This window comes from Nitrospirota bacterium (assembly GCA_004296885.1).
In the GTDB taxonomy this organism is placed as follows: Bacteria; Nitrospirota; Nitrospiria; order Nitrospirales; family Nitrospiraceae; genus SYGV01.
This window is the reverse complement of the sequence record SCVN01000004.1, coordinates 1-111846: the sequence shown is the minus strand read 5'-3', so window position 1 is coordinate 111846 and position 111846 is coordinate 1. Positions and strand designations below refer to the sequence as shown.

Genomic DNA, 111846 nt, shown 5'->3' with positions numbered 1-111846 from the left:
GATAGGCGAAGATGGCGGTGAAGAGGGCCACGCCGGTGATGGCGAAGAGTGCGCCGGTCACGCCCGAATGGGCCGCCGAGGGAACGGCCAGCATCGTGACCAGCAGCAACACGAGAAACGCGCTGGCGAACGCCGTCAGCCGCATCATCTGCTCCCGCCGGCGAAACACCTCTTCCTTGTACCAGGGGTAGAGGATCTTCAACACCTCCAGCCGTTCCTCGCCCAAGCTATGGAGTTCCTGCATCGCGCCCCCCTAGGTTGATTGAGCCGACAGGTGCGTTGCGGTCCACTCGATCAACTTGCCGGCCATCGCACGAAAGTCCTCGGCCTTCGAGAACCCATGGTCCGCGCCGGGAAGGATATCCAGGCGCTTGGGGGGCCGCAGGGCCTCCAGCAGGCGCCGGCTCTGGTGGAGGGGGACGTATTCGTCCTGATCGCCCTGGACGATCAGGGTCGGCACGGTGACGGACGTGGCGGCCTCATAGCCGCGGTAGCGCGCGCAGTCTTCGTAAAACGCGTAGTGGAGCGGGACGCGTTCGTTCCCGCCGGTGATGTTGGGGATCGTCCCCGTGCGTTTCCAGGCCACGATGCCCTCCGGCCCGAATTCCAATCGAAGCATCTCTTCGAAATCCGGGACGGGACACTTGAGGGCGAGGCTGGCCAGGCGTCCCTTGCCGGCTTCATCGGCGGCGGCCATGAGGGCGATGAGCCCGCCGAAGCTGGAGCCGATCAGGCCGATTCGGCGGTAGCCCTTGGCCGATGCCAGGTCGAGGGCGGCTTTCGCCTGGTCCAGGGCCGTCGTGATGGTGATGCGCTCGAAAGGCCCTTCGCTCTCGCCTTGCCCGAAAAAGTCGAACCGCAACGTGGCGATGTGTTGTTCCAGAAAGGCGCGGGTCAGGGTCTTGTTCGTCGTGCTGTTCTTGTTCGACAGGAAGCCGTGCAGCAGGACGACGATCAGGTCGGTCGGCTGGGCCGGTGTGGCCAGGATGGCGGAGACCTTGTGGCCGGCTCGATCCTGGAAGGTGAGCGATTGCTCCATAAGAAAACATTGTAGCAGAAATGCCAGAGAGAGCCGAGCCTGCTACTCGGCCGATTGCTCCGGCGGCTGGTGCCGCAGGAGCCGGATCACCTTGAGGCCGAAGATGAGCAGGCCGACGGCCAGAAGGCCGGCGCTGATCCAGGCGGCCGTTTGCACGGCCGGCACGCGCAGGCTGTACTGCCAGACGAGGCCGGCGGTGAAGAGGAGCGCGACCGTGCCCATGTTGAGCGTCACGACCTGCAGGGGCCGCCATTGCTCGACGATGCCGGTGAGGGCCTCCAGATAGGGGCCGCGTTTCTTGTGGCTCTTCACCCGCTTGACCACGAGCATGATTGGCAGCAGGTGCGACAGGGCTCCGATGACGGTCTGCAGGATGAACCCGATCAGCGCCAGGTGGGTATAGGCCACCAGGTGGAGTTTCCCGATGGGGACGTAGGCCGGCTCCCAGAGGCTGTTGATGGCCACGCACAGGCCGCCGATCGCCGTCAGCACCAGGAAGAAGGTGGCCAGCAGGAAATGGTCCGAGGCGATGCGGCCGGGCCGGCCGGCCGCGATCCAGGTTTGCACGATGTTGTATCCGTAGAGGAGGGTGCCGGCGATGATCACCGCACCGGCGGCGATCTCGGTCCGCAGGTCGCCCAGCAAAAACCCCGCGATCAGCAGGGCCATGCCGGCCGGCAGCAGGGCAAAGGTCCAGCGGGCGAGCTTCTGGCTGTAGAGGGGGACGTTCAAGACCGTCGGAAGCAGGTTGTGCATCGTGCCGACGATGGCGAGGGTCGCGAACCCCAGCAGGTTCAGATGGATGTGGGCCAGCCGGGCCTGGCCGTGCAGCGTGACGGGGAACAGCCGCAAGGCCATGGCTTCGCCCAGGCTCAGTCCCGCCAGCAGGGCGACCAGCGCCACGCCGTAAAACCAGAGGTTCAACGGCGGGGACACCAGGCTGCTCTGGGCCTGGCCGAGCCCGTCCTTCAGGACGGCGAGGAAGGCCAGGACGACCAGCAGGCCGGAGGCCGCGACGATGGTCGGCTGCCCGGCGGCGAAACCGGCGACCATGCCGACGGCGCCTCCGTTGATCAGGCCATAGAGGACCGGATGGGATTCCGGCCGGTCCTTGCCGGTCATCAGCAGGGCCGGCACGAACGCCAGAATCGCGCCGAGGATCATCTGCGCCACGCCCCCGACGAGCGCGGCGTGCACGTGCACGAGGCGGATCTGCGGCGGCAGGGGATGGCCGATCATCATGCCGATGAACAGCGCGACGCCGAGCAGCCCGGATAGAAACAGCCAGAAGAAGCCGGTCAGCAGGAACAACGGAGAACGGACGTGCATGGGCGTACCCTCACTGCGGGAGAAAATAGAAGTGGTTCGTCGGCCCCTTGCCGTGGCCGATGGCCAGGTGGTGGCGGATCGCTTCCGTCACATAGAGCTTGGCTTGCTGCACCGCGTCCGGCAGGGCCTTGCCCTTGGCCAGTTGCGCGGCGATGGCCGAGGCATAGGTGCAGCCGGTGCCGTGCGTGTGGGGCGTCTCGATGAACTCGCCCTTGTAGACGTTGAAGAACTTGCCGTCGTAGAGGAGGTCCGTGCCCCGCTCGACGAGCAGGTGGCCGCCCTTGATCAGCACGTGCCTGCAGCCCAGCTTGTGAATCGCCTTGGCGGCCTGCCGCGCGTCGGCCAGGGATTTGACGGAGAGGCCCGAGAGCTGTTCCGCCTCGTGGATGTTGGGCGTCACCAGGAAGGCCAGCGGGACCAACGTCGCTTTCAGATGGTCCACCGCGTCCTGCTGCAAGAGGGGATGGCCGCTCTTGGCCACCATGACCGGGTCCACCACCAGATTCGCCGCATGGTAATGCTTCAACCTGCGGCTGACCGCATCCACGATCTGCGCGGAGGAGAGCATGCCGGTCTTCACCGCCGCCACGTCGAAGTCTTCGAAGACGGCGTCGATCTGCGCCTCGATGACCTTGACCGGCAGGTCGTGGACCGACACCACGCCCTGGGTGTTCTGCGCGGTGATGGAGGTGATCGCCGACATGGCGTAGACCCCGTTGGCGGACAGCGTCTTGATATCCGCCTGGATGCCCGCGCCTCCGCCGGAATCCGATCCGGCAATCGTCAAGACTTGTTTCATGGTCATCCGTCACCGACTCGCGTGTGAAGCGCCGCGGTCCGAATCATTCGGCCGCCACCCGTATCATACACAAGAGCCGCCTATTCACCAACAGCCCTGTCTCGGTCAAAGCCTCCGGCCGCCTCAGCCTCTGCCGAGCCGGCGTCCGACCGCATAGCCCAGCGGTATCAGGGCCAATAAATAGAAGGGCAGAAAGAAATAGACCAGTGCGCCCTGGGCGTCCGGGTAGGCCACCGTGCCGATATGGGCCCAGAGGCTGACGCCCAACAGCGTCGCCGCGCCGCCCAACACCCCGCCGATGCGGCGGGGGATCGTCGGCGGCTCGCACAAGTGCGCCCGGCCGAGATGCAACAGGACGAACAGGGCAAAGATCACGAACGGCACCGCGTTCATCGCGCCCACCAGAAAGAGATTGTAGCCCGGCGCAAAGAGCTGCCGACGGAGGCTCTGGCTTGCGCTGATCACGGACACATGATTTGTGTATACCTCATGGGCGATCCGGACGACCCAGGGCAGCGTCAATCCCAGGAGGATGTTCCCCCAGTAGAGCGTCAGGGTGAGCTTGGTCAGGTCCGGTCTGTTCGCCTGCTCGGTCATGATGGCCCCGCGCCGCCGATGGCTGCCAACGCCCCTATGGCGCTTTCGCGCACCACCGCGTCTTCATCCGTCAACAACCGGGTCAGGGCCGGGACCGCCGCTGCGGCCGGCGGGCCGATCGCCCCCAGGGCTTCGATGGCCAGGTACCGGTGCAGCGCCTGTTCATCTTGGAGCACCGGCATGAGGGCCGGCAGGGCCTCGGCCGCCCCGGGCCCCAGCATGGCCAATTGCAAGAGGGCATACCCGGTGCCGGTCTTCATGCCGATCATCCGGGCATAGACCGACGCCTTGGGGGCCGGTTCGCGCATGGCCCGGTCCAGCGCGTTTTGTGCCAGGGAGGCCACGCCCTTGTCCTGGTCGTTCAGCCGCCGGCTCAACGCCGGCCAACTGTCCGGCGGCGGCGTCAGGGTGAAGGCAAAGTGTCTCGTCGCCGTGTAACGAACGAAGGCGGTCTTGTCCTCCAAGGCCCTGGTCAAGGCGGGCAGTACGGTCGTGGCCGGGAGGCCGATCATGGCCAATGCGTCCACGGCCCGGTCGCGGACCAAGTCGTCTGCATCGTCCAGGGCGCCGAGGAGCGCGGGCACGGCCGGCTTGGCGACAGGCCCCAGGCTCGCCAGGACGACACAGGCTTTTCGGCGGACTTGGACGTCCTGGTTCCGTAGCAGGGGCAGGTAGGCGGCCATCACCTGCCGGGCGGCGGAAAGGTCGATCCTCGTGAGGGCCTTGGCTGCTTCGGCGCTGGCATACTGAACGGGATCATGGAGGGCCAGCTCGAGCAGATCGGGCGCCGACGATTTGGCGGCTGCCCCGGTCTCGGCCAGTCCCTGCGCGGCGAAGACGCGCGTTTGGGGCTGGTCGTCCTTGAGCGAGTCGGTCAAGGCCGGAATGGCCCTGACTCCGGTGGATTGCCAATACCAGCCGGCGCAGAGGCCGATCAAGGCCAGCAGTCCCGCCAAGTTCAGCCAGATCTGCCGTTGGGTCATGCGCGCTCCGTACGTTGCCCTGTGCGTCGCATCCGTGTATAACACGAGTCTCAACCCCATGCTACGGTTTGTCCTGATGCGGACCTTCATTGTCACCGCCACGTTGCTTGCCCTGACCCTCGGCTGCACCGGGATTTCGTTCGTCTCGCGGCCGGTCCGCGAGGACGATCCCTGGTTCGTCCGGCTGCAGACCTATGCGCAGGCGGGCAAGGCCGGCGACGTGCAGCACAACCATCCGGCAAGCTGGAACGAGTCGGACCTCAACGCCATCCTGTCGGGGCTCTACCTGACCGAGCAAGTCGGCCTGTTGGATCAGAAGCCGGTCCCCCGGCCCATCTTTTCCCCGGAGGACGTCGCCCGGCTTGCGCCGGCCGTCCAAGAGGCCTTTCGGCTGGCCCAGCCGAACGAATGGGTGACGTTTTTCCTGACGCATCCGGCCGGACAGGGGGAGGAGGTCACGTCGGGGGCTCTCTACGTGGACGGGCAACAGCTGCACGTGATCGTGGCCAACGACCGGGAAGTCATGCCGGTCGGCGAGGAGGCCCGGACGCTGAAGGCCAATCCGCTGCGCGCGCTGAAAGTGCGCGGCCGCACGCTCACCTTCGACCCGGCGGCCTACGTGATCTTCTCGCGGAACAGCTGGATGAGCGGGTATGACAACGCCGCGGCGAGCGAAGTGATCCTGGACCACCGGAAGTTCCTGGCATCGCTCAAGCAAACTCCTGCGAAACCGGCCGCAGCCGCCCCGCAGCCTCCGCCTCAGGCGGCAAGCGTGCCGGCAACTGAGGACCTCAAAGCGACGGTCAAGCAACTGCAAGGCGAAATCGAGCAGCTCAAGCGCCGCCTCGCCGAACAGGACGCGGAACTCGCCAAGCGCAAATCCCGCTCCGGCGCCGACGCCTCCAAAAAGAAGCCTGCCCCCAAACAGCCGGTTCAGTAAGCGGCTCGCGGAATTTCTGTCCTCCGAGCCAGCCGTTGATTTTTTGCGTCGTTCGGCGTACTTCTGGGCAGGTTCAGAAGGAGGCCCATGAAGCCCTTCACTGTCGCCGCCCTCTTTGTGCCCGTCTTGATTCACGTGCCATTCAATACGAGATCGAACATGAGGCATCTGGTTGCGCTCGTGACGCTGCTGCTGTTGGTGCCCGCCGTCGGTTTCTCGGGGACCAAGGAGATTGTTGCCGAAGGCGCCTACCACATGGGCGACGGGGAGACGCCGAGCGTGGCGGAGAGCCGGGCCTTGCTGCAGGCAAAGAGGGTGGCCGTTGAGCAGGCAGGAACCTATGTGGAGAGCTATTCGAAAGTCAAAAACCTGCAATTGACGGAAGATGAGATCCAGGTGCTGGCCTCGGGCTTGATGGAGGTGACGATACTCGACAAGAAGCGCTCCATTGCGGGGGACGGCTTCAACTTCTCCGTGAAGATCCGGGCCATCGTGCATCCCGACAAGATGGAGGAGATGGTCAAGAGGGTCAAAGAGAAGTCGGTCGTGGGAGATTACAAGAAGGTGCAGGAGGCCTACGACAAGAGCCAGAAGGAGATCGAAGCATTAAAGCGCCGGCTGGCGCAGGCCAATAACGAACAGGAAAAGACCAAGGTGGAGGCCAGGATTACCGATGAGGAACGATCGTTTCAGGCCAATGAGTGGCTTGAGAAGGGAGAGCAGTACTGGTTGAACGACCAAAACGATGCGGCCATCGAGGCCTACACCAGGGCCATCGGTTTAAGCCCGAATCATGCCAAAGCCTATTACCTTCGTGGCGCGGCCTATAATGCAAAGAAGCAATCCGAGCAGACCATCCTGGATTGTCAGAAAGCCTGCCAGTTGGGAGATCAAGACGGGTGTTATTTAATGGAGACCACATTAAAAATGAAGATGTTGTTGGAGTGGGACCCGTTGAAGGCCCCGGCGGGATTCGATTTCAATAAGGAATTTGAAAAGGAGCTGAAGAAGCGCAAGCAGGGGAATTAATTATCGCCGCTTGTCTCGTTTTAAGGATTTGATATTTCATCCGATTCGGCATAGGCCTAAGCCTGGTTTGGGGAGCCGCCATGAAACCCTTCACCACCATCGCCGTCGGCATCTTCTCGATCGTCGCGCTCACGCACCTCTGTCGAATCTTCACAGGCTGGGACGTCACCGTCGCTGGGTATACCATCCCGATGTGGGTCAGCATCCCCGGCGCCATCCTCCCCGGCGGGCTGGCCTACCTCCTCTGGCACGAATCCAGCCACCACCGCCGTCGCGTCTAGCGAGGTGGCATCGTGATCTCCATGTGGGCCAGCTATCTGGGAGTTCTTCTCGCCGCCGGCCTCCGGTCATGCTCCGGCGGGAATCACGGCACCATTTTAGGGTGCCGCAAACGCTTTTGTGAGCAAGAACAGGATAATTCCAATGCCGTTGATCCAGAGCGGCGCTGTATAGTCCAAGTTATCGATAACAGACCAGAGTCTTGTTTTCCAAGGAATCTGCAACAGCTCTTTGCCTTCGACTTTACACACCTGAAATAGGCCTGATGCTTCCGCGCGAGTAGAGGTCCTAATTGTAAATTTCTGTTCCATTCCAGGAAGGTATCGTCGGATCATATTAGTGAGTTCATTCTCGTCTTTTACAAATCTTACTAATCCGAATTCGCCTCTTCTAAGTCGTCTGCGGATGCGAGACGGAGACGGATTTTGTATCCAGGAATGGTACCAATAGCGTAGCGTTGCGTAGAGCGAGATCAACAAAAGCCCAAGCTCGAAGAATTTCGGCTTGGTAACGTCCAAGGGTGTCCCGAAAACGATTACGGTGGGTTTATTGGGAAGCTCAATCCCAGAAGCAATATAAACAATCAGGATAACCCCCACGGTTAAAGCAAATCGACGTAGCCTTGAAAGATCTTGGTCCATAGTTGCTCTATGAATAGAATCTTCCGGATAATGCTTTCGCAGGTGAAAGCGTAGGGGCTATCTTATCAATTGTCAATTATGTGGAAAGTATTCGAGGCGAATCGAGGAGCCTTTCTAAATCCTCAGGCGGTCCTGTAAGTGCTAAAAATCCAACTCGACTGTATACGAGAAATGCCCACAGAGTTGTGAACTGCCCGCCTTCTATAGTCTGGAACCAGTACGTAAACACTTTCTTGCCAAAGGTGGTGGGCGTTGGGCGCGTAGCTTCATTTATAAGCGTCTCAAGGGTCTCCTTTGACGCAGAATCAAGATTTTGAAAGCCATCTAATGCGTAAACTGCGCACGTATGGTCGCCGGGAAGTCTTAGTCCGAATTTGTGAAAAAACAACCCCAGAGCAGTCCGTCTAATAACTCTACACAGTCTCTCTAGGTCGACTTGGTACCCTGAGGCCTTGCCTAGATAAATCCCGGCCCGCGTGTAGGTGTCAATTTTTAGCATGCTATCTAGCAGGGCTTGTGTAAACCCTTTCTTCTGAGGCTTAACGAAAGAGCGGTGAACAGAGTCGATTATCTGTGGCTCGACCGCTGCACCGTGTCGAATTGTAATCATATTCTTAAAGTACTCATCGTCCGCAGATTGAGATGCCCTGCAGGTTTCACAGCATGGGACAGTAACTAGGTTGATTGGCTTCGGTTTGGGGAAAAGGCATCGTGGGGGAATATGGTCTCTTGTTGCTCCATTCATGTTGCCGCAGTAAACGCAGGTGCTCTTTGACTGTTTAGTTTTCATGTTGCGTCTCGTTCATCCAGTCTTCTGTAGGAATCGCGTCACATTACATTATGGGGTATGGTGCTGGATAGCAGAGCGAAGCGCCCCCATCTTTCTCCCTGGCCTGTTGTGTTGGGAGGGGCGGCTGGTGCCTCTGATTGCGCGCTCTGCGAGCAAAGAGGCAGCACACCGGCCACTCTTTGTCACGACGGTTTCTATAGGCTCGCACAATAGGCCTGAACCACCAATATCCTGGTCGGCAGGCTCGGATGATCGCCCAGATAATCGGCCCAGAGGTTGTCGCCGCTGTGCTGACGCATGATGTCCAACGCCTTGGCCATCTGCTCGCAGCCTGACGGCCGGTTGGGGCCGTTCCATTTCAGGTTCGCCTCACGCAAGAATTTGGCTCCTTCCAGGTCTGCCGCCGTTTCATCCTCGCGCGTGTAGGCGTTCGAGACCGCATCGGTCGCCAGTGAGCCGACATTGCCGATCGCATAGCCGATCCAGGTGATCTGCGAGATCACGTAAAAGACGGTCTTGAAGGCCATCTTGATCTTATGCCGCTTGGCATAGGCGTCCAGGTGGCCGAGCGTGTAATGGGAGAGTTCGTGCGCAAGGACGGCCTGGAGCTCTTCGTCGCGCAGCGATTGCAGGGCACCTTCCGTGACCGCCAGGCTGTGCGTGCAACGCTCTTTATCTTCTGACGTGACGAACGTGACCGCCGCGTTGATCTGCTCGGTTTTCTCGATGACCAGACAGGCTTTTGGTCGGGGATTGAGCGAAGCTTCCAGCGGTGCCATTAGCGAGGCCAGACGCTGCAGCTCCGTCTCCTCCGCCTGCCGGGTCTCCTTCCCCGCACACCCAGCGAGGAGCACCAGCACTACAATCACCATCCCGCGCATCGCTGAAATCATGATCTGTCCGCAACGTTACATGTGGCAATGAGGTGAAAAATGATGAGAGTATTATTGTGGTCGCTGAGCGAAGCGCCACCCTCTTTCCCTCTTGGCCGATATGTATCACGGGGTTTGACGAAGAGGGTGGCGGCTGGGGTGCTCCTCACTGCGCGTGTCCGGCGAGCACCTTCTGAGGTGGGGGCCGCACGAGCACAAGGAGTGCCCCAGCCGCTGTGCCCTCAAACCCCGTGTCTTTATACCGGCCACTCCTCCTCGTTCCAGGACATCTCCCAAAACATCCACTCATACCGCGAGCTGATCACGAAGGCCTCTTCCATCCTCTGCCTCTCGGCCTTGCTCGCCTCTTGCGCCCACCGATCCACCTTGGCTCTCATCCACTCCTGCACCGCCGCGAACTCCGGCGAGGCGTAGAGCAGCAGCCAATCCCTGTAGGGATGGCCTTCGCGCGGCAGGCCTTTCCTCAACAGGTGCTTGCCCACGACACAGTAGATCCAGGCGCAGGGGAGGGCGACGACGGTAATTTCCGCCGCCGAGCCTGTGGCCGCGACCGAGAGCATGTGCCTGGTATAGGCATAGTTGGTCGGCGCCATGGGGACGGCGGTCATCTGTTTTGGAGTCAGCTTCCACTTCTTTCCGTAGCTTTCGTGGAGGCTCCGTTCGACGAGGATCGTTTCCTCCGCCAGCTTGTTGAACCGCAGCGCCGACTCTGCCTCCGGCGCCTTCTGCGCCGCTGCCGAAAAGATGCGGGCCAGGTCGCCGAGAAAGCGCGCGTCCTGCAGGATATAATACTTGAACTTGCGCTGCGGCAGCGTGCCCTTGCCCAGGGCCACGACGAAGGGATGGGTCAGTTGCTCCTCCCAAATGGGCTGGGCGAGCTTGCGAAGATGATTGCAGAACGACATGGCTACACTCCTCGGAGCTGATGGCCGATGGCCGATAGCCGGAATGAGCGTCGCATGACAGGGAAAGGTCGAGCGGAGCGGGACGTGCCGTTAGTTGCGGCCGAGGCGGTTGATCCCGTCCAGGGCGGCGGTCCGATAGCATTCGGCGAGGGTGGGGTAGTTGAAGACGTTGTGGACGAAGAAGTCCACTTGCCCTCCGTAGGTGATGACCGCCTGGCCGATGTGGACCAGTTCCGTGGCTCCCTCGCCGATGATGTGGACGCCCAGCAGTTCCAGCGTGTCCCGATGGAAGATGAGCTTGAGGAGCCCCTCCAGGTCGCCGAAGATCTGGCCCCTGGCGATCTCCTTGTAAAAGGCCCGGCCCACTTCGTAGGGGACGCCGGCCTTGGTCAGCTCCTCCTCGTTCTTCCCGACGGTGGAAATCTCGGGGATCGTGTAGATGCCGTAAGGCATGACCTTGGGCAGGGAGGACTGGACGATGTTGAAGGCGTGACAACAGGCGAGCCGACCCTGCTCCATGGACGTGGAGGCCAGGCCCGGGAAGCCGATCACGTCGCCGGCCGCGTAGATGTGCGGGACCTCGGTCTGGTAATGCTCGTTCACCTTGATCTGCCCCATCTTGTCCGTGGCGATGCCGACGGCGCCCAGGTTCAGCTCGTCCGTGTTGGCCATGCGCCCCATGCAATAGAGCAGCATGTCCGTGATCACGGTCTTGCCGCTCTTGAGCGTGGCCACGACCCGGCCCCGTTCGTCCTCCGCGACTTTGTCGAGGTCCTCCCCGAGCTTCATCATGACCCCGTTGGTGCGCATGTGGTAGATCAGGGCCTGGACCACTTCCTGATCCACGAAGCGCAGGAGCTCGTTGCGCCGCTCCAGGAGGGTGACCTTGATGCCGAAGGCGGCGAACATGGAGGCGTATTCGCAGCCGATCACGCCGCCCCCGACCACGGTCATGGTCTTCGGGAGCGAGTCGGTGGAGAGGATCGAGTCGGAATCGCAGATGGTCCTGTCGTTGAACGGCACTTCGTCGCCCCGGCGGGGACGCGATCCGGTGGCGATGACGATATAGGGGGCCGTGAGCGTGTTGGTCTGGCCGTTCTTTCTGATGACTTGCACCGTGTGGGGGTCCACGAAGGAGGCGGTGCCGTAGACGATCTCGACGTCGTTGCGCTCGAGCTGGTTGATGATGACGTCCAGTTCGTGCTTGATGACCAGGTCCTTCCTGGTCATCAGGTCGCTCATGGTGAAGTTCTTCTTGAGCGAATAGGCCATGTTGGGCAGGGAGCGGAGCTTGAACCCGTGCAGGTAGTAGATCGCGTCCTTGAGAGTCTTGCTGGGGAGGGTGCCGGTATTGACGGAGGCGCCGCCGACGGCCGAGTGTTTCTCGATAATCGCGACGCGCTTGCGCAGCTTGGCCGCCTGGATGGCGGCCTTCTGGCCGGCCGGTCCGCTGCCGATGACGATCAGGTCATATTGGGCCATACTCAACCTCTAGAAGCCACGAGCATGAAGAGCATATGGCCAATGGCCTATGGCAAGAGTCGTTCAGGCCATAAGCTATAAGCCATTAGCTCTTCTCTAATGATCGGGCCGCTTTGAACGCCGCGTCCATGTCCGGCATCTGGGCCAGCTCCGGCGTGATCTGCAGGTACCGGATCACGTTGTCCTTGTCCACCACCATGACGGTGCGGGCCAGGATGTGGGGACCCGCGACCAGGAGGCCGTAGGCTTTGCCAAAGTCCCCTCCTCGGTAATCGGACAAAAAGGTCACATTCTTGATCTTGGCTTCCTCGGCGAAGCGTTTCTGGGCGAAGGGGGTGTCCACGCTGACCGTGATCAGCTCCACGCTTTTGTCCAATCCGTCGTTCTGTTCGCTCAAGTAGTGGGTCTGCTGCTCGCAGACCTTGGTGTCCAGCGAGGGGACGATGCTGATGATCCGGACTTTGCCTTTTCCTTCGGCGATACCGGTCAGGCTGAGGTCGGTCTTGGCCACCTGGACCGCACGAAGGGAGTCGCCCACCTTGATCCCCGGCCCGGCCAGCGCCAGGGGGGTGCCCTTGAACGTGACCGTCTGTCCCTCTCCCGCCGTCGCGCTGCCTTTGGCGACGGGGAAATCCTGATAGGCAAAGCCCCTCTGGCCGTTTCCGGTCATGGCGCAGCCGGCCAGGCCGATGCCGAGCAACGCCGCACACAAGCTGAACATCTGTATCCGCTGGACTCTGGTCATGTTGTCCCTCTCATAAATCATCACCCCTGTCTTGCACTGTCTGCCCATAGGCCGGGTAAGCATAGCGCAAGGCGGTCCCGTTGTCTTGTCGTTTTTTATTGGAGGAACCGGAGCAGGAGGGGATTGACCAGGTCGGGCCGCTCCCATTGGGGAATGTGGCCGGCCTTAGGGAGGAGCTCGAAGGTCGAGCTGGGGATGACGGATGCCATGTCCCGGCCGACCTGCGGGGGAAAGACCTCGTCCTCCGCCCCCCAGATGATGAGGGTGGGGCGGCCGATGTCGCGCAGGTGTGTGGCAAACCCCTCTTCCCACAGGGGCAAGGCTCTGGCCTGGGCCATGAGGGGCGGGATGAGTCCCGGTCGTCGGCGGTTGCGGTAGGCCCGGTCGAGGACCGCCGGCGTGAGCCGGCTGTGGTCGTAGACGATTTCCTGGAGCACCGCTTCCGTCACGCCGCGGCCGAGCAGCCAATTGCCCAGTCGGATGAGCCAGACCGGGGCGCTTGTCTCGAGCGCCTGTTTGATCAGGCGCCCGGTGAGTTTCTCCCGCACGTGATCCGGCAGTCCGCTGATCAGCACGAGCCGGTCCACCCGCTCCGGATGGGCCAGGGCCATGCCGATGACCAGCCCTCCACCCATCGAGTTGCCGACGAGCGAGGCGCGGGGGAGGTCCAGCGCATCCATGAAGGCGGTGAAGAAGCCCACCATGTCATCGGGGCCGTAGGCTTGATCCGGTTTGTCGGAGAGGCCGGACCCGAGCAGGTCCAGCGTGATGAGCCGGTGGCTCCCGGCGAAGGCCTCTTGCTGGTACTCCCATTGCCACATCGACCCGCCGAACCCATGGACGAGGATGACGGGAGGCCCCTGGCCCTCGTCCAGGTAGGCGGTGCGGTGGCCCTGGACCGTGACGGTCTTGACGGAGCGCCGCTGGAACGAGTCGAACCAGGGGGGGATGTCCGGGACGGTCATGCAGGCGGTCACGAGCAGGGGAAGGAGAAGAAACACGAGGGAGCAACAAGGAGCGAGAGCCGTCTTCACGTGGGCCTCGGTTTCTTCATGGACTCCGTCACGAGGTGGTTGAGACCGAAGGCCGCCGTGGCTTCTCGCAAGCGAGGCCGCCGCAGGCGTACCCTTGCGGTACGTCAAGGAGATCGAGCGAGAAAAGCCGCGCCGACCGAGAGGATCGGCCGCCGCAGTAGGAGTTCATGGAGAATCCGAGGCCACTACTCCAGTTGAATCAACGTCTCGTCGGTTTTGACGTCGTCCCCGTCCTTGACGTAGAGCGTGGCCACGGTTCCGCCGACCGGGGCCGGCACCCGGCTTTCCATTTTCATCGCCTCGATGATCAGCACCGGATCGCCGGCTGCGACCCGGTCGCCCTTGGCCACCAGGACCTTCACCACGCGGCCCGGCATGGGGGAGCTGATATCGCCCGGCTTGGTCGGCTTGGGCCGTCTGGGTTTGCCGGTCTTGCCCTGGTCCGGCGCTTCCGGCACGCCGGCCAGCACTTCCTGGATCGGTTCCAAGTGGACTTCTTCGAGCTTGTCGTTCACCCGGATGTAGTAGGGTTTCCGTCCGTCGCTCTTGCGGCCGGAGCCGGACACCTGGATGTGGAAGGTCTCGCCGTGCACGGTGAGGTTGAACTCCACCGGCGCCAGGTGCAGTTCGTGCGCCACCGCCGGGCCCTTCTCCGGCGGGGTCTCCAGTTGCTCCGGCTTGAGATCGCCTTTCTCCCTGGCCTCGAAGAACTCCCGCGCGATGGTCGGGAAGAGGGCAAAGGACAGCACGTCTTCCTCGGAGGTCGCCTTGCCGGTCGAGTCCCGCCTGGCCGCCTCGAGTTCCGGCTCCAGCCGGTCGGCCGGCCGGCTCGTGATCGGCTCCTCGGTGCCGATGGCGCGGGCCTGGACGTCGGGGGAGACGGGGCCGGGCGGCTGTCCGTAGAGCCCCAGGAAGTAATTCTTGGTCTCGGTGGTGATGACTTTGTACCGTTCGCCGGTCAGCACGTTCAGCGTGGCCTGGGTGCCGACGATCTGGCTGCTGGGGGTGACCAGCGGCGGGTAGCCCATGTCCTGCCGGACGCGGGGGACTTCTTCCAGCACCTGCCGCATCTTGTCGATCGCGTTTTGCTGCGCGAGCTGGGCCGCCAGGTTGGAGAGCATGCCGCCGGGAATCTGCGAGGTCAGGATTTCCGCGTCCACGCCGGTGAAGTCGCTTTCGAACTGCTGATACTTGCGCCGGACGGTGCGGAAGTGCTCCGAGATGGGCTCGAACTGCCGCAAATCCAGCCCCGTATCGTAGGGCGTGTGCCGCAGCGCCGCGACCATCGATTCCGTCGGCGGGTGGGACGCCCCGCCCGCTAGGGGCGAGATGGCCGTGTCCAGCATGTCGAGTCCGCCCAGCACGGCCATCAGCGCGGCCATGGAGCCCATGCCGGAGGTGTCGTGGCTGTGCAGATGGACCGGCGCGCGCACGGCGGCTTTGAGCTCTTTCACCAGCCTGTAGGCGTCCATGGGCGCCAACAGGCCGGCCATGTCCTTGATGCAGAGGGTGTCGGTGCCCAGGTCCTCCAGCCGCTTGCCCATCTCGACGAATCCTTCCAGGGTATGGACCGGGCTCACGGTGTAGCAGATGGCCGCCTCCACGTGCTTCCCGTTGGCCTTGACCTCGCGGATGGCTTGTTCCATGTTGCGGACGTCGTTGAGGGCGTCGAAGATGCGGAAGACATCGATCCCGTTGGCGGCGGACCGTTCGACGAATTTCCCCAGCACGTCGTCGGCATAGTGCCGGTAGCCCACGATGTTCTGGCCGCGCAGGAGCATCTGCAGCCTGGTCCTGGGCATGGCCTGTTTCAGCGCGCGGAGCCGCTCCCAGGGGTCCTCTTTCAGGAAGCGCAGGCAGGTGTCGAACGTGGCCCCGCCCCACACTTCCAGCGACCAGTAGCCCACCGCGTCCAGGCTCTGGGCGATCGGCAGCATGTCCTCGGTGCGCATGCGCGTCGCCAGCAGGCATTGGTGCCCGTCCCGGAGCGCCACTTCGGTGAGCAACAGCGGCTTGCCCCGGGCGGCTAAGAGCGGCAGGTCCGTCAGGCTTGTGGCCCTGGTCGGCGCCTTGGCCGCGGTCTTCGGCACGGACCGCAGGTGGCTGGTCTTGCTCGGGGCCGGTTTCTTTTTGGGAATTTTTGCCATGTCGCTTGTGCGCGCAGGAGGCGTCCTCGCGCCCCCCTCCTTAGAATGCCTTACAGTCCCTCATAGGCGGCGATCGCCGCGGAAATGGCGACGACCAAATCTTCCGGCTCGTACTCGTCCTCGTAGGTGAACAGGTCCGGATGCGTCTCCAGGTAGGACGTGTCGAACCGTCCGGCGCGGAAGTCCGGTTCTTCCATGATCTTCTTGAGAAAGGGGATCGTGGTCTTGAGTCCCCGCAGGACGTATTCCTCCAGCGACCGGTGCATCCGGCTGACCGTCTCGTCCCACGTGCGCCCGCGCACCGTGAGCTTGGCGAGGAGCGCGTCGTAGTAAGGCGGGACCGCATAGTCCTTGTACACGGCGCCGTCGATCCGGACGCCGATGCCGCCGGGCGACAGGTAGGCGGTGACCGTGCCGGTGGAGGGCCGGAAGTTGTTGCGCGGGTCCTCGGCGTTGATGCGGCATTGGATGGCGTGGCCCTGCAGGGTCACGTCCTCCTGCTTGAATTCCAACGGCAGGCCGGCGGCGATCGAAATCTGCGACCGGACGATGTCCACGGCGGTGATCTGCTCGGTGACCGTATGCTCCACCTGGATGCGCGGGTTCATCTCGATGAAGTAGAAGCGCCGGTTCTGGTCCAGAAGAAACTCCACGGTGCCGGCGTTGTCGTAGCTCACCGCATGGGCGATGGCGGCCGCCGCTTCGCCCATTTCGCGGCGCAATTCGGGCGTCAGAATCAGCGAGGGGGCGATCTCGATCAGCTTCTGGTGGCGGCGCTGGACGGAGCAGTCGCGCTCGCCCAGGTGGATCACGTGGCCGTGCTTGTCGCCCAGGATCTGAAATTCGATGTGATGCGGCCGCTCGATGTATTTTTCGAGAAAGATGCTGCCGTCCCCGAAGGCCGCCAGGGCCTCGCGGGCCGCGGTCTCCATGTTGTTGCGCAGTTCCGTGTCCGTGCGGACCACGCGCAGGCCGCGCCCGCCGCCGCCGGCGCTGGCCTTGATCATGACCGGATAGCCGACCGAATGGGCGAAGGCCAGGGCCTCCTCGACCTTCATCACCGCTTCGTCCGTGCCGGGCACGATTGGGACGCCCACCTTCTTGGCCAGCTCGCGGGCCTTGACCTTGCTGCCCATCAGGTGGATGACCTGGGGGGAGGGGCCGATGAAGGTGATGCCGGAGACCTGGCAGAGCTGCGCGAACTGGGCGTTTTCCGAGAGGAACCCGTAGCCCGGATGGATCGCGTCGGCGCCGATGCGCAGCGCCAGGTCCACGATCTGCTGCATATCCAGAAAGCCCTTCACCGGCCCCGGGCCGACCTGGTAGGCTTCGTCCGCCTTCTTGACGTAAATGCCGGTGGAATCCGCCTCCGAATAGATGGCGGCCGTGGCGATGTTGAGCTCGCGGCAGGCGCGGATGATCCGCATCGCGATCTCGCCCCGATTGGCGACCAGAATCTTCTTGAACATGGTCGGAGAAGGCTCCTCTGTTGCATGTCCCGGGCCAGGGGCCGTTGTGCCATGGCCCGGGCCAAGAGTCCGCGTAAGCTAGCACAGCTGTTTGCGGAAAGTCGAGAGAGCTGAACGGGGGACCCTTGCCCCGAAGAGCCTTGCGGGCGGCGCTCGGAGCAAGGGTGATTCCGGACGGGCGGACTACTTGGATTTGATCAGGAAGCCCTTGGAGCGGGCGTTGCCGCCCCCGGCGACGACGTCGATGAACGACATGCCCGCGCGGGCCTCGGGGACGACCACTTCGATCGTGGATTCGTTCACGAGGGTGTACTGGACGGGGGCGCCGCCGGTGGCGCTGAAGGCCACGCCGTGGAAGCATTCCTTGGTGCCGAAGTTCTCGCCTTTGATGACGACTTTTTGCCCCGGCGCCGCCTCGTCCGGTTCCACCTTGTGGACTTTGGGGCGCTTGCTCCGGTCGCAGACCGGGTCCTTTTCGATCTTGTTCGCGTCGAAGCCCTTGATGGATTCCGTTCCGAACATGCTGAACCCGGTGCCTTCCTCCATGCCGCCTTCCGCCGCCCAGAGCAAAGGGACCGGCATGCCGGCCAGCCCCAGAGACGCGATCAGCATCGCCATGCGGAATATCTGCCTGCCCATAAGTCCCTCCTTACGCGTGAATGATCTCGGTTATGATTTTGGATCAACGGGCGTATAGATTTCGTCCAGAATCCTTTGTCCCTCCTTGGAGAGGGCGAAGGCTTCGAAGGCCTCGACCATCGGGTTCGGCTCTTTCTTGGACAGGAAGAGCACGGGGCGGCGCAGGGTGTAGCGGCCGTCCTTCACCGGCGGTTTTTCCGGTTCCACCTTGTCGATCGTCAGCAAGCGCACGGCGACGCCGGACGAGACGGCTTCCAGGGCCGGGACCAGCGAGACGAAGGTCACCGCCGAGTTCGGAGCGAGGGTGCCGGCCACGGTCTTGATCGCCTTGTCGTCCGGACCGATCACTTTGGCTTGGTCGGGGATCTTGCCGACGATCCCCAGCTGCTGCTCGAAGGCGTCGCGGATGTTGCGGTTGGCCGGCCGGTCGAGAATCAGCACCCTGGTCTCGGGACCGCCCAACTCGGACCAGAATTTGATCTTGCCGGTGAAGAGGTCGGCCGCTTGCTTGGTCGTGATTTCCTTGGTTTGGTTGGAGAGGCTGATCATGATGGCGATGCCGTCCCAGGCCACCTGGATGGCTTTGAGCTCCGGGTCCGGCTTGCCCATCACGGCGAGTTGCGCCTGGCCCGATTTTACCAGCTCGATGGGTTTGGAGATCTCGTCCCACTGGACGTCCACGTAGGCCCGCGGGTTGGCCTTCTCGAAGGCCCGGGCCATCTTCTCAATGACGGTCAGCTCCGGACCGTTGCCGACGATGGTCATGGAGCCGGCGGCGTCGCCGGCGGCCGCCGGGCCCGCTCCCGTCAGGCCGGCGAGGAACAGTCCGATCAGTACCCCTGCCGTTGCACGCATGAAGCCTCCTGTCTATGCACGGATGAATCGGGAATGAACCGGATAAATAACGCATGCGGCATGATCGCCAGGAACGGAAGCAAAGTCAAGTCGGGGAAAGGAGGCGTGGCGGTGACGGGAGACCGTCAGGCGACCGCCTCAGTGCGGCGGTCGTCCCTCGGCCGATCAGGGAGCGCACGCATGGAATCCGAGCGGGGGAGCGCCGGTCGAAGAGGGTCAGTTGCCGCCGCCGCTCGAGTCGGGCTTGGGAGTCCCGAAGTTTTCCGGGGCCGGCACCACCCGCTTGCCCATGGCCGGCGGCAGCTTGGAGAACTTGTCCATCCGCTCGTTGAGCATGTCGTAGGCCTTCATTTCCTTGAAGCCGGGCTTGTGGTCGCCGACGATTTGAGAGGCGAAGGAGGACATCAACCGGGTGGCCTTCTGGGCGCGGCAATGAGGGCAGACCGTATCTTCCGCGCGAAAACTGACCGGTTGGACCTGCTCGAATTGTTGGCCGCAGCCTTCGCACCGATATTCATACAACGGCATGGATGATACTCCTCTGTGTGGATGTCCACCGTAAACGAGGCTCATTATACCGGAAACGACGGGCCGATGCGACTCCCGGGGCGCCGGGCGGTCCGCGACGAGGCTCTTGACCGTCACCCGATCCGTCGAGTATCTTAACTCCGAACGCGTGAGGGGATGCAGACGTACGCGTGATCACTTGAAGGTGTTATCCGGCGGCCAAGAGTGATCTGACGGGCAGCCGGTTCAAACGAAGTCTTGGAGGGAGGCGGGCCATGCCGTTGTTGCTTCGGAAGTTTAAGCTGACCACTGGAATGGTGCAGGAAGAGCGGATCGACGACCCGGATCGGATCGAGCGGTACATGAAGCTCTTCGAGAAGGATGACATCAAGAAGCTGCAAGCTGGCGGGAAGGTGTTCATCGAGAAGGATGAGTGGCAGCTCCTGCCCTGAGAGCCCCGGTCACGCTCACCCGGTTATCTGATCCGTCTTCTCCCTCCCTCCTCTAGCCGCGCTCCGCTGTCCTTGTCGCGGCGCGCGTGGTAGGCTTCGGCTGTGCGGGGGATGCCCTGACGTTTCGGTGTGGAAGGATGCGGTTATGGTGTACTGGATTCACATCGCCCGTTCGATCGACCGGGTGACGCTCCACAAGGAGAAATGCGCCGAGGTGCCGTCCAACGCCATCCGGACGGATTTCTGGGAAGGCGGCTGGTTCGACTATCCGACCAAGGACCGGGCCTTGGCGGCCATGGAACAAGCCGGGACCACTTACCAGAAGAACTGTCCGCTCTGCAAACCGTGAAGAAGGATGTGATTGGTGAATCGTGAATGGTGATGCAGTGCGGAGGTAGGCATACCACCCATCACTGATCGCGATTCACCCGTCACCATACAGCATGCCCCACCTCATCCTCGTCCTCAGCGCGTTGATCTGGGGCGCGACCTATCCCTCCACCAAAGCCGTCCTCGCGCAACTGCCGCCCTTCTCCTTCATGTTCGTGCGGTTCTTCCTGGGCTGCCTGCTGGTGGCCCTGGCCGTGTTCGCGCTGCGCCGCCGCATCCGGTGCGATCCGGCGACGCTGCGCATGAGCTTCATCGCTACGGCCTATCTCTTTCTCGGCTTCGCGTTGCAAACCGAAGGGCTGGTCACGACGACGGCCTCCAAGTCCGCCTTCATTACCGTGCAATACGTCTTTCTGGTGCCGCTCTTCCTGCGCCGCTTCGAGTCGCGCACCTGGGCTGCGGCGGCGCTCTCCCTGGCCGGCCTGTGGCTGTTGGTGGACCCGCAGGGGGAGATGACCAGGGGAGACCTGCTGACGCTGGGCTGCGCGGCGGCCTATGCGGGCCATATCAGCTGCCTGGAGTCCTTCACGCAAAAGACCGACCCGCTGTCGCTCTTTCTTTGGCAGCTGGCGATGATCACGGTCGCCATGTTCCCGGCCATGCTCTGGGAGCGGCCTGGGGTCGATGCCTTCGCGCTCACGCCGCTCCTGCTCTCGGCCCTGCTCGTGAACGGCGTCTTCGCGACCGGGGCGTTTGCGATTCAGGTCTGGGCGCAGAAGCGGCTGCCGGCGCCGCGCGTCGCGCTGGTCTTTTCCTTGGAGCCGCTGTTCGCGGCCTGGCTGGCCTGGTTGTTTCTGGACGAGCAATTGAGCGGGCGCGGCTGGGTCGGCAGTACGCTTATCGTGGGCGCCGTACTCTGGGGGACCTTGGGATCGGCGACCTCGGCGACGAAAACGCCGTTGGCCGCGTCGCACGCGAGTTGAGCGCGCGATTCACTCGAAAGGATCGTCATGGCGCAGAAATTCGGGAACGGCCGGTGGGTGAAGGAAGGGCAGTTGGACAACCGTGTGGCGGGGACGGTGGTGGGGCGGATAACCTTCGCGGCCCTCGGCCAGGTGGACTTTTATCTGATCGGGGATTTCAAGGGCGAGATCGCCGGCAAGGCCATCCGTTTTCGCAACAGCCAGTTTGCCGACGAGGATCTGGCCGGGCAGGTGCTGGGGGACTTCGAGGTGCCGCAAGTCGGGGAGGTGAGTTTGATTTCGTTCGATCCCCATCCGCTGCTCTCGCCGCATCCCTATCTCGAATGGTTCTCGCTGCGGAAGAACCATTATCGGATCGAGCTGGCAGCGGGCGATGCCTGGATTCTGTCGGACGAAGAAGCGGCCACGCTCGATCAGGAGCACGAGGCGATCCGCCGGACGCTCAGTTCGCGGGCCAGGTCGACGAGAGGGCGAGCCGATTCAGATTGGGTCTAGTACAGGCTGCTTCGATAACCGCAAGGCTCCCAGTTTGGCCCCTGCATAGTAGCTCAAGGGTCTTCCAGCCTCGCCGGAGACTGCCACAACAACAGATGTAAAGAAATTAAGAAGAGAGCGACCGGCTTACGCCACCGCTTCCATGTCCAGGCGCTTGGAAGCCCGGATGCGGTCCGGCACGGGCTTCAAGTCCCAGATCAGCCCGGTCCACGACAGAGCCACCAGCCCGTAATAGGAGAAGTCGATCTCCCACCAGTAGAAGCCCTGGCGGGTGGATGTGGGATAGTGGTGGTGGTTGTTGTGCCAGCCCTCGCCGAGGGTGATGATGGCCAGAACGAAGGAATTGCGGCTGGTGTCCCCCGTGTCGTACCGCTGTTCGCCGACCATGTGGGCGAGGGAGTTGATCGTCTGCGTACAGTGGAAGAGGACGACGGTGGAGATGAAGAACCCCCAGATCAACATCTGTCCGCCGGTGGTGCCCAGGCCGGGGGCCACCCGTTCCAGGACGGCGCCGAACCCGTAGAGGGATACGCCCAACAGGATTGGCACCAGGGTGTCGAACCGGTCCAGGAATCGCAGTTCCGGAAACTTGGCTAGGTCCGGCACGGCCTTCAAGTTGGTCAGGAAGCTCGCCGGCGTCATGATCCAGCCCATGTGGCTCATGAAGAACCCGTGTTGAATCGGCGAGTGCACGTCCTGCGGCTGGTCGGAATAGAGATGATGGTGCCGGTGATGGGCGGCCCACCAGAGCGGCCCGCGCTGGACGGCGGACGCGCCGAGGACGGCGAGGGCGAACTGGCACCAGCGTGTGGTCTTATAGGTCCGATGGGAAAAATAGCGATGATAGATCGCGGTGACGGCAAACATGCGGATGACATAGAGGGCGAACGCCACGCCGATCGCGGTCCAGCTCCATCCCACCCAGATCACGCCGAGGCACATGGCGTGGAGCCAGAGGAACGGGAGGCAGCGCAGCCATTCGATCTTCTGTCCGTCCTGGCTGCGGGGCTGGTCCATGCCATCCCAGGAATCGAACCATCGAATGAAAGACTGGAACGGATTAGTCCGACGTGTCGGGGCGCTGGATGAATGTTGCATCAAGCATGGCTCCGTTGTCAGGGGTGCAACGCAATAGGGATGACTTGAATCTGGAATCGTGGATCGCCGGCCCGAGGACAACCTTGGTACATTGGCACTGCACGGTACCCGATTCGAGGGGATAAAGCAAGGCCCTTTCAGGACATGCGACTTCAGGGCCTCAGGGTGAGCAGGTAGAGGGCCGGGGGGATCCCTGTCACGCGTGTGGGCTGGGGGTAGTTCACCCTCCTGTCAGTGGTTACGGAGCGTCAGCTCCTTCGGATGGGGATTGAGGTAGACCTGATCGGCCAGGTAGCGGATATCCAGACGCCGCACATAGTGTTTGACGAGAGTCAGCGGCACGACCAAGGGGGTCAGGCCCCGGTGATAGTCCTGCAACACCTCCTGCAACTCTTCTCGCTCGGCTTTGCTCAGGCGTGACTTGAAAAAGCCGACCATGTGTTGGAGGACGTTGACATGCTTCCGGACCGTGGCTTTCACCTGTAACGCCTCCATGAACAGGCGGCCATAGGCTTGCGCCAGATCGGTGGGGGGATGCTGCTTCGCGTTCCCCACCAGCCGTCCGAGTGCCTCATAGTGGGGGCGGCTGTGGGCCAGGAGCAGCAATTTGTGCGTTGTGTGGAAGACCACCAGCCCCCGCTTGGTCAGACGGTGTCGTTGCCACTCGCGCCAGCGGGCGTAGCTGAAGACCCGCTCGAGAAAATTGTCGCGGAGCGAGGGATCGGTGAGCCGGCCTTCTTCTTCGACCGGGACGAGCGGGAACTGTTCCTGAAAGATACGCGCGAAGAGGCCGACCCCGTTTCTGGCAGGCATGCCCTGCTCGTGATAGACGCGCACCCGTTCGATCCCGCAACTCGGGGAGCCTTTCTTGAACACATACCCGGACAGGTCCAAGGTCTCCAGTTCTCGCACGCGATGCTGGGAGAATCGCTCCATCATATGGGTGTGGTCCAGGCCGGACTTGATGGTGAGGAGACGGGGCGCTTCGGCCGAGCCGACCAACCGCATGGCTTCGCGAGGTGTGCCGAGCCCCGCTTCGACCTCCGGACAGACCGGCACCCATTCGACATGCCGGCCCAGGGTGTCGGCGAGAAAACTGTCCCGCTTGTGCCCGCCGTCGTACCGGACCTTCTCGCCCAGCAGGCAGCGGCTGATGCCGATTCGGATGGGAAAGGGGCCTGTTGTGGATGGCATGGACGGCCTCGATCTCAGCCCTGACCTGCCGGTCCTTGCGTCTTGGGCATGAACCGATGCAGGTGCTCGGCCAGCATGGAGCCGACCAGCGTCAGGTCGAACGGCCAGGCATAGCGCAGCGTGATTTGCGGATATTGTGCACGGAGCCGCTCCAGGGTTTCCGGAATCTCCCGTTCCGAATGCGATCCCCCGGGGGTCAGCATCGAAGAGACCACGATAATGTCCCGGGTGCCGGCCGCCGCCAGTTCCGCCACCGCCTCGTCGAGCGTGGGGGCACAGAATTCGTTATAGGCCAGCGCCAGCGGCACGCCATGGAGGAAGGGCCGCAGGCCGGCGGCCAGGGACTCGAGCCCTGCTTGGTAGGGATCGGTCCCGGCCGAGCGGGGCCACCGTCTGATCCGTTGATCCAGCTCGATCTCCTGCTCCGTCGGCGCGCCACCATCGGCGCGCCGCTGCCCCTCCAGGCGCTTGAGTTTGAAGACCAATTCTTGCGGATAGTCCGTCGGCACGCCTCCGTGCCCGACGAGGACGACCGCCTGCGGGCTTCTGTCCATGGGCTTGCACCTCTTTCGTGAATGTCGTGCCGGCTTCAGAGTGCCGAAGCGACGTCGAACAGTCAAGAACGGTCGGCAAAGCGGGAAAGCGCCCAGTAGATTTCAGCGGCCATTCACGCTAGAATGCGCGCCTGATGAACGATCGATTTCTCAAAGCCTGCCGGCGGGAGCCGGTGGATTGCACGCCGGTCTGGTTCATGCGCCAGGCCGGACGCTACATGCAGGAATACCAGGCGATCCGCGCCAAGCACTCCATTCTGGAGGTCTGCAAGACGCCGGAACTCGCCGCCCAGGTGACGCTCCAACCGATCGACCGGTTCCCGTTGGATGCCGCCATCATTTTTGCCGACATCCTGTTGCCGCTGGAGGCGATGGGGCTCCAGCTGGAGTTTGCCGAGGGCGAGGGGCCGATCATCCATAATCCCGTCCGGGACCGGGCCTCGGTGGACCAACTGCGCCCGGTGGATGGCGACGAGTTGGCCTACGTCGAGGAGGCGATCCGGCAGGCGCGGCGCGCGCTCACGGGCAAAGTGCCGCTGATCGGGTTCGCCGGCGCGCCCTTCACCCTGGCCAGTTACGCGATCGAAGGCGGCGGGTCGCGGAACTATATTCTGACGAAGCAGCTCATGTACCGGGAGCCCGAAGTCTGGCACAAATTGATGGACAAGTTGGCGCGGGTCGTGACCGGCTACCTGCGGCGCCAGATCCGCGCCGGCGCCGAGGCGGTGCAACTGTTCGACAGTTGGGTGGGCTGCCTGTCGCCGGGGGACTATGCCGAATACGTCCTGCCGCACGTGCAGCTGATTTTCGACGGGCTCAAGCGCGAACAGGTGCCGTTGATCCACTTCGGCACGGGCACCGGTTCGTTGCTCCGGCTCATGCGCCAGGCCGGCGGCGACGTCATCGGTCTGGACTGGCGGGTGCGCCTGGACGACGCGTGGCAGACCGTGGGCCATGATGTGGCCGTGCAGGGGAATCTGGACCCGGTGGCCTTGTTCGCGCCTGTGCACGAGATCGAGCGGCGCGTGGAGGACATCCTGCGTCGCGCAGCCGGCCGGCCCGGGCACATCTTCAACCTGGGCCACGGGATTCTGCCGAATACGCCGATCGACAGCGTGGCGGTCACCGCCGAGATGGTCCACAAGCTCAGCCAACGATAAGCGGTAAACAGTAAACTGTGAATCGTAATTGCTAGCAGCCCGTTCACCGTTCACGATTCACCATTCACGACACGTCCATGCCGGGATTACAAAAACCGATCGCCGTGCTGTTGATGGCCCTGGGAGGGCCGGACAAGCTGGAGGACGTCGAGCCCTATCTCCTGGACGTGCGGGGCGGGCGGCCGACGCCGAGAGAACTGGTCGAAGAGATCCGCGAGCGGTACCGGCTCACCGGTGGGAAGTCGCCCGCACCCGGCATTACGCGGGAGGTGGCGCGCAAGCTGGAGCAGCAACTCAACGGGCCGGGCGGCGAACGGGTCCGCTGTTATGTCGGATTCCGCCATTGGCATCCCTACATCAAGGACACCTACGCGGAGCTGTTGGACGACCGGCCGGAGCGGCTGATTTGCCTCTGCATGGCGCCGCAATATTCCTCGCTCAGTGTCGGCGCCTATGTGAAAAAGGTCGAGGAGGCCAGGGCCGAGCTGGGCGGCGATTTCTCCGTCGCCTACGTGCAGAGTTGGCATCGGCATCCGGGGCTGATCAAGGCCCTGGCCGACAACGTGTCGGCCGGACTCCTGAAGTTTCCGGCGGAGGTCCGCGGACGGGTGCCCATTCTCTTTACGGCCCACAGTCTGCCCGAACGGATCCTCGCCATGAACGATCCCTATCCTGACGAAGTCCGGGGCACCGTGGAGGCTGTGTGTCAACGGTTGGGCCCGGTCACGTCGCGGTTCGCGTTTCAGAGCCAGGGCCGGTCCAGCGAAAAATGGCTGGGGCCGACCGTGGAGGCGACGCTGGAGGACCTGCACCGGGAAGGGCACCGACAGGTGCTCATCGCCCCGATCGGATTTCTGTCGGACCATCTCGAAGTCCTCTACGATGTGGACATCGAGTTCAAGCGCCTGGCGGCGTCCAAGGGCATGAGCCTCGAACGGATCCCCATGCTGAATGCGACCCAACCGTTGATCGACACCTTGGCCTCGATCTTGGACGCGCATCTGGCCGCCCCCGTCGGACGATCGTGACGCAGTGAGCGGCGCTCCTCGACATGTGGCCATCGTCGGCGGCGGAATCGCCGGCCTGGCGACCGCCTTCGCCTTGCAGGAACAGGCGGCCCGGGCCGAGTTTCCTCTCTCCCTGACCGTGATCGAAGCGGGCGTCTCGTGGGGTGGCAAGATCGCCACCCATCGGGTCGGCGAGCTCGTGATCGAGCGGGGTCCCGATTCCTTCCTGTCCCAGAAACCGGCGGGCCTCGAACTCTGCGCGAAGCTGGGCCTGTCCGACCGGATCGTCAACACCAACCCCTCGGGCAAGGGAGCGTTCGTCTACTCGCGCGGGAAGCTGCGCGAGTTGCCCGAAGGGCTGGTCCTCTTCGTGCCCTCCAAGCTGGGCCCGTTCCTGCGCAGCGGGCTCCTGTCGCTACCCGGCATCCTGCGCATGGGCGCCGACCTGGTGCTGCCGAAGCAGCACGTGAAAGGCGACGAGTCGTTGGCGGCGTTTTTCCGCCGCCGGTTCGGCGCGGAGGCCTTCGAACGGCTGATCGAACCGCTCATGGCCGGCATCTATGCGGGGGACGCGGAGCAGATGAGCCTGCGCGCGACCTTCCCGCGTTTCATCGAACTGGAGCGGAAGCACGGCAGCCTGATCCGCGGCATGCTGGCGGGCCGTCGGAAAGCGGCGTTCTCCGGCCAGTCAGCCCACGCCGCCGGGCCTCAGCGGACGATGTTCGTGACGTTGCGGAACGGGATGGATGAATTGGTCCAGACCCTCGCGGCCCGTGTCGAGAAAGACGGAGCCGGGTTGCAGCTGGGGCGGCGCGTTACGGCGTTGCGGGCTCCCTCCGTTCGATCCAAAGTCTGGACCTACGATCTGATGCTGGAGGACGGAGGCGTGGTGACCGCCGATGTCGTCGTGCTGGCGGTTCCGGCCTATGTGGCGGCGCCGCTCCTCCGCCCGCACAGCCGGCCTGCGGCGGAGAAACTGGAGGCGATCCCCTATGCCACGACGGCCACCGCGTCCCTGGCCTACGCCACCAAAGATCTGGGGGCGCAGGTGCGGGGCTTCGGGTTCGTCGTGCCGCGCGCCGAACAACGGGACCTGATCGCCGCCACCTGGACCTCTCTGAAATGGCCGCACCGGGCGCCGCCTTCGCAGACGCTGATCCGCTGCTATCTGGGCGGCGTGGGCCGGGAGCACAGCCTGGCGCTGGACGACGAGGCGCTCCTGCGCCGGGTCAAGGAAGAGTTGCGCGCGCTGGCGGGCATTACCGCCGAGCCGGCCTATGCGGAGGTGTCCCGCTGGGATCGGGGGATGCCCCAGTACACGATCGGCCACCCGAGCCGCTTGGAAGCGCTGCAGGTGGCCTTGAATCCCTACAAGGGGCTCTATCTCACCGGCGCGGCCTACCGGGGCGTCGGCATTCCCGATTGCATCAAGGATGGGTCCGATACGGCGGTGCACATCGTTCGGTATCTCACAGAGCGTCGCACTTAGCCCGCATTGTCGGGTCTTGCCAAGCATCCGCGGCAAATTTATAGTACGGTGCATGCCGACGGGGCAAACGGCCCCCTGCGGAGGAGGTGCGGATGGAGGGATGGTTCTGGGGTGTAGCGGGCGTCGCCCTGGTTGCGGCGATGGTTGCGGTTTTCCGGGCCGCCGGGCTGGCGCGGGAACTCGACCGGCTCAAGCGGGAGCAGCGCGAGGCCGGCGCCAAGCTGCAGCAGCTCGGCGAAGACCTGAAGCGTACGGTCGAGCCCCTGCGCGTACACCTGGCGACGGTGGCTGGTGGCCGGCCGGTTCCGAGAGAATTGGTGCTGAGCGGACGGCTGTATGCGACGCTGTCCGCGCTCGAAGCGCAGCGGCTCCGCGATGCAGCGCCGGAGCTGGCGGTCCTGGTGGATGTGCGCAGCCCGCGCGAATATGCCGTGAAACGGATTGCCGGCGCGACGCTGGTGCCGCTCGAGGAGTTGGAGCAGCGGTATGAGACGGAGATCCCCGAGAGCGCCGGGAAGGTGTTTATCTATTGTGCGACCGGCGAACGGAGCCGCCTGGCCTGCGACTTTCTCAGCCGGAAGGGCTATGCGAATCTCTATCACATTCGGGATGGATTGCAGGGATGGAGCGGGCCGACCGAAGGGGAAGGCGCGTTGACCCTGATCCAAATAGAACGGAAGTCCTGAACATGGCCGACCCTTTTTCGATCCTCAACGTGTTGGGGCCGTATCGAGAACCGCACGAGCCGGCTCTCTCGTACGACTATGCCATCCAGCGGCCGACCTGGCCGACGGCCCACGCCGTCCGCGTGAAGGTCTCGCTCGCGGACGAACTCGACTACCTGAAGACGAACGTGCTGGGCCTGTCCGGCGGCAGCCCGGGCCAGCAGCTCCGGATGAATCAATTGTTGACGAAGCGCATCGCGGACCGCAAGCTGCAGATCGCCAACGACGAAGGGTTGTTCTCGCAACGGCTGGACGTGCAAGTCGATCCGTTCTCCGGGCCCTTCGCGCATCTGTTTCCTCGGCTGGAGGCATGGATGCAGGAGAATAAGGCGGCCCTTCGACAGGAAATCCAGCAGGCGGTCGGCATCTGACCGGTCTGTCCCAGCTCCCCCCTCCGGAACTCTTTAAAAAGTCCACAAATTTCCACCGTTTTTTGTGTCCCCAGAATCTGTGGATAAGGCTGGGGGCAAGTAGTCCCTGGCCGGAAGAATAGGCGGTCTGGACGCAGGTGGAACAGAGTGCCCAACTTTTAGGCATTGTGGTGGTTGGGGTGCGGCCCACTAGATATTGTAGGCCACGTAGTTTATCCCAATGGTAAGTCTTGCCCTGAGCATAGCTTGTGCACAAGCCAGGCTTGCGGCGAGGCCTATTAGAAGAGTTGGCGGAAGGTTTTCGAGTGGACGCCGGACTCGTCGGCGAAGCCCAGCGAGGCCTGATCGGGGTGGCCGGTATCGTTCAAATCGATGCGGTAATGGCCGCGCACTTCTTCCATCGCGGTTTCAAAGGGGACGGCTTGCGGGTAGAGCTCGCCGGGCGCGTGGGCGCCGCGCGCTAGCACGCCGATTGCCGCGGGCCGGGCATATTGCGCGTCGGAAAAAATATAAATGTTCGCAATCGCATGGTCGCCCAGCTTGTGGCCCGGTGACGTGGCGGGCAGCATGGCGGACAACTGGTTGGCCAGCCGGGCGTCGCGCAGCCGCTTCAAGAGGCCGACGATCTGGCTCTCCGTGGCTTGCGGCGGGACGACGATGCCCACGGCGTTGATCTCGGGGATGGAGGTTTTGACTGTGAACATGACCGGCGCTGCGTCCGGTTCCTCCATGACGGACGCCGGAGTCGGCTCGGGCGCGACCGCTGGTTTTTGCTTGGAGCTGGGAATGTAGAGCCACATGAGCAGCCAGAGGCCGAAGATGATCCCGATGACGACGGCGAGGGGATGGGCGCCGGCCCGCTTGCCTTCTTCGTAGGGGCCAGGCTCAGGACTCGTCGACTCCTGGTTCGAGGGGCCGGCTGTCCGGTCTTGTTCGTGGTTCATGAGCGTGCTCGTACGCGCAAGTTTGGGCTACCGGCTCGCATCGGCGTCTGGGGCGGACGAAGCCAAAACCCGTTTGGCGTCGCTCCATAACAGGTCCAGTTCGTCCAACGTCATTTTGTCGAGGGAGCGGCCAGCCCGTGCCGCGGCTGCCTCCATGAGCTGGAAGCGGGCCACGAACCGGTTGGTGGAACCGCGCAGGGCCTCTTCTGGGTTGACCTTGACGAACCGCGCCAGGTTGACCAGCGCGAAGAACAGGTCCCCGAACTCCGACTCGGTCCGGCCGGCCTTGTCGCCGGCGTCGTCCGCCACGGCTTCGCGCAATTCACGGACTTCTTCTTCGATTTTTTCCATCACCCGCTCGGTTCCCTCCCGGGTATGGGGCCAATCGAAGCCCACCCGCGACGCGCGCGCCTGCACCTGAAAGGCCCGCAGGAGCGCCGGCAGGGTTTTGGGGACGCCGTGCAAAGCGGACTCGGCCTGGCCGGCCCGCGCCCGTTCGTCCCGCTTGATCTGCTCCCAGTTGGAATAGACCTGTTCGGGGGAGAGGGCGTCGCCCGGCGACTCCTGTTTGGCGAACACGTGGGGATGGCGGCGGACCAGCTTGTCGGCCAGCTGCTCCAGCACCTCGGCGATCGTGAACGTGCCCGCTTCCGCGCCGATCTGGGCATGAAACAGGACCTGAAGAAACAGGTCGCCCAGTTCTTCACGGAGCTTGCGGGGGTCCTGCTGATCGATGGTTTCGAGGACTTCGTAGGCTTCTTCGATCAGATAGGGCTTCAGCGACTCGTGCGTTTGTTTGCGGTCCCAGGGACAGCCGTCCGGCGCGCGCAACCTCGCCATGATCTGAACCAGCCGATCGAAAGACTCCGACATGCCGTTCTCCTCAAGCCGCCCGCATTATACCTGTTTTGTGACCGGCTTCAACGAGCTTCCCGCAGCCCGGTCGGTTGCGTGGGGTCTTGAAAATATGGTACCGTAACCCCGCGTAGACGTGGAGGTTTGGAGCTGCACATGGGCGCAGATGAAGCAGAAGGATTCGTCGTTCGCGATCGGCGCGGCCGTTCGGATGACCAGGGCTCCGCTTCTTCAGGAGCGGAGCAGGCCGAGCCGTTGAAACGGGACGCACCGGCATCTCCGGAGGGCGACCAGGCTGCGGCTCACGAGACGGGTCTGCCGGTGACGTTTTCGTCGTTCGTGTTTTCGCTCGGCACCTCGGCGTTGATGCTGATGGGGGAACGATTGGACCCCCGGCAACCCCAGGTGTCCGTGAACCTCGCGCAAGCCAAAGAAATCATCGATATCCTGTCGGTGCTGGAGAGTAAGACGAAAGGCAATCTGACCACGGAGGAGCAGGCGGTGCTGGATGATCTGCTGTACGCCCTGCGCATAAAGTACGTGGACCTGGCGTCGGGCAAACCAGCCACCAAGTCGCCTTGATCGGGGGCGTTGCCCAGCCGTCGCTGTCCTTCTCTCCTCGTCCAGCCTCCGTGTCCGTTGCGTTTGCAAGCTTGGCCAAGTCCGGCGTGACCTGGCCTGGGTCTCCTCAAGGCTGGATCGAGCAAGCCGCGATGACACTCCATCTACAGACGCTGCTCCGTTCGCCGGCGGTCCCGCTGCTGGCGGGCCTCTGGTGCGGTGTGGCGTGGGGGGGGGGGCTGCAAGGGCAAGGGGATGGGCGCGACGTTTCCGCCCTGGCCCAGGATCAGCCGGCGGTCGCCGGCATGTCCAATACCTCCGCTCTATGGGAGGGCGCGGCTGCCCCGCGATGGGCGGCCCAGGTCTGGGCCGCCGGTGGATGGACATTGCTCGACCGGGGCGATGCCCGGGGCGCGCAACAGGCCTTTGCGGCGGCGGCGGAGTTGGTTCCCCATGAAGCCGTCTACTGGGTCGGCCTGGGGCTCAGCTGGCATCGGGCGCGGCGGGACGGCCAAGCCCTGCCGGCGCTTGAGCATGCCCTGGTGCTCGATCCGCATGTCGGGCAAGCTCACAAGCTGTTGGGCGACATTTTGGAACGGCAGGGGGACGTCCGGGGCGCGCTGACGCATTTCGAATTCGCGCTGTTGCAGGACCCTGCCGACCTCGAAGTGAAGGCGCGTCTTCCCGGGTTGCGGCGCGCGGCCCAGTTCGAAGGCACCCTGAGCCGTCTGTTCAACCAGCATTTCGTCGTGGCCTATCAGGGAATTCAGAACCGGGCTACTGCATTGCAGGTGGCCCAGCAATTGGACCGGACGGCCGAGCAGGTGGGGCGCCTCTTCGACTATATGCCGCAGGACTCCTTTGTCGTCATTCTCTATCCGCGCGAGCAGTTCCGTTCCGTGACCGGAAGCCCCCGTTGGGCCGGCGGCTTCTTCGACGGCCGCCTGCACCTGCCCGTCGAAAGCCTGGTCGATCAGCCGCAGGCCTGGCAGACGCTGCTCGCGCACGAGTATGCGCATGCGGTCGTGCATCGGCTCAGCGCGGGCCAGGCGCCGAGCTGGTTGCAGGAGGGGTTGGCGCTCTACTGTGAAGATCCGTCCGGCTCCGCCCCGCTGCCGCCGCGCTTGGCGGACGAGGCGGAGTTGCAGCAAACCCAGAGCCATTTCCAGGGCGAGTCGCCGCGCGCCGCCGCCCAGGCCTATGCCGAGAGCGCGCAGACGGTGCGCGCGTTGATCAAGAAGCACGGTCTGGAAAAAATCCGCCGTCTCCTCCGCGCCTTGGCGGAGGCCCCGAGTTTCGACGAGGCCTTTGCATCCGTGTTGGGGGAGCCGTTCCGCGGCGTGACCGGCGGCCCGGTTTCCACCGGGTCCCGTCCCGGCGGTCGCGCGGCTGGAGGCAACGCAGGGTGATGGCCGATCCGATCACGCCGGGGCCCGTCGAAGAAACGGCCGCAGAAGGCGAGCGCCGGCGCTTTTACTCGCGTCCGGTCTGGATCGTGCTGCTGCTCCTTCTGCCCTGTTTGGCGCTGACCTTCTACTACGCCCAGGACGTCTCCCAATACGCGGTGCCCGGGCCCTCCGATGCCGATTCGCTGCTGCCCGGTCCGAGCTATGCCTTCGTCCTTCTGCTGGTCAACCTGGACCTGATCGGGCTGGTCGTCCTGACGCTGCTCCTGTCCCGGAACCTGATCAAGGCTTATTTCGAGCGGCGGCACCGCCTGGTCGGGTCCGGATTCCGGGCCAAGCTGGTGGCGGCGTTCATCGGGTTCGCCTTGATCCCGACGATGCTGCTCGCGGTCGTGGCCAGCGGGCTGGTCAACAAGGCGGTGGATGTGTGGTTCAACGAGCAGATCGAACAGGTGCTGGCGGACTCGTACGACGTGGCGCGGATGCATCACGAGGGCCATACGGTTTTGGCGGTGAACAGCGCCCGCGCCATCAGCCGCGAAATTTTTCGCGAGGACATGCTGATTCCCGAGCAGCGGGAATTGTTGATCGCCACGATGGATCGGAAGCGGGCCGAACACAATCTGGCCGGCGTGGAGGTCTATTCGGCGAAGATGGAGCCGCTGACCAAGACGACGGATCGGGCTGTGCCCGCCTCCGTGTTGGATCTGCCGATCGGGCAACTGGTGCTGCAGGTATTGAAGGAGAAGGGGGAGTTGACGTCGGTGCAGGAGGCGCAAACCGGCCGGCTGATCCGCGCGGCGGTTCCGATCGCCTCCAATGCCCGCGAGGGCGAGGTGGACGGCGTCGTGGTCGTGGACGCCTACGTGCCGGAGTCCCTGCTGGCCAAAATGGAGGGCATCTCGCGCCAGTACACGGAATACCGGCAGATCAAGGCGCTGCGGAACCCGATCAAAGTCGGGGCCTACCTGTTCGTGGCCGTGGTGACGGTCATGATCCTGTTCGGCGCCACCTGGTTCGGTTTCTACGTGGCGCGCGGCATCACGGTGCCGATCCAGCGGCTGGCCGAGGCCACCGAGGCGGTGGCTCACGGCAACCTCAATGTCAGGCTGGACGTCAAGGCGACCGACGAGATCGGCACGCTCGTGGAGTCCTTCAACCGGATGACGGCCGATCTGAAGGGGAGTAAGTCGAAACTGGAGGAGGCGAACGTGTCGCTGCGACAGTCCAATGTCGAGGTGGACCGCCGGCGCGCCTATACCCAGGCCGTGGTGGACACCATCGCATCCGGAGTGCTGTCCATCGACAAGAACGGCGCGATCACGACGTTTAATCCCTCGGCGGAGCGGATCCTCGGCGTGTTGGGCAACCAGATGCGCGGGCGGCCGGTCAACGAGGCGTTCAAGGAGCTGGGCGTGGAGCTGTTTCAAAGCGCCTACGACCGCATGCTGGCGGAGCGCCGGGACAGCCTCTCGCAGGAAGGGCCGCTGGACGTCCAAGGCAAGTTCCTCACCATCGGCCTGAACTGCTCCCGGATGCGCGACGAGGCGGGGAAAGACCTGGGATTCGTGTTCGTGTTCGAAGATTTGACCGAGCTCATCAAGGCGCAGAAGACCGCCGCCTGGCAGGAGGTGGCGCAGCGGATCGCGCACGAGATCAAGAACCCGCTGACGCCCATTCAGCTCTCGGCCCAGCGGTTGCGCAAGAAGTTTTTCGAGAAGTCGCCGGACTTCGAGGCGATCTTCGACGAGTCCACGGAAGTGATCGTGAACGAGGTGAACAGCCTCAAGCAGATGGTGGACGAGTTTTCGAAATTCGCGCGGATGCCGGCGCCCCGCATGGCCAAAGAGTCGCTGCACGACATCATCCGGGACGTGGTGGCCCTCTACCGCGGCGCGCATCGGGAGATCGAGTGGGTGGTGGAGCTGGACGACACGCTGCCGCCGATGAACCTGGACCGGGAGCAGATGAAACGGGTGTTCGTGAATCTCCTGGACAATGCCGTGCAGGCGGTGAACCACAAGGGGCGGCTGTGGATTACGACCCGCTACGAGGCCAAGCGGCACCGGGCGGTGGTGAGCGTGGCGGACGAAGGGGTGGGCATCAACCCGGAGGATCAGGAGAAGCTCTTCGTGCCGTACTTCTCCCGAAAGCGGACGGGAACCGGATTGGGATTGGCGATCGTACACCGCATCATCACGGACCACGATGGGCAGATCCGCGTGGCCAACAACCAGCCGAAGGGCGCCGTGTTTACGATCGAATTGCCGGTGTAAAAGTGCGTGAAAGGTAAAAGGTTAAAAGTGAGAAGTCGAACAAGGACAGACGAAGTCCTATACCGTTCACAGTTCACAGTTCACTTTTCACGAGGGGTTCATGGCTGAATCGATTCTGATCGTGGACGACGAGCCGGGCATCCTCAGCAGCGTCAGCCGGATTCTCGAGGATGAAGGCTATCAAGTGTCGGTCGCCAAGAGCGGCGCCGAGGCGCTCAAGATGATCGCCGGCGAGCCGCCCGACCTTGTGTTGCTGGACATTTGGATGCCCGAGATGGACGGGCTGGAGACCTTGAAAAAGATCCGGGAACAGGCCCCGAAATTCCAGGTCATGATGATGTCGGGCCACGGATCTATCGAGACGGCGGTGAAAGCCATCAAGCTGGGGGCCTACGATTACATCGAGAAGCCCCTCTCGCTGGACAACATCATGCTGCGGGTCCGGCACGCGTTGGATCAGCACCGCCTGGAAGAGGAAAATCTCAAGCTGCGGACGACGGTCGCGCGGCGGTTCGAATTGGTGGGGACGTCTCCGGCCATGCAAAAGCTGCGGCAATTGATTGAGACCGCCGGCCCCACCACCGGCCGGGTCCTGCTCGCCGGGGAGAACGGCACCGGCAAGGAGCTGGTGGCCCGGGCGATTCATATGGCCAGCCCGCGACGGGACAAGCCCTTCGTGGCGGTCAACTGCGCGGCGATCCCGGAGACCCTGATCGAAAGCGAGTTGCTGGGGCACGAGCGGGGTTCGTTCACCGGGGCTACGACGCAGAAGCGGGGGCAGTTCGAACAGGCGGACGGGGGCACGTTGTTCCTGGACGAGATCGGGGACATGAGCCTGAGCACCCAGGCCAAGGTGCTGCGGGTGCTGCAGGAGCAGCAGTTCACGCGCGTCGGCGGCAACAAGCTGATCAAGGTGGACGTGCGGGTGATTGCGGCGTCGAACAAGAACCTGGCCAAGGAGATCGAGAAGGGCAACTTTCGCGAAGACTTGTTCTACCGGCTGAACGTGCTGCCGATCGAGGTGCCCCCGCTGCGCGAGCGGCGGGAGGACATTCCGCTGCTGGTTCAACATTTTCTGCACATGGCGGCGGAGGAGCAGGGGTTGAAGCTCAAGGACGTGGAGGCGGGGGCGCTGGGAGTGCTGCAGGCCTATGAGTGGCCGGGGAACATCCGCGAGCTGCGCAACCTGATCGAGCGGCTGTTGATCATGGTGCCGGGGCCGGTGATCGAGGCCTCTGACATCGAAGGGTTTCTGCAAGCCAAGCCTGCGGCAGCCGGAGCGACGGCCGGATCCGTGGCGTTGGCCGGCCAGTCCTACGACTCGCTCAAGGACGCCCGCAATGCCTTCGAGCGGGACTATATCGCCCGCAAACTCCGCGAGCACAGTTGGAACGTTTCCCGCACGGCCGACGAGCTCAAGATCGAACGCAGCCACCTGCATCGGAAGATCAAACTGCTGAACATCGAGCTGCGGCCCGAGCACTAGGCTGATTGCCTGCAAGAGGTTCTGCCCCTCTTCTCTTGCCGGTGCCGGATGTGTTCGTCATTTCCGGCATCATGCAACGAACAACCGTTTTTTTTAAGGATTATGCATCATGGCTGAGACAATTCGGACCGTGACCATTGAAAAGCTCGTCCAGGGGGGGCGTGGTCTCGTGCGTCAGGACGGGAAGGTCGTGCTCGTGCGCGGGGCGATCCCGGGCGAGACTGTGTCGCTGGTGGAGGGGGCCAAGCACAAGGGCGTTCAGGAGGCGACGGTCGGAAAGGTGTTGGTGGCCTCGCCGGATCGGGTGGCGGCGCCTTGCCCTGTCTACGAGCAGTGCGGGGGCTGCCAGTTGCAGCACCTTGGCTATGAGGCGCAACTCGTTCAGAAGCGGGCGATCCTGCAAGAGACGTTGGCCCGCGTGGGCAAGGTCATGGTGGACGGCCTGCCTCCGGTGATTCCCTCTCCCGACCCCTATGGCTATCGCAGCACGGTCCGGTTCATGGTCTTTCGCCCGGTGAAGGACCAGAAGAAGGCCCAGGAGAAGAGGCCAGGGCAAGAGAAAGAGCAGGGGCAAGGGAATCGCCTGGCGTTGGGGTTTCATCGGGAGGGATCGCACGAGCCGGTGCCCGCTGCCGGATGTCTGTTGGCCTCCGAACCGATGCGCAAGGCCGCGGCCCTGGTCGAAGATCGGCTGGCCAAGGGAAAGCGCCTGTCGCTGCATCTGGAATCGGTGGAGATCCGCTACGCGCTCTCATCCGGGTCGCTGCTGTTGATCCATCACACGGGACCGGCCAAACCGGATGAAGCGCAGACCGTCTTCGAACTGTTTCAGGACCTGCCGAAGCTCGTGGGACAGGTGCTCGTGGCCCAGAACGGCAAACGCTGGGTGCAGGGTCAGGACTGGATCGAAGACCGATTGGACGAGGTGACCTTCAGAATCAGTGACCGGTCGTTCATGCAGACCAACTGGCGCCTAGCGGAGGTGTTGTCCAAGACGATAGCCAGCTGGGTGGGCTCGTTGGAGGGGGTGCGGGTGCTGGAATTGTATGCCGGTATTGGTATGCTGGGGCTGCCCCTGGCCCGCGCCGGCGCGCTGGTCACCGAAGTGGAGGCGAACGAGGCCGCGCTGGCCGATTGCCGCCACGCCGCGAAGGTGAACCACATCGGCCGCTGCCGGTTCCGGCCGCTTACGGCCGAGGCGATGCTGACGGAGGTGCAACCGGGCGAGTATGACCTCATCCTCATGGACCCGCCCCGCACCGGCTTGAGTTCGGACTGTGTCCAGGAGTTGCTGCGAGTCGGGACGGGGCGGCTGCTCTACCTGTCCTGCGATCCGGCGACGCTGGCGCGCGATCTGGGGCGCCTGGCCGGCGGCGGATACAAGGTGGCGCGGCTGCAGGCCTTCGATATGTTTCCGCAGACGGCCCACATTGAAACCCTCGTCGAACTGCTCCGTTAGGATGCTGAAAAAGGCCCCCAACTTTGTTCTCAGTCGCTCGTCCCCCTCAACGTACCCTCCCCGCGTACGCCTCGGGGGCCGAGCTTCCCTGCGGCCTCGTTGGGTGGCCTTTTTGAGCATCCTGTGTACGTTGATCTTTGAGCAGGGCTTCGGTAAGATGCCGCACTCCATTTCTCTTACGAGCAGCAACCAATGACGACCTATCGACAGGCGGGCGTGGATATCGAAGCCGGGGACGAACTCGTCCGCCGGATCATACCGCTGGTCCGTACGACGTTCCGGCCGGAAGTGATGACGGACCTGGGCGGGTTCGGCGGCCTGTTCCGTTTCCAGGCCGAGAAATACAAAGAACCGGTGCTGGTGTCCGGCACGGACGGGGTCGGGACCAAGCTCAAGATCGCCTTCCTCATGGACAAGCACGACACGGTGGGGATCGACCTGGTCGCCATGTGTGTGAACGACGTGGCGGTCAGCGGCGCCGAGCCCCTCTTCTTTCTGGATTACTTTGCGACGGGCAAACTGGCCGTCGCCAAGGCCGAAGCGGTCGTGAAGGGGGTGGCCGAGGGGTGCCGGCAGGCCGGCTGCGCCTTGATCGGCGGGGAGACGGCCGAGATGCCCTCCTTCTATCCGGAAGGGGAGTATGACCTGGCCGGCTTTGCCGTCGGCGTGGTGGACCGGCCCAAGATCATCGACGGGCGTGCCATCAAACCGGGCGATGCCGTGATCGGGCTGGCCTCGACCGGCTTGCACAGCAACGGCTATTCGCTGGCGCGGCGCGTGTTGCTGGAAGAAGGCAAGCTGTCCCTCACGAGCAAGCCGGCCGATTTGGACCGGACATTGGGAGAAGCCTTGCTGACGCCGACCAGGATCTATGCCAAGCAGATCCTGACCCTGGCCGCCGAGTTTCACATCAAAGGCATCGCTCATATTACCGGCGGAGGGCTCACTGAAAACCTCCCTCGTGTGTTGCCCGATGGCTGTGTGGCGCAGTTGAAACGCGGCGCCTGGCCCGTGCCGCCCTTGTGTGCCATGCTGGGCACGATGGGCAAGGTGGAGCAGGAAGAAATGTACCGGGTCTTCAACATGGGCATCGGGCTGGTCCTGGTCGTGTCGCCCGACCAGGCTGAGGCCGTGATCCGCCGGGCGATTGAGCTGGGAGACCGGGGCTACCGAATCGGCGAGATCGTGGCGGGACCGGCAGGGGAGAAGAGCGTCGCCTATGTCTAAACTGCGGCTCGGCGTCCTCGCGTCCGGGCGGGGCTCCAACCTCCAGGCCATCATCGACGCGATCGAAGCCGGGACACTCCAGGCCGAGATCGCGCTCGTCCTGTCCAACAAGCAGGATGCGGTCGCCTTGGAACGGGCCCGCAAGCACCGGATTGAAACCCATTTCCTGGACCCGAAGCCGTTCAAAGACCGTCCGGACGCGCGCGAAGCCTATGACCGGGCCATTCTGGAGGTGCTGGGGAAACACAAGGTCGAGCTGGTCATCCTGGCCGGCTACATGAAGATCGTCACGTCGGTTCTGATCAACGCCTACGCGAACCGGATGATGAACATCCACCCGTCGCTGCTCCCGTCGTTCCCAGGTCTGGAAGTGCAGAAGAAGGCGCTGGACTGGGGGGTGAAGATCGCCGGCTGCACCGTGCATTTCGTTACGGAGGGGGTGGACGAGGGCCCGATCATCATTCAGGCCGCCGTGCCGATCCTCGATGGGGATACGCCGGAGACTCTGGCGGCTCGCATCCTGGTGCAGGAGCATAAGCTCTATCCGAAGGCCATCCAACTCTATGCGGAAGGGAAGCTGAAAGTGGACGGCCGGAGGGTACTGGTCGCGGGGGCCTCAGCCCAGGGAACGGCAGCGCTGGTCAGTCCTGCTTAGTCGCCGCAACTTCCGCTGGCAGGGATCAAATCTACTCGTGTATAATGCCCATCATCGGGTGGGGGGCTAGCTCAGTTGGGAGAGCACGACGTTCGCAACGTCGGGGTCGGGGGTTCAAATCCCCTGCCCTCCACCATACCAAGCTCCGCTTGAACCGGCCTCTTCGATCAAATGCAGACGGAGAGGTTTTAGGGTCTCCAATATGTCCCTCGCTTGCATGCACCGGCTCTTTCGATTACATGGGGCCGGATAATTGCTTTTGATGGGCTCCCTCGCTGAATTGCCGAGCAGTTGGTTCAACATCCGTCGGCACTCTTCGCCATGCTCAGGGTGAACGAAGGCCCCTTGAACATATTGGCGGTGGGCCGTTCGTGCCGACTGTGTCGACGCATGATCGTGAGTTTTGGAATAGCTTCTGGCGGTTTCCAGCGGCAAGCCAGTAGCAATCGAGAGGCGACAGCTTTCCACCGACTTCTATCACGGAGAGGTGGCCCGTGTCCTGGAGTCAGCCGGACGAAGTGGGCAAAGAAGGCCAGGCTGAGGAGGCGTTGCGCGAGAGCGCGGCACAGCTTCAGTCTCTTCTAGACCACAGCTCGGCAATCATGTTTGTCAAAGACCTGGGGGGGCGCTATCTCTTCGTTAACCGGCAATTTGACAAGTTCCTCCGCACCGATTCGGGCTCGGTTCTCGGCAGGACGGACGCGGACATTTTCCCACCCGAACAGGCCGCCGCTTTCCTCGCCAATGACCGCAAGGTGCTTCAGGCCATGACATCGATGACCTTCGAAGAGGTCATGCAATGCAACGACGGCCCACACACCAACTTGGTCTGCAAGTTTCCCCTGTTCGATGAGGCCGGGCATCCGTATGCCGTCGGCGGCATCGTCACCGATATCACCGAACGTAAGCAGACAGAATCCGGTCTGGTGATCCAGTATGCCGTCACACGAATCCTGGCCGAGAGTTCCACGCTGGTCCAGGCCACACGGGAGCTGTTACGGATTATCGGCGAGCATACTGGCTGGGAAGTGGGGGTGCTCTGGAGCGTGGACCATCCGGCCGGGGTACTGCGTTGCGCCGCCGTGTGGGAGCGGCATCCAGGCCTGGCCACGGAGTTTGCGGTGGAGCTTCGGCCATTGACGCTCGCGCCCGGCGTCGGCTTGCCGGGACAGGTCTGGGCCACGGGCCAACCGGCCTGGGTCGCCGATGTCGGACGGGCTTCAGACTGTCCGGTGGCCCCGCTCGCGGTCCGCAGCGGGCTGCGTGGGGTGTTTGCCTTTGCGCTTCGGGTTGGGAGCGAGGTGGAGGGGGTGATGGTCTTCCTCAGCCCCCAGGTTCGTGAGCCGGGTGAGGACCTCCTGAACATACTCACTGCGCTGGGCGGACAGATCGGCCAGTTTGTGGGGCGTAAGCGGGCAGAAGAGGATCTGCACCGTGCCAACATTGCGCTGGAACATGCGGTGGAAGGCATCTCCCGCCTGGACACCCAGGGGTGTTATCTCGCAGTCAATGCGATGTATGCCAACATGCTCGGGTATCCGCCCGAGGAGTTGATCGGGAGAGGCTGGCAGCAGACCGTCCACCATGACGATCATGCGGTCGTGAGAGCGGCCTACCAACAAATGCTTGACAGGGGTAGAGGGGAGGTCGAAGCCCGGACCATGCGGAAGGATGGCTCGGTCTTCTACAAGCGTGTGGTGATGGTCAAAGCGTATGACGACACGGGGAGATTTACAGGACATTACTGTTTCATGGAGGACATCACCGAGCGCAAGCGGATGGAGAAGGACCTCCGTCAGAGGACGGAGCAGTTGGGTGCCATCAATGACTCGCTCATGCGCCTCGTGCAGTTCGAAAATTGGAAGGAGGCCGGCGAATCGCTCCTGCGGGTCACACTCCAACAGACTGAGAGCGAGTACGGATTCATCGGGGTCGTGGTGGAAGGGCCGGTCCTGCGCATCCTGGCGCATACAGGGTTCGCCTGGGATCAAGTGGAGCACCGCGAGTTTTACGAGCAGGCCATCCGGACCTATCAGGAGAAAGGCTATCTGGAGTTTACGAACTTCAACAATCTCTTCGGCCGGGCGATCACGGGGAAGCAGGTGGTGCTCTCGAACGAGCCGGCCGCCGATCCGCGAGCCGGAGGGCTTCCGCCCGGGCATCCTCCGCTGCGACAGTTCCTGGGGGTGCCGATCCTGCGAGAGGCCGAGGTGATCGGCCTGATCGGACTCGCCAACCGGCCTGGGGGCTATACGGGGGCTGAGTGCGAACAGGTCGACACCCTTATCGAGGCAGCCCGCCTCCTCTGTGATCGCTATCGGCGCCAACGGCATGAGCAGAAATTGGAGCAACAGCTCCGCCAGGCTGAGAAGATGGCGGCGCTAGGCACGCTGATTGCCGGCGTCTCGCATGAGATCAATAATCCGCTGTTTGCGCTGAGCGGATATCTCGATTTGGCGAGCGAGAAGGTCCGCGACGAGGAGTATGAAGGGTTGGCAGAAGATTTTGCGGCCATGAGAGAGGCGGTGGCGCGGGCCACGGCGATGGTGCGGCGGTTCCTCGCCGTGACCCGCTCGCAGAGCAGGCATCGGGAGCCCTGTGCGGTCAACGTGGTGGTGGAACAGGGGTTGGAGTTGGTGGCCAACGACTGCCTGATCCACGGAATCAGCATCAGTCGAAACCTGGCCTCCGACCTTCCGCTTGTTGAGGTGGACCCTCAGGAACTGCTCCAGGTGCTGCTCAATCTGTTCACGAATGCGCGCCAGGCGATGACCGCCCAGGGGCGCGGCACCTTGTCGGTGACGACGTCTCTCGCCGTGTCGCCGCGTCACCCGGTGCTCCCGCCGGCTTCAAGCAGAGCCTGGGTCGAAATCCGCGTCCAGGACGACGGCCTCGGTATCGCCCCGGAGCATCTGAGCCGAGTCTTTGAACCGTTCTTTACGACCAAGCCGGTCGGAGAGGGGACGGGGCTCGGACTGTCCATGTCTCACAGAATCGTGACGGAGCACGGCGGGACTCTCACCTGCCAGAGCGACCTGGGGCGGGGGGCCACGTTCATGATTCGGCTGCCGGTAGGACCGAGCGATCGACAGGAATCGGAGAGCTGATGGCTGAGAACTTTCTGTCACGAATTTTCATCGAAACGGTCTGATAGGGAGGCGATGGCAAAAGAACGCATTCTGATCGTTGACGACGATCCGAGCATCGTGGGGATGTTGCGGCAGTTTCTCGCCAAGCAGGGCTATGAGCCGCTGGTGGCGCAATCGGGCAAGGAAGCGATCGCTGCCGTCAGGCGAGAGCATCCGGCAATTGTCCTGCTCGATGTACGGCTGCCCGATGCCAACGGCTTGGATCTCTTGACGAAACAACTCCATCCGGAACTGGGCGACCACCGCGTGATCATGATGTCCGGGTATGGCACCAGGGAGGATGCCGAAAAGGCTGTGCTGCAGGGGGCGCACGACTTCCTGATCAAGCCGATTCCGTTGTCCCGCCTCGGGGTCATGATCCGGAACTGCTTGCGGCTGAACCAATTGGCTCAGGAAGTCACAGATCTCTCCGGCGGAGCCGCTCGACCGGCTCCGCTGCGAGAGCTGGTCGGCACGAGCCCTAAGATGCTGGCTTTGGTCGAACGGATCAAGCAGGTGGCGCCCTTCGACGTGCCGGTGTTGATCCTGGGCGAGAGCGGGACCGGCAAGGAGTTGGTGGCCCGAGCGATTCATACCCTGAGCCCTCGATGCAAAGGACCCTACGTGGCCGTGGATTGCGGCGCGCTTCCGGACACGCTGGTGGAGGCGGAGGTCTTCGGATACGAGCGGGGCGCGTTTTCCGGTGCCGACCAAGCCAAACCCGGCAAGATCGAGCAGGCGCAGGGCGGCACGCTGTTGCTCGACGAGATCGGCAATATTCCTCCGGTCATCCAGCCGAAACTGCTCCGGGTGCTCCAGTCCAGGGCCGTGGATCGCCTGGGAGGGCGCAAGCCGGTTCCGGTGGATGTGCGGATCATCTCCGCGACGAACGCCGACATCGAGCGCATGATCGCCCAGGATCGCTTCCGGCGCGATTTGTACTACCGGCTCAACACGGTGACGCTCATGGTGCCGCCTCTGCGAGATCGGCCGTGCGACATTCCGCTCCTTGCTCACTATACGTTGATGGCTGCGTCCCGCGTCTATCGCAAGCCCATACGAGGCATCAGTTCTGAAGCCATGACATTACTGGAGGGCTATGCCTGGCCGGGCAACGTACGGGAACTGGAGAATTGTATGAAGTCGGCGGTGATCCTGGCCGATCAGATCGTGAGGCCTGAACACCTCTCTGATCAGATCCGGAAGCCGGGCATCCGGGCGGAGGGCCTGTCGGAACGGAGGGAGGGCCTCAACCTCAGCCAGATCCGACGTCAGGCTGCCGATGAAGCCGAACGGACCGCCATCGTCAAGGTGCTCGAAGAGACCGGCGGAAACAAGGCCGAGGCGGCGCGCCGCTTCGGCGTGGATTACAAGACCCTGTTCGTGAAAATTCGCGCATACGCTATCCCGCCTTCTAAAAAGTCTTCATAAGATTCCTCTGTTCTATGGTGGCGGTTACTATGGTGACTTTAACCATAGCCCGTCACTGTTGCCTTTCCACTTCCATCCTCTGCATGAATCCCAGTTGAGCGAAGTAGAATAGTTAAAATTATTCAATTTGTTATGCAAGCTAGCCACTGTGGATCTGCTAGAGCACCTGACAGTCTAAATCCTGGTATGAGTCCTGCTCATTATGAGTCCTGCTCATTATGTCGGTATTCGTCTCATCAGTCCATGAGGGCGGGAATGGGGAAATGGTGATAGGTATGAAGCTGGTGAATAGTGATTCGATGGCTCCGAAGCTCTGGTGGGGCATGTCCCATCAGCCGCGCGATCTGGATCTGATCGGGAAGAGTGCTCCGATGCGGGCACTACGTCGTCTCATGCACTCCTATGCCCCGTACGATGTGCCGTTGTTGCTGGAGGGGGAAGAAGGCACGGGAAAGCGGCTCGTGGCGCAGATCATCCACGGTCTCAGCCCCTACCGTACGGGTTCCTTTATCGCCGTCGATTGCTCGGCATTGTCCGACATGATGCTGGCGGTCGAGCTGTTTGGGTGCGAGGCCGGGTTCTGTTCGGGCCTGGCGCAGAGCCTGCCGGGGAAGCTGGAATTGGCGTGGGGAGGGTCGCTGTTGTTGGAGCGCATTGAGCTGATGCCGAACTGGGTTCAGGGACGGCTGTTGCGGGTCCTAAAAACCAAATCCATGGAGCGGCTGGGAGGAATCAAGCCGTTCTCCGTGTATGTCCGCATCATGGCGGCCACCACCGGCTGCTTGAGTCGGACGACGGCAGGAGAACGCCACAAGGATCTCATGAACTGCCTGAGCGGCGGAATCCCTCTGAGGATTCCACCGCTGCGTGAGCGACGAGGCGACATCAGCCTGCTCAGTTACCATTTTCTGGCTATGGCCAACGGCGAGCTTGGGAAGCAGGTTGAGGGTTTCAGTCCCGCGGCCCGCGCGGCACTGGAAGCCTACTCGTGGCCTGGGAATCTTCGGGAACTGTATGGGGTCGTTCAGTCGGCGGTCCTGGCAGCCGACCGACGGATTAGGCCGGAACAGCTCCCGCTGCCGAACCCAGCGAGACAGGCTTCGCATGTCCGGAACTGGCATCGCAACGGACTCAAGCGTGACCGTACGCCGGTCCCGTCCGCGAGCCAGACAAGAGCCGAGGGTTATGGCCAAAGACATTAAGCGTGTCTACCGCTGGTTGCCGTGGCTGATCATCGCGGTGACGGGGCTGGCCTTGTTCGTCGGGGGCCTGTCCCTGGCCTTCATCCAGAAGCGCCTGGTGGCCAGCGCAGGGGAAAACCTCGCGTCGATGGCTGAGGACATCGCCGAGAAGTTGGACTGGTTTCTGTTCGAGCGGTATGGCGATGTGCAGATGCTGGCTCAGGCGCTGGCGTTCAGGAGAAACGATCCCGAAGCGATGGCCAAGTACCTCATGGTTGTGCAACAGGCGTCCACCGCCTACGTGTGGCTGGCGGTCACGGATCGGCAGGGACGGATCGTTGCGTCAACCGAACCGTCGAGCGTCGGCAGCGACCGGAGCCATGCCGGTTGGTTTCAAGCGGCACGGGATGGCCTGATCATCGTCCTCGGCGATGTCGAACCGTTGGATGAGGCAGGGGGGGGCATGGACGTGGTCGCGTTCACGGCCCCCATCGTGAGCCAGCAGGGGCAATTCGTTGGCGTTGTGACGACGCGAGTTACCCTGACCAGGCTGGAAGAGATTTTGACCCGCACACTCCAATCATTCCAGCGCAGGCAGGGAATCCAGGGCTCGATCGAATATCAGTTCTTGACGCACGAAGGCTTGGCGTTCGTTGATTCGGACCTCCGGCATAAGGGCTTGGTCAACCTCTTGAAGCTCGGCCTCCTCTCCGCGCAACTGAGCGAGTCAGGCCAGTCTGGCTTCGTGGAAGAGGAGCACATCCGGCTCCATGTGCCGGTTGTCACGGGCTATGCCAGGACCATGGGGATCGGGACCTTCAGGGGACTGGATTGGGGGGTGCTGGTCAGGGCTAACCGAGCCCAGATTCTGGCTCCTGTTGCGGATGTGACGTGGTACGTCACGTTGGCGGGGCTAATCGTCCTGGGGCCGATGACGGGCCTCCTGCTGTGGACGGCCAAGCAGGTGCGCATGGAATCCGAACAGACGAACGCGCAGCTCGATCGGCTCAAGGGGCTCAACCGCGTGGGGCGCGCGCTGGAGAATGTGGAGGGCGTGCAGAGAACTGAATTTGCGCTCCCGGAGTTTTTCCAACTGGTCATCGAAACCGCCGTGCAGCTCACCGGAGCCAGATACGGGGCGGTAGGGCAGTTCGATGAGAGCGGTAAGGAACTTGTCCAGTTCATCACGACGGGGATGGATGAGACGACGAAGAGCCGGATCGGAAGGTTGCCCACAGGGCGTGGCCTGCTCGGATTCCTGGCTCAGGAGGGGGATGTGCTCCGGTTGAAAGACCTCACCCGTCATCCTACCTTCAGCGGCTTCCCTCCGCACCATCCACCGATGCATTCGTTCCTGGGCGTCTCGATCCGCTCCCACGGACGTCTATTCGGGCGGATCTACTTGACCGAGAAGCGCGGAGCCGACGAGTTCTCGGAGATTGATGAGCAGGTGATTGCGACCCTGGCAGCCGAGGCCGGCGTGGCCATCGAGAAAGGGTTGTTCCTGAGTCAGATCCGGACGGCCGAACTGCTCTATCGGACGACGATGATCGCGCTGCCGGTGTCGGTAGTCCGCCTGGATCTGCAGGGGATCATCCAATTTGCCAATCCCTGCTTCTACGCACTCATCCAACGGAACGAGGCGGATACCGTCGGCCGGACCATTGCCTCGGTGATCCACGGTGAGGACCAGCTTGATGAGACAGGCGAGATGCTTCGGACCGCACACACGCATGGCAAGCCGGTGACGCGGGAAGTGGAGTGGGTGCACCCAACCGGCGAGCGGCGGGTCCTGCGTCTTTGCGTAACCGGCATGAAACCTGCTGCTGCTGCTGCTGCTGCTGAGTTCGTCCTCACCATCGAGGACATCACGGAGCGCAAACAGTCGGAGGCCTCCCTGCGCGAATCGGAGGAGCGACTCCGTCAGTTCGCTGAAACCATCCAGCAGGTCTTTTGGCTGACCACTTTGGATAAGAACCGGATGCTCTATGTCAGCCCGGCCTACGAGAAGATCTGGGGGATGACGTGCGAGAGCTTGTACGCCTCGCCACGGGCCTGGGCCGAGGCGATCCATCCCGATGATCGAGAGCGGGTCATGGAGGCGGCTCTGAGCAAGCAGGTCAGCGGAGCGTATCACGAGGAGTACCGGATTGTGCGGCCAGACGGATCGGTTCGCTGGATCCTGGACCGGGCCTTTCCAGTCCGGGATGAGTCGGGGGCAGTCTGTCGGATTATCGGCGTTGCAGAGGACATCACGGATCGCAAGCAGATGGAAGAGCAGTTGCGCCACGCGCAGAAAATGGAGGCGATGGGGCAACTGGCCGGCGGCATCGCCCATGACTTCAACAACCTGCTGACGGTCATCACCGGCAATAGCGAGATGTTGTTGTTCACGCTTCCGCAGGGCGATCCCCAGTTCGAGAGCATCCAGGAAATCCGTCAGGCCAGCGAGCGGGCTGCCGCGTTGACGCACCAGCTCCTGGCCTTCAGCCGCAAGCAGGTCATCCAGCCGAGAAGAGTGGATCTCAACGTCGTCATTGCCGGGATCGAGGCGATCCTGCGGCGCTTGCTCGGGCCGATCGAACTCGTGACCCGGCTGGAAACGGATCTCGGCTGTGTGAAGGCCGACATCGGGCAAATCGAGCAAGTCATTCTGAACCTGGCGGTCAATGCCCGTGATGCCATGCCGAAGGGAGGGCGACTCACTATTGAAACGACCAACCTCGTACTGGGCGAGGCTGGCGGGCATCGACACTCCCACCTCCATCCCGGTCCGTACGTGCTGCTGGTGGTCAGCGACAACGGGGTTGGGATGGACGAAGCCACGCAGTCTCGCATCTTTGAGCCCTTCTTCACCACCAAGCCAAGGGGCAAGGGCACTGGGTTTGGCCTCTCCATCGTCCATGGGATCATCGATCAGAGCGGAGGGCATATCGAGATCCACAGCCAACCCGGTCGAGGCACGATGCTCACCATCTTCTTGCCGCGTGAAGATAGCGTGGCTGATGACGTGTATTCCGGAAACCAGCCTCACAAGATTCAGGGGGGCAATGAAACCATCCTGCTGGTCGAGGACGAGGATTTGGTGCGCTCGCTCGTCGGAGACATCCTCTGCTCAAACGGCTATACGGTCTTGGAGGCATGCCACGGCGATGAGGCACTACAGGTGAGCCGCGAGTACGTCGGGTCGATCCACCTCTTGCTCACCGATGTGATCATGCCGGACATGAACGGAGGCCAGTTGAGCAAACGTCTAATGCCGACGCGTCCCGAAATGAAGGTACTGTTCATGTCAGGTTATACAGATAGCAGTACTTTCCATCAACAGGTGTGGGCCCAGGGGGGCGTCTTTCTGCAGAAGCCCTTTACGCCCCATGCACTGACAGCGAAGGTGCGCGAGGCGTTGGCTTCATCGAAACAGGGAGCCGGACCGTGATGCGTGTCGTTTCGCGAGCGAACGTCGGGGATCGCTGTTTTGTTGATGCGGCTTTGTCAGGAAGCTTCCATCAGTTCAGCAGACCGGGCGAACCCTGGAGTCCTGCTCGAACGAGTGGACACGGCATCTGGAGCGTCAGTGGGCAGCCGGATGCCACCTTCACCGTGCGGCTGCCGGTGATGGAGGGAAACCGATGAACAGCCGGTAATTGGCCCAAAGGGTCGCGGCCGATCACGGATCGCAGCGCAGGACTAATTTGGAGGTGCAGGATGGGGAAGATATTGGTGGTGGACGATGAGCAGATGATTTGCGATCTGCTGCGCGCAGTGCTCAGTTCCCACGGGCACGAGGTGCTGACGGCCACCGATGGCCATGAAGCCCTGACGCTGTTTCAGCAGCACCAACCCAGCATCACGCTGCTGGACCTCCGCATGCCCGGGATGGACGGGATCGACGTGCTGAAGCAGATCCGAGCGATGAGCCCGATGGCTGCCGTCATGGTGTTGACGGCTGGAGGAAACGTGAAGATGGAAAACCAGGCCAGGGAGTTGGGGGTGAGCGACTTTCTGAAGAAAGGGCTGTCATTCGACGTGGTGCTTGGAGCCATGGAGCGATCACTTCAGAGGTCGAGTCCTGCCGCCATGGCCCTGCCTGCCGGGATTCCTAATCGAGTGGCATCGGTGGAGAGCCGGGAGGGGGCGACCATTCTGGTGGTGGATGATGAAGCGATGATCCGTAACCTGCTGATGAAATTTCTCACCTTGCGGGGCTATCGGGTCCGCGTGGCGCAAAACGGTGCGGAGGCCCTCGCGATGGTGGCGCAACAGCAGCCCGACCTGGTCATCCTGGACATGTATATGCCCGGCATGAACGGTCTCGATGTGTTGCGCGAGCTGCGGGCTAGGCACTATGTGGGCGGGGCGGTGGCTCTGACGGCCAGCCAGGATGAGAAGCTGTTGCAGCAGACGCTTGACCTCGGATCGGTGGACGTCATTGGGAAGCCGGTGAATCTGGATCGCCTGGAATTAGTCGTGCAAGTGGGGCTGCTTGTCGCCAACTCAGAGCCACAGGTCAGCGGAGCGAACCCACAACGAGCATGACGGTCGATGATAGCGTAGGCTTTCCCTATGCAGAAAGACGAACAGGCCGCCTCCGATAGGAACATGACATGGCGTGCAAAGACATGAAGAGCGTGCCACTGCTCACAGGGGTGATGATGCCTTTCTGGAAGCACCGTGACCGAGCCGCGCAGTCCGGCCGCCGGATGTCTTGGCGGCTGCTGGCCCTGACGGCTGGGGTCACCCTCCTTGCTTGTGCGGTGGGTGCGATTGCACTGCGGTTCATCGAACAGCGGCTGGTCGCGAGCGCGGGAGAGAACATGGCCTTGGCCGCCGTCGAGATTGCCGGCAAACTAGACCTGCTTCTTGCTGAACGGTACGGCGACATTCATATGCTGACGGTATCGCCGGTCCTTCACGCAGGGAACCCGGCCGCGATGACTCCGTATCTGAAATCTGTCCAAGACGCCTATCCGGTCTATCGCTGGTTGGGGGTGACCGATCCGAACGGTCGGATTCTCGCTGCGACCGATCCCGGCAGTGTGGGGTTGGATGTGAGCCAAGCCTCATGGTTCGCGTTGGTTCGCAAAAGGGGCGGGATCGTGGTTGAGGATGTGGCCGTCACCGACGGGCTCGCCAGAGCCCTGGCCGTGACCTTCGCCGCGCCGATCCGAGGACAAGGCGGGGAATGGCTCGGCACGGTGATGACGCAAGTCAGTTTGCCGGTTCTGGAAGCCGTGTTTGCGGGCACGGTTATGGCCCTCCAGGCCCAACACGGTACAGCGGCCGTCATCGAGTATCAGTTCCTGGCCGGCGACGGTACAGTGATCGCAGATTCGATGTTACGGGAAGAACTACGGGTCAACCTCAGGGAGTGGGCGCTACCGTCGGCCCTGCTGGTGGGATCGGGCCCGTCCGGTTACGTCGAGGAAACCCATATGCGGCGCGGTATCCCGGTGATCACTGGCTACGCGAAGACCAAAGGCTTGCTGAATTGGGGCGTCCTCGTGAGGATAAACCACGATGACATCTTGACGCCGATTCGGCAGTTCCTGTGGAAACTGGCGCTCGTCGGGAGTGCCGTGTGGCTGCCGATGGTGACCCTGCTTCTTTGGACCGGCGCACGGCTCCAACGAATCTCGGTGCAGGCAACGCAACAGGCCGAGCAATTGACGGCGACCTTGACCAGTGTCGGCGACGGCGTGGTGGCTGCCGCCAGGAACGGTTCCATCACCTTTATGAATCCGCTCGCGGAGCACCTCACCGGCTGGGAACAGAAAGACGCCATTGGGGTCGCGCTCTCCAAGGTCGTTCAGATTGTCAACGAAGAGACCAAACGAGCGATCGAGAACCCGGTTGCCAACGTCATCCGAGAGGGCGGGGTCGTCTCGCTTGGCAAGCGCCTGCTGCTGATCACACGCGATGGCAAGGAACTCTCCATCGAGGGGAGCGCGGCTCCGATCAGAGACGGGCAAGGCGCGTTGGTCGGCATCGTGCTCGCCTTGCGCGACGACCGGCCGCGCCGCCGGGCGGAGAAACGACAGGCCTCGCAATTGGCCGTGAGCAGCGCGCTGGTTCAATCCAAGACCCTGGCGGATGCGGCTCCACCGATTCTGAGGGCCGTCTGCGAGACAACGGGTTGGGACATGGGTGCCGTCTGGCTCGTGGAGCCGGATCAACCGATACTCCGGTGTGAGACGGTTTGGCTGGCCAAATCGGTTCCGGCCCAGGACTTTGTCGCTGCGACCTGCGCCAGCCAGTTCCAGTCAGGGGTCGGTTTGCCCGGCCGCGTTTGGGCCAGCGGCACACCGGCCTGGCTGCCCGATGTGGTGAAGGACCCCAACTTCCCACGGGCACCGATTGCCGCGAAGGCCGGCCTGCATGCGGCGTTCGCCTTTCCGATCAAGATCGGAGACGAGGTTTTGGGCGTGATCGAATTCTTCAGTCGCGAGGTGCGTCCGCTCGATGCCGAGCTGTTGGACATGATGGCCGACGTGGGCATCAAGATCGGCCAGTTCCTCGGCCGACTGCGGATGGCCGAGCAGGCCGAAGAGAGCGAAGAACGGTTCCGGCTGGCGATTGACCATGCGACCGACGCCATTCTGTTTCTCAATGATCGGCACATTATCCAGTGGTCCAATTGCCGGACGGAACTGATCATGGGGCAGCCCATGGAAAAACTGATCGGCAGTTCCCTGATGGAGGCTTTCGCCTGCCAGCCGCTGGCCAGGTCGAACCTGGCGGCCATCGGTCTCGGTCGGCCGGTGCCCCCGCTGATGGAATTCGAGATCTTTCTCAAAGACGGCCGGGCTTTGTGGCTTGAAGTGACCAGCACCGCCGTCCGGAAGGGTGAGGCGGTCGTCGGGTGGCTGCTCGTCATGCGGGATCAAACGGAGCGGAGGCGTACCGAACAGATGCTGCGCCAGTCGGAGAAGATGGCGTCTCTCGGCACGCTGCTTGACGGCGTTGCGCACGAGTTGAACAACCCGCTCTTCATGATCGCCGGCTACGCCCAACTTGCGGTAGAAGAGCTGAAGCAGGGGCGCTTCGAGGGCTTGACGGACGAGTTGTCCTCGATCCAGGAGGCGGCCCAGCGGGCGGCTGAGATCGTGCAGCGGACCCTGGCCGTCTCCCGTTCATCCGGAGGGCAGCGGCAGGCCTGCCAGGTGAATGGGCTGGTCCAGCGGACCCTCGACCTGGCCGCCAATGATCTGGCCATCCATCAGATTCAGATACAGACGCATCTTCAGGAGCATCTTCCGCCCGTCTTGGCCGACGCCAACGATGTGGTTCAGGTCCTGTTGAGCCTGATCACCAACGCACAGCAGGCGATGGCATCGGCGCATGGGAAGGGCATGTTGACCGTGACGACGGCTCTCGCCGAATCGCCGCGTTCCCGCGCCGCCGCGCCGGGAGCAGAAGAACAGAGCGCGGGGGAGATCGGAGGGCAGGGCGACCAGGCGAACTGGATTGAAGTACGAATCCAGGACGATGGCCCCGGCGTTGCGCCGGAACACCAGGCCCGCCTGTTTGAGCCGTTCTTCACCCTGAAGCCGGCCGGCCAGTCTCGAGGGCTCGGCCTGTCGATCGCGCGCCGGATTGTGAGCGAGCTGAGCGGGACGGTGACCGTGGAGAGCGAGGTCGGCCGAGGGGCGGCGTTCATCGTCCGTCTGCCTCCGATGCAGGACCAAAGAGCGGAACCACCTGAGCCCCGACCTGAGACGCAGAGCAACGACCGTCGTGAATCCAGCGACAAGGCGTTGGACTGTCAGATTGTTTCTTCCGAAAGCGGAGAGGCGCACGCTCAGCTCCCGCATGAAACAGTGGTGTGAGCTGAGAGACCAGTTTTCCGCTTGGCCCCTCTCGATCGAATAAGATGCGTCGGCCGGCCTTGGAAGATCGCGAGCCGAAGCAGCGAGCAACTCGCTGCGCGCCTCAGTGAATGAATCGGCGGAGAAGAGGGACCGTTGAAGGTGTTCATGTTCAGTTGGCTGCCGACACTCGTTTCGGCTCGCTGCCCCATCTGCCGGTTTCGCTGGGGAGAGCGGGCGCATCGGCATTGTGACGAGCGAATCCTCAGCTGGCTGGGCCTCTATCCCTTCGAGTGCCATTCCTGCAATCACCGCTTCTACGCGCTCTGGTTCTGCCAAAAATGAATGCCATGTGTCCGGCCGATCCTTCTTGCCGCTCCGCTTCGTAAGTTCGTTCAGTTCCGTCTTCTTCGGATGTGTCGTCGTTCAGATACGGTGCGAGCGGAGCCGATGCGGTCCGTCTGCGCTGAGTTGAAGTCAAGATCTTCGATCAAATCGCTGCGGAGAGATTGTTTGCCTCCAGCAATCAAATTCTTCGCTTGGCGTGTACCGACGCGCTATTGATTTGCGCGGCGGAGAACCCCACCAGCAATCTTGGGGTTCTCTTCTTCGCTTGACCCGCCGCGCTCGATAAACTCGCGGCGGATAGTTACTTTGCCTCCAGTAATCAAATTCTTGTTGACGCGTAAGGAGTTGCGTAATCGCCTAAAGGTCCAATGTGGGAATAGTGAGGTAGATGCGTTAAGGGTCAGCTCTCGTAAGGGGGCTGGCCTTTTTTTATGGTGATCGCAGATTAAGAGGACAAAGAGCAGCGACTAGGTACAGTGGCTGCTGAGGAAAAAGGAGAGAAAAACCATGGCACTCATCAAATGCCCTGAATGTGGCAAGGAGATTTCATCATTAGCACGAGCTTGCCCATCATGTGCTTACCCCATCCCTCAGGCAAGCATGGTCAGCCTTTCAAAAGAGCCTTCCAGCAGTCTGCCAGAAAAATCCAAAATGACCGGCGAAACAGCCATGCGTTTTCGCAACCCAGCAACCGGCCAGATCGTCGAGATCACTAATCCATTTCTCTGAACACTTCTCTTCGGTCCTTTTTATTGGGCGAAACATGAAGCATGGATCGGTGTCATATTGGCTGTCCTGGCGGCGTTCGTGACGTTCGGCCTTTCCTGGCTCATGGCCCCTATCTTTGCTCAACTCGTGCTGCGCCATCGATATCTCCACAATGGCTGGCAAGAAGCCTAAAATCGGTATTTTCTGTTCTCCCCCTCCGCTATCCTCCTCCCCGTAACCGGCGACCGATAGGTTTTGAGCGTGCGAGTAACTGCTCCGGCTCCTCGGCTTCGATCACTAGGGTTCTTGTTGGGCTGAGGAATCCCTCGGCCATCCGCCGGTCGAGCTGGGCGAGGTCTGCAACGCTCCTTTCATTTTTGCCTCCCTCAGCTTTCTCTTGCACTCCCCGGGACGTGCCTCGCTATGTGCACAGGCAAACTGCTGGAGTCCATCCGCATAGGGGGTGTTCGGGGAAGGGCTACAACTCAGGCAGGCGGACAGCACAAGAACGGCGTACATGGCTCGGCGCTGTGCTGGTGCATGGCCGGGCCGATCTAGCCGCTGCTCCACCAGGTTCCGACGATCAAGACCAACACCAGCCAGAGCAGAAGGCTCGCCGGCAAGGTGTTGTTGTAGAAACGATCCCCGGTGAAGAGTTCTGGTGTGGCCATGCCGTGCTCTCCGGAATGTCATGATCTGGCTGCGCGTGCTCGCCCTGTGCCGATGGTACGGGTGAACCGTTCCCGGCGCGGCCCCGCAACAGCGATCGAGCACATGCGAACGGTTCTATGATCTGGTTGGGACTAGGTCGTCCACCTGTTGGTCGTGCCAGACGATGCAGGGAGGGCAGAGCCGTACCTCGGATTGGGTAAAACGATTATAGGCTCTGGTCAGGAGTTTGGACGGTTGCCCGCAATCGGCGCAGGTTCTTGGCGTCTTGTGTTCGCAGAGGATTGTGACATATCGCATGGCGTCACCTCCTGTATTGTCGGGTAGGAGAGAGGGCTTTGGGTCGCTCGGTCCGACGCCGAACGGCAGCCGTGGAGCTGTATCAATCCGCCCGTACCTCGCGCTTCGAATCGTGTCTTGTCGCCACCGTCGCGGTGTTGCTCTTGTCGGACTTTGCCGTCTTGGTCCGCCCCTCTTCGTTGAGGATCGCTCCTCCCGTCGCTTTTCTCTATGCGCAAGAGAAATGCCATGTCTTGGGTTATGTGGACCCTCCCATGATTCCAATAGGTTGGATAAATTGGCAAAGAGGAACTCACTCTGAACAGTGAAGGCGCAACCCTACGCCTTATGTCCGCTCATCATCTAAACGATTGGCAATACGTTGTTCCTTGACGAGAGGCAAATCCCTACAGGTGTGAGATGGGAAACACAGGCCTGGCGCTCGTGGTCGTTGCAGGGGATTGCATACAGTCGTGCTTATAGAAATTTCAATGGGTTTACTTGGAAGGGGAAAACGTTTGTGGGAAGTTCCCTGCAGGATGATGGAGAACAAATTGGCGTTTCTGAACAAAGCCAAATGAATAAATCTGCAAATTCAATAACCTCCACGCGCGCGCGTCCGTCGGCATTCTCTTTGCTCCTCTCAATGCCAGCAAGGCTGGTCCATGTACTACAGTACTACAAGTGGCGAAGGAGGGGGCCATGTCGTTAGGCGCGATGGAGATCCTGTTGTTGGGGCTGCTGATTGGCGTCAGCGCGGTCATCTTCCTGCTATGCCTCCCTTGGCTGGTCCTCTATATGGACAAGCTGCATCTTGAGAGGATGGATAGGCAATCGTCGCGCGAAGCGCCGGACTTGCCGCGAGGCGCTGCGCTGAACCAGAGTCACCATTGGGATGTCCGTAGCATCCGCCATGGGAATCCCGACGCCTTGGCTGGTCAACTGGCTGTGGGGCAAATAAAGGAGGGAGCATCATGAAAACGTTACTCATCGCAATGGTCGGTTTGGTCTGTGTCGTGGGTATGGTCGGCATGAGCAGTCCGTCCGGCGTTGATGCCTCGGCGGCGGCCACGAATTTTGTGGGCGGTACCATCAAGAGCATCGATTGGGCCGGCTTGAAGGTCACAATCCAGATCGACCGCGGGAAGACGGAATCGCTGCCCGTCGCCAGCATTGACCTGATGAAAGGGCTGACGGAAGGCGACCACGTCAGTGTCGAGGTCGAACTGGACGAAATGGGAAAGGTTCTCAAGGTCGTGAAGATCATCCCTGACGGGAAGGATGCTCCGGAACCCAAGGGCTGATTCGTCGCTCACGGGTTACACCAATTCTGTTGATCGGGCAGCCACGTTGACCAGCCAGTCCGGGCTAGCGAAGACGGACGTGAACTGAGCTGAGGAAGCAAGGGCTCCGGACGAAACGTCCGGAGCCCTTGCTCTGTCGGCGTTCCGGCAAAGGTGTGCACGGAGCCAATGATATCGGCAGGCTCGGAATTGGAGTAAAGAATCTCGAATAAACCGAAAACCTGGAAAGACGTTGTCGGTTCGGCTAGGTCTGATCTAGCCTGATGGGCTGCTCCGTAACCGGCGACCGGTAAGCCTGAATGCTGATGAGTAACTGCCCCGGCTCCTTGGCTTCGATCACCAGGGTGCGCATGGTTGGGCTGAGGAACCCTTCGGTCACTTGCCGGTCGAGCTGGGCGAGTAGGGGATCGTAGAACCCGGCGACGTTCAGCAGCCCGCAAGGTTTCCGGTGCAAGCCCAGTTGCGCCCAGGTGACTACTTCGCAGAATTCCTCCAGGGTGCCGTACCCGCCGGGCAGGGCGATAAACGCATCGGACAGCTCCGCCATCAAGGCTTTTCGTTCGTGCATGGAGCCGACGACTCGAAGGTCGGTGACGCGGGGATGGGCAATCTCCTGGGTGGTCAGGGCATGGGGAATGACGCCCGTCACTTGACCTCCTGCGTCCAGGACCGCATCGGCCAGGAGTTTCATGAGCCCGATCCCACCCCCTCCATAGACCAGCCCGATCCCTTCGCGGGCCAGCAGGCCGCCCACAGCCCTGGCTGCTTCCGTATAGACAGGCCTATTGCCTTCCCTGGACCCGCAGAAGACGCAGATCCGTTTCATGGATGTGCCGTGGGGACTGAAAAGAAGTTCTGGAGAGGCACGGTCGGGGAGCAACTATGTAAGTTTGGTGCGCACCAGTTCACTGACCTGTTTGCCGTCCACCGTCTGGCCGACCAGGCGGGCCATGACGGCTTTCATGACGGCGCCCATGTCCTTGAGCGAAGTCGCGCCGGTCTCCTGGATCGCCGCCGCGATCGCCTGCGCAATTTCGTCCGCCGAGAGGGCTTTGGGCAGGTAGCCTTCGATGATGGCGATCTCTTTGAGTTCTTTGCCGGCCAGGTCGTCCCGCTTGGCTTTCTGATACTGCTCGACCGACTCTTTGCGCTGCTTGATGAGCTGGGTCATGATGCGGCTCAGGTCCGCGTCGTCCAGGTCCTTCTTAAGCTCGATCTCCTTGTTCAGCGCCGCGGCCTTGATCATGCGGATCACGTCCATGCGGAGCTGGTCCTTGCTCCGCATGGCTTGCTTCAAATCTTCCGATAGACGGTCGAACAGTGACATGGGAGTCCTTTCTCAGCGCGCCGCCGCGGCCGACGCATCCCCCGGGCAGGTTCCCGGCGTCATGTAGAGCAGATAGTTGCCCATACCGTGCCCCTCCTCCGGGTCGTGCAAGGGGCGATGGTAGACCATGGTCATCTCATAGTCGTCGCGAGTGTTCACGGAAAAGCCGCGATCGTCTTTGTAGACTTGGTGGGGCTGGAAGGCCCGGAAGTTGCCGTCCGCTTCGACGTCCGGCACGGTCCGGAGCAGCGTCTTCTTGGTGGTCTTATTGTCCAGCGCGATGAGCAGCAACTGATCATGGCCGTGGGGATAGGCGAACTTCACGCAGCCGTCCATGTTGAACTTGAGCGGGGCCGACTGCACCTGCAAGCCGGGGTTGATGATGATCCCCTCGTCGGTCTGGTTCGGGCCCCGTTGATCGAACTTGCTGTAACAGACGATGTTGACGCCGACCTGATACACGTCCATGTCCTGCACGGGCGCCCCTTCCGGGGCCAGTTCCATCGTGAACGTGGCCATGACGTCCTTCGTGGGCAGGGCCTTGTGGTAGAAGGCCACCACGACCATCAGCTTCTTGTCCTTTTCAAGCCTGACCCCGTAGCCGGCGGGGAACTTCGTTTCGGTCATTTCCATGCCGGCTCCGGCGAAGAACAGCGGCTCGCCCGGACAGGACACGCTGTCCTTGTCGAGGTTCATCAGCAGGACGTGGTGAAGCCACTGGCGTGGCAGGGGTTTCCCGTCCTTCGTGAAGATGGCCGATTTGTAGCCGACCATGTGGCGATCCTTGAGGATCTGGAAGATATGTTTGGGGATGCTGGCGGCGAGGTCGCCGTCGTGGCCGGTCGGCAGGTCCATCGGCCCGAAGGTGAGGGTCAGGGTGTTGCCTTCCAGGGTGACCGTGGTTTTTTCTTCCAGGGTGGGGGCGTGCCCGCCGTGCTGGTGGTTGCCGTCCGCCAGGGCAGGACCGGCCACAATCAGGCTGAGCATCAGTGTTAGGGTAATCAGCTTCATAGGTTGGGAACTCCTCGTGTGAAACCGTCCGCTTACTTGGCGTTGGCTCCGGCAGACTCCCCCGGCTTCAACGTGGCCAGGAGTTTTTCCGCTTCCGGACGGTACCGGCGGGCCCAGGCATAGGCGTCGCTCGGGTGGTCCATCGCGATGATCGCGTGCAGTTCACGCTGCGCCGATTCCGGGTCGCGGCGTTTGACGTACATCTTGGCCAAATCCAGCCGGGCATGGGAATAGCTGGGATCGATGGATACGGCCTTTTTCAGGTAGTCGAGGGCGACGGCTTGGTTGCCGCCTAGGAACTGGGGCAATTCTTCCAACATCATGCCGGCCATGTGGAGCGCGCCCACGTGGTCTTTCTGCAGCTCCAGGGTCCGTTTCGCATGGGTTTTGATGTCGTCCAGTGCAAGGAGCGAGGCGGCGATACCCTTCGTGTCCGCGGCGCTGCCCATGTTGGCGGCGTAGAGGTAGTGCGCCTCCGCGTTTTTGTCGTCCAGTTCGATGGCGCGTTTGGCAAGGCGCGCCCCTTCCTCAAAGGCGGCCAGCTTCCGCGGCTTCTCGGTATAGAGCTCTTCGCCGATCTCGAGGTAGAGGCCGGCCAATTGTATGAGCAGCTTGGGATCGGAGGACTCTTGGGCCTTGGCCTCCAGGAGCTGTTTTAGGTCTTTCTCCAGCGACTGGGGGTAATCGGGCGGCGGCGCAGGCGGTTGGGCGGCCGACGGAAGCGCCAGCCACAGGAGCAGTGCGCAGGCGAGCAGCAGCGTCAGCGAACGGGATCTGGGACTGGTGGGGGCTGGTTTCGTATTGCGCTCCGGCTGCCGGAAGTCAACGAGACGGTCCGATTTCTTACTTCAAAGACGGAAACGCTTGATTGCTGCTCGATGTGCCCGGCGTGATGGACACTTCGCTGCGAAAGGACTCATGGAACGTCACCAGCATCCACTGCCCGTTGCGCCGCTCCATGATGCCGGTCTCGCGCAGGGGGAGGAGCATCCGCACTTCCTCTTTGCCGCTGCCGAGGTAGCGAATATAGTCCAGCTCCATCGCAAACCAGACGGTCTCTCCGCGCGTCCAGACTTTCAGTTCGGTGATCGGGATCTCGATGCGCGTGGCGTCCTTGAACTCGGTCTCCATGTCGCGGGCGAAGTCCGCCCAGCCGACGTATTTGCGCCCCTCGATCGTATAGCTGATGATGTCGTCGTCATGGGCCATGAACTTGGCAATTGTGGCCATGTCCTTGTCTTCATTCGCCCTCACCAGCGCCCGAAGGACGCCTTCAGGGGTGCTGAGGTCTGCCGTATGAGCGGTCGTTGCGCAGAGCAGGACGAGAGCAAAGAGTGCGACTAAAGTTCGGCTGCGGCAGGTCGGGAACATTAAAAGAGCCTCCGTCGGCGGGCTCAAGGAGGCCCTCTAGGTTTGGACAGGGTACACAGGTCGCCGGTTGCTTGTCAATGAAGTTTGCCTCTTGGCCCCATGGTGATGGCCTCACATATTCGTGGCAGGCTGGCAAGTCACGACATGGTATTGCATAATAGATCCGCTGAGGCGCGAACCGTATTGAAGGAGGAAGCGTCATGGAGAGATCGGAACGTCTGTTCGGAATGTTGGCCGCGGCGGTGATGCTTGGAAGTCTGTCGCTCGTCGGTTGCGCGGAGCCTCCCCAACCGGTTCCTCAGAAGGACATTCGGAACCATGCCGATCAATTCAACGAAAAGATGAAGCAGGAGGAAGCGGAGCGGGGACAAGGCCCGCAAGGCTCTTCCCACGGGATGATGCACTGACAGGACAAGGATAGGCTAAGGCCGTTCGAGCGTCAGGCTTCCCCGCCGCGCTCACGTTTGCCGAGGGCCTCGCTGAGCGGTTTGACGAGGGGCAACTTCGTCAGGAGTTGCCGGTGCGAGATTGCTTCAACCGCGCGCGCTTCGCCGAAGGTGCCCAGTAACGTGAGAGACACGATCAGCCGGAGGAGGCCGGAGAGAAAGAAGACCACCGGCAAATTCGAGGCCAACTGCACGTTTACGCCGGCCCAATGAATCTCCGCGGGCGTCACGGTTGCCAGCCAGCCTCCCACCATGGCGCCGACAAACCAGCCGATGGCGTTGATCGTATGCCAGACCGCGACGCCTTTCGCCCGGTCCTCCGCGCGCACGGCGTCGAAGACGTAGTTTTGCAGGCCGAGCGCGAGACCAGCCCAGACGATGCCCCCCAATAAATTTACGAGGACGAGAAAGGCCAGGTTGGTAGAGAGCAAGTAGAGCATGGGCAGGATCGGCACCGCGAGTCCGGTCACCACCATGAGCTTCTTGTTCCCATACCGATCGCTGATCAAGCCCCAGGGTTTGAGCGTGAGGAACTGCCCCAGGACGCCGGCCGCCAGCCAGGTTCCATACTCCAGGTAGGTGAAGTGCAAATCCCGGATCATGTAAATCACGAAATAGGGGCCGGCGATCAGGACACAGACGTGCATGAGACCGGAAAACAGCAGGAACCGCTTGAAGTTCACGCTGCGCTCGTGGCGTAAAAAGTCCAGCAGGTGCACCTCCGCTTCGCACGTGGCGGTGGCGGTGGCTTCGTCGATACGGGCCAGAGCGGAGGTGGAGCCGGCCCTGGCGGCGGCGGCCAGGAGGAAAATCACGGCGAATCCGGCCCAGGACCAGGGGATGTCCGAGGTCTGGGCCGATTGGAGGATCAGCCCGGCCAGGCAGAGGGCCGAGAAGTTGGTGACGGCCATGATTTTGGCCCGGCGGGCAAAATAGGCTCCTCGTTCGTTGGGCTCGATCAAATCCGTAATGAGGCTGTGCCAGGCCGGCACGATGAAATGGCCCAAGGCGAAGTAGCCTACCGCGCAGGCGATCAGCAGCCAGGCCCCGTAGTCCGGAAACATGAGGGGGAGGGCCACGAGCGGCAACCAAAAGAACGTCTGGCTTCCGGCGCCAGCCAGTATGATCGTCTTGCGGTGCCGGAGTCGGTTCAAGACTTTGACCGAGATCAACTGGGCCCAGGTGCCCACCAGCTGGGGAAGGGCCGACAGCAACCCGATCTGCAAAGGGGTGGCGTGGAGGAGCAGAGCGAAGGCGGAGAGATAGTTCTCCCCTCCGCCTTGCGCGGCGGCGTAAAAGGCTCCGTCGCGGAGGCCGGCGCGCCGGCTCTGTTCTCGTATGTCGTACCGGTCGTCCGTCGTCTTGCTCATCCGGTCTTCCACTATGTCTGGAGTCGTGAAGGAGGGCGCATCCGAACGTGCGCGGCCGACTCTGCGGGGGGGGGGCGGAGAACCGACTTGCGCCATTATAACAGACGAGCCGGCCGCTGGCGCCGTCAGTTGCAATGCACCCCCTCTTGCAGTAGGCTATTTTCATGATGGGGATCGGGGTTACGAGGCCTTTTATGCTCGGGGGAGGGGCGATTCGGCTGCCCGCATGGGCGCTTTTGTGTGCCCTCGTGGGAGGTGCGCACGGAGTGGTTGAGGCGCGCGAGTTGCTGGCTCCAAAGGAACAGGCGGAGACGGCGGTAGACGAGACCAAGATGCCGTCCCTAGACCTCCAGAAGCGCAATGTGCCGCAATCGCTGTTCACCTGGATCGTCATGGCCAAGGGCTACGAGGTGGAATGGGATACGTTCGGCCGCAAGGGCTGGTATACCCAGGACCCCCGCCTGAAGCCGATCGAACCTGGGACATCCGTGTTTCCTCCGGATACCTCGGCTGTCTATATCGTGTTTGAAGTGCCTACGCTGGAAGACCCGGCAACATTCGGTGCGATGTGGTTCCTGGAGGATGCCCAGGGCAAGTTGTCGGACCAGCCGGTGGGGAAGGATTCCCTATTCGTGCCCTGGCATGAAAAACAGGGGTTTTTGGAATTGAAGCAGCCGGTCGACGGGTGGAAGCAGGGCTCCTATCTGGTAAAGATCTTCATCAGCCCGGAGGGACAACAGGCGTTTCATGCGGTGAACCAGGTCGGGACGATGCGCTTTCAGATCAGCGATCAGCCTGCCAAGTCCGCATCTCCTCCCCGGTAATCTTCATCCTGCGACGGTCGTAGCGAGGCGTTATGCCGATGTATGAATATATGGCGGAGCGGTGCCTGCGTCAGCCTCCTTGTGCGCGGCGCAAGGAATATCTGCAACGCATGACCGAGGCGAGTCTGGCCGAGTGTCGGGAGTGCGGCGCTCCGATCACGCGGATCTTTTCTTCCTTTGCCGCCCGGTCGGGAGCCGTGGGGGTCTCGTCTCCCGATCCGACCCCCTTGAACATGACGGGCCTTCCGGCTCCGTCGGACATGGGGGATGGCTCGGGCGGTGAGGGGCCCTGCGGGCACGAGCATTGAACCGCGAGGCGCGCAGCGTCAGGCGTAAACCGCAAGGCATGAAGGAGAACGTGGACGAATGAAAGTGACGGACCCGGAGAAGCTGGCGCTGCTGTATGAGCGGTTCAAGGATGTGTGTCTGGTCGAAAAGGAAGTGTGGAAGGAGATCTTTCTGCCGCGCGACGTGGGGAAAGGGATGGTCCTGACCAACGTCCAGGATCGCTACGATGTCGTCATCGACGATCCGGCCATCGAGGATACGCTGGACGCCAATATTCCCCTCGGCGGAAAATCCCTTGCGGCCGCCATCCAGCAATACCGGGAGCACATCGGCTTCATCAAGAAAGCTTAGTGATCAGTCGTCAGTTTTCAGTGAGGAAGTTTTACTGATAACTGAGTACTGTCAACGGTGAACTACTTCGCCAATTCCCGCTCCACGTCCCGTACGATCTCATCGGCCAGAGGTTTGGTGCGGTGCTGGTAGCGGGCCACGACGTTGCCCTTGCGGTCCACCAGGTACTTCTGGAAATTCCACTCCACTTCGCCCGGGAACGGGCTCTGTTCGGTGAGGTAGTGGTAGAGGGGATGTTTGTCGCCGCCCTTCACGCTGATCTTCATGAACAGCGGAAAGGTCAGGCTGTACTTGGTGTAACAGAAACTCTTGATTTCCTGGTTGGTGCCCGGCTCCTGCTGGCCGAAATTGTTGGCGGGAAAGGCCAGAATCTCCAGGCCCTTCGCCTGATAGCGTTCGTACATCTCCTGCATGTCCGCGTACTGGGGGGTGTTCCCGCAGAAGCTGGCGGTGTTGACCAGCAACAGGACCTTCCCCTTGAACTGGCCGAGCGACAGGGGCTTGCCGTCGATGTCGTTTAGCGTGAAGTCGTACACCGAACCGGTTTGCGCAGCCATCAGAATCGGCCCTTTCCCGCCCGGCGGTTCCTCCGCCAGCGAATAGCTTGGGCTGCAGCCTAGTACGAGCCCCACGAACAACCACACAGCACCGGTGGATGCGCGCGCGCCGTGCATGGGAGCCTCCCTCCGCTTATGACAGCCGTTGGAGCGCCGCAATCCGCTCTTCGATCGGCGGGTGCGTGGCGAACAGGTGCATGAACCCGTTGGACTTGCCGGAAATCTTCATGGTGGCCAGGGCGTCCTGGGTGGTGTACTCCACCTGGGCCCGGTTGACCCATCGGTCGATGGCCCGCAGCGCCGCAATCATCCCGTCGCGTCCATAGGCCTTGGCGGAAAATGCGTCGGCCCCGAACTCCCGCCGGCGCGAGAACCAGCTGATCGGGATCATGGCCAGGAAGGACAGGACGATCTGTAGGAACATGTAGACGCCAAAGGCCAACATCTCGTTGCGCTCGGCAAGGTTCCGATAGACCCAGCGGCTGATGAAGTACACGAACGTGTTCATCAGGCCAGCGAGGACCGTCGTGGTGAACATGTCGCCGTTGTAGACATGGCCCATTTCGTGGGCCAAGACCGCCCGCACTTCCTGTTCGTTGAGGTGGCTCAACAAGCCGGTGGACACGGCCACCATCGAATTATTCTTCGTGGGGCCCGTGGCAAACGCGTTCGGGTCTTCCCCTTCGTAGACCCAGACTTCCGGCATTTTGATGCCGACCCGCTGGGCGATGTCCTGCACCGTCGAATAGATCACGTGCTCGGCTTGGGACTTGGGCTGGGTGATCTGATAGCACTCCAGCATGGACCGGGCCATTTGCTTCGAGAAGGCCAGGCTGAGGAACGCGCCCCCGAATCCGATGACCATGGCCCAGACCAGATCCTGCTGGTTGACCGCCCCGCGGACATCAATGCCAAAGGCCGGCAGGATAAAATTGACCAACACATGGAACGAAATCGACAACGTGACGAAAATCAACACGTTGGCGATCAGTAATAGAGCCATGCCCTTCAACCACTTCATGTCATTCCTCCTACTAAACTTGCTTGAGTCCGGCACGTCGATTCAGCTATGCCGGGAGAAGTTGTTGTTCCTTGCTAGGCAAATATGCACGGTGGCATAACAGATGGACTGGTGTTCATTATACAAGCCTCAGGGTAAAAAAACATCTGTGGCCCTATCCCTGGTGGCCATGTTGGGGAGGCAGATAACGCCGTTCTTCGGTTCGTCAAGGCTCCACCTGAGCTTTCAGATGGGCCAAGTTGCTGATTCCTTGGGTTGAATCGGTTGACGCGCCTGACTGCTTCTGTTACTAGAGAAGGCCATGAACGGCTCTTGTGTCTCCCGCGCTCTTTGGGCCAGAACGGTCCTCTGGATAGTGCTTGTCGCCTGGGTCAATGCCGTTGCCGTGGCTTGGGCCGGAGAGCCGGCGACCCTGGAGCCGGGCGCCGATGGGGTCCAACGGGCCACCATCACCCTGGACAGCTATTCATATAGTCCCGACCGTCTAATCGTCCAGGCAGGCAAGCCGGTGGAGTTGACGCTGACCAGCGTCACGACGATCACGCCGCATAACTTCATCATCAAAGAACTGGCCGTCGAACAGGACGTCGGTGCGGGCAAGACCGTGACCGTTCGCTTCACGCCCATACAGCCAGGCGTCTACCTGTTTTATTGCGACAAGAAGTTGCTGTTCTTGCCCGGCCATCGGGAAAAAGGCATGGAAGGTCGCCTGGAAGTCCGCTAGGAATCGACCAGCGTGGTTGCTGCCGCCCATACCGCCGTTCACAGACATGTGCTACTGAACGATCTCCTCAAGCGGGTCTCCCGGTCTTTTTTTCTCACCTTGAACGTGCTCCCCCGTTGCGTGCGCGACCAGATCGGGCTGGCCTATCTCTTTGCCAGGGCAGCCGATACGATCGCCGATACGGATCTGATCGACCGGGAGCAGCGGCTGCTGTTCTTGGAGCAGTTCAGGAGCCAGTTCAAGTCGGATGAAGTTTCATGGGGCGAGGTACGGGCGATCCAAGCAGCAGTGACGCCGCATCAGGCCGATTCGTCCGAGCGGCAATTGTTGGCGCAACTGGAAGACTGCTTCCGCCTGTATCTGGACCTTGAGGCCGATGACCGGACCCGCATCCGCACGTTGATGGTGACCTTGACCAATGGAATGGTGATGGACCTGCAATCCTTTCCGGGCGACAACCAGAACCGGCTGGCGGCGCTTCCGGCACTCGAGGACCTGGATCGCTACACCTACTATGTGGCCGGTTGCGTGGGTGAATTCTGGACCGGGATGATGTGCGCGTACCTGCCGGCACTCGCCGCCTGGGACGAGAAGCGCATGGCTGCGGTCGGAGTTAGGTTCGGCAAAGGGCTCCAGCTCACCAATATCCTCAAAGACCTGCCACGGGACTTGCGGCGGGGACGCTGTTACATTCCCTCCTCATTGCTTCAGGAAGCAGGGCTGATGCCGGGCGACTTGCTGCGCAAAGACAATTTACCCAAGGTCAAACCGATCCTGGGCAAGCTGGTGCGCCTGGCCTTGGAACATTTGGACCAAGGCTGGCTCTATACGCTGGCGATCCCGAGGCGGGAAGTTCGGCTCCGTCTGGCCTGCATGTGGCCGATCCTCTTTGCCGGGGCGACCTTGCAGCGGATCGCCGCCTCGCCCGATTGGCTGGACGCGACGGCCAAGCTCAAGATGCCGAAGGGACAGGTCTACCGGATCATGGCGCTGACGACACTCACGGGCGGCTGCGGCTACGTGGGCACGGCTCTGTGGGGGAGATTGAGAAAACAGATTATGTAAGAAGTTTCACATTACTGGGGCTTCAATTTTGAGTGATAGAAAGTTGGTTCGTACACGCTCATGGAATCAGTAATGGTGTCTGTTATCGGGCCAACTAGCGGCAATAGAAAGAAGTCTACCCAGAAAAATCCACTCAACTTGTACTCCAGGTAGACGTTTTGATTCTGATACCCCTCCTTTTTTAAGACCACCTCCGGATTGTTTCTCTGAATCTTTGTTAACAAGGGAGTATAGCCAATAGGCTCTCCGTTGACGAACACTTGAGCGGCTGTAGGCTCTGAAGTGAAGTGGAGTTCCTGGGAGGTTCCGTTAACGATGGTGGCACATCCTGTAAGAGTGCCGAGCAAGGGCAATGCTATCAGGATAGCAATCTTACGGGTCATGGTATCCCTCCGAGCATCCTCTACTATTATTTGAACTTGACCGCAATTCCTTCAACTTTTGTGCAGGTATAGGAAAACACGTTGTAGATGGGGATGAATCCGTACAGGCTTGTACTCACAGTGACGTTGATCAGTGCATCGCCTCCTTTTTCAGCCAATGCTTGATTCACTGCATCGGAGAATGTTCCATTGCCCCATGGAACCACGGCGATTAGGAAGAAACGGCAGCTTTCTCCTTGTGTAATGCCAACTTCCTCTATGTTCCGTCCCGATTTCAGAATGGAGGCATTGTCTGAAGCCGGTTTCGTCACAATTCCTAGGCTTCCTGTGGAGGTACATGCGGAGAGAGTAAAGAGGAAAAGCGACGTTAGAATTGTAAGTGGACGTCTCATGCTCGCGCCTCCTTTAGTGGCGGCGATCTATAGCAAGGCCAGGCTTAGCTGTCAATACCTACGTGGAGTAGGCCCAACGCATCCCTTTGTTGCAGATATCTCTTGGCTTCCTTGTGTATGGCGGCGATGTGGAGCAGGGGCTAGCGCGAACTGTTAGTGACTGGAAGGGTGACGGTGTTGTCCCATGCCCCGCTTCTCAGAGGCTCGTGTGGAGTGAGGCATGGTGTGGGCAGCGCTATGGCGTATTGAATCCTTGCGCCGCTTGCCGACCGAGCCAGCCTTACTTCTTCTGCGGAACCAGGATCTTCTCGCCTTTTCGGAAGACCGCGTAGATGGCCTGAGACGGGCAGGCGTCGAGGCAGAGGCGGCAGCCTTCCAGGCAACGGGAGGAATCGAATTTGAACGGCGGGGTGGAGAGCCAGGCGCCGGTCGGGCAGACCGGCATGCAGATGGCTTGGTGCGTGCAGCGGTCGGGATGGCGGACGAGGTGATCGCGGATGACCATCATGGGCGTGACTCCTTCAAACAGCGCTTTGGAGAACAGCTCCAGCATGTTCATGGCCGGGCGATCCTCATTTCCATTCGTTGACGAGCTTGCGTAGTCGATCTTTGAGCTCGGGAATGTGTTCCAGATTGTTCTGGATGGCGCCGACGATCTTCTCCAGCCGGGCCGCCTTCAGCGCGTCCCGATCTTTCTTGACCAGCCGATCGTATTCCTGATAGGCGTCGCGGTGCTTGGGTTCCAGCGCGGCGCGCGCGGTGCGCAGGCTCTCGCCGAGCTCATGGGGCTGCGCATCGATCGGCGGAGCCACCACGAAGGTTCCGTCGGTGCAGACCAGCGTCGCGGCCCCCGGTTTCGAGGGGAGGGGCGTGACGATCTCGATGGTCTTCCCCTGCAACTGCTCCCAGGACCCGGTGAGTCCAGGGAACTGTTTCATGAAGGCGACCTTCTCCATGTTGGCCTTCCATTTTTCTTCCATGTCCGCTCCTCGGATGCTGGAAATGGCCCCCAACTTCGTTCTCGGTCAGGCGTCTCCCTGCGACATGCCGAAAACCGTATGCCTCAGTCGCCGCCTTCCCTGCGGCTGAGCCGCGGGAGCAGCGTGCGTTTGGCGCACGCGGGGTGGGCGGGTGAGAAGGCGGCCATTTTGAGCATCCTGGATGTATTCGCGAATCGCATGCCCTGAGGCTTCTGTTCTTGCACTTCACGCTTCACGAGGTGCGCTTCACCTCAGGGCTTCAGCTTCTTTGGCGCGGGATGGTCCGGCATCAACAGGCGTTCGACGATCTCGCCCTTGACGACATGACGTTCCATGATCTCGGTCACGTCCGCTTCCGACCCGACCCAATACCAGACGCCTTCCGGATAGATCACGACGCTGGGGCCGTACTCGCAATGGTCGAGGCAGCCGGCTTTGTTGGCCCGGACGGTTCCCTTCAAGCCGAGGCGGTCCACTTCCTTCTTGAAGCAGGCGTGCAACCGCTCCGATCCGCTGTCCGCGCAGCAGCCGCGGGGATCGCCCTTGGGCCGCTGGTTGATACAGACGAAAATATGATGTGTGAAGGTGGACACGGGCCGCGTTGCTATCGTGGTCCGGCGGCAGGTGGCGTGTCCGCACGGGCTTGAACCCGTTCGACCAACGCGCGGACATCGGCCGGATCGAGCAGGCGTGATCCCAGTGCATGCCCGGCCAAAATCGCGGTGATTTCTCTGAGGCGCAACTGGGCCCGCTGGAACGGTTCCGTGCCGGCGAGCTCGGAGGGTTGTCCCTGGCTCAACTTGTCGAATTCGGCGCGGATATCGCGGAAATCCCGTTGGAGGTTTTTGTGCATCGAGCAGGGATCGCAGTACCACTTGGGGCTTTGATCGGAAGAAGGGGACAGCCGGTCGTAGGTGCGGCCGAAAAAATCCTTACCCAGAGAGAGTTTTTGCAAGGGCCCTTGCTGGGCCCCGCAGGCATCGCACCGCCCCGCCGAGAAACTCGTCTGTCCGTCCGCCACTGGTGAGCCCTCCGGAAAACGGGCGGATCATACTATAGGTACTCACGGCCTGTCCAGCCTCGTGGGGTAGAGGGGACGGCTCCAGATTGGGTCGTAGACGGAGTATAATGTCCCGTTGTCTACGAGAGTTGAGTTGATCGGGAGGAGTGACATGATCATCGGCGTGCCGCGAGAAATCAAAGACCATGAGTTTCGGGTGAGCCTGACCCCGGAGGGGGTCCGGACCCTCTGTGCCGCCGGTCATACGGTATGGGTTGAGCCGGCGGCCGGGGAAGGCAGCGGGTTCTCCGACGAACAGTATCGCCAGGCCGGCGCCCGCCTGGCCGGGTCGAAGGAACAGCTCTTCAAAGAGGCGGAGCTGATTGTGAAAGTCAAGGAGCCCCTGCCGTCGGAGTATACCCTGTTCCGTCCCGCGCAGATCCTGTTTACCTACCTGCATCTGGCCGCGTCGGTTGAGCTGACGAGGGCGTTGATGGACGCGCAGGTCACGGCCATCGCCTATGAAACAACCGAGAGCCGGGACGGAAGCCTGCCGATGCTCAAGCCCATGAGCGAGATTGCCGGCCGGCTGGCGGTGCAGGTCGGGGCCGGGTATTTGGAGCGGCTGCAGGGGGGATCCGGCGTGCTGCTGGGCGGAGTCCCCGGCGTCGCGCCCGGCAAAGTCGTGGTGCTGGGAGCCGGGGTAGTCGGGAGCGCCGCGACCGGGATTGCCGTCGGGATGGGGGCCCAGGTCACGGTGATCAACCAGGATCTGGAGCGGCTGCGGGAACTGGATGCGCTTTACCGGGGGAGGATCGTGACGCTGGCCTCCCAGCAGTCCTGGATTGACCGGGTGGTCGAAGAGGCGGACCTGGTTATCGGCGCTGTGATGGTGCGGGGGGCCAAGGCGCCCAAGCTGGTGTCCCGCTCGGTTGTGGCGCGCATGCGCCCCGGGTCCGTCATCGTGGACGTGGCGGTGGATCAAGGGGGGTGTATTGAAACGACCCGCCCGACCAGCCATTCCGATCCCGTGTATCGCGTGGAGGGGGTTTTGCACTATTGCGTGCCGAACATGCCCGGAATTGTGCCGCGCACCTCGACTTTGGCCTTGACCAACGCGACGCTTCCCTTTATAGTTCGCCTGGCCTCGGCGGGACTCGAGCCGGCCATGCGCGCCGATCCCGGCTTTGCACGCGGGATCAATGTCGCGAAGGGCAAGGTGATGTGTCGTGCCGTAGCCGAGGCCCATGGAATGGCGTGGACGTCGCCAGCCTGAAGTGGGCGGAATGGGAATTCGGATCGGGGCGTAGCGCAGCCCGGTAGCGCACCGCGTTCGGGACGCGGGAGTCGCAGGTTCAAATCCTGTCGCCCCGACCATACCTCACTTCGTGTGAGCCGGCGGCTAATTTGAGTTTTATCGTAATTGGTGCCGCCGGAGAAACACCTCAAGTGTCCGGAGCGTTTTTGTTCTTCTTCGTGCAACTCGCGCTCACCGTTCAAACGATTTCCACCCCGGCCATTGTGTCCCCATGTCCTCCGTACAGACAGTCCGCGCAGTGATTCTGGTGAGCGGCTTGGTGCAAGGCGTCGGCTATCGTGCCTATGCCCAAGAAGAAGCTTCCCGGCTCGGGCTCGCCGGGGGCGTGCGGAACCTCGAGGACGGACGGGTCGAGGTTGCAGTGGAAGGTCAACGATCGACGGTGGAGGTCTTCATGGGGACGCTTCGGACCGGGCCGCGCTTGGCACGGGTGGAGGCCCTTCAGGTGGCATGGGAGTCGCCTGCCGGTCGATACGTCGGATTCCAGATCTGGTACTGAACAACGGCCATCTTAGGAGATGAGGAGCTTGCCGATGGACTACAAGAAGCTGATTCGCGAAGTGCCGGACTTCCCCAAGCCCGGAATCCTTTTTTATGACATCACGACGCTGCTGAAGGATGCCCGGGCGTTTCGGACGGTGCAGGATGAGTTGGCGGCTCGGTATCGCGACCGAGGCATCTCGAAGATCGTCGGGATCGAATCCCGGGGCTTCATCCTCGGGAGTCCGCTGGCCTATCAGATCGGCGCAGGGTTCGTCCCGGTGCGCAAACCGGGCAAGCTGCCGGCCGACACTTATGAGGTCAAGTACAAACTGGAATATGGGTCCAACTCGCTCGCGATCCATCGCGACGCGATCGCGATGGGCGAACGGGTGCTGGTGGTCGACGATCTGCTCGCGACCGGCGGAACGGCCGCCGCCACGATCAGCCTGATCCGCCAGCTCGGCGGTGAGATTGCGGGCATGGTGGTGTTGGTGGAATTGACCGATCTCAAGGGGCGGGACAAGTTGGATGGCTGTCCGTTGCATGCCATGATCACCTATCCCTAGCTGCTGCGATTCGGCTGTGGCCGCTTGCCGTGCGGTCATGGTCATGGGCTGAGCCTGCGGCGGCGGTTGTCGAGCTTGTCAAACCAACAGTGCCGTGCTAAGAATACGCCGCCTTTTTCAGGCCGATGGCCCAAGGGAGGGATGCGTAGACGATGTCCACGAAGGGAAAGGTCAACAAAAAGCCCGTGAATAAAATATCCAAATCCGTCAAGCCGCCCGCAAAGCGATCTGTGGCCAAAGCAAAGAGCAAGGGAGCGGCCGAGGCCAGGCCCTCTGACCGGAAGCGAACGAGCGCGACGATCGACATTGCGCCGAAAGCCAAATCGAAATACGCCGGGCGCCGGGACGCGTTGCATCGCATGTTGATGGCGAAGCGACAGGAGATCATGAATGAGATCGGCGCCTCGCTGGGGCAGTCCTTGACGGATGATCAGCAACGCCGCCTGGAGTCGGCGATGGATGTCGGCGACCAGGCGTTGATGGACCTGGAGCGGGAGTTGGGGATCTCGCTCATGGAGATGCGGAATCGGAGGCGGCAGTTGATCGACGAGGCCCTTGCCAGATTGGATGAAGGCACCTACGGCCTCTGCGCCGAGTGCGGAGTGGACATCAGCGAGAAGCGGCTGGTCGCTGTGCCCTTCGCCAAACTGTGCGTCGAATGCCAATCCCAGCAAGAATTGATGGAAAAGATCGAAAAGGGCGAGGAACGTGATTGAGGCGGGTGGTCGGTCCGGCTTCTGTGCTCGCGCAACGCGCGGCCTGGGAAGGCCCTCGTTGGACGCACGCAGTTGAAGCCAGACCGGCCCCCGCCGGTGGTGGATAATATGAATGCCGTGGTGCTGGCCAGCGGGGGACTCGACTCCACGGTGACGGCGGCGGTAGCCAAGCGAGACGGTTGCGACCTGTATCTGCTGACGGTCGCGTATGGACAGCGGCATCGCATCGAAGTCGAACGGGCACGTCAGATCGGTGTTGCGCTGGGGGCCGCCGGCCATTTGGTGTTGGAGCTGGACCTCCGGCCGATCGGCGGCTCGGCGTTGACCGGCGAACAGGCCGTCCCCAAGGATCGATCCGGGGCTGAGCGAGCGGAAGGCATTCCGGTCACCTATGTGCCGGCGCGCAATACGATCTTTCTGTCGCTGGCCCTGGCGTATGCAGAGACCCGGCAAGCGGCCTGGATCTACTTCGGCGCCAACGTGCTGGACTATTCCGGCTATCCGGATTGCCGGCCGGAGTACATCCGGGCCTTCGAGCAGGTGGCGCGTCTGGGGACCAAAGCCGGGGTGGGCGGGGCCGGGATCGGCATCAGGGCGCCGTTGCTCCAGATGACGAAGGCCGAGATCATCCGCCAGGGGCTGGCGTTGGGGGCGCCGTTGCACCTGACGCATAGCTGTTACGATCCCGCATCGGATGGGACCGCCTGCGGTCGATGCGACAGTTGCCGCATCCGGTTGGACGGTTTCAAGGCGGCCGGGATGGCCGATCCTATCGCCTATGCCGGCCCGCTGAGTTGAACGGAGTCCCATGTCGCCTGAAGAATTCTTCATGTATCTCACGATCGGGCTGATCGTCCTGGTGCCAATTTCCGCCAGACTTTACCGGTATTTCACCGCCGGCCAAGTCAAGCGGATGTTGCGGGAAGAGTTCGGCAAGGAGTCCAAGGCCGGCGAGCCGCGTCAGCCTGGAAATGGACCGAAAGGATCATGAGCATGGCCAATTGGATCGTCGCTGCGCTGAAATGCGGCCTCGTGAGCGGTGCGACCCTGATGGTATTGGCAACAGCCGCCCCGATGGCATCGGCGAAGCCGGATGTGCCGCCGGTTCCGGCGGAGTTCGGCAAGGGCGAGGCCAAGTTTAAGGCCAACTGCGCACGTTGCCATGGAGAGCGGGGCGTGGGGACCAGTCAAGGGCCGCCGCTGGTGCACAAGATTTATGAGCCCAATCATCATGGAGACCCGGCCTTCCAGCGGGCGGCGGCCAACGGGGTCCGCGCCCACCATTGGCAGTTCGGCGACATGCCCAGGATCGACGGGGTGACGCCTGACGATGTGGAACAGATCGTCAAATATGTCCGCTGGCTCCAGCGCCAGGCGGGGATCATGTAGGTGCGCTGATTCAGCGCGCGCTTCCGGCTCTCCGCCTGCGACCCTCCTCCGTGCCCGCATTTGACTTCCAGCGACGGTTCTTCATAAGCTGAATCGGATCTCGATTGAATGGCGCAAACAGCCGTTGTGCGGACTCGGCGCTCACCATGGATGGCCGGCCCTTCGCCGGGTTCGGCCTATAGCAGAGGAGGGGCTCATGAACATCTCATCATGGGGACGATGGGCACCGGTGCTGGGGGTGGGCGCCGTGCTGCTGATGACGACGGGCTGTATCATGCCGGCCATCGACGCGGGACATGAAGGTGTGTTGGTGCAGAAGCCGATCTTCTTCGGTCATGGTGGGGTCGACCCTGTCCCTATCCCCACCGGGCGCATCCTTGCGGCCTTGACGACCGAAGTGATCGACGTCGACATCCGGCCGACCCAGTACTCGGAACATTTCGACATCATCTCCTCGGAAAACGCCCCTGTGTCGTTCGATGCCTTCTTCATCGCCAATGTGGTGGAGGGGCGGTCGCCCGAGCTGATCGCGCGGTTTGGGCCCAACTGGTACACCAACAATATCAAAGAGGCGTTCCGGACCATCGTCAGGGAAGAGGTCCAGAAGTATGCGCTCTTCGAGCTGACCACTAAGTCCGCCACGCGGGTCAAGCTGCAGGACGCGATCGACCATGAGGTGCGGACCAGGATCATTGAAAAACAGAACGTTCCGGTCCGGCTGAACCGGGTGGTTGTGGGAGGCATCCTGCCGCCGAAAGGCGTCCTCGACCAGACGGCGCAGACGATCATTCAGGAGCAACGCCGCATCACGATGGTGGAGTTCCAGAAAGCCGAGGAGATGCGGGAGAAAGCGGAGCGGCAGCGAGGGATTGCGGACCGAGCCTACCGGGAAAGTCTCGGACTGACCGCGCCGGAATTCGTCGATCTGCGCCGGATCGAAGTGCAGAAAGAGATCGTGTCCCATGCCCCCAACTCCAATCTGACGATCATCATGGGAATGGAGAAGGTGGGGATCAACTTGCCGCCGATCGGCGCCGACAAATAGCATAGCAGGATGCTGAAAAAGGCTTCCGGCTTCGTTCTCGCATCGTTCACAGCCTCGACGTACAGCAAAAGTACGCCTCGGCTTTTCACTCGCTGCGGCCTTGCCGGAAGACCTTTTTGAGCATCCTGAACTGACGGACAAGATCGGATCGGGCCGGATTATTTTACCAGCCAGGCCCGGTAGGAGCGGGTGCGGGGCGGTTTGGTGAACTTCTGCACCCCGATCTGCCCCGGGTTCAAGACTTCCCCCGGCGCGGCCTTGCGGGCCGAGGACCGTTCGCTGCCGATCGGAACTCCGTGGTCGTCGTAAAAGTCAATCATCACATCCGCGCTTTCGCGCAGGCTGCCGTCATAGGCCGTGTTCAGCCAGTCCAGCCGTTGCAGGGCCTTGAACACGACGGTGACGGTGCCCTCTTCCTCCTCACGCACGCTTAAAATCTTCAGGGCGCGGTTCTGGTCCAGGCCGGGCCATTCCTTGCCCTGGCCACGATTGATCTCCCGCTCGATCACCGCCCTGACCTCCTGCGGATTGATCGTGGCGCGCACCTTGGCGTAGACCGTCCGCTCTTTGTCCGCCTGCTCCAGTACCTGCACGTCCTTCAGGTAGCCGGAAGCGATGACCTGGCGCACCTGATTGAGCAGTGCCTGGTCCGTCACGGACGCGGTGGCCTCGAGGAAGGGGCGGGCGCGATCGACGGCCATGCGGACGGCTTCCGTGTAGGCGATGTTCTTGGCCTCGGCGAGGCTGACCGGATCGTGGTAGGTATAACGGTAGTCCCCCACGATCTCGACCCGTTCGTTCTGAGCCGGTTGGGGAGGCTGCGACTGGGCCGGCCAGGACAGGCCCAGGCCGATTCCCACCGTCACGGCCAGCGCGACGCTCAATCGTCCGACTCGTTCTCTCTGCAACAGCATGAGGGCGCACCTCCTCTCGGAACGTTAGCGCAAGGTCCGGAGAAAATTGTCCGTGACGTCGGCGACGAGGGCTTCCCGGATAGCCGGTTCCTGTGGCACGGCGATTCCTTCATGGATCACGACGGTGGCTTCCTGGTACCAGATCGTCTGGCCGGAATGGGCTTCAAGGAGCGTGAGGGTCAACAGCCGCCGATATTCCGGCCTGCCGAATGAAACCGTGCCGAGGTTGGCGGCGCTTTCCCAGGACCCGTCGAACAGCAACACCCCGTCTGCTTTGACGAGTCGGGCGGCGTTCAGGATCGACTCCGTCCTGTCGCGGTCGGACATCGGGCTGCCGGCTTGAGAAGGGGCCATGCGTCGCTGGGCCGAGAGCGCCGCTTGATATTGCGTTTGCGATACGATCGTGAAACGACCGCTCTGCTGGAGCCGTTCGCCCATGGCCAAGCCGACTTGGTCCAGTTTGCCGCGGCTGGCGTCGGGGAGGCTGAACTGTTCCTCCAAGCTGGACGGCAGGACGATCGCAATGGTTCGGGTGTCGGTGGCCGGTCCCCGCAGCGGAGTTTTGACGGCTAGCTCGATGTCCATGCTGGTGGGAAAGTACATGCCCATGAAGCATCCGCCGGCGGTCAGCAGGACGCCGCCGAGTCCGAAGAAGCGGCAGGCGCGCACAAGGGATCGTGCCAGCGAGGGAATAATCAAGGCGCTCCTCGAAAAATAACCGGCGCGTTATGGTAGCGGTCGCGTAGCGCCCTTGCAAGAACTGTTTGCGCTGAGCCGCGCGCCGCGTCGTGCGCTGGAGCTTCCGGAAAATGATTGTTCACTGGTTCAGCAGGAGTCCTGCCATGGCCGCCAGGCCGCCAGCCAGGGACAGGAGAAAGCCGACTCCCCCGGTGACGAACCAGGGCTTGATCCTGGCCAGTTCCTCTTGCGCCAAGTGGGGATGCAAGTCAACGGGAGCCCACCACCATCGGGACGGCAGCACGATTTTTTTCGATAGAAAGCGGTAGAGCACCACGTGGTACCACAAGCCGGTCGGGATACCGACGACGAGGCCGAACAGCAGGGTCCAGAGCCCCACCGTCGTCATGAGCTGAGGCGTCAATAAAGTGGTTGCCAAGCCGAGCAGCCCGATAGCCAGCAAGGCGAGGAGTACCAACGCGATCTCCGGCATGGGGGAAATTGTACAAGATCGGGGCCGCTAGAGCTATGCAAGCGGGATCATAAAGCGCAGGGCCGCCTTGACTTGCCTTTCGCATGTTCCTAGACTCCAGTTTGTGACGGCATCGCAAGAACCAATTTGGCTCGATGAGCTGGCGGCCCGGTGTGGGATCGCGGCGGAGTATTACGACAACTGGGGGCGCCGGCACCGGACGTCCGAGCAAACCAAGCGGGCCGTGCTGGCTTCCATGGGCTATCAGGCGGAGCAGCCGGAATCCATCCGGGCCGCGGTGACCGCATGGGATGACGCATCCTGGCGGCAGCCCTGCGCGCCGGTGTTGGTTCGCCGGATCGATCAATCATTGGGCTCCTGGTCCTTCTCCGTTCCGGTGGAGGAGGCAGCGGCGCATGCACTGCGCATCGCATGGGAGATTCTGGATGAGTCCGGCCGTCTCCAGCAAAAAGGCGAGGCCGGGCCGGGCTTGGCTCCGGCTGAAACCAGGATGCTCGATGGCCGGCGTTATGCCCGCTATGCGGTGCCGCTCCCGGCCGGATTGGACTGCGGGTACTATGATGTGGTGGCTCGTGCCGGGACTGCCGCCGGCGAGGTGCGGGGCAGCCTGCGCCTGATCGTGACGCCGTCGCGATGTTACCTCCCGCCATCCCTACAAGAGGGGGCGCGCATCTGGGGATTGAGCCTGCAGCTCTATTCAATTCGGTCGTCCCGGAACTGGGGTATCGGGGATTTTGGGGATCTGGCCGCGATCGTCGAGCGCGCCGCCACGGATCTCGGCGCGGGGGTCGTGGGTCTCAATCCGTTGCATGCGCTGAAGAACACCAAGCCGTACCACATCAGTCCCTACTCACCGGACAGTCGTCTCTTCCTGAACGTCTTGTATGTGGCGGTGGAGCAAGTGCCGGAACTGGCTGAATCGGAGCCGGCCCGAAAGTTGCTCAGCGACGAGGGGTTTCAATCCTCCCTGTCTACGCTCCGGGCAAGCGAGTTGGTGGACTATGATCGGGTCTGCGCCGCAAAATTGGCCGTACTGGAAGCGCTTTTCCAGACTTTTCAAGAACGACACCTGCGCGATCATGGAGAGATGGCGGTCACCCAACGGGGGCAGACCTTTCTGGACTATGTACGGAAGGAAGGGGAGCGGCTCGAGCGATTTGCCCTGTTTCAGGCTCTCTCCGAAGAGTTGCGGCGGCGGCATCCGGATGTCTGGGAGTGGAAGGACTGGCCGGCGCCCTACCGCAACCCGGCTTCACCGGAGGTCGCGGCGTTCCGACAGGCGCAGGCGTTGCGCGTGCGTTTCCACCAGTACGTGCAATGGATTGCCGGCGAGCAGGTGGCGGCCATCGCGCAGCGGACCCGCACGCTGGGCATGCCGCTGGGGCTCTATCACGATCTGGCGCTCGGCGGCAGCCGGTCGGGCAGCGATGCCTGGGTCTTTCAAGATGTCCTGGCGTTGACGGTGGACAGCGGGTGCCCTCCCGATGCCTTTGCGTTGGAGGGGCAGAACTGGGGCTTTCCGCCGATGGATCCGCACCGGCTGCGGGCGAGCCGGTATCGTCTGTTCATCGAGCTCTTGCGCAAAAACCTGACGTACGGGGGTGCGCTCAGGTTGGACCATGTCATGGGCCTCTTCCGTCTGTTCTGGATTCCCCACGGCCTGCCGGCTTCCGCCGGAACCTATGTCACCTACCCGTTCGAGGATCTGTTGGGCATTCTGGCGCTCGAGAGCGTAAGACACAAGACGATGATCATCGGGGAAGATCTGGGCACGGTGCCCGATGAAGTCCGGGCGAGCTTGTCGGCGGCAGGGGTCTTATCCTACCGTGTCCTTTATTTCGAGAGGCAGGACGATGGCCGCTGGAAGGAGCCGGGCGGGTATCCGAGTCAGGCTGTGGCGGTGGTGACGACCCATGATCTGCCGACCCTGGCCGGGTATTGGGGCGGGAAGGATCTGGAGATCCGGCGGAGCCTGGGACTCCTGCCCGATGACCAGGCCTTGCGGACTGCGCAGGACGAGCGGGCGCAGGATTGCCGGCGCCTGCTGGAAGCCTTGCAGGCGGAGGGGCTCTGGCCGAGGCCGGACGATGCCGGGTCGCTTCCGGCCATGACGACCGAGTTGGCTCGGGCGATGCATCTGTTTCTGGCGCGCACGCCCTGCCGAGTGGTCTTGACCGCGCTGGACGATGTGGTTGGCGAGTTGTCGCAGGCGAACGTGCCGGGCACGTTGGATAGTTATCCCAACTGGTCCCGGAAGATGACGCTGCCGCTCGAAGCCTGGTGGACGGCGCCGGCCCTGGTGCAGCTGGCCGCCGATTTCAAGAAGGCCGGCCGGGCATAGGTGGGAGGATGACGCTCGTCGCCAAGCATCCCTTCGTCCTGGGTATCTCACTGGCCCTGTTCGTCGCGATCGTGAGCGCCGAAATGGTCACGCCGGCCAACGTGGTGATCGCCTACGGGTTCGTGCTTCCGATCCTGCTGATCGCGGCGGCTCGCAGCCGGCGGCTCATGTATGCCACGGTCGTTCTCTGTATCCTGGCGACCTATATCGGGCTGCTCAGGCCGACGAAGCCGGGCCGGTTCGTGTCCGCCCTCATCAACCGCTCCATGGTGGCGGGTGTGCTGGTCGGCGTGGCCTACCTGGCGATGACGAGGGAGGAACGGAAGGCCAGGGAGGAAGCGGCGCGCGCGGAACTCCTGCAGGCCAACGCCCAACTGGCCGAGATCAAGGACGCGCTCAACCGGGCCGAGCGGCTGGCTGCCGTGGGGCAACTGGTGGCGTCCGTGGCCCATGAAGTGGGGACCCCGCTCCATTCCATCGCCTGGCACGTGCAGGCGCTGGGGGAGGATCCTGCCATCACCCCGGAGATGCGCAAGCGGGTGGAGATCGTGGACGTGCAGATCAACCGGGTGGTGCGGATTATCGAAGAGCTGCTCTCCTCCACCCGGCAGCGGAAGCCCCGGCTGACGCCGTTGCCGGTGGAGCGTCTCGTGCCGCCCGTCGTGGCGCTGATGGCGCCCTCCTTTGCCGCCAAAGGTGTGACGCTGACTGCCGAGCCCTGGAAGGGCGATCCCCTGCTCTGGGGCGATGTGGAACAGCTCCAGCAAGTGCTGGTCAATCTGATCGCCAACGCGCTGGCGGCGACGAAGCCGGGCGGCCGGGTAACGATCTCGGTGGGCCAGCGGCCGGTGACGTTGGAGGAAGCCGAAGCCCGACACCGCGCGGGTGAGCCTCCCGCCGCAGCCATGGTGACGCTGACCGTGCTCGATACCGGCTGCGGCATGCCGGAGGAACATGTGAGCCAGGCCTTCGAGCCGTTTTTCACCACCAAGGCCATCGGGGACGGCAGCGGCCTGGGGTTGTTTCTGAGCCGGCAAATCGTCCACGCCCACAATGGAGTCTTGTCGATCGAGAGCCAGGTGGACAAGGGCACCACCGTCGTGATCGCGCTTCCCGCTTGCGCCCCGCCACAGGGCGCGTCGGCCGGCGCGGTTCCGGCTGAAGGAGAGGGTCGTGTCGGCTGACGCCAAGATTCTGGTTGCGGAAGATGATGCGGCGGCGCGCGAGCTGCTTGTGGAAGCCCTCAAGAAGGAGGGCTATGAAGTCGAGGCTGTCGCCGGAGGGCGGGAGGCGATTGAGCGGGGCCGGCAGGCCCAGTTCGATCTGGTCCTCACGGACATCCGCATGGGGGACGTCAGCGGGTTCGAAGTGCTGCAGGCGTACAAGGCCTCCAATCCGGATACGCCGATCGTGCTGCTCACGGCGTTCGGATCCATGGAGGGGGCGATCGAAGCGATGAAGCAGGGCGCCTACGATTACCTGGCCAAGCCGTTTCGACGGGAGGAAGTCAAGCTGGTCGTGCGGCGCAGTCTGGACCACCGGCGGCTCATCCGCGAGAATGCGAAGTTCCGGGAAGAGCTACGGGATCGCGACAGCCGCTCTCCGCTGGTCGGCAGCAGTCCGCCGATGCTGGAGGTCTACAAGCTGGTGGCCAAGGTGGCGGCCGGCAGGAGCACCGTGCTCCTGGAAGGGGAAAGCGGTACCGGCAAGGAATTGGTGGCCCGCGCGATCCATTCCAATAGTGCGCGGCGGGACGGACCCTTCGTACCGCTCAATTGCGCCGCCTTGCCAGAAACCCTGCTCGAGTCCGAGCTGTTCGGTCATGAGCGGGGGGCCTTCACGGGCGCGGTCGGGGCCAAGCCGGGGCTGTTCGAAACGGCCAACGGCGGTACGCTGTTTCTGGACGAGATCGGCGACATCAGCCCGGCCTTACAGGTGAAACTCCTGCGGGTGTTGCAGGAGCAGGAGGTCCGGCGGGTCGGCGGCACGGCGGTGGTTCGGCTGGATTGCCGTCTGATCGCGGCGACGAACCGGGATCTGGCGGCGTTGGTGAAAGAGGGGCGGTTCCGCGAAGACCTTTTTTATCGGCTGAACGTGGTGCGCATCACTCTTCCGCCTTTACGCGAGCGGCGCGAGGACATTCCCATGCTGGCCCACCATTTTCTCCAGCAAGCCGCCGACGGTCCGGCGCATCCGATTCGCGGGTTTTTGCCGGAGACGATGGCCTGTCTGCAGCAATATGCCTGGCCCGGCAACGTGCGCGAGCTGGAGAACGTGATCGAGCGGGTCGTCTCGTTGAGCCGCGGGCCGCTGGTGCTCCCCAGCGATCTGCCGGAAGCCGTTCGCCAAGCCAGCGGTGATGCGGTCCCCGGCTTGGCAGGCCGCGCAACCGGCGGGTCCGGCGCGTTGCTCACCTTGGAGGCAATGGAAAAGCGGTACCTCCAACAGGTGTTGCAGGAAACCGGAGGCAACAAGGTGCAAGCCGCCAAGATCCTCGGCATCGACCGGCGGACCCTCTATCGCATGGCCGAGCGGTTCGGGCTGGACTTGGGCGAGGGGAGTGGGGACTAGAGTAACCCCAGGGCGTTCTTGACGAGCCGCAGTTGATTCTCCGCGCTCTGAGGCAGGGGCGTGGGGTAGGGCTTCCAGGATTCGAGCAGTCCGTCCTTGCCCTCATAGATCACCTGGATCGTCAGGCGTGTGGCGGTTTCTCCTTCCGGCGCGAGCGTCACGTCCACGCGGCTGCGGCCTGTGCCGAACCGCCTGCGGAGCAGCCAGTCCGAGGGGCTGTCGATTTCCTGGCGATAGCCGGTGGTCAGGACGTGGTCCCCTTCCTCTCCGCCGTTCACACGATAGCCCCCGTCCTGCAGCACCTGAATGACCGCCGTGCGCACCTTCGTCTCAGGCACCGGCAAGATGGCTTGCGCCTGGTCGGCATCCTTCTGTGTGCCGAGCCAGGAACAGCCGGCGGCTGCAGCACAGAGGACGATGATCGGGAACCAGTGTGAACGACCAACTGACGGGCGCGGGGTGACCATGGCAAGAACCTCCGGGCGAGAGGCTATTTTTTCAGCCGATAGACCAGATGGGTGTCGGTCTGTGCAACCCCCTCGATGGCGTGGATTTTCGCCAGCACCAGCGTGGAGAGGGCATCCTGGTCGGACACCTCGACCACGGTGAAGATGTCCGGCTTGCCCCAACAGGCATCGATGGTTTTGATTTCTTTGATCGTCGACAAGGCCAGAACCACGTTGGCGGTCTGCCCCGGCATCACGTTGATTAGCACATAGGCTCGTTCAGGCATTGTGGTTTTCCGGTCCTTAGCTGTGCGCTGCCGCGCGGGTGATCGTGGGCAAATCCCTGGGTGCCGGCGGAGGAAAGTAACGAATGCGCGGCAGCAAGTCAATAAAAAATGCGGTGAGAGAGGCCGTGTCCACCGTCGGTCTGCCCCCAGTTAACCATGGTCCGGACGATCTCCGCAAGAGGTGGCTACGGATTGGCTTCAATTTCGCGAAGGCGCTTGTCCAGTTGTTGGTTGGATTGGTTGGCGGCGTTGACCGCCTGGTCGGCTTCGCCCAGGGTCGCCGCCTTGGTTTTTTCGATCACGCCGGTCACCGGGGCGGCCGCTTTGTCCAGGGCTGCCTTCATCTGGTCCGCCTTGCCTTTCATGTCGCCGAGGAGCTCCTTCCCTGTGGTGGTCCGCCGGCCCGGCTGCCTGGTGGTCTCCGCCAGGCGCTCGTTCATGCCGGAAAAATATATGAGATAGACGGAGCCACCTAGGAGCAGCATGATCGAAGTCCGGAGCAAGAGTTTCAAAACGAGGTTCTGCAGCATGCGCGAAACCATCACCGCACAGACGATAAGGACAAGCGCGGTCAGTCCGACGCCGAGCTGGAATTGTGAAGGGAGCGGAATGGTCGTGCCGGCAAACCGGTCCAGCCATGAGGGCCCGGCCGGTTCGGCCTGGATCGGTTGGGGGGCAACCGGCGGCGTTGCCTGACCGGCTGGCTTGGCCAGTCTGGACAGGCCGGCCGGGGTTTGAAACTCCGGCTCGGGCGGTGCAGTCGGTGCGGCTGCGTCTTGCACCGGCTGGAACGTGACGGCGTCGAGGGCTTGCACTTGGCCCTGGTACTTGAGCGGTATCGTATCCCGCTGACTGGAGAAGGTGGCGACTCCCTGATCATCCACATAGCGATAGACAACCTCCCCGGACCAGGCAAGGGGGGCAAGACTCAGCAACGTGAGCAGGAAGATGGAGGGAAGAAACCAGAGGCGGGCTGACGGGATGGCTGCAACAAGAGGATAACCGGGCATCGACACCCCTTCCTCAAGATTATGGGAAGGGTACAGAAAGGCCGGGATGAGAGTCAAGGAGAATGACGTGCCGGCCATCGGAGCTGTTGACTTTGCATGGACGGTCCTCTACTCCTAGCATCGCGGTTGGCTTGATCGTGCGCACTCGTCTCCGGCCTGGAGGAACGGCGATGCTGTCGGTAGAGACTCTAAAAGCGCTGTTGCATCTCAAACCCCTGCCGGTGGAAGGGGGTTATTATGCCGAATCGTACCGGTCTGCGGAATCTCTTCCCGGGGAGGCCCTCCCTGGCCGCTACGAAGGGGCCCGATCATTCGGGACAGGGATCTATTACTTGCTGACGCCGGATACTTGTTCGGTGCTGCACCGGCTCAAGAGCGACGAGGTCTATCATTTTTACTTGGGGGATCCGGTGGAACTGCTGCAACTCGGTCCCGGTGAGTCCGGAACGGTGGTCACCCTGGGGCCGGACCTCGAGGCCGGGATGCGGGTACAGCATGTCGTGTCGCGGGATTTGTGGCAGGGGTCACGATTGTGCAAGGGGGGGCGGTGGGCCCTCTTAGGCACGACGATGACCCCGGGGTTCGATTTTTCTGATTTTGAGGCGGGAGGCCGGGAGCCGTTGCTCCGAGCCTACCCGCAGTTTGAGGAATTGATCCTGGCCCTGACCAAGACCCCGTAGGCCGCTACGAAAGACCGCTACAAACGGCCGGCCAGCGGGGCTATTTTTTCACGACCGGCTTTTCGGCTGGTTTGTCGGCCGGTTTGGGCTCCTGCTTCTCGACGTTCAGCACCTTCACATCGAAGACCAAATCCTTGCCGGCGAGCGGGTGGTTGAGGTCGAGCACCACGGTCTTCTCTTCCACCTTCTCCACCGTCACCGGTCGGCCGTCCGCCGATCGGAGGAGCTGCCCCGCCTTGATGCCGGCTGGCACCTTGGTCTTGTCCACGGAAACCTTGGCCTTGGCGTCATAGGTGCCGTAGCCTTGCGCCGCCGGAACGTCGATGCGCTTTTTGTCGCCTGTTTTTAGGCCGACCATGGACTTTTCGAGCCCTGGCACGATCTCGTGGGCGCCCTGAGTAAAAGAAAATGGCGCCTGGCCCACGTTGGAATCCGCGACGGATTTGTCGGGCAGTGTGAGCGTGTACTCGATCGTGACTTTCATGCCATCCGCCACCGTCAAGCCGGTTTCGGCCGGAGCCAGTTGGGTCCAGAGCAGCAAGCTGGCAAGGGTCAGTGCGGCACTCCTAAGCCCGGTCACGGTCTGTGGCATGGGCAGACTCCTCTTATCCGGACGGTCAACGTGTGGCGCGTGGTTTCGGCGCCTGGGCGTGAGACGGAGGGCCTTGAGTCCCCCAGGAGCGCACTTCGTGCCGCCGGCGCGACGGGTCGGCATACTGGACCGGCCGCCTGGGTTGATGACGACGCACCTCCTCCTCCGGCTCCTGGACGGCCGGCGTCGGCAGGGGCATCAGCTCCGGAGCCTGCAGCCGGCGAGTCTCGATGCGGAGGCGGCGCACCATGTACAGGTATTCGCGCTCTTCCTGGGCGGTGAGAATCAGGACCGTCGCGCCCTCCTTCTCCGCGCGTCCGGTCCGTCCGGCCCGATGCACGTAGGAGTTCGGGGTCGAGGGCAGCTCGTAATGGATGACGCTGGCCACGTCCGGGATATCCAGCCCGCGCGCGGCCACGTCGGTCGCGACGAGGGACTTGATGCGGCCGGCCCGGAAGGCCGAGAGGGTCCGCTCGCGCTGGGCCTGCGAGTGGTTGCCGGTGATCGCCCCGACCGAGGCCGACTCGCCACCGAGCCGGGCCGCCAGTTTGCGCACCTTATACTTCTGCTCGCAGAAGACCATGGCACGTCCGCCGGCCGGCAGGCTGCCCAGCAGCGTGTGCACTAGGCGGACCCGCATGTCTTCGCCCGGCACGACGTAATAACCATGGGAAATCTTGACCGGTGAACTCACCCCCATGTCCACTTTGGCCTGGACGGGGTTGCGCATCATCGTTTCGGCCAGCGCTTGAATCTCCGGGGCGAAGGTGGCCGAAAAGAGCAGGGTCTGTCGCTGCTTGGGCAAGTACTCCAGGATCTGCCGGATATCCCGAAGGAACCCGCGATCCAGCATCTGGTCGGCTTCGTCCATGACCAGGTACTGCACGTGGCTCAGGTTCAGGTGCTTGGTTCTGAGCAAGTCCAGCAGGCGTCCCGGTGTGCCCACGATCACGATGGGCGGACGTTGCAACGCCCGATAGTGCCGCACCAGCGGAACGCCGCCGTACACGGAGAGGGACGTCAGCGCCCGCGGCGCATACTTCCGGAACTCCGTCTCGATCTGGAGCGCCAGCTCGCGTGTCGGCGCCAAAATGAGCGCGTTGGGGAGCTGGGGTTGGCCGGTCGGCTGGCGGCGCGGGCCGGCCGCATGAGCCGGGTCCGTTACCGGCGCTGGCGTCGGGCGCACGGCTTTTTCGATCAGCGGAATCAAGAACGCCAAAGTCTTGCCGCTGCCGGTCTTGGCTTGGGCCAGCACATCCCGCCCCTCGATCGCGGGCTGGATGGCAGCCTGCTGGATGGGGGTGGGGGTGGTGAGTCCCTGACTGGTCAGGCGCTCGGTGAGAAAAGCAGACAAGTGGAAATCAGCAAAGGTCGATGCCATCGCGTCGTAAAACTCCTCGGATTAGGGATATTGTCTTGGACGAGAGGTGGAACGTAAGAAAGGAAGAAGCGGCCGACGATCCAGAGGAGAAACGCCTTGGGGCTGGCTTCCGATCAGATTCCCGAGCAAAACAACATCAGTGTCGGGCCTTGTTAGCGCGTCTCCACACCTGGCCCATGGTCGTGGAACGTGGCTCACCATACCACAGGGTCGGCGGGAATGCAACCGCAGAGTTTGTCGAGGCCGGGAAGCGGACCTTGAACAAGTTCACAATGATCGCAGTCAGCCGAAGTCCACGTCCCTGTGGTGCCAGCCGTAATTCGCCATTCCAAGCCCTCAGCGCTCGCCTCGATTGATCGATTCCTGTCCGTTTTGCACGATTACTGAAAGATCGGCCCCAGTTCTTTCGCTTACGTGTTGATATGCGTGTTATATGAGCCGCCAGGTCCACAACTGACCTGCCTTGTAGAACACCAGAATGCCTCACCGAACTGCCTGACTTTATGGGCATGTTAGGCCGTCCATCGCTCCGATCTTCAGTTGCCGGTCCGGCTGGCCGATAGAGCAACTATTCGCCAGGCGGGCATCGTCTGAGTCTGTTCCTGTTTATGGAACGACCGGCGAATGGGGGCCCATTCTGAAGGGCGCGGATAGGCTCAAACGTTTGCGTTCATTCGATGGTTAGACAAGGAGGCGGCATATGATACGAAGAGGCTCCTGTGTAAATACGTGGTGCGCTTGTCTAGGGATATTGCTCATGATGGCCGGGTGCAGCAACAAGCAGGTGGCGACATCGGTGCAAGATCAGGCGTTCATGTCCGGTTCCATCGGGAATTCGGACGAAATCCGTGTGACGGACTTCTCCGGCCCTGTGTCCACGACTGCGTCCAGAGGATCGGATGGCGCTGCTGACGCGGCCGCATCGGCCATGTCTGCGGCGCGGGCGGCCAGGTTGGCGGCGGTGTCCGCTTCCTTGGCGGATGTATACTTTGACTATGATCGGAGCACGCTCAACGAGGAAGGGCGGGCGAAGCTCGAGGCCAATGCCCGGCTGCTCAGGGAGGAGCAGGACTGGCAGTTGGTGATCACGGGCCATTGCGACGAACGGGGCAGTCAAGACTACAACTTGGTGTTGGGGGAGCGGCGCGTCCAGGCCGTTCAGCGCTATCTCTCCGACCTGGGAATTTCGATGTCCAAGGTGCAGCTGGCCAGCTATGGGAAGGAGAAACCTTTCTGCACCAAGTCAAACGAGGATTGCTGGAGGCAGAACCGACGGGCGCATTTCGCGATGCGCTAATCCGTTCGAGTCGGTGTGAAGTGAGGCGTGGGGGTGGGGCTGTTGTCATACGGGCTCCACCCCCGCGCTGTTTTCTGCGACCGATTTCTTGACGGTGGCTGTTTTTGCGGGAGTCGGCTCGAGTCAGATGTATTGAGATACTACGGCTGAGCGGGGGCGGAGAGAACCTCGCGGACTTTCTTGAGGAGGTCGTCGGCGCTGAACGGTTTTTGAAGCAAGACAATCGCTTCGCCCGGGGCCACGCGGCCCAACAGGTGGCTATCCTCGTAGCCGGACATAAAGAGCACGCGCATATCGGGGCGCAATGCCCGGGCCTGGGTGGCGAGATCGTAGCCGTGCAGGTAAGGCATCAAGACGTCCGTGAGCAGGAGATGGATGGGCTCCGGATGCTGTTTGCAGAGCTGGATGGCATGCACGGCGTGGCGTGGGTCCAGGGTTGTATAGCCGTGCATGGTGAGGATCCGGCAGGCGAGTTGCTGGATGGCCGGCTCGTCATCTACGACTAAGATAGTGGCGGTTTGAGTCGCGGTCGTCGTTGCCATGGATCGTTCAAGCCATTGGGGCGTGTGGCTGGCTGTGTCGTTTCATTCGGGTGGAAAAATGGATGATTGCAGTGTAGAAGTTGTGAGGAAGATTGGTCAAGGGCAATTGAATATTTGAACGGTGCGGTTGGATGCAGGGGATCGTCGTTCTGATTGTAGTATTTGGTTGTTGGCAGTGGTACGTGGTGTGGCCACTCTGTTGTCGTTCGATACCGCTGCGCGACGTGCGATAGCCTGCTAGGGAACGGCCTTGTCGTTGCCGCCTGCCTCTTCTCGAAGTGTGGCCAAATAAGCCAACAGATCGGCAACTTCCCTCTCCGAAAGAAATTTCTTGGGAAACATGGCGGTCCCCGGATGGCCGAATTTGATCGAGCGGAGTCGATCAGCATCGGTCTGCGACTTAAGACGGGACGGATTGCGCAAGTCCGCCGGCGGTGGAGCGAGTCGAGCCAGTTCGTCTGCGAGTTTAGGAGAGTGCCGGGGCAGGCGAGTGATGACTCCGTCGTTCCCGTGGCAATTGAAACAGCCTCCGATGCCGTTAAAAATGACCCTGCCTCGGGTTGCCTCGCCCATCGCGACTGGCGGGTCTTGTGCGAAAGCGCTTGCCACTATATCGGGAAAGCCAAACGTGAGACAGAAGAGGGCGGGCAGGGCTTTATGGAGGGCTGTTCTCATTTTTGGAAACGGCTCATGGAATGCTATCCGGCGGCTCCCATGCACTAATCAGCTTGGCCAGTCTTAACTAAGAACACTGGCGGTATTTCTCCGTTCGCCTCAATAGATAGGTGATCGGTACACGCAAGCTTCGTTCAAACAACATGGGGCCGTTAAGGTTTCTCTCTGCGCGCAGTAAATTCGATAAAGCGATAAAGATCGCGCCGTTCAAGCGTAATACAATCGGATCAAGCTCAGCCCTAAGAAACACTAAAGGTATTCTCCGCCGGCGATAATCGCAATAAGACTATAAATAGCCGGCGGCTCACACGAAGTGCGGTATCGAAGCCTACTGGAGGCAAAGTAACTATCCGCCCGCATGTGATCGAAGCGGGCGGTTCAAGCAAGCTTGGTATGGTGCCCCCGACCCGAATTGAACGGGTGACCTGCGGTTTAGGAAACCGTCGCTCTATCCAACTGAGCTACGGGGGCGCGGAAGCTACGATATCGAATGGGCTGTGGAAAGTCCAGCTAGGAGGACGCTTACTTGCGGCCTGGCTCGGGAGGCAGGCCGCTGACTTGCCGAGTCTTGGCCTTGAGGTCCGCTTTGGCGGGGATCTGCGAGAGCAGGTCGGCCCGGGCCTGGAAAATGCCGGGGAGTCCCAGGTGTCCCATGGCGTAGACGAGGCCGCCGGAGCTGGTGCCGAGCACCAGCCGTCCCCGCTGTTTCCCGTCCTTGGCGGTCGCCGTGAACTCGGCCGTCGGCGTGGCCAGACCGTAGGGAGCCAGGGGGCCTGCCTGCTTGACGACGCGGATTTCCGCCGGCAGATTCACCACGCGACTGATGAATAAATCCGCCGCTTCCTGCTCCAGTTTCTCGGCCGGTTGATCTTCCAGCACCCAGTCGCCGTTCTGATTGATCAATGTGTACCGCTGGTCTCTGGTTTTCACGGCCAGCATCGCCAGGTCGTCCATGTTTACGCCCAACAGCCGTTTATCCTGAAGCGTGAACAGCTCCTTGGTGAGGTCTTTGATCGCCAGCGGGCTAATCCGGTACAGCGGCGCCTCTTGTGCCGTCACCGCATAGGCTTCGCCGGTGGTCAGGTCCAGTTGATACAGTTTTACGATCTGGTCCGTTCCGTCCGCATGCACCGTGATCTTTACGTCCGGTTTCGTCAGTTTCCGCAGCAAGGCATCGTGTTGGGGGCCGGGATCCACGAACCCCAGCGCTTTCAGGTTCTCCAGCTTGATCAGCAGGCTGTTGACCTCGGCTTGGTCCGCGTCGGCCTCGAGCGGGTAGCGCAGCTTCCAGGATTTCTTGTCATTGCCGGCTGCGGGGCCCGGCAGGTCGGCTTGCCTCACCCGGTACAAGACCATCTCGTTGGCCGGATAGGCCAGACGCAGCCGGTCCACTTTGGTCTGATCCATGCGCAGCACTTCTTTCTTGCGGAGCGTCAGCAGGGTCTTGTTCAGCACGTCCTTGGGCGCCAGGCTGGTCAGCAGAACTTTTTTGTCCGACGCTCGCATGGCGTAGAGGGTGGAGGAGATCGGTCCGCTGTCGCCGACCGACAAGGTTTCCTGACGTGAGCCGGCGGTGAGGGTGAGGACCGTCGCCGGTTTCTCCAGGCCGAATGGGCCCAGCGCCGCCGTCTGTTCTTCCACCACGCGGGAGATCCTTCCCAACACCAAGGCCCGCAGGAGAGACTCGACCTCGCGGGAATCGGCATCGGCGACCATGGGGGCGGTGATCTTCCAGGCGCGTTTTTCATCCGGCGCCAGCACGACTTCGCCGACCTCGGTCCGGACGATCAGCCCGGTGATGTCCTGTTCCTCGAAGGGGATGAGCTTCTTGTCCTGGGTTTCGGCGGCGGTCTGGGTGCGTTCCGACGGGAGTTCGACGAAGTAGACGTAGGCCCCCAGCCCGACCAACAGCACTACCATCGCAATTGTGAGCCAGACGCTCTTCATGGCTGTTACAGCCGGCGCCGTTTTCTCCAGATGGTCATGCCCCAGAGGAACGTCAGGGCGGGCAAGAAGAACACCTGGACGTACAGCAGCAGGCGCTCCTGAGTCGGGTTGGGGATGAAAGGGCGGAAGGCCGGCTCTTTCGGGGCGATGGAGATCAGCTCCCGTTCCTCGGCCAGCCAGCCCAGGGCGTGGAGGAGGAAATCGGTGTTGCCGGGAAAGTTGATATAGGTGTTGCTGGCGAAGGAGGAGTTCCCCACGATTACGATGGCGGCGCGCGGCTTGCCTTCCTCCTGCGGTTTTTTGGGGGTCATGGCTGCGGCCAGCGGCAGGGGGCCGGGAATGTCTTCCTTCTCGTTCAAGGTGAGCACGTTGCCCTTCAAGTTCTTGACCGCCCAGCTTCGGGCCGACGTGCGCGCCAGCGGGACGAAGTCCCAGTCCTTGCCCGCTTCTTCATGGAAGACGAGGTGGCGGGAGAGGGGAAATAGGACGGCGAAATTGAAATCCTGGGTGATTTCATGTTCGGTGAAGGTGCGGACCATCAAGGCCGCCAAGTCACCCTGCGCCAGCCGATCCTGCATGTCCACCAGAATGCCTTGCCCCGCTTCCACACCCCACTGTCGCAGGAGATCCTCCAGGTCCGCCTGGCTCTCCGGGTCCAGGAGAATCAGCAGATGACCGCCGGCGGCGACATAGTGGGCGATACGGTCCTTCTCCTCTTTGGTCACGGGCCGCTGCGGGCCGGCCAGCACGAGCACCGACGTGCCCTCCGCCACAGCCGACGTCTGGAGCAGGGAGACGGTGCCCACCTCGTAGCCCTGTTTGGTCAAGGCTTCCTTGGCCAGGGCCATGCCGTTTCGCTCCTGGTCGGCGATCCCGCGCTCGCCGTGCCCATCCAGGAACAGGATGCGTTTCTTGGCGTCCTTGGCCACGCGGATCAGGGCTCCGGTCAGCTCGGCTTCGGACGGCGCGGTCACTCTGGTGGTCTGCGGGCCGCTCTCGACCACCGCCGTGTCCACTCGCGTGACGCCGTATTGCCGGGCGACGCCGGGCCGCCGCTCCGGGTCCACAAATTCCACTTTGAGTTTGTCGCTGTCTTGTTTGTAACCGTCCAGCAGGTCCCGATAGGTGTTGAACGACGGACTCCGCTCCTGCGAAAAGACGGTGACTTTGACTTCGCGTGTGAGCCCGCGCAGGACCCGGTGCGTTTGGGGTGCCAGCGTGAAGTGCTGGGTTTCGGACAGGTCCCACCGCATGGTGTGGCGTGCGGCGAGGAAATTGATGATAGCCAGGATGGCCGCGAAGAGCAGCACCATGAGGATGCTGTTGGCGCCCAGACGGGTGGAGCGGCGGGTGGAGAAGGCCTTGAGCGCCTCGAAACGCGCGACGAAGTAGACCACCAGGCAGACCAGGGCCAGCCCTTCGCAAAGGGTGACCAACCAAAGTTTGTCGGGGGCCAGGGTATAAGCGATGAATCCGCCCGCCGCCAAACCGGCTCCCACGACGCCAAAAGATGAGGCCAATCGGTTCATCGTGTCCTTGGCTTCTCTCTTATTTCCAACGCTGCGACTCCACGACGCGATGGGCCAGGAACAGCATCAGGAGCATGCCGCTGGAATAGTAGACCAGGTCTTTTGTATCCACCAGCCCGCGGACGAATCGGTCGTAATGCTCGATGAAGGAGAGGTACGACAGGATGTTGCCCAACGGCGTATCACCCAGGACCGAGCCGACTCCGCCCAGGAGCCAGACCAGAATCAGCAGGCCGAAGCTCAGAAAAGCGGCGACGATCTGGTTTTCGGTCAGGGCAGAGGCTAGGACACCGGTGGCCAGAAACAGAGCGCCGAGCAAGGCCAGACCGAGGTATCCCGTCAGGACCGGGTTCCAGTCGAAGCTGCTGTAGAACGACAGGATCACCGGGACGATTCCGCTCAAGCCTAGCAGGCCCAGGAAGATGGCATAGGCGCCGAGAAATTTCCCCACGACCATTTCGTTGATCCCGATCGGGGAAGTCATCAGCAATTCGAAGGTCCGCAGCTTGCGCTCCTCCGCGAACAGCCGCATGGTCAAGAGTGGGAGGATCAGCAGGAGAATGATGGCAATGCTGTAGAACGTCGGCCGGAACACCAGGTCGTTCAGATTGAGCTGAGCCGCGGCTCCCTGTATCTGCATCAGTCGCACCGCCTGGGCTCCCGCGTTGACGACCGCCAGATAGGACAGGACTCCGAAGATCAACAAAAACACGGCGCCCACGACATAGACGATCGGGGAGACGAAGTAGGACCGCAATTCCTTGGCGACGATGGCTGCGACCGGTGTCATGCGCGGGAGGCCTCCTGGCTCCTGCCGGCTTCCACAGCGCCTGTTTCCGGCATGCCTTCCTCGTGCTGCGTGAGGCGCAGGAAGACGTCTTCCAGTGTCATGGACACGGCTTTCAGCTCCAACAGCCCCCATCTTTGTGTCACGATCAGGCGGGCGATGTCGTCCCGTAAGTCGCGGCCCAGTTCGCATTCCAGCAGGAACGCGCCCGAGTCCGTCGGCTCGAAGACGCTCAACACGCCGGGAAGCGAGCGGAAGCGGTCGGCCAGATCCGGTGGGGGCGCTTTGACGGTAACGCTGATCTTCTCCGATTGGCGCAGCCGCGCCGAGAGCCGTTCCGGCGTATCCACCGCCGCGATCCGCCCGCCGCTGATAATCACGACGCGCTGGCAGACCGCGGTGGCCTCCGGCAGGATGTGCGTGCTGAGAATCACCGTGTGCGATCCGGCCAAGCTCTTGATCAATTCGCGAATTTCGATGATTTGCTTCGGGTCCAGCCCGACGGTCGGCTCGTCGAGAATCAAGACCGGCGGATCGTGCAGCAACGCCTGGGCCAGGCCCACCCGCTGCTTATAGCCGCGGGACAGGTTGGCGATGAGGCGGTGTCGCACGTCGCCCAGCGACAGGCGTTCGATCGTGCGGTCCAGCGCGCGGCGCAGGTCGGCGCGGCCCATGCCTTTCAACCGCCCCGTAAATGTCAGATATTCGGCGACGGTCAATTCCTGGTAGACCGGCGGGGTCTCGGGCAGGTAGCCGATGCGGCGCTTGACCTCGAGCGGCTGTTCGAAACAGTCGTAGCCGGCCACGCGCGCCGTGCCTTCCGTGGCCGGCATGAAGCAGGTCAGGATGCGCATGGTGGTCGTTTTGCCGGCGCCGTTCGGCCCGAGAAAGGCCAGCACCTCGCCCTTGTTCACCGAGAAGGTCACCCGCTCGATGGCCGTGTGGTCGCCGTACCGCTTCGTGATGTTCTGTGCGTCGATCATGCGATGATGAAGGAAGTAGCCGACTGACGATGCGTGGATGTTCCTGGCGCTGCTCTTTGTGTCAGGACCAGCGGCTTCCGAAGCAAGACCCGCCAGCGTGACGAACTTCGCCGGATATTAGCCACTCACCGCGGGGCAGTCAAGGGCCGCCCGGTGTATGACATCGGGCGCTTTTGTCGTTGGGCGTTTCTGCGCTTCTGCCGGAACTTCATTTTTCTGCTCGTCCCTGTTGCCGATACGGAAAAATCTGCTATAGTGGTTCCATCGTTTTCAAGGGGACTAGAGGTCTGGTTAGAGAGAGGGGTGAGACATGACAAAGGCGACGACGTATGCACGCTGGAGTTGGGGGGTAGTCATTGGGTTGGCGGTTATGTGGGCCGTGGCTCCGTCTGTCAGCGCGGAATCCAAGGCGGCGGCCAGGGCGGTCCGTGGAGAAGTCGTGGCGGTCAATGTGCAGGACAGTCCCAACACCATCGTGGTGAAGGCCATGAAGGGAAGCAAGGACGAGTTGATCGTCGGGGCCACGGTCGGGACCGACACGAAGATCACGCGCGGCAAGCAGACGGTCGGTTTGGATGCGCTCAAGGTGGGCGAATCAGTGGAGCTGACCTATGTCAAACAGGACGACGGGCTCGTAGCCCGCTCCATTCACGCCCGATAACACGCCCGATAAGTTGAGGAGTGGACTGATGAACTTACGACCATACAACCGTGTCAGTGTTGTGGCCCTGGGCCTGTGCGTCCTGGTGACGCTGGGCGGATGCAGCAAGAGCGTGCAAGTTGGGACGCAGGACCAGGCCATGGTGCCTGGCCCGAAGGTCGACAAACAGGCCGAAGCTCCGACTGTGTCTGCACCGAAGGAAGAGGTCCGTGTGACGGAGCAGCCGGTCGCCGAAGCGCCTCGTGCAGCCGCGCCGGCTCCAGCGCCGGTGGAACGGCCGGCCGAAAAGGTCGTCGAACAGCCGGCCGCAGCCGCTCCATCCGCAGCCTCCAAGCTGGCCGAATTGGCCGATGTGTACTTCGATTACGATAAGTTCTCGATCCGGATGGACGCCAGCCCGATCCTGGACGCCAATGCCCGTCTTCTCAAAACGGAAAACGGCTGGAAGCTCGTGATCGCCGGTCATTGCGACGAGCGCGGGACGTCGGCGTACAATCTGGTGCTGGGGGAGCGGCGGGCCCAGGCGGCCAAGAAGTATCTGGCGGACCTCGGCGTGCCCGCGGCCCAGATGCAAGTAACGAGCTACGGGAAAGAGAAACCGTTTTGCACCGAACACAGCCAGGAATGCTGGCAACAGAATCGGCGGGCGCATTTCTCAGCCCAGTGACGGGTACCGGTTCCCATAATGTGCCGGGACGTGTCTGGCTGCTACTACTAGAGGAGGTCTGACGTGACAGGTCGCAACGTATTGCTGATGGGCTGTGCCATGGGGCTGATGGCCATGGTCGGATGCGCCACGAAAGAGACGGTGACGTTGAATATCCAAGCTGGATCCGGGGCCGCCAAGAAGGCGGACAGCTTGACCGTCAGCGTGCAGGATTTCCAGGATGCGCGTCCCGACAAGAGCCGGGTGGGCGTGCGGCATCATTTGTGGGGCGGCGAGACGACCTTTGTGGTGCCGGGCGGAAAACCGGAGGACGTTCTCGAGAAGATCATGAGAGAGTACTTCAAGCGCCGTGGCTGGACGGTTGGCGGCAGCAGCCCGAACGTCACCTTCTCCGGTTCGCTTGCCAGTTTCCAGGGTGATGCCGAGAGCAAGGTGTTCAACACGGAGATCACCGTCCGTGCCAAGGTGACGGTCCAGGGACGCAACAACGCGGACGGCAGTTTGGTGCGCATGACGATCACCGGCGATGGAACCCAGCGGGTGTTCTGGTTCAGCCCCGATGACGTGGAGGATCTGCTGGGCGAGGTGGTGACCGCAAGCTTGGACAAGTTCGTCGAGGTCACCAGGGTCGAGAACGGTCAGCTTCGCTTGCGGTAATCCTGTTCCAATCAAACCAGCCGGTCGGCTATGACGGAGCACCCGTCATAGCCGACCGAGCTTCCTCCAGTTGCCCCATTCCGTAATCCTCCCGCATGTCCTGGCCAAAGCCGTCACCGGTAGGTAGACGAGAATGCCCATCATCTTAGGGGTGTCGCGTCAACCGCCCTTATGTGGTGGTGCTAGGGGACTGACGGGGGCGGCTTCCGCATCAGCGACCAGGTGGACGGTCCGGTGCGGAAACGGAATTTCGATGCCCTCTTGCCGGAATCGTTTGAGGATGCGCTTGTGGAGTTCGTGCTGGACCGCCGCTTGGGCCTCGAACTCCCGTACGTGGCAGGTCAGGGTGAAATTCAGGGAGGAGTCTCCGAAGCCCGGGATGAACCGGACGCTGGGAGCCGGGTCTGCCAGCAATCCCGGGACCTGACCGGCTGCGGCGCGGGCTTCCTCCAAGAGCACGCGTTCGATCTGCTCAGGGTCCGCATCGTAACTGACACCGATCGGTATCGGCATGGCCAGGCACTGCTCCGGCATCGAATAGTTGATCAGAATGGACTGGGCCATCTTGCTGTTCGGGACTACGACGATGTTCTGCTGCAACGTGCGCAGCTTGGTGGAGCGCCAGCCGATGTCCACCACGTACCCTTCTTGAGCGGTTTCCAGTTTGACGAAATCGCCGACCCGGATCGGCCGCGACAACAGTAAGTGGATGCCGGCGAAGAAATTCGACAGGGTTTCCTGGAGCGCCAAGGCGACGGCCAGCCCGCCCACACCCAGCGCCGTCAGAATCGGGGTGACGGAGACTCCCAAGCTGCCGAGCAGGACCAGCAGCCCCATGGTCCAGATCGCGACCTTGAAGACCGTGAAGGAAAGTCCGGTGGCCGGGATCGGGAGGTGGCGCTCCTGCAGCGTATGTCTCAGGGCCGTCCCCGATATGTTTGCCACGGCGGCGGTGACCGAGAGGACCAGCAGCCCGTAGACGATCTTGAGGGCGAGGGCCGCCGGGCGCGGCGGCAGGTGCGCTTGATCCAGCGCGATGTACATGGCGATCAGCACGGACCAAGCGATGGACGGCCATCGCAAATTTTGCGCAACGATGTCATCGGCCTTGGTTCCGGTGGCGCGCGCCCAGCGCACCAGGGTGCGGAACGACAGGGTGCGGATCGTCATGGCGACCGCCAGGGTCGCGATGAAGAGCCCCAGGATGGCCAAAAACTTGATCAATTCCGTCGATCCACTAAATGGCATGGCTCTCCGTGCATGCGTGCCGTCGCGTGAGGCCCGATCTTATGCGGATAGTATGGAAGCCATTCGATGGTGTCAAGGACGAGCCGTGCGTTGCCACAGACGATGAGATACGTTAGAGTGGGCCATGGTGGACGATCTTCGCGAACAGATCGAACGGCTTGTGAGCGCGGAGCATTGGGATCCGTTTGTCGTCTTGGGGCCCCATCCGATCTTGCCCAACGGAGCTTCTGCCACGGTCATTCGGGCCTTTTTGCCGGAGGCCCTGTCGGCCAGCCTTGTGCTGGAAGGGCAAGATGGCCAGCCCATTCCGATGGCGTCCATCCACGAGGCGGGGCTCTTCGAGGCGACGATCCCGCGCAGTGCCGGGTCGTGTCGATACAAGTTGAGGGTGGTGGAGCGCTGGGGGACGGTGACCGAGCGACATGATCCTTATGCGTTTCCGCTCTTGCTCACGGACTTTGACTTGCACCTACTTGCCGAAGGCCGCCATTACCGGGCCTATGAAGTGATGGGGGCCCACCCGACGGTGCTGGATGGCGTGGCCGGCGTCCGGTTTGCGGTTTGGGCGCCCAATGCCACGCGGGTCAGCGTGGTCGGGGACTTCAACGGATGGGACGGGCGTCGTCATGCCATGCGCAGTCGCGGCCAGGCCGGGATTTGGGAACTCTTCGTTCCGGAGTTGGCCGAAGGCGCGACCTACAAATATGAGATTCGTTCGCGCGAATATCCGGCCCCGTTTCTGAAGGCCGATCCCTACGCCTTTGCGGCGGAACTGCGCCCCAAGACCGCTTCCGTCGTCCGAAGCCTGGCGGGCCATGCCTGGGGCGATGGGGAGTGGATGGCCGCTCGTGCGGCGCGAGATCCGCTCGCCGCTCCCTTGTCTATCTATGAGGTGCACCTGGGATCCTGGATGCGGGTACCCGAAGAGGGGCACCGCTGGCTGACCTACCGTGAGCTGACGGCAAAGCTCATTCCCTACGTAAAAGGCATGGGCTTTACCCACATGGAATTGATGCCGGTGACCGAGCATCCGTTCGATGGGTCCTGGGGGTATCAGACGACCGGGTATTTTGCCCCTACCAGCCGCCACGGGTCGATCGAGGACTTCATGGCCTTCGTGGATGCCTGTCATCAGGCCGGCATTGGGGTCTTGATGGACTGGGTGCCGGCCCATTTCCCCGATGATCCCCATGCCTTAGCCTGGTTCGATGGGACGCACCTCTACGACCATGCAGACCCCCGATCAGGCTACCATCCGGAGTGGCACAGCCGGATCTTCAACTTCGGGCGCGTAGAGGTGCGGAACTTCTTGTTGAACAGCGCTTTATTCTGGTTGGACCGTTACCACATCGATGGGCTGCGCATGGATGCGGTGGCGTCGATGCTCTATCTGGATTATGCCCGCCAGCCTGGAGAATGGATTCCCAACCGCTTCGGTGGCCATGAAAATCTGGAGGCGGTTGAGTTTCTCAAAGAATTCAACCAGGTGGTCCATCGGGACTATCCCGGTGTCTTGACCATAGCGGAAGAGTCTACAGCCTGGTCCGGGGTCTCCCGCCCGACCTACGTCGGCGGGTTGGGTTTCGGCCTTAAGTGGAACATGGGTTGGATGCATGACATGTTGGACTATTTCAGTCTCGACCCGGTCCATCGCAAATATCACCAGGAAAGGCTGACCTTCGGGCTGGTCTATGCCTTCAGCGAGAATTTTGTCCTGGTCCTGTCCCATGACGAAGTGGTCCATGGGAAGGGGGCGTTGTTAGCCAAGATGCCGGGGGATGATTGGCAGAAGTTTGCCAACCTGCGGGCTCTCTACGGATACATGTATGGGCACCCGGGGAAAAAGATGTTGTTCATGGGGGGAGAATTTGGCCAGTGGACAGAGTGGAACCACGATGCAAGCCTCTCCTGGCACCTGCTCCAATACGATCCCCATGCAGGCCTGCAACGCTATGTCCGAGACCTCAATCAGTTGTATCTGGCTGAGCCATCCCTACACCAGGTAGACTTCGACTGGGCAGGGTTTCAATGGATTGACTTTAGCGACGCGGAACAGTCTGTGATTTCGTTTCTTCGCCGCTCCAAGGATCAGGTCGATTGTGTCCTCTGCATCGGCAATTTAACACCGGTTCCTCGGCATGGCTATCGGATCGGGGTGCCGACGCCTGGTTGGTACCGGGAACTTCTGAACAGCGATGCGGCTATCTATGGGGGTAGCAACCAGGGAAATGGAGGCGGGGTGCAAGCCGAGGCGATCCCCTGCCATGGTCTTCCCTATTCCATTTCTCTCACCCTGCCACCGCTTGGTTTTCTGTTCATGAAACAATCTTAAGACATTGAAACTACTTGCCATTTTATTTCGATCAAGTCTTGGATTGACTTGCCGACTGGCCTTTGGTATAGTACCGCCACTTCATTAATCCTCAACTAATCTCCAAAGCGTATCCCAAGTACCCCGGTGGATTTTCCCGGCTTCTCTGATGCCATTGGGACGCTGTTAAGACAGCGAGGCGAAGGTTTATCGCGAGAAGGAGGACCTTGTGAGTCCAAGTATTGAGTCCTGTTCCAAGTGGATTCTGATCAGTATGGTCACTGTCATGTTGGCGGCCTGCACCTGCCTTCCCAAAGGCCAGGCCGATTTAGATGTCGGGATGAAAGATCGGGGCATTGCCTCCTGGTACGGAGAGGATTTCCACGGGTGGGTCACGGCCAGCGGTGAGATCTACGATATGGAATCCTTGAGCGGGGCGCATCGGACGCTTCCGCTTGGCACGGTCGTCCGCGTGACGAACGTGGAAAACGGGCAGCAAATCCGTGTGCGGATCAATGACCGAGGGCCCTATGTGCACGGGCGGATTCTGGACCTTTCTTATGCCGCGGCGCGCAAGCTGGGAATGGCGGAAGGAGGCCTGTCGGCTGTGTCCTTGGAGGTGGTCGGAGATCACGGGTTTTCCTTGCCGCTTGAAAGGCGCGAAGGGTTGGCCGTCCTAGGGAGCCGTATCGGGCAGAACCAGTCGGGGGCCGAACGCGATGTCCGGAAGACCCGGAGCGTTCCCCTCTATCCCGGTGACTTGGTGCTCGGGCGCCGCGAACGGCGAGCCGTGCATCTGACCTCAGAAGAACGTCATACCTGAGCCGCATTCCCCCACGCGTTTCTTGTGCCACCTTAAGCCACGAGGCTATCCCTTGGTTGACAGCAACGAAGGGTCTCCACTACACTGGCGCGCTGAGGCAGGCAATAAGATGATCACGATGAGAGGACGGAGGATTCGTTCGCATGGCTAAGAAGACACCCCTGGAGCAGGATGAGACACGGCTCAAGACCAAAGTCCGTGAGCGGAAGGCGGCCACGGACAACCCGGAAGGCAGTGCATCGCTCCGTGCGTTGCACAAACGCCTCAAGCGGTTGCAGCGCAAGCGGCGGAGCCTTGCTAACCGCAAGCGTCACGCGATGGGCAAGAAAGCCGAGGCCGGTGCCAAAGCCGAGTCGGCGCCCAAGGCGTAGTCTGGCGTGGTGTCCGCACAGACGGTAATGATGTGTACAGGATGGTGACGGAGAGAGCGGGATGAACAACGACGAGAAAAAAGCCGCGGACCTTGTTCAGCCGGAGGCGCCGGAGCCGAGCGACGAGTTTGCCGATCACGTTGCGGAGACCGTAGCGTCGGCCGATGCGCAGGCGGGAGAAACGCCGGCCGAGCCGACAGACGCCAAAGCCGGCGAAGAAGTGCTCCTGGATGAGGAAAAGGTCAAGGATGAGATCGAGATCCAGATCGATCTTCTCAATGATCCGGACTTGGTGGTGCGGCGTGAGGCCGTCATCACGCTGGGGGAAATGGGCGACGAACGCTGCGTCGAACCGCTCGTCCGAGCCCTCCGCGACGGTGACTGGCAGGTACGCGAGGCTGCGATCGATGCGCTGGGCCAGGTCGGATCACCGGCCGTCGAGCCTTTAATCAAACAACTGCGGGACTGGGATATTCGGAAATCCGTTATCCGGGCGCTCGGCCGGATCAAGGACGAGCGGGTCTTGGAGCCTCTTGTCAACCAACTCCGGAGCGATGAGTTCGGCCTGGACGCAACCGATGCCCTCGTCACGCTGGGTGAGCCGGCCATCGTGCGGTTGGTCGCGGCGCTGAAAGACAAGGATGAAAGCATCCGCAAGCAGGCCGTTATCGCGTTGGGGCGGATCAAATCAACGCAGGCCTTGGAGCCCTTGATCGAGATGTTGCAGGATAAGGATTGGTTTACGCGCCTGACCGCCGCTGCGGCGCTCGAGAAGATCGGCGATGAGCGGGGCCGGGAGGCCATCAAGCCCTTGCTCAAGGACCCCGACATGGTGGTCAAAATGCGCGTGGAACGGATCCTGGCCGCCTGGAAGAAAAAAACCGTAACGGCGTGAGCGGTATCCGCGCCTACTGAAGCAGCGTGTCCAACTCCTTCTGCATCTCGTCCAGTTTGGTCTTGGACAGCGTCTTTCCCGCCGCCAACTCCCGCTTCGCTTCCTCCACCTTGGCGGTCAGCGGTTTGACCCGCTGAGATTTTCCCGCGTCGCGTTCGGCCTCGCCGGCTTTTTCCAGGTGTTCCATCGCCTTGGTCAGGGCGGCCATGGCGTTGCCGAAGTTCTTATCCAGCAGGTCGGACTTGGCTTGGATCACTTCAGATTTCGCGTCCATCAAGCCCTGGCGCAAGCGTACGGACCGTTCGAGTCCCAGCGTCGTGTTCTTCACTGTGCGAGTCAGGTCGGCCACGGTCTTCTTCAACTCGCCGATCGGATGCTGGCCGGCGTAGTAACCGGCTCCGAACGTGGCCCCAAGCAGGAGCGCCCATCCCAAGAGCTTAAACATCGGATCCTCCTCCGCTTGCCCTCAGCGTTTCCCCTGTGCATTGCGTGACAAGATTTGCAACAAGCTGCCGGCTGCCGTGATGCGGATGGCGGGGTCATTGTCCGTCAAGGCCTTCTTGAGAACTGCGAGTCCGGCGCGATCGCCCACCTTGCCGATCGCGCGTGCCGCTGCCAGGCGGGGTTGGGGCTGTTGATCCGCGAGTAACTGCTCCAGAACCGGTATTGCCCGACAATTTCCGGCCAAGCCCAGCGCCTGCGCGGCCGCGCTTCTGACAGACGGTGCGTCATGCTTGGCCAGTTCAGCAGCGAGCAACACCGCTTCTGTATCCCCCAATCGTAAGAGTCCCTCTACGGCTCCGGCCCGGACCAACTCAACCGGGTCCCGCGCCGCCTGGCGCAAGAGAGACTTGGTATGGGCCAAGCCGAGTCGACCCACACTGGCGGCCGCGACGCTCCGTACACGGGGGCTGTCGTCGCCCAGCGCATGGGTGAGTGCGCCGACGGCCGAGGGATCACCGAACTCTCCCAAGGCGCCGGCGGCGAAGGCCCGCACGGATTCTTCCGGATCGTACACGGATTGCGCCAGCAGCGAGAGGCTGGTGGGACGTTTGAGCCGGCCCAGCACGCCGATCGCCGCCATGCGCACGTCCGGATCCGGAAGCGTGGCGGCGTTGATAATTTCCTCAAAGGCACCCGCATGGCCCAGTTTTGACAGGGCCGCCAGCGCGAATACATGGATTGGGCCTTCCCCGGCCCTGGCGATCTGGAGCATGGTGTCCAGCGTGGCCTGATCCTTTGTGTTCCCAAGGTCTCCCAGCGCATTCAACGCGGCAATACGGACGGGAGGGGTTGGATCCAGGAGTGCCCGTTTCAGGGCCGCGGTTGACATCACCTGGCCCGTGCGTTTGGCCCGTTCGCCGACCCGGCCTAGGCCCTCGACTGCTCGGGCGCGGACCAGAATGGATGGGTCCAGGAGGCCGTCTTCAAGCAGCGGGACCATGCTCGGGTCTCCCGCTTCGGCCAGGGTGGTGAAGGCCGCGATCCGAACATATTCCTGCTGGTCGCGCGCATGGCCGGAGATGAAGGAGCGGGCCAGATCGTGGAGCCAGGCCGCAACATCCGGCTTGCCGGCCGGGACCAGGCGTCCATAGAGGGCGAAGGCCTGTTCCGGTCGGCCGAGGCGCAGGTAGCTGTGGAAGACGCTTTCCAGCAGGTGATGGGACTGGGTCTGCCCGGCCGGCAGAGCTTCAAACAGGCGCACGGCCCGGTCATGGTGGCCGCCCCTGGCTGCGGCGAGAATTTCCCGCTCGATCGGGGCGGGCACTGTGCCTTGGCTGGGGCTGACCGGCGCGTCCGATTGATTGGGACCGGCGGCGGCCGGGCCGGCCAGGAGGAGCAGCATCAAGGCCGACAACCGCAGCCAGGCCAGGCATTCGGGGGCTGAACCCCTCATCACCAGGCTGAAGGCGGAGGGAAAGCGGCGGGGCCGTACAGCAGGTTCGTGTACTCCTTGACCATCCGGCGGGCTGAAAATCGCGGGGCGACGGTGCGGATGGCGTCTTTGACGAGTTCGACCCAGCCGCGCGGGATGTCGTCCCGGTCCCGCTGATAGTACAGCGGGATCACGTCCGCCTCCAGAATACGGTAGAGATGTTCGGCGTCGTGCGCGTCGAGCGCATGGGGATCGGTCAGGTCCGGGGCCAGGGGAATGGCCCAGCCGTTCGCGCCGTCGTAGGCCTCGTGCCACCAGCCGTCCAAGACGCTCAGGTTCGGGACTCCGTTCAGCGCGGCTTTCTGGCCGCTCGTGCCGCTGGCCTCCATCGGAGGTCTGGGGGTGTTGAGCCAGACGTCGACCCCCTGGACCAGGAATTTAGCCATGTGCATATTGTAATCTTCGAGGAACGCGATGTGCCCGCCCAGCCCATGGTCGCGGCAGAATCCGTAGACTTCGTGGATGAATTGTCGGCCAGGCTCATCGGCCGGGTGCGCCTTGCCGGCGAAGACGATCTGCACAGGGCGCCAGCGGTCCTGGAGTAGATGTTTGAGCCGTTCCAAGGCGCTGAAGACCAGGGTGGCCCGTTTGTAAGTGGCAAACCGGCGGGCGAAGCCGATCGTCAGCGCTTCCGGATCAAGCAAGGTGCCGCTGGCCAACACTTGATTGGCGGTCATCCGTCCGTGGACCCAGCCCCCGCGCGCGCGTTCCCGGATGAAGCTCATGAGCTTGCGCTTCAGCATCTGGCGCACCGCCCAGAGTTCGCCGTCCGGGATGTCGGTCACGCGATGCCAAACCGCCGGATCGTCGCAACGCTCAGCCCAGTCCGGTCCCAGGTGTTTGCTGTAGAGGTGGTTGAGTTCAGGGGCGACCCAGGTCGGGACGTGGATGCCGTTCGTCACGCTGCGGATCGGGATGCGGTCGTCGGGGAGGCCAGGCCAGATCGCCCGCCACATGGCCCGCGAGACCCGCCCATGTTCGCGGCTGACTCCATTGAGGTGCTGCGCCATGCGAATGGCCAGCACGGTCATGTTGAACCCCTCGTGCGGCTTCTCCGGGTGAGCCCCCAACTGGAGAAAGGCCTCGCGCGTCAGGCCCAGTTGCTCCCAATAACCGTTGAAATAATACTCCACCATGTAAAAGGGGAACACGTCGTGGCCGGCCGGAACCGGCGTATGGGTGGTGAAGACGGTGCTCTGCCGGACGAGCTCGGTGGCTTCGGCGTGAGAGCGTCCGGCTTGCACGTGCTCGCGCAGTCGTTCGAGCGTGAGGAAGGCCGAATGGCCCTCGTTGACGTGCCAGGCGGACGGGGACAGGCCCAGAGCCCGGAAGACCCGGACCCCGCCGATGCCCAGCAGGATCTCCTGGCGCAGGCGCATGTCCTGATCGCCGCCATAGAGGCGGGCCGAGAGTTCCCGATCCCGAGGCTCGTTCTCGGGCACGTCCGTGTCGATCAAGTACAAGGCGATGCGGCCAACCCGCACATGCCAAACGATGGCGGACACGATGCTGGCGCCGAGCGAGACCGTGATGCGGCAGGGCTCGCCTTGGGGGGTATGGGCTTGCCGGATCGGGGATTCTTGAGGGTTGAAGGGAACGTACTCGGCCTCCTGCCAGCCATCTGGGGTAATGCGTTGGTGAAAGTAGCCTTGCGGGTACATGAACCCGAGTCCCGTGAGAGGCAATCCCAAATCGCTGGCTTCCTTGCAATGGTCTCCGGCCAAGACGCCCAAGCCACCGCTGTAAATGGGGAGCGAGTTGTGGAGGCCGAACTCCGCCGAGAAGTAGGCGATGGCGGATCCGGCCAGCGCCGGATGTTGGGTGGCGATCCAGGTCCCTTGGGAGGCCAGGTACTGGTCGAACGCCTTCAATACGGCCGAATATTGACGGACGAACACAGGGTCTTCCGCGAGGGTCGCCAGCCGCTCCGGTTTGAGATCGTGGAGTAGCTTGACTGGATTGTGGTGGGCGAGTCGCCAGAGGGTCGGGTCAATGGTTTCAAACAGCCGGCGCGCTTCGGGCTTCCAGCTCCACCAGAGATTGTTGGCCAGTTCTCCCAGGCGTCCCAAGGCGCGGGGAAGTTGGTGGATTTCGTAAGGGGTTGCGGGATGATGTGACGGTTGATCGCTCACGAATATGTCCTCTGGGTGGTTCTCACGCGTGGCCAATCTGGTTCCAGGAGGCCCAGTCCGATGAGAAGGCGACGGTCGCGTATCGCTCGCCGAGGATCTGGGTGACCCGGTTCATGAGCTTGGTCAGTTCCTTGCTTTCATCCTGGGTCAGATCTTGCCGAAACCGAGGGTGGAGGCCCCAACGAGTTTCCACTTCTTCCCCCGAAACGGTGGCCATGACGCTGACGAGTTTGATTTCATTGGAGGCTCCGGTCGTGCCCGGCTTGGATGTGCCCTCCTGCTGTGCCGGCTGTGTGGGGGGAGCGACCGTTGTCGGTTTGCTCTGATGGGAGGCGGCCGCCGTCGCCGTCTTTCCCGAAAGGACCTCGTCAAACAAGGCCTGCATCGCAGGAATGGCGGAGCTGATGCACAGGGTTGCGGCAGACGTGACCATGCCGTTTCCGGTCGCGTCAATCAGTTCTCCGATCCGTTCTCCAATCACTTTCAGATAGTCGGCCCGGCCCGGGCTTTCGTCTGTCACGAGAAAACGAAATCGCTCGTATCGTTGCCGACTGTCGGCGACGGCTTTGCCGATCGTCACCGTGACTTCCATATCGTCGCTGTCGGGACCAAGGGCCGGAGCCAGGACCGTTTTCAAGTGTTGGGAAACCTGGTCCTCAAGGCTGTCCATAAAGGGAGGTTGCTCTTGGATCGGGAGATGGAGGACGGACAGCCGATCGGCCAGGTTGAACAGGACTTTGAGAAATTCGAGATAGATATCCCATTCCTGTTTGGATTTGAGTTTCAAGGCCGCGTCAGGGGCGCTTCGCTTGACCATGGTGACGGACTCGCCGGCCACCGCGACCATCATCGCAGCCAGTTCACGCAGCAGGTCGGTGTCTGAGTCTTTGGACGCGCTCATCGTGTTTTCCTCCGAGCGACCCATTATATACAAATTCGCCCAGGACTCCAAGATGCTGTAGGGGGGCGGTTGGTCATTGCAACAGGTTGGGCTCTGTGGTATTTCTCTGCCGCATCCACGGGGATTACTCAGAAGGAACAAGTGGTGAAGATAAGGCTGCATCTACCGACTCTCCTCGGCCTGGCCCTCAGCCTCTCAGCCTGCGCGACCCAGCATTTAAATTTCACCTTGCAGGCGCCGGCCGTGGTCAATCTCAAAGCTAAAGGAGTCCATTCGCTGGCTGTCACGACATTTGAGGGCCCTGGGGATTCAGGCAGAAAGCTCGCCGAGCTACTGACCGCCCATCTGGTCGAGGGCCAATATTTCAAAGTCGTCGAACGCGAGAAGCTGTTGGCTCTAGAACAGGAGCAAATCCTCGGGATGACCGGTGTGGTGGATGAGAAGCTGGCTGCCAAGGCCGGTAGGGTGTTGGGGGTGGATGCGCTCGTGCTGGGGAAGGTCATGCCGCATCTGGGCCAGGGAAAGCTCGCGCTGTCCTACCGGGTTGTGAAGACGGAGACAGGGGAGATCCTGATGGCCAGGCAAGTCATCGGAGGCAATCCTGCCGAGGGACGGGGGCTGCGGCGGACGTTCAGGAAGGACGAAGGGGAGCGGCCGGAGTTAATGGCGAAGCTGGCGCAGAATGCCGTGGCTAAGGCTGCGGCAAGTCTGCAGCCCCATCCGGTCAAGGTCGAGCGGGGATTCGAAAACGGCGGCTGGCTGTTCGGCGATGCCGACGTGAAACAAGGAATCGAGTATATCAAGGCGAATCGGCCTGAAGATGCGATTGCCCAGTGGGAAGGGATTGTCGCGCAGGACCCGATGAACAGCGCAGCCTGGTATGATCTGGGCATCGTCTACGAGATCATGAGCGAGTTTGACAAGGCGGAGAAGGCCTACCGTGCGGCCGAGAAGATTACGCCGAAGCCCCGCTACATGGAGGCGGTCGGGCATGTCAAGGCGGCTGCTGAGGCCCATCGGAAGTTCGAGGAAGAAAAATAGCCGGCAAGAAAGGTGCCATGGAACGAGAAGTCAAGCCCTATATATTGAAACGGCCGATGGAAGAGGCCCAACCGGCGAAACTGTCGCTGGACTATGCGGCGGCGCTGAATCCGCAGCAGTTGGCCGCCGTCACGGCGGGAGATGGCCCCTCGCTGGTGATTGCCGGCGCCGGTAGCGGCAAGACCAGGGCGCTGGTCTATCGCGTGGCCTATCTCATCGACAAGGGCGTGGATCCGTCGGCGATTCTGCTCCTGACCTTCACCCGCAAATCGGCGCAGGAGATGCTGCAGCGGGCCGGTGTCCTGATCGGAGCGCGCAGTGAGCGGGTCCAAGGGGGGACCTTTCACTCGATGGCCAATCTCTTGCTGCGCCGGTATGGCCGGCCGATCGGGCTGGAGTCGGGATTTACGATCCTGGATCGCGGAGACGCGGAAGATCTGATCAACTTGCTGCGCGCTCAACTGGGGATGAACGAAAAGGATAAGCGGTTCCCGCGCAAGGCGACGATCGCCGAAATCTTCAGTAAGTGCGAGAACACGCTTCAGGGGCTGGATGATGTCGTGCTCTCGGAGTTTGCCCATTTCTCCGAGCATCTGGATGCGCTGGCCAAACTTCAGAGAGCCTACGAGGCAGCCAAGCGGCAGCGGCAGCTGATGGACTACGACGATCTCCTCGTCAAGTTGCGCCTGCTGCTGAGCGAACATGAGGCCACACGTCAGGCGATCTCGTCGAATTTTCGCTACATTCTGGTGGATGAGTACCAGGATACGAACCGGCTTCAGGCGGACTTGGTCCGAAAGTTGGCGGCGACGCACGACAACGTGATGGTGGTGGGGGACGACTCGCAATCCATCTATGCGTTCCGCGGCGCCACGTTCCGGAACATCATGGAGTTTCCGCAGCTGTTTCCCGGCGCCACGATCTACAAGTTGGAAGAAAATTACCGGAGCACCCAGCCGATCCTGAATCTGGCCAACGAGATCATCCACGGGGCTGCCGAGAAGTACAGCAAGCACTTGTTCACGCGGAAGCTGGACGGTCCTCTGCCGGCTCTGGTTCAAGCGGCGGGAGAAAATGCCCAGTCCCGTTTCGTGGCCCAGAAGATTCTTGAACTACGTGAAGAAGGGATCCCGTTGGACGAGATGGCTATCCTGTTCCGGTCCAGTTTCCACTCCTTCGACCTGGAAATCGAGCTCTCTCGAAGGGATCTGCCCTTTGTGAAGCGCGGCGGGTTCAAGTTCATCGAGACCGCGCACGTCAAGGATTTGCTGGCTCATTTGCGCGTGATCGAGAATCCGCTGGATGCCGTGAGTTGGAACCGTGTTCTGCTGCTCGTGGAGGGCGTGGGACCGAAAAAAGCCCAGGATTTGATCGCGTCTTTCATCCGGGCCGAACAGCCTGATCTCCGACCCGGCGATGTTCTGAAGGACGTTAGCGGACGGTCCGGGCGGGCTTTGAAGGAACTTGCGCGGGTGTTGGACGAGGCCGGCAGCACCGGCTCGCTGACGCCGGCCGAGCAAGTGAATGAAATTTACGGCTATTATCTCCCGATTCTTAAGGAACAGTATGACGATTATCCCAAACGTATGCGGGATCTGGAGCATCTCTACTCCATGGCGGAACGCTATCCCAAGCTGGACGAGTTTTTGGCCGATCTCGCGCTGGAACCGCCGGACTCGAGTGTGGTGGATGTGGAAGCAGGAAGTCGGGACGACGAACGATTGGTGCTCTCCACGATCCACTCGGCCAAAGGGCTGGAATGGCAATGCGTGTTCGTGCTGTGGGTCGTGGACGGGCGGTTTCCCTCTGCCTATTCCTTTGCCACCGAGGAGGAATTGGAAGAGGAGCGGCGACTTTTCTATGTCGCGGTGACCCGCGCGAAGCAGCACTTGTTCTTAACCTATCCGATCAACGTGTTTGACAAATCCACCGGCTCGATCCTCTCCAGGCCATCTCGTTTCTTGGATGATGTGCCGTCCTCGCTACTCGACACGTGGGCCCTTGTGGAAGAAAGCGGGGCGTATGACGAGCGCTTCCGCGAATGGGATTGACGCTCGTGCGGCGGCTTCGTCTATGGCTGTTGCTTGCCGTAATGAGCGTCGGACTTTGTGGTTGGCCGGTGCATGCAGGTGCAGGTGAGCCTGGCGCCAATGCCGTTCCTCCCAAGAGCCCCTGGAGCAACTTGATTATCCAGGCTGAGGCATTGGGGCTCCCGACAAAATTCCTGCGGGTTATTCCGCCGGACTTTCTCACGCTGGAATTTGAAGATCTCCATGCGTTTGCGGCGGAATACCATCCCCAAGAACATCGGATGCTGCTGAATCTCGCGCTGTCGTTTAATGGGGCCGGTGGAACGTTGAAGCCACTGGCCAAGATGACGCACCGTGAAGTGAGCACGCTGTTTCACGAATTCCTTCATGCGTACATGGACTACATTGGATCGCAACTCGATGAGAAAGTTCTGAGCCCAGAGGTTCTCCGTCTGCGCGCCTTTGCCGAAGAGCGGCAGCGATGTTGGTATCAAGTGGTGACGATTACGCCCGTCGTGCAGAGGAGGGGAGCGACGGAAATCCGCTTCCTCAGCGAGCGAGAAGCCTGGGAAGCACTGAATGAGTCCTGGGCTGTTTTTGTCGGTTGGGCCATCTGGAGCCAGTTGGAGCTGGGCAGAGCGTCGAAACAGAGTCGGCCTGCATACGCAAACGATCAGTGGCTGCAACGCCTGAGGAAAGCGGACAAGGATGGGGATCTCATCGGTTACTATGAACCGGAAGACCAAGCCGAACGGCAGGTGACCCGTAAGCGCTATCTGGCTCCCTCTCATCGACTCACTCCACAGGAGTTGCGGGTGTTGCTCGAAGTGTTATTTGGAGCTTCTGGAGGACAGGCGCAACGCGCCTCTTTAGTCATGGAGCAGCATCGGTTGGCTCCTAAAGAGGCAATGCCCTGCCGGTCATAAAAATGCCTCAAACTTCCTCTTGACAATCTGCCGTTTTGCTTCTACAATCGGGCGTTTCCTGAGCCACATATCTCCATCCCTGAGACAGTCACCCGGTTCCATCGTGTGATAGCGGGAGGACTGTCTATGGGATGGTTTGCTTTTGCGTTCGGCATGGTTTATCTCAATTTTACGCGAAGATTCATGGGCTCGGCCGGGCAGGTACCCAAGTGGACAAAGGGGGCAGACTGTAAATCTGTTGCCATCGGCTTCCAAGGTTCGAATCCTTGCCTGCCCACCACACCAAGCTTGCTCGAACCGGCGAGCTTTGATTTAGGCGAGCCGGATAGAAACCGTAGTTTGGTTTGGTCTCATGCGGGCGTAGCTCAGTGGTAGAGTTCCAGCCTTCCAAGCTGGCTGTCGCGGGTTCAAATCCCGTCGCCCGCTCCATGATGGCGCGGTCTTCGAGGCCGGTTGCCGATGGATGTTGCCGGTGGATCTGCTGGGTGAATGAGAGGGTGCCCACGTAGCTCAGTTGGCAGAGCACGTCCTTGGTAAGGACGAGGTCACGCGTTCAATCCGCGTCGTGGGCTCCATGCCAAGCTGCTTGTGCTGGCGCGTGTGAGACGCGACGGACCGATCTGGGCGACCCTTGAGGGCTAGGAAAAAAACGAGGGAGAAGATCTATGGCGAAGGCGAAATACGAGCGGCGGAAGCCCCACGTGAACATTGGGACGATCGGGCACGTGGACCACGGCAAGACGACGTTGACCTCGGCGCTGACGAAGGTGTGCAGCGACAAGGGG

Annotated in this window: 113 protein-coding genes and 6 tRNA genes (1 of these 119 only partly in view); 62 read left to right on the top strand and 57 right to left on the bottom strand. The window is 62.0% G+C overall.

All coding sequences use genetic code 11. The features are described from left to right. From EPO61_02975 to EPO61_02950, 6 genes are all read right to left on the bottom strand, one after another. On the bottom strand, nucleotides 1-244 hold the 5' portion of the coding sequence (locus EPO61_02975) for a hypothetical protein (protein ID TAJ10417.1). 224 nt of this gene lie to the left of the window's left edge; only the first 244 of its 468 coding nucleotides appear in the window; the start codon lies at nucleotides 242-244; its stop codon lies off the left edge, out of view. Between the two features lie 9 nt (nucleotides 245-253). Further along, nucleotides 254-1039, bottom strand: a complete 786-nt coding sequence (locus EPO61_02970) for an alpha/beta hydrolase (protein ID TAJ10416.1) — start codon at nucleotides 1037-1039, stop codon at nucleotides 254-256. Between the two features lie 42 nt (nucleotides 1040-1081). Continuing rightward, nucleotides 1082-2368, bottom strand: coding sequence for a hypothetical protein (locus EPO61_02965; protein TAJ10415.1), 1287 nt, complete (start codon nucleotides 2366-2368; stop codon nucleotides 1082-1084). Between the two features lie 10 nt (nucleotides 2369-2378). Further along, nucleotides 2379-3167, bottom strand: coding sequence for a bifunctional hydroxymethylpyrimidine kinase/phosphomethylpyrimidine kinase (thiD, locus tag EPO61_02960; protein TAJ10414.1), 789 nt, complete (start codon nucleotides 3165-3167; stop codon nucleotides 2379-2381). Between the two features lie 123 nt (nucleotides 3168-3290). Continuing rightward, nucleotides 3291-3764: a hypothetical protein gene (locus EPO61_02955; GenBank protein ID TAJ10413.1), complete on the bottom strand. Its 474-nt coding sequence runs from the start codon at nucleotides 3762-3764 to the stop codon at nucleotides 3291-3293. Beyond that, nucleotides 3761-4849, bottom strand: coding sequence for a HEAT repeat domain-containing protein (locus EPO61_02950; GenBank protein ID TAJ10412.1), 1089 nt, complete (start codon nucleotides 4847-4849; stop codon nucleotides 3761-3763). Before EPO61_02950 ends, EPO61_02955 begins: the two co-directional genes overlap by 4 nt. Here EPO61_02950 and EPO61_02945 point away from each other — a divergent pair. The 3 genes from EPO61_02945 (at nucleotide 4824) to EPO61_02935 (ending at nucleotide 6997) form a co-directional block, all read left to right on the top strand. After that, the gene (locus tag EPO61_02945) at nucleotides 4824-5687 is read left to right on the top strand and encodes a hypothetical protein (protein TAJ10411.1); all 864 of its coding nucleotides are present in this window, start codon (nucleotides 4824-4826) and stop codon (nucleotides 5685-5687) included. The two genes, EPO61_02950 and EPO61_02945, sit on opposite strands and share 26 nt — an antisense overlap. An 87-nt stretch (nucleotides 5688-5774) precedes the next feature. After that, the gene (locus EPO61_02940) at nucleotides 5775-6716 is read left to right on the top strand and encodes a hypothetical protein (GenBank protein TAJ10410.1); all 942 of its coding nucleotides are present in this window, start codon (nucleotides 5775-5777) and stop codon (nucleotides 6714-6716) included. A gap of 80 nt (nucleotides 6717-6796) precedes the next feature. Continuing rightward, nucleotides 6797-6997: a hypothetical protein gene (locus EPO61_02935; protein ID TAJ10409.1), complete on the top strand. Its 201-nt coding sequence runs from the start codon at nucleotides 6797-6799 to the stop codon at nucleotides 6995-6997. A 96-nt stretch (nucleotides 6998-7093) separates the two neighbouring features. On the opposite strand, the gene EPO61_02930 is transcribed toward EPO61_02935, so the two are convergent. From EPO61_02930 to EPO61_02880, 11 genes are all read right to left on the bottom strand, one after another. Next, complete coding sequence (locus tag EPO61_02930; protein TAJ10408.1) at nucleotides 7094-7636, bottom strand: hypothetical protein; 543 nt, start codon at nucleotides 7634-7636, stop codon at nucleotides 7094-7096. A gap of 984 nt (nucleotides 7637-8620) precedes the next feature. Beyond that, nucleotides 8621-9319 (bottom strand): hypothetical protein, encoded by a 699-nt coding sequence (locus EPO61_02925; protein TAJ10407.1) that lies wholly within the window; start codon nucleotides 9317-9319, stop codon nucleotides 8621-8623. 236 nt (nucleotides 9320-9555) lie between these two features. After that, entirely contained in the window at nucleotides 9556-10224 is a 669-nt protein-coding gene (gene tenA / locus EPO61_02920; protein TAJ10406.1) for a thiaminase II, read from the bottom strand. Between the two features lie 90 nt (nucleotides 10225-10314). Continuing rightward, a complete protein-coding gene (locus EPO61_02915) occupies nucleotides 10315-11706 on the bottom strand; it encodes a Si-specific NAD(P)(+) transhydrogenase (GenBank protein TAJ10405.1) in 1392 nt (463 codons plus the stop codon). Between the two features lie 85 nt (nucleotides 11707-11791). Beyond that, nucleotides 11792-12451, bottom strand: a complete 660-nt coding sequence (locus EPO61_02910; GenBank protein ID TAJ10404.1) for a thiol peroxidase — start codon at nucleotides 12449-12451, stop codon at nucleotides 11792-11794. Between the two features lie 95 nt (nucleotides 12452-12546). Continuing rightward, on the bottom strand, nucleotides 12547-13452 hold the full coding sequence (locus EPO61_02905; GenBank protein TAJ10403.1) for an alpha/beta fold hydrolase: 906 nt from the start codon (nucleotides 13450-13452) through the stop codon (nucleotides 12547-12549). Between the two features lie 218 nt (nucleotides 13453-13670). Then, a complete protein-coding gene (oadA, locus tag EPO61_02900; protein ID TAJ10402.1) occupies nucleotides 13671-15632 on the bottom strand; it encodes an oxaloacetate decarboxylase subunit alpha in 1962 nt (653 codons plus the stop codon). Between the two features lie 50 nt (nucleotides 15633-15682). Continuing rightward, complete coding sequence (gene accC, locus EPO61_02895; GenBank protein TAJ10401.1) at nucleotides 15683-17101, bottom strand: acetyl-CoA carboxylase biotin carboxylase subunit; 1419 nt, start codon at nucleotides 17099-17101, stop codon at nucleotides 15683-15685. Between the two features lie 183 nt (nucleotides 17102-17284). Then, a complete protein-coding gene (locus EPO61_02890; protein TAJ10400.1) occupies nucleotides 17285-17740 on the bottom strand; it encodes a hypothetical protein in 456 nt (151 codons plus the stop codon). Nucleotides 17741-17770: 30 nt separating this feature from the next. Next, nucleotides 17771-18595: a hypothetical protein gene (locus EPO61_02885; GenBank protein ID TAJ10399.1), complete on the bottom strand. Its 825-nt coding sequence runs from the start codon at nucleotides 18593-18595 to the stop codon at nucleotides 17771-17773. Between the two features lie 216 nt (nucleotides 18596-18811). Further along, a complete protein-coding gene (locus EPO61_02880) occupies nucleotides 18812-19168 on the bottom strand; it encodes a zinc ribbon domain-containing protein (protein ID TAJ10398.1) in 357 nt (118 codons plus the stop codon). Between the two features lie 531 nt (nucleotides 19169-19699). Between EPO61_02880 and EPO61_02875 the strand changes: the two genes are divergently transcribed. The 3 genes from EPO61_02875 to EPO61_02865 all read left to right on the top strand — a co-directional run bounded on the left by EPO61_02875 (nucleotide 19700) and on the right by EPO61_02865 (nucleotide 21362). Beyond that, nucleotides 19700-19903, top strand: coding sequence for a hypothetical protein (locus EPO61_02875; GenBank protein ID TAJ10397.1), 204 nt, complete (start codon nucleotides 19700-19702; stop codon nucleotides 19901-19903). A 94-nt stretch (nucleotides 19904-19997) separates the two neighbouring features. Next, nucleotides 19998-20867 (top strand): DMT family transporter, encoded by an 870-nt coding sequence (locus tag EPO61_02870; protein TAJ10396.1) that lies wholly within the window; start codon nucleotides 19998-20000, stop codon nucleotides 20865-20867. A gap of 27 nt (nucleotides 20868-20894) precedes the next feature. Next, nucleotides 20895-21362 (top strand): hypothetical protein, encoded by a 468-nt coding sequence (locus EPO61_02865; GenBank protein ID TAJ10395.1) that lies wholly within the window; start codon nucleotides 20895-20897, stop codon nucleotides 21360-21362. On the opposite strand, the gene EPO61_02860 is transcribed toward EPO61_02865, so the two are convergent. The 4 genes from EPO61_02860 to EPO61_02845 all read right to left on the bottom strand — a co-directional run bounded on the left by EPO61_02860 (nucleotide 21348) and on the right by EPO61_02845 (nucleotide 24208). Next, nucleotides 21348-21449, bottom strand: coding sequence for a hypothetical protein (locus EPO61_02860; protein ID TAJ10394.1), 102 nt, complete (start codon nucleotides 21447-21449; stop codon nucleotides 21348-21350). The two genes, EPO61_02865 and EPO61_02860, sit on opposite strands and share 15 nt — an antisense overlap. A gap of 39 nt (nucleotides 21450-21488) precedes the next feature. After that, nucleotides 21489-22460: an acyl-CoA desaturase gene (locus EPO61_02855; protein TAJ10393.1), complete on the bottom strand. Its 972-nt coding sequence runs from the start codon at nucleotides 22458-22460 to the stop codon at nucleotides 21489-21491. Between the two features lie 231 nt (nucleotides 22461-22691). After that, a complete protein-coding gene (locus EPO61_02850) occupies nucleotides 22692-23654 on the bottom strand; it encodes a DUF1722 domain-containing protein (GenBank protein TAJ10392.1) in 963 nt (320 codons plus the stop codon). 14 nt (nucleotides 23655-23668) lie between these two features. Further along, nucleotides 23669-24208: a hypothetical protein gene (locus tag EPO61_02845; GenBank protein TAJ10391.1), complete on the bottom strand. Its 540-nt coding sequence runs from the start codon at nucleotides 24206-24208 to the stop codon at nucleotides 23669-23671. 134 nt (nucleotides 24209-24342) lie between these two features. Here EPO61_02845 and hemE point away from each other — a divergent pair, with 134 nt between their 5' ends. From hemE to EPO61_02820, 5 genes are all read left to right on the top strand, one after another. Beyond that, a complete protein-coding gene (hemE, locus tag EPO61_02840; GenBank protein ID TAJ10390.1) occupies nucleotides 24343-25368 on the top strand; it encodes a uroporphyrinogen decarboxylase in 1026 nt (341 codons plus the stop codon). A 77-nt stretch (nucleotides 25369-25445) separates the two neighbouring features. Further along, on the top strand, nucleotides 25446-26396 hold the full coding sequence (locus EPO61_02835; protein TAJ10389.1) for a ferrochelatase: 951 nt from the start codon (nucleotides 25446-25448) through the stop codon (nucleotides 26394-26396). Next, the gene (gene hemG / locus EPO61_02830; protein TAJ10388.1) at nucleotides 26368-27864 is read left to right on the top strand and encodes a protoporphyrinogen oxidase; all 1497 of its coding nucleotides are present in this window, start codon (nucleotides 26368-26370) and stop codon (nucleotides 27862-27864) included. Before EPO61_02835 ends, hemG begins: the two co-directional genes overlap by 29 nt. A gap of 92 nt (nucleotides 27865-27956) precedes the next feature. Further along, nucleotides 27957-28550, top strand: coding sequence for a rhodanese-like domain-containing protein (locus tag EPO61_02825; GenBank protein ID TAJ10387.1), 594 nt, complete (start codon nucleotides 27957-27959; stop codon nucleotides 28548-28550). A 2-nt stretch (nucleotides 28551-28552) separates the two neighbouring features. After that, nucleotides 28553-28960 (top strand): hypothetical protein, encoded by a 408-nt coding sequence (locus EPO61_02820; GenBank protein TAJ10386.1) that lies wholly within the window; start codon nucleotides 28553-28555, stop codon nucleotides 28958-28960. Between the two features lie 278 nt (nucleotides 28961-29238). Here the strand turns inward: EPO61_02820 and EPO61_02815 are convergent, their stop codons facing one another. Next, entirely contained in the window at nucleotides 29239-29904 is a 666-nt protein-coding gene (locus EPO61_02815; protein TAJ10385.1) for a hypothetical protein, read from the bottom strand. A gap of 27 nt (nucleotides 29905-29931) precedes the next feature. After that, nucleotides 29932-30777: a nucleoside triphosphate pyrophosphohydrolase gene (locus tag EPO61_02810; GenBank protein TAJ10384.1), complete on the bottom strand. Its 846-nt coding sequence runs from the start codon at nucleotides 30775-30777 to the stop codon at nucleotides 29932-29934. 138 nt (nucleotides 30778-30915) lie between these two features. Between EPO61_02810 and EPO61_02805 the strand changes: the two genes are divergently transcribed. From EPO61_02805 to EPO61_02725, 17 genes are all read left to right on the top strand, one after another. Continuing rightward, entirely contained in the window at nucleotides 30916-31341 is a 426-nt protein-coding gene (locus EPO61_02805; GenBank protein TAJ10383.1) for a DUF1844 domain-containing protein, read from the top strand. A 50-nt stretch (nucleotides 31342-31391) separates the two neighbouring features. Then, nucleotides 31392-32729: a hypothetical protein gene (locus EPO61_02800; GenBank protein ID TAJ10382.1), complete on the top strand. Its 1338-nt coding sequence runs from the start codon at nucleotides 31392-31394 to the stop codon at nucleotides 32727-32729. Further along, on the top strand, nucleotides 32729-35002 hold the full coding sequence (locus EPO61_02795; protein ID TAJ10381.1) for a HAMP domain-containing protein: 2274 nt from the start codon (nucleotides 32729-32731) through the stop codon (nucleotides 35000-35002). Before EPO61_02800 ends, EPO61_02795 begins: the two co-directional genes overlap by 1 nt. Before the next feature lie 100 nt (nucleotides 35003-35102). Further along, nucleotides 35103-36488, top strand: coding sequence for a sigma-54-dependent Fis family transcriptional regulator (locus EPO61_02790; GenBank protein TAJ10380.1), 1386 nt, complete (start codon nucleotides 35103-35105; stop codon nucleotides 36486-36488). A 109-nt stretch (nucleotides 36489-36597) separates the two neighbouring features. Continuing rightward, nucleotides 36598-37947 (top strand): 23S rRNA (uracil(1939)-C(5))-methyltransferase RlmD, encoded by a 1350-nt coding sequence (gene rlmD, locus EPO61_02785; GenBank protein ID TAJ10379.1) that lies wholly within the window; start codon nucleotides 36598-36600, stop codon nucleotides 37945-37947. A 192-nt stretch (nucleotides 37948-38139) separates the two neighbouring features. Further along, a complete protein-coding gene (locus tag EPO61_02780; protein TAJ10378.1) occupies nucleotides 38140-39174 on the top strand; it encodes a phosphoribosylformylglycinamidine cyclo-ligase in 1035 nt (344 codons plus the stop codon). Beyond that, nucleotides 39167-39829: a phosphoribosylglycinamide formyltransferase gene (locus EPO61_02775; protein ID TAJ10377.1), complete on the top strand. Its 663-nt coding sequence runs from the start codon at nucleotides 39167-39169 to the stop codon at nucleotides 39827-39829. Before EPO61_02780 ends, EPO61_02775 begins: the two co-directional genes overlap by 8 nt. Before the next feature lie 60 nt (nucleotides 39830-39889). Continuing rightward, nucleotides 39890-39965, top strand: a tRNA-Ala gene (locus tag EPO61_02770). A gap of 358 nt (nucleotides 39966-40323) precedes the next feature. After that, nucleotides 40324-42936, top strand: a complete 2613-nt coding sequence (locus EPO61_02765) for a PAS domain S-box protein (protein TAJ10376.1) — start codon at nucleotides 40324-40326, stop codon at nucleotides 42934-42936. A gap of 54 nt (nucleotides 42937-42990) precedes the next feature. Then, nucleotides 42991-44388 carry a sigma-54-dependent Fis family transcriptional regulator gene (locus tag EPO61_02760; protein ID TAJ10375.1) on the top strand — a complete coding sequence of 466 codons (1398 nt, stop codon included), beginning with the start codon at nucleotides 42991-42993 and terminating at the stop codon, nucleotides 44386-44388. A gap of 218 nt (nucleotides 44389-44606) precedes the next feature. After that, the gene (locus EPO61_02755; GenBank protein TAJ10374.1) at nucleotides 44607-45590 is read left to right on the top strand and encodes a sigma-54-dependent Fis family transcriptional regulator; all 984 of its coding nucleotides are present in this window, start codon (nucleotides 44607-44609) and stop codon (nucleotides 45588-45590) included. After that, nucleotides 45403-49005: a PAS domain S-box protein gene (locus EPO61_02750; GenBank protein ID TAJ10373.1), complete on the top strand. Its 3603-nt coding sequence runs from the start codon at nucleotides 45403-45405 to the stop codon at nucleotides 49003-49005. Before EPO61_02755 ends, EPO61_02750 begins: the two co-directional genes overlap by 188 nt. A gap of 269 nt (nucleotides 49006-49274) precedes the next feature. Further along, nucleotides 49275-50105, top strand: coding sequence for a response regulator (locus EPO61_02745; protein TAJ10372.1), 831 nt, complete (start codon nucleotides 49275-49277; stop codon nucleotides 50103-50105). A gap of 68 nt (nucleotides 50106-50173) precedes the next feature. Beyond that, nucleotides 50174-53395, top strand: a complete 3222-nt coding sequence (locus EPO61_02740; protein TAJ10371.1) for a PAS domain S-box protein — start codon at nucleotides 50174-50176, stop codon at nucleotides 53393-53395. Nucleotides 53396-54229: 834 nt separating this feature from the next. Next, entirely contained in the window at nucleotides 54230-54451 is a 222-nt protein-coding gene (locus EPO61_02735) for a hypothetical protein (protein ID TAJ10370.1), read from the top strand. A gap of 1629 nt (nucleotides 54452-56080) precedes the next feature. Continuing rightward, nucleotides 56081-56356 (top strand): hypothetical protein, encoded by a 276-nt coding sequence (locus EPO61_02730; protein TAJ10369.1) that lies wholly within the window; start codon nucleotides 56081-56083, stop codon nucleotides 56354-56356. Further along, nucleotides 56353-56682, top strand: coding sequence for a hypothetical protein (locus EPO61_02725; GenBank protein ID TAJ10368.1), 330 nt, complete (start codon nucleotides 56353-56355; stop codon nucleotides 56680-56682). Before EPO61_02730 ends, EPO61_02725 begins: the two co-directional genes overlap by 4 nt. A 244-nt stretch (nucleotides 56683-56926) precedes the next feature. On the opposite strand, the gene EPO61_02720 is transcribed toward EPO61_02725, so the two are convergent. The 5 genes from EPO61_02720 to EPO61_02700 all read right to left on the bottom strand — a co-directional run bounded on the left by EPO61_02720 (nucleotide 56927) and on the right by EPO61_02700 (nucleotide 60391). Continuing rightward, nucleotides 56927-57508 (bottom strand): TIGR00730 family Rossman fold protein, encoded by a 582-nt coding sequence (locus tag EPO61_02720; GenBank protein TAJ10367.1) that lies wholly within the window; start codon nucleotides 57506-57508, stop codon nucleotides 56927-56929. 54 nt (nucleotides 57509-57562) lie between these two features. After that, nucleotides 57563-58009, bottom strand: a complete 447-nt coding sequence (locus EPO61_02715) for a GatB/YqeY domain-containing protein (GenBank protein TAJ10366.1) — start codon at nucleotides 58007-58009, stop codon at nucleotides 57563-57565. A gap of 12 nt (nucleotides 58010-58021) precedes the next feature. Continuing rightward, complete coding sequence (locus tag EPO61_02710; GenBank protein TAJ10365.1) at nucleotides 58022-59020, bottom strand: hypothetical protein; 999 nt, start codon at nucleotides 59018-59020, stop codon at nucleotides 58022-58024. 32 nt (nucleotides 59021-59052) lie between these two features. Then, complete coding sequence (locus tag EPO61_02705) at nucleotides 59053-59619, bottom strand: tetratricopeptide repeat protein (protein ID TAJ10364.1); 567 nt, start codon at nucleotides 59617-59619, stop codon at nucleotides 59053-59055. Between the two features lie 244 nt (nucleotides 59620-59863). Then, on the bottom strand, nucleotides 59864-60391 hold the full coding sequence (locus EPO61_02700) for a hypothetical protein (protein ID TAJ10363.1): 528 nt from the start codon (nucleotides 60389-60391) through the stop codon (nucleotides 59864-59866). Between the two features lie 200 nt (nucleotides 60392-60591). Here EPO61_02700 and EPO61_02695 point away from each other — a divergent pair, with 200 nt between their 5' ends. Then, nucleotides 60592-60798 carry a hypothetical protein gene (locus EPO61_02695; protein ID TAJ10362.1) on the top strand — a complete coding sequence of 69 codons (207 nt, stop codon included), beginning with the start codon at nucleotides 60592-60594 and terminating at the stop codon, nucleotides 60796-60798. Nucleotides 60799-60830: 32 nt separating this feature from the next. Here the strand turns inward: EPO61_02695 and EPO61_02690 are convergent, their stop codons facing one another. After that, nucleotides 60831-62303 carry an MFS transporter gene (locus EPO61_02690; GenBank protein TAJ10361.1) on the bottom strand — a complete coding sequence of 491 codons (1473 nt, stop codon included), beginning with the start codon at nucleotides 62301-62303 and terminating at the stop codon, nucleotides 60831-60833. Nucleotides 62304-62473: 170 nt separating this feature from the next. Here EPO61_02690 and EPO61_02685 point away from each other — a divergent pair, with 170 nt between their 5' ends. Genes EPO61_02685 through EPO61_02675 form a run of 3 tightly spaced genes read left to right on the top strand, consistent with a single transcriptional unit; the run spans nucleotide 62474 to nucleotide 63670 of the window. Further along, nucleotides 62474-63031, top strand: a complete 558-nt coding sequence (locus EPO61_02685) for a hypothetical protein (GenBank protein TAJ10360.1) — start codon at nucleotides 62474-62476, stop codon at nucleotides 63029-63031. A gap of 32 nt (nucleotides 63032-63063) precedes the next feature. Next, nucleotides 63064-63339, top strand: coding sequence for a zinc ribbon domain-containing protein (locus tag EPO61_02680; GenBank protein ID TAJ10359.1), 276 nt, complete (start codon nucleotides 63064-63066; stop codon nucleotides 63337-63339). 58 nt (nucleotides 63340-63397) lie between these two features. Further along, nucleotides 63398-63670 (top strand): hypothetical protein, encoded by a 273-nt coding sequence (locus EPO61_02675; protein TAJ10358.1) that lies wholly within the window; start codon nucleotides 63398-63400, stop codon nucleotides 63668-63670. A gap of 62 nt (nucleotides 63671-63732) precedes the next feature. On the opposite strand, the gene EPO61_02670 is transcribed toward EPO61_02675, so the two are convergent. Both EPO61_02670 and htpX read right to left on the bottom strand, forming a co-directional pair. After that, nucleotides 63733-64344 carry a glutathione peroxidase gene (locus tag EPO61_02670; GenBank protein ID TAJ10357.1) on the bottom strand — a complete coding sequence of 204 codons (612 nt, stop codon included), beginning with the start codon at nucleotides 64342-64344 and terminating at the stop codon, nucleotides 63733-63735. 16 nt (nucleotides 64345-64360) lie between these two features. Further along, a complete protein-coding gene (htpX, locus tag EPO61_02665) occupies nucleotides 64361-65248 on the bottom strand; it encodes a protease HtpX (protein TAJ10356.1) in 888 nt (295 codons plus the stop codon). 301 nt (nucleotides 65249-65549) lie between these two features. Between htpX and EPO61_02660 the strand changes: the two genes are divergently transcribed. Next, nucleotides 65550-65972: a cupredoxin domain-containing protein gene (locus EPO61_02660; GenBank protein ID TAJ10355.1), complete on the top strand. Its 423-nt coding sequence runs from the start codon at nucleotides 65550-65552 to the stop codon at nucleotides 65970-65972. Nucleotides 65973-65984: 12 nt separating this feature from the next. Next, complete coding sequence (locus tag EPO61_02655) at nucleotides 65985-67037, top strand: squalene/phytoene synthase family protein (GenBank protein TAJ10354.1); 1053 nt, start codon at nucleotides 65985-65987, stop codon at nucleotides 67035-67037. A gap of 11 nt (nucleotides 67038-67048) precedes the next feature. Here the strand turns inward: EPO61_02655 and EPO61_02650 are convergent, their stop codons facing one another. The 6 genes from EPO61_02650 to EPO61_02625 all read right to left on the bottom strand — a co-directional run bounded on the left by EPO61_02650 (nucleotide 67049) and on the right by EPO61_02625 (nucleotide 69813). Then, nucleotides 67049-67420: a PEGA domain-containing protein gene (locus EPO61_02650; protein TAJ10353.1), complete on the bottom strand. Its 372-nt coding sequence runs from the start codon at nucleotides 67418-67420 to the stop codon at nucleotides 67049-67051. 26 nt (nucleotides 67421-67446) lie between these two features. Then, complete coding sequence (locus tag EPO61_02645) at nucleotides 67447-67812, bottom strand: hypothetical protein (protein ID TAJ10352.1); 366 nt, start codon at nucleotides 67810-67812, stop codon at nucleotides 67447-67449. A 280-nt stretch (nucleotides 67813-68092) separates the two neighbouring features. Continuing rightward, nucleotides 68093-68371: a hypothetical protein gene (locus tag EPO61_02640; protein ID TAJ10351.1), complete on the bottom strand. Its 279-nt coding sequence runs from the start codon at nucleotides 68369-68371 to the stop codon at nucleotides 68093-68095. Between the two features lie 13 nt (nucleotides 68372-68384). Then, nucleotides 68385-68792 (bottom strand): hypothetical protein, encoded by a 408-nt coding sequence (locus tag EPO61_02635; protein TAJ10350.1) that lies wholly within the window; start codon nucleotides 68790-68792, stop codon nucleotides 68385-68387. Between the two features lie 251 nt (nucleotides 68793-69043). Further along, nucleotides 69044-69385, bottom strand: coding sequence for a (2Fe-2S) ferredoxin domain-containing protein (locus EPO61_02630; GenBank protein TAJ10349.1), 342 nt, complete (start codon nucleotides 69383-69385; stop codon nucleotides 69044-69046). Between the two features lie 11 nt (nucleotides 69386-69396). Next, nucleotides 69397-69813: a hypothetical protein gene (locus tag EPO61_02625; protein ID TAJ10348.1), complete on the bottom strand. Its 417-nt coding sequence runs from the start codon at nucleotides 69811-69813 to the stop codon at nucleotides 69397-69399. A 151-nt stretch (nucleotides 69814-69964) separates the two neighbouring features. Between EPO61_02625 and ald the strand changes: the two genes are divergently transcribed. The 9 genes from ald (at nucleotide 69965) to EPO61_02580 (ending at nucleotide 75309) form a co-directional block, all read left to right on the top strand. Beyond that, a complete protein-coding gene (ald, locus tag EPO61_02620; protein ID TAJ10347.1) occupies nucleotides 69965-71068 on the top strand; it encodes an alanine dehydrogenase in 1104 nt (367 codons plus the stop codon). A 24-nt stretch (nucleotides 71069-71092) separates the two neighbouring features. After that, nucleotides 71093-71169: transfer RNA gene (locus EPO61_02615), tRNA-Pro, on the top strand. A gap of 152 nt (nucleotides 71170-71321) precedes the next feature. Continuing rightward, nucleotides 71322-71609: an acylphosphatase gene (locus EPO61_02610; protein TAJ10346.1), complete on the top strand. Its 288-nt coding sequence runs from the start codon at nucleotides 71322-71324 to the stop codon at nucleotides 71607-71609. Nucleotides 71610-71643: 34 nt separating this feature from the next. Beyond that, the gene (locus EPO61_02605; GenBank protein TAJ10345.1) at nucleotides 71644-72159 is read left to right on the top strand and encodes an adenine phosphoribosyltransferase; all 516 of its coding nucleotides are present in this window, start codon (nucleotides 71644-71646) and stop codon (nucleotides 72157-72159) included. Nucleotides 72160-72311: 152 nt separating this feature from the next. Beyond that, a complete protein-coding gene (locus EPO61_02600) occupies nucleotides 72312-72875 on the top strand; it encodes a TraR/DksA family transcriptional regulator (protein TAJ10344.1) in 564 nt (187 codons plus the stop codon). A gap of 108 nt (nucleotides 72876-72983) precedes the next feature. After that, a complete protein-coding gene (gene queC, locus EPO61_02595) occupies nucleotides 72984-73673 on the top strand; it encodes a 7-cyano-7-deazaguanine synthase QueC (protein TAJ10343.1) in 690 nt (229 codons plus the stop codon). A 10-nt stretch (nucleotides 73674-73683) separates the two neighbouring features. Beyond that, a complete protein-coding gene (locus tag EPO61_02590) occupies nucleotides 73684-73866 on the top strand; it encodes a hypothetical protein (protein TAJ10342.1) in 183 nt (60 codons plus the stop codon). Continuing rightward, nucleotides 73863-74264 carry a cytochrome c gene (locus EPO61_02585; GenBank protein ID TAJ10341.1) on the top strand — a complete coding sequence of 134 codons (402 nt, stop codon included), beginning with the start codon at nucleotides 73863-73865 and terminating at the stop codon, nucleotides 74262-74264. The genes EPO61_02590 and EPO61_02585 overlap by 4 nt, the downstream gene beginning before the upstream one ends. A 196-nt stretch (nucleotides 74265-74460) precedes the next feature. Further along, the gene (locus EPO61_02580; GenBank protein TAJ10340.1) at nucleotides 74461-75309 is read left to right on the top strand and encodes a hypothetical protein; all 849 of its coding nucleotides are present in this window, start codon (nucleotides 74461-74463) and stop codon (nucleotides 75307-75309) included. Between the two features lie 158 nt (nucleotides 75310-75467). Here the strand turns inward: EPO61_02580 and EPO61_02575 are convergent, their stop codons facing one another. The 3 genes from EPO61_02575 to EPO61_02565 all read right to left on the bottom strand — a co-directional run bounded on the left by EPO61_02575 (nucleotide 75468) and on the right by EPO61_02565 (nucleotide 77394). After that, nucleotides 75468-76223, bottom strand: a complete 756-nt coding sequence (locus EPO61_02575) for a hypothetical protein (protein ID TAJ10339.1) — start codon at nucleotides 76221-76223, stop codon at nucleotides 75468-75470. A 24-nt stretch (nucleotides 76224-76247) separates the two neighbouring features. After that, the gene (locus EPO61_02570; GenBank protein ID TAJ10338.1) at nucleotides 76248-76892 is read right to left on the bottom strand and encodes a hypothetical protein; all 645 of its coding nucleotides are present in this window, start codon (nucleotides 76890-76892) and stop codon (nucleotides 76248-76250) included. Between the two features lie 148 nt (nucleotides 76893-77040). Next, nucleotides 77041-77394, bottom strand: a complete 354-nt coding sequence (locus EPO61_02565) for a hypothetical protein (GenBank protein TAJ10337.1) — start codon at nucleotides 77392-77394, stop codon at nucleotides 77041-77043. Nucleotides 77395-77497: 103 nt separating this feature from the next. Here EPO61_02565 and malQ point away from each other — a divergent pair, with 103 nt between their 5' ends. Genes malQ through EPO61_02550 form a run of 3 tightly spaced genes read left to right on the top strand, consistent with a single transcriptional unit; the run spans nucleotide 77498 to nucleotide 82306 of the window. Further along, nucleotides 77498-79735 carry a 4-alpha-glucanotransferase gene (gene malQ / locus EPO61_02560; protein ID TAJ10336.1) on the top strand — a complete coding sequence of 746 codons (2238 nt, stop codon included), beginning with the start codon at nucleotides 77498-77500 and terminating at the stop codon, nucleotides 79733-79735. A gap of 8 nt (nucleotides 79736-79743) precedes the next feature. Beyond that, on the top strand, nucleotides 79744-80919 hold the full coding sequence (locus EPO61_02555) for a hypothetical protein (GenBank protein ID TAJ10335.1): 1176 nt from the start codon (nucleotides 79744-79746) through the stop codon (nucleotides 80917-80919). Further along, a complete protein-coding gene (locus EPO61_02550; GenBank protein TAJ10334.1) occupies nucleotides 80909-82306 on the top strand; it encodes a sigma-54-dependent Fis family transcriptional regulator in 1398 nt (465 codons plus the stop codon). The genes EPO61_02555 and EPO61_02550 overlap by 11 nt, the downstream gene beginning before the upstream one ends. Here EPO61_02550 and EPO61_02545 read toward each other — a convergent pair. The 3 genes from EPO61_02545 to EPO61_02535 all read right to left on the bottom strand — a co-directional run bounded on the left by EPO61_02545 (nucleotide 82303) and on the right by EPO61_02535 (nucleotide 84127). Then, complete coding sequence (locus tag EPO61_02545; GenBank protein TAJ10333.1) at nucleotides 82303-82773, bottom strand: hypothetical protein; 471 nt, start codon at nucleotides 82771-82773, stop codon at nucleotides 82303-82305. The genes EPO61_02550 and EPO61_02545 overlap by 4 nt on opposite strands. 23 nt (nucleotides 82774-82796) lie before the next feature. Beyond that, entirely contained in the window at nucleotides 82797-83039 is a 243-nt protein-coding gene (locus EPO61_02540) for an Lrp/AsnC family transcriptional regulator (protein ID TAJ10332.1), read from the bottom strand. 185 nt (nucleotides 83040-83224) lie between these two features. Beyond that, the gene (locus tag EPO61_02535; GenBank protein ID TAJ10331.1) at nucleotides 83225-84127 is read right to left on the bottom strand and encodes a DUF4124 domain-containing protein; all 903 of its coding nucleotides are present in this window, start codon (nucleotides 84125-84127) and stop codon (nucleotides 83225-83227) included. A gap of 92 nt (nucleotides 84128-84219) precedes the next feature. Here EPO61_02535 and EPO61_02530 point away from each other — a divergent pair, with 92 nt between their 5' ends. After that, complete coding sequence (locus EPO61_02530; protein TAJ10330.1) at nucleotides 84220-84729, top strand: cupin domain-containing protein; 510 nt, start codon at nucleotides 84220-84222, stop codon at nucleotides 84727-84729. A 40-nt stretch (nucleotides 84730-84769) separates the two neighbouring features. Here EPO61_02530 and EPO61_02525 read toward each other — a convergent pair whose 3' ends face one another. Together EPO61_02525 and EPO61_02520 are read right to left on the bottom strand one after the other, a co-directional pair. Continuing rightward, on the bottom strand, nucleotides 84770-85444 hold the full coding sequence (locus tag EPO61_02525; GenBank protein TAJ10329.1) for a hypothetical protein: 675 nt from the start codon (nucleotides 85442-85444) through the stop codon (nucleotides 84770-84772). After that, entirely contained in the window at nucleotides 85347-86702 is a 1356-nt protein-coding gene (locus EPO61_02520; protein ID TAJ10328.1) for a DEAD/DEAH box helicase, read from the bottom strand. Before EPO61_02520 ends, EPO61_02525 begins: the two co-directional genes overlap by 98 nt. A 700-nt stretch (nucleotides 86703-87402) precedes the next feature. On the opposite strand from EPO61_02520, the gene EPO61_02515 reads away from it, so the two are divergent. After that, nucleotides 87403-87999, top strand: coding sequence for a peptidoglycan-associated lipoprotein (locus tag EPO61_02515; GenBank protein TAJ10327.1), 597 nt, complete (start codon nucleotides 87403-87405; stop codon nucleotides 87997-87999). A 140-nt stretch (nucleotides 88000-88139) separates the two neighbouring features. Here the strand turns inward: EPO61_02515 and EPO61_02510 are convergent, their stop codons facing one another. The 7 genes from EPO61_02510 to EPO61_02480 all read right to left on the bottom strand — a co-directional run bounded on the left by EPO61_02510 (nucleotide 88140) and on the right by EPO61_02480 (nucleotide 94462). Then, the gene (locus EPO61_02510; GenBank protein TAJ10326.1) at nucleotides 88140-88541 is read right to left on the bottom strand and encodes a response regulator; all 402 of its coding nucleotides are present in this window, start codon (nucleotides 88539-88541) and stop codon (nucleotides 88140-88142) included. Between the two features lie 237 nt (nucleotides 88542-88778). Further along, the gene (locus EPO61_02505; protein TAJ10325.1) at nucleotides 88779-89216 is read right to left on the bottom strand and encodes a cytochrome c; all 438 of its coding nucleotides are present in this window, start codon (nucleotides 89214-89216) and stop codon (nucleotides 88779-88781) included. A 394-nt stretch (nucleotides 89217-89610) separates the two neighbouring features. Beyond that, a tRNA-Arg gene (locus EPO61_02500) sits at nucleotides 89611-89687 on the bottom strand. Between the two features lie 51 nt (nucleotides 89688-89738). Then, nucleotides 89739-91163, bottom strand: coding sequence for a DUF4340 domain-containing protein (locus tag EPO61_02495; protein TAJ10324.1), 1425 nt, complete (start codon nucleotides 91161-91163; stop codon nucleotides 89739-89741). A gap of 5 nt (nucleotides 91164-91168) precedes the next feature. After that, nucleotides 91169-92692, bottom strand: coding sequence for a hypothetical protein (locus EPO61_02490; GenBank protein TAJ10323.1), 1524 nt, complete (start codon nucleotides 92690-92692; stop codon nucleotides 91169-91171). A 19-nt stretch (nucleotides 92693-92711) separates the two neighbouring features. Then, nucleotides 92712-93614, bottom strand: coding sequence for an ABC transporter permease (locus tag EPO61_02485; GenBank protein TAJ10322.1), 903 nt, complete (start codon nucleotides 93612-93614; stop codon nucleotides 92712-92714). Further along, nucleotides 93479-94462 (bottom strand): ABC transporter ATP-binding protein, encoded by a 984-nt coding sequence (locus tag EPO61_02480; protein ID TAJ10321.1) that lies wholly within the window; start codon nucleotides 94460-94462, stop codon nucleotides 93479-93481. Before EPO61_02480 ends, EPO61_02485 begins: the two co-directional genes overlap by 136 nt. A 310-nt stretch (nucleotides 94463-94772) precedes the next feature. Here EPO61_02480 and EPO61_02475 point away from each other — a divergent pair, with 310 nt between their 5' ends. The 3 genes from EPO61_02475 to EPO61_02465 all read left to right on the top strand — a co-directional run bounded on the left by EPO61_02475 (nucleotide 94773) and on the right by EPO61_02465 (nucleotide 96447). After that, on the top strand, nucleotides 94773-95123 hold the full coding sequence (locus EPO61_02475; protein ID TAJ10320.1) for a hypothetical protein: 351 nt from the start codon (nucleotides 94773-94775) through the stop codon (nucleotides 95121-95123). Between the two features lie 28 nt (nucleotides 95124-95151). Beyond that, on the top strand, nucleotides 95152-95790 hold the full coding sequence (gene pal, locus EPO61_02470; protein TAJ10319.1) for a peptidoglycan-associated lipoprotein Pal: 639 nt from the start codon (nucleotides 95152-95154) through the stop codon (nucleotides 95788-95790). A gap of 63 nt (nucleotides 95791-95853) precedes the next feature. Next, entirely contained in the window at nucleotides 95854-96447 is a 594-nt protein-coding gene (locus EPO61_02465) for a hypothetical protein (protein ID TAJ10318.1), read from the top strand. Between the two features lie 159 nt (nucleotides 96448-96606). Here EPO61_02465 and EPO61_02460 read toward each other — a convergent pair whose 3' ends face one another. Further along, entirely contained in the window at nucleotides 96607-97695 is a 1089-nt protein-coding gene (locus EPO61_02460) for a mechanosensitive ion channel family protein (protein TAJ10317.1), read from the bottom strand. Between the two features lie 124 nt (nucleotides 97696-97819). Between EPO61_02460 and glgB the strand changes: the two genes are divergently transcribed. The 4 genes from glgB to EPO61_02440 all read left to right on the top strand — a co-directional run bounded on the left by glgB (nucleotide 97820) and on the right by EPO61_02440 (nucleotide 102095). Continuing rightward, nucleotides 97820-100027: a 1,4-alpha-glucan branching protein GlgB gene (gene glgB, locus EPO61_02455; protein ID TAJ10316.1), complete on the top strand. Its 2208-nt coding sequence runs from the start codon at nucleotides 97820-97822 to the stop codon at nucleotides 100025-100027. Between the two features lie 253 nt (nucleotides 100028-100280). Then, complete coding sequence (locus EPO61_02450) at nucleotides 100281-100829, top strand: septal ring lytic transglycosylase RlpA family protein (GenBank protein ID TAJ10430.1); 549 nt, start codon at nucleotides 100281-100283, stop codon at nucleotides 100827-100829. 143 nt (nucleotides 100830-100972) lie between these two features. Beyond that, nucleotides 100973-101200 carry a hypothetical protein gene (locus tag EPO61_02445; GenBank protein ID TAJ10315.1) on the top strand — a complete coding sequence of 76 codons (228 nt, stop codon included), beginning with the start codon at nucleotides 100973-100975 and terminating at the stop codon, nucleotides 101198-101200. Between the two features lie 61 nt (nucleotides 101201-101261). Continuing rightward, complete coding sequence (locus tag EPO61_02440; GenBank protein TAJ10314.1) at nucleotides 101262-102095, top strand: HEAT repeat domain-containing protein; 834 nt, start codon at nucleotides 101262-101264, stop codon at nucleotides 102093-102095. 13 nt (nucleotides 102096-102108) lie between these two features. On the opposite strand, the gene EPO61_02435 is transcribed toward EPO61_02440, so the two are convergent. The 4 genes from EPO61_02435 to EPO61_02420 all read right to left on the bottom strand — a co-directional run bounded on the left by EPO61_02435 (nucleotide 102109) and on the right by EPO61_02420 (nucleotide 107064). Further along, entirely contained in the window at nucleotides 102109-102540 is a 432-nt protein-coding gene (locus EPO61_02435; GenBank protein TAJ10313.1) for a hypothetical protein, read from the bottom strand. Nucleotides 102541-102561: 21 nt separating this feature from the next. After that, nucleotides 102562-103992: a HEAT repeat domain-containing protein gene (locus EPO61_02430; GenBank protein ID TAJ10312.1), complete on the bottom strand. Its 1431-nt coding sequence runs from the start codon at nucleotides 103990-103992 to the stop codon at nucleotides 102562-102564. Beyond that, nucleotides 103992-106121: an alpha-glucan family phosphorylase gene (gene glgP / locus EPO61_02425; protein ID TAJ10429.1), complete on the bottom strand. Its 2130-nt coding sequence runs from the start codon at nucleotides 106119-106121 to the stop codon at nucleotides 103992-103994. Before glgP ends, EPO61_02430 begins: the two co-directional genes overlap by 1 nt. A 64-nt stretch (nucleotides 106122-106185) precedes the next feature. Next, the gene (locus EPO61_02420) at nucleotides 106186-107064 is read right to left on the bottom strand and encodes a hypothetical protein (GenBank protein ID TAJ10311.1); all 879 of its coding nucleotides are present in this window, start codon (nucleotides 107062-107064) and stop codon (nucleotides 106186-106188) included. A 144-nt stretch (nucleotides 107065-107208) separates the two neighbouring features. Here EPO61_02420 and EPO61_02415 point away from each other — a divergent pair, with 144 nt between their 5' ends. The 7 genes from EPO61_02415 to tuf all read left to right on the top strand — a co-directional run. Then, nucleotides 107209-108105, top strand: a complete 897-nt coding sequence (locus tag EPO61_02415; GenBank protein ID TAJ10310.1) for a tetratricopeptide repeat protein — start codon at nucleotides 107209-107211, stop codon at nucleotides 108103-108105. A 17-nt stretch (nucleotides 108106-108122) separates the two neighbouring features. Further along, nucleotides 108123-110156 (top strand): ATP-dependent helicase, encoded by a 2034-nt coding sequence (locus EPO61_02410; protein ID TAJ10309.1) that lies wholly within the window; start codon nucleotides 108123-108125, stop codon nucleotides 110154-110156. Then, entirely contained in the window at nucleotides 110147-111061 is a 915-nt protein-coding gene (locus EPO61_02405) for a hypothetical protein (GenBank protein ID TAJ10308.1), read from the top strand. Before EPO61_02410 ends, EPO61_02405 begins: the two co-directional genes overlap by 10 nt. A gap of 195 nt (nucleotides 111062-111256) precedes the next feature. Further along, a tRNA-Tyr gene (locus EPO61_02400) sits at nucleotides 111257-111341 on the top strand. 74 nt (nucleotides 111342-111415) lie between these two features. Continuing rightward, nucleotides 111416-111490, top strand: a tRNA-Gly gene (locus EPO61_02395). 70 nt (nucleotides 111491-111560) lie between these two features. Continuing rightward, nucleotides 111561-111636 (top strand) — tRNA-Thr (locus tag EPO61_02390). Between the two features lie 90 nt (nucleotides 111637-111726). After that, nucleotides 111727-111846 (top strand): elongation factor Tu (gene tuf / locus EPO61_02385; GenBank protein TAJ10307.1); only part of this gene is annotated, 120 nt, incomplete at its 3' end.

Excerpts from the sequence above, each read along its gene's own strand:
- EPO61_02970 (TAJ10416.1), bottom strand. The coding sequence starts at position 1,039 with ATGGAGCAATCGCTCACCTTCCAGGATCGAGCCGGCCACAAGGTCTCC.
- EPO61_02965 (TAJ10415.1), bottom strand. The coding sequence starts at position 2,368 with ATGCACGTCCGTTCTCCGTTGTTCCTGCTGACCGGCTTCTTCTGGCTG.
- thiD (TAJ10414.1), bottom strand. The coding sequence starts at position 3,167 with ATGAAACAAGTCTTGACGATTGCCGGATCGGATTCCGGCGGAGGCGCG.
- EPO61_02955 (TAJ10413.1), bottom strand. The coding sequence starts at position 3,764 with ATGACCGAGCAGGCGAACAGACCGGACCTGACCAAGCTCACCCTGACG.
- EPO61_02945 (TAJ10411.1), top strand. The coding sequence starts at position 4,824 with ATGCGGACCTTCATTGTCACCGCCACGTTGCTTGCCCTGACCCTCGGC.
- EPO61_02940 (TAJ10410.1), top strand. The coding sequence starts at position 5,775 with ATGAAGCCCTTCACTGTCGCCGCCCTCTTTGTGCCCGTCTTGATTCAC.
- EPO61_02935 (TAJ10409.1), top strand. The coding sequence starts at position 6,797 with ATGAAACCCTTCACCACCATCGCCGTCGGCATCTTCTCGATCGTCGCG.
- EPO61_02930 (TAJ10408.1), bottom strand. The coding sequence starts at position 7,636 with ATGGACCAAGATCTTTCAAGGCTACGTCGATTTGCTTTAACCGTGGGG.
- EPO61_02925 (TAJ10407.1), bottom strand. The coding sequence starts at position 9,319 with ATGATTTCAGCGATGCGCGGGATGGTGATTGTAGTGCTGGTGCTCCTC.
- tenA (TAJ10406.1), bottom strand. The coding sequence starts at position 10,224 with ATGTCGTTCTGCAATCATCTTCGCAAGCTCGCCCAGCCCATTTGGGAG.
- EPO61_02915 (TAJ10405.1), bottom strand. The coding sequence starts at position 11,706 with ATGGCCCAATATGACCTGATCGTCATCGGCAGCGGACCGGCCGGCCAG.
- EPO61_02910 (TAJ10404.1), bottom strand. The coding sequence starts at position 12,451 with ATGACCAGAGTCCAGCGGATACAGATGTTCAGCTTGTGTGCGGCGTTG.
- oadA (TAJ10402.1), bottom strand. The coding sequence starts at position 15,632 with ATGGCAAAAATTCCCAAAAAGAAACCGGCCCCGAGCAAGACCAGCCAC.
- accC (TAJ10401.1), bottom strand. The coding sequence starts at position 17,101 with ATGTTCAAGAAGATTCTGGTCGCCAATCGGGGCGAGATCGCGATGCGG.
- EPO61_02890 (TAJ10400.1), bottom strand. The coding sequence starts at position 17,740 with ATGGGCAGGCAGATATTCCGCATGGCGATGCTGATCGCGTCTCTGGGG.
- EPO61_02885 (TAJ10399.1), bottom strand. The coding sequence starts at position 18,595 with ATGCGTGCAACGGCAGGGGTACTGATCGGACTGTTCCTCGCCGGCCTG.
- EPO61_02880 (TAJ10398.1), bottom strand. The coding sequence starts at position 19,168 with ATGAGCCTCGTTTACGGTGGACATCCACACAGAGGAGTATCATCCATG.
- EPO61_02875 (TAJ10397.1), top strand. The coding sequence starts at position 19,700 with ATGGTGTACTGGATTCACATCGCCCGTTCGATCGACCGGGTGACGCTC.
- EPO61_02870 (TAJ10396.1), top strand. The coding sequence starts at position 19,998 with ATGCCCCACCTCATCCTCGTCCTCAGCGCGTTGATCTGGGGCGCGACC.
- EPO61_02865 (TAJ10395.1), top strand. The coding sequence starts at position 20,895 with ATGGCGCAGAAATTCGGGAACGGCCGGTGGGTGAAGGAAGGGCAGTTG.
- EPO61_02855 (TAJ10393.1), bottom strand. The coding sequence starts at position 22,460 with ATGCAACATTCATCCAGCGCCCCGACACGTCGGACTAATCCGTTCCAG.
- EPO61_02850 (TAJ10392.1), bottom strand. The coding sequence starts at position 23,654 with ATGCCATCCACAACAGGCCCCTTTCCCATCCGAATCGGCATCAGCCGC.
- EPO61_02845 (TAJ10391.1), bottom strand. The coding sequence starts at position 24,208 with ATGGACAGAAGCCCGCAGGCGGTCGTCCTCGTCGGGCACGGAGGCGTG.
- hemE (TAJ10390.1), top strand. The coding sequence starts at position 24,343 with ATGAACGATCGATTTCTCAAAGCCTGCCGGCGGGAGCCGGTGGATTGC.
- EPO61_02835 (TAJ10389.1), top strand. The coding sequence starts at position 25,446 with ATGCCGGGATTACAAAAACCGATCGCCGTGCTGTTGATGGCCCTGGGA.
- EPO61_02825 (TAJ10387.1), top strand. The coding sequence starts at position 27,957 with ATGGAGGGATGGTTCTGGGGTGTAGCGGGCGTCGCCCTGGTTGCGGCG.
- EPO61_02820 (TAJ10386.1), top strand. The coding sequence starts at position 28,553 with ATGGCCGACCCTTTTTCGATCCTCAACGTGTTGGGGCCGTATCGAGAA.
- EPO61_02815 (TAJ10385.1), bottom strand. The coding sequence starts at position 29,904 with ATGAACCACGAACAAGACCGGACAGCCGGCCCCTCGAACCAGGAGTCG.
- EPO61_02810 (TAJ10384.1), bottom strand. The coding sequence starts at position 30,777 with ATGTCGGAGTCTTTCGATCGGCTGGTTCAGATCATGGCGAGGTTGCGC.
- EPO61_02805 (TAJ10383.1), top strand. The coding sequence starts at position 30,916 with ATGGGCGCAGATGAAGCAGAAGGATTCGTCGTTCGCGATCGGCGCGGC.
- EPO61_02795 (TAJ10381.1), top strand. The coding sequence starts at position 32,729 with ATGGCCGATCCGATCACGCCGGGGCCCGTCGAAGAAACGGCCGCAGAA.
- EPO61_02790 (TAJ10380.1), top strand. The coding sequence starts at position 35,103 with ATGGCTGAATCGATTCTGATCGTGGACGACGAGCCGGGCATCCTCAGC.
- rlmD (TAJ10379.1), top strand. The coding sequence starts at position 36,598 with ATGGCTGAGACAATTCGGACCGTGACCATTGAAAAGCTCGTCCAGGGG.
- EPO61_02780 (TAJ10378.1), top strand. The coding sequence starts at position 38,140 with ATGACGACCTATCGACAGGCGGGCGTGGATATCGAAGCCGGGGACGAA.
- EPO61_02775 (TAJ10377.1), top strand. The coding sequence starts at position 39,167 with ATGTCTAAACTGCGGCTCGGCGTCCTCGCGTCCGGGCGGGGCTCCAAC.
- EPO61_02760 (TAJ10375.1), top strand. The coding sequence starts at position 42,991 with ATGGCAAAAGAACGCATTCTGATCGTTGACGACGATCCGAGCATCGTG.
- EPO61_02755 (TAJ10374.1), top strand. The coding sequence starts at position 44,607 with ATGTCGGTATTCGTCTCATCAGTCCATGAGGGCGGGAATGGGGAAATG.
- EPO61_02750 (TAJ10373.1), top strand. The coding sequence starts at position 45,403 with ATGGGGTCGTTCAGTCGGCGGTCCTGGCAGCCGACCGACGGATTAGGC.
- EPO61_02745 (TAJ10372.1), top strand. The coding sequence starts at position 49,275 with ATGGGGAAGATATTGGTGGTGGACGATGAGCAGATGATTTGCGATCTG.
- EPO61_02740 (TAJ10371.1), top strand. The coding sequence starts at position 50,174 with ATGGCGTGCAAAGACATGAAGAGCGTGCCACTGCTCACAGGGGTGATG.
- EPO61_02735 (TAJ10370.1), top strand. The coding sequence starts at position 54,230 with ATGGCACTCATCAAATGCCCTGAATGTGGCAAGGAGATTTCATCATTA.
- EPO61_02730 (TAJ10369.1), top strand. The coding sequence starts at position 56,081 with ATGTCGTTAGGCGCGATGGAGATCCTGTTGTTGGGGCTGCTGATTGGC.
- EPO61_02725 (TAJ10368.1), top strand. The coding sequence starts at position 56,353 with ATGAAAACGTTACTCATCGCAATGGTCGGTTTGGTCTGTGTCGTGGGT.
- EPO61_02720 (TAJ10367.1), bottom strand. The coding sequence starts at position 57,508 with ATGAAACGGATCTGCGTCTTCTGCGGGTCCAGGGAAGGCAATAGGCCT.
- EPO61_02715 (TAJ10366.1), bottom strand. The coding sequence starts at position 58,009 with ATGTCACTGTTCGACCGTCTATCGGAAGATTTGAAGCAAGCCATGCGG.
- EPO61_02710 (TAJ10365.1), bottom strand. The coding sequence starts at position 59,020 with ATGAAGCTGATTACCCTAACACTGATGCTCAGCCTGATTGTGGCCGGT.
- EPO61_02700 (TAJ10363.1), bottom strand. The coding sequence starts at position 60,391 with ATGTTCCCGACCTGCCGCAGCCGAACTTTAGTCGCACTCTTTGCTCTC.
- EPO61_02695 (TAJ10362.1), top strand. The coding sequence starts at position 60,592 with ATGGAGAGATCGGAACGTCTGTTCGGAATGTTGGCCGCGGCGGTGATG.
- EPO61_02690 (TAJ10361.1), bottom strand. The coding sequence starts at position 62,303 with ATGGCGCAAGTCGGTTCTCCGCCCCCCCCCCGCAGAGTCGGCCGCGCA.
- EPO61_02680 (TAJ10359.1), top strand. The coding sequence starts at position 63,064 with ATGCCGATGTATGAATATATGGCGGAGCGGTGCCTGCGTCAGCCTCCT.
- EPO61_02675 (TAJ10358.1), top strand. The coding sequence starts at position 63,398 with ATGAAAGTGACGGACCCGGAGAAGCTGGCGCTGCTGTATGAGCGGTTC.
- EPO61_02670 (TAJ10357.1), bottom strand. The coding sequence starts at position 64,344 with ATGCACGGCGCGCGCGCATCCACCGGTGCTGTGTGGTTGTTCGTGGGG.
- htpX (TAJ10356.1), bottom strand. The coding sequence starts at position 65,248 with ATGAAGTGGTTGAAGGGCATGGCTCTATTACTGATCGCCAACGTGTTG.
- EPO61_02660 (TAJ10355.1), top strand. The coding sequence starts at position 65,550 with ATGAACGGCTCTTGTGTCTCCCGCGCTCTTTGGGCCAGAACGGTCCTC.
- EPO61_02650 (TAJ10353.1), bottom strand. The coding sequence starts at position 67,420 with ATGACCCGTAAGATTGCTATCCTGATAGCATTGCCCTTGCTCGGCACT.
- EPO61_02645 (TAJ10352.1), bottom strand. The coding sequence starts at position 67,812 with ATGAGACGTCCACTTACAATTCTAACGTCGCTTTTCCTCTTTACTCTC.
- EPO61_02640 (TAJ10351.1), bottom strand. The coding sequence starts at position 68,371 with ATGAACATGCTGGAGCTGTTCTCCAAAGCGCTGTTTGAAGGAGTCACG.
- EPO61_02635 (TAJ10350.1), bottom strand. The coding sequence starts at position 68,792 with ATGGAAGAAAAATGGAAGGCCAACATGGAGAAGGTCGCCTTCATGAAA.
- ald (TAJ10347.1), top strand. The coding sequence starts at position 69,965 with ATGATCATCGGCGTGCCGCGAGAAATCAAAGACCATGAGTTTCGGGTG.
- EPO61_02610 (TAJ10346.1), top strand. The coding sequence starts at position 71,322 with ATGTCCTCCGTACAGACAGTCCGCGCAGTGATTCTGGTGAGCGGCTTG.
- EPO61_02605 (TAJ10345.1), top strand. The coding sequence starts at position 71,644 with ATGGACTACAAGAAGCTGATTCGCGAAGTGCCGGACTTCCCCAAGCCC.
- EPO61_02600 (TAJ10344.1), top strand. The coding sequence starts at position 72,312 with ATGTCCACGAAGGGAAAGGTCAACAAAAAGCCCGTGAATAAAATATCC.
- queC (TAJ10343.1), top strand. The coding sequence starts at position 72,984 with ATGAATGCCGTGGTGCTGGCCAGCGGGGGACTCGACTCCACGGTGACG.
- EPO61_02590 (TAJ10342.1), top strand. The coding sequence starts at position 73,684 with ATGTCGCCTGAAGAATTCTTCATGTATCTCACGATCGGGCTGATCGTC.
- EPO61_02585 (TAJ10341.1), top strand. The coding sequence starts at position 73,863 with ATGAGCATGGCCAATTGGATCGTCGCTGCGCTGAAATGCGGCCTCGTG.
- EPO61_02580 (TAJ10340.1), top strand. The coding sequence starts at position 74,461 with ATGAACATCTCATCATGGGGACGATGGGCACCGGTGCTGGGGGTGGGC.
- EPO61_02575 (TAJ10339.1), bottom strand. The coding sequence starts at position 76,223 with ATGCTGTTGCAGAGAGAACGAGTCGGACGATTGAGCGTCGCGCTGGCC.
- EPO61_02565 (TAJ10337.1), bottom strand. The coding sequence starts at position 77,394 with ATGCCGGAGATCGCGTTGGTACTCCTCGCCTTGCTGGCTATCGGGCTG.
- EPO61_02555 (TAJ10335.1), top strand. The coding sequence starts at position 79,744 with ATGACGCTCGTCGCCAAGCATCCCTTCGTCCTGGGTATCTCACTGGCC.
- EPO61_02545 (TAJ10333.1), bottom strand. The coding sequence starts at position 82,773 with ATGGTCACCCCGCGCCCGTCAGTTGGTCGTTCACACTGGTTCCCGATC.
- EPO61_02540 (TAJ10332.1), bottom strand. The coding sequence starts at position 83,039 with ATGCCTGAACGAGCCTATGTGCTAATCAACGTGATGCCGGGGCAGACC.
- EPO61_02535 (TAJ10331.1), bottom strand. The coding sequence starts at position 84,127 with ATGGCCGGCACGTCATTCTCCTTGACTCTCATCCCGGCCTTTCTGTAC.
- EPO61_02530 (TAJ10330.1), top strand. The coding sequence starts at position 84,220 with ATGCTGTCGGTAGAGACTCTAAAAGCGCTGTTGCATCTCAAACCCCTG.
- EPO61_02525 (TAJ10329.1), bottom strand. The coding sequence starts at position 85,444 with ATGCCGACCCGTCGCGCCGGCGGCACGAAGTGCGCTCCTGGGGGACTC.
- EPO61_02520 (TAJ10328.1), bottom strand. The coding sequence starts at position 86,702 with ATGGCATCGACCTTTGCTGATTTCCACTTGTCTGCTTTTCTCACCGAG.
- EPO61_02515 (TAJ10327.1), top strand. The coding sequence starts at position 87,403 with ATGATACGAAGAGGCTCCTGTGTAAATACGTGGTGCGCTTGTCTAGGG.
- EPO61_02510 (TAJ10326.1), bottom strand. The coding sequence starts at position 88,541 with ATGGCAACGACGACCGCGACTCAAACCGCCACTATCTTAGTCGTAGAT.
- EPO61_02505 (TAJ10325.1), bottom strand. The coding sequence starts at position 89,216 with ATGAGAACAGCCCTCCATAAAGCCCTGCCCGCCCTCTTCTGTCTCACG.
- EPO61_02495 (TAJ10324.1), bottom strand. The coding sequence starts at position 91,163 with ATGAAGAGCGTCTGGCTCACAATTGCGATGGTAGTGCTGTTGGTCGGG.
- EPO61_02490 (TAJ10323.1), bottom strand. The coding sequence starts at position 92,692 with ATGAACCGATTGGCCTCATCTTTTGGCGTCGTGGGAGCCGGTTTGGCG.
- EPO61_02485 (TAJ10322.1), bottom strand. The coding sequence starts at position 93,614 with ATGGGGGCTGTTGGAGCTGAAAGCCGTGTCCATGACACTGGAAGACGT.
- EPO61_02480 (TAJ10321.1), bottom strand. The coding sequence starts at position 94,462 with ATGATCGACGCACAGAACATCACGAAGCGGTACGGCGACCACACGGCC.
- EPO61_02475 (TAJ10320.1), top strand. The coding sequence starts at position 94,773 with ATGACAAAGGCGACGACGTATGCACGCTGGAGTTGGGGGGTAGTCATT.
- pal (TAJ10319.1), top strand. The coding sequence starts at position 95,152 with ATGAACTTACGACCATACAACCGTGTCAGTGTTGTGGCCCTGGGCCTG.
- EPO61_02460 (TAJ10317.1), bottom strand. The coding sequence starts at position 97,695 with ATGCCATTTAGTGGATCGACGGAATTGATCAAGTTTTTGGCCATCCTG.
- glgB (TAJ10316.1), top strand. The coding sequence starts at position 97,820 with ATGGTGGACGATCTTCGCGAACAGATCGAACGGCTTGTGAGCGCGGAG.
- EPO61_02450 (TAJ10430.1), top strand. The coding sequence starts at position 100,281 with ATGGTCACTGTCATGTTGGCGGCCTGCACCTGCCTTCCCAAAGGCCAG.
- EPO61_02445 (TAJ10315.1), top strand. The coding sequence starts at position 100,973 with ATGGCTAAGAAGACACCCCTGGAGCAGGATGAGACACGGCTCAAGACC.
- EPO61_02440 (TAJ10314.1), top strand. The coding sequence starts at position 101,262 with ATGAACAACGACGAGAAAAAAGCCGCGGACCTTGTTCAGCCGGAGGCG.
- EPO61_02435 (TAJ10313.1), bottom strand. The coding sequence starts at position 102,540 with ATGTTTAAGCTCTTGGGATGGGCGCTCCTGCTTGGGGCCACGTTCGGA.
- EPO61_02430 (TAJ10312.1), bottom strand. The coding sequence starts at position 103,992 with ATGAGGGGTTCAGCCCCCGAATGCCTGGCCTGGCTGCGGTTGTCGGCC.
- EPO61_02420 (TAJ10311.1), bottom strand. The coding sequence starts at position 107,064 with ATGAGCGCGTCCAAAGACTCAGACACCGACCTGCTGCGTGAACTGGCT.
- EPO61_02410 (TAJ10309.1), top strand. The coding sequence starts at position 108,123 with ATGGAACGAGAAGTCAAGCCCTATATATTGAAACGGCCGATGGAAGAG.
- EPO61_02405 (TAJ10308.1), top strand. The coding sequence starts at position 110,147 with ATGGGATTGACGCTCGTGCGGCGGCTTCGTCTATGGCTGTTGCTTGCC.